The organism is Paucisalibacillus globulus (assembly GCF_900184735.1).
Lineage (GTDB): Bacteria > Bacillota > Bacilli > Bacillales > Amphibacillaceae > Ornithinibacillus > Ornithinibacillus globulus_B.
The window spans coordinates 115,344-230,686 of record NZ_LT855395.1; the positions used below are offsets into that span (position 1 = coordinate 115,344).

Below are 115,343 nucleotides of genomic sequence, written 5' to 3' on the forward strand. Positions count from 1 at the left end.
TTTTCACCTTAGTTTTCAACCATGGAATAATAGGCATAGAGAAAACAATGGCAATTATAAAAGTTATCCAATAATCATTCAAGAAAATTATTGCTTGACCATCAATTAGTTTTGTTTGATTTATTCCGAACATAGTTTGAATATATTCAAATGAATAGGAAAAGTTATCTGCTCTAAAGAATACCCATCCAATCATCACAATGACGATTAAATACAAATGCTGAATTGGGCTGTATAACTTTGATAGTAATTTACCTAGCCAAAGTCTTTCCAGAACAATTAATACACCGAAGTAAAAACCCCAAGCCATAAATGTCCAGCTTGCACCATGCCAGAACCCTGTTATAGTCCAGACAATTAACAGGTTGATTACTGTTCTAGGCAATCCTTTTCTACTTCCACCAAGTGGAATATAAATATAATCCTTGAACCAAGAACTAAGAGATATATGCCATCTCCTCCAGAACTCAGATACGGATTTGGAAATATACGGATAGTTAAAGTTTTCTAGGAAATCAAAACCAAACATTTTCCCTAGCCCGATAGCCATATCGCTATATCCTGAGAAGTCAAAATAAATTTGCAAGGAATAAGCAGCTATACCAACCCAAGCTGTTGTCACACTTAAACTATCAGGTGTGGTACTGAAAATAGTATCAGCTACTTCACCAAAACTGTTTGCTATTATAACCTTTTTAGCTAAACCTATTATGAATCGCTTAACCCCGTCAGAAAACTTATCCAAATTTACAAAGCGTTTCTTAATCTGTTCAGCGACTGTATTGTAGCGAACAATAGGACCTGCAACAAGTTGCGGAAATAATGAAATATATAAAGCTAGTGAAGATAAATTCTTTTGCACTCCAGCATCTTTTCGATAAACATCAATAATATAGCTCATAGCCTGGAATGTAAAAAATGAAATACCTATTGGTAAAGGAATAGGTTCCATATGAATAGATAAGTCTAATAAGCTATTTATATTTTCAACAAAGAACTGTGCATATTTAAAGATAGCTAAAATCAAGACATTACCAAAGATAGCTATCCAAAGAAACATCTTCTTTAAAGTTAAAATATGCCTATATTTGTCTATTAACAAACCAAAAATATAATTTATTAATATGGAAAATAGCATAAGTAATACAAACCTTGGCTCTCCCCATGCATAGAAAACCAAACTAGCTAATAGCAAAATATAGTTTTTTAATTCATTGCGAACTACAATATATAACACCAACACAATAGGTAAGAACGCAAAAAGAAATACTAGATTACTAAATACCATGACTTCACCTACATATTTACTTAGATTATTGAACAAACACTATATATTATAACACTGAAGTACACAGAAAACATTATGTATAATTTTTGAAAAACACCAGTTGCCAATAGCAGCAACTGGTGTTTTTCAACTTATTTTAAAATAATTGCTAGAGTTACCTAGTGTAAGCCTCTTTAGCTATCATTAAACCAACTGTATTATTCTTTTTCCAAATGGAATCAAAGCTAGATACTGGTATTGGTTTATTCCCCACATAAGGTGATATCTCTGGTGTTAAAGCAACTCTATTCATTTCATGTTGTACAAAATCAGTATATGTTCCTCCACCAGGAATACCTCTAGTATACATGAGTCTATACCCCGTCTTCGCACTTACCATATTTGCAACTTTCTTACTTAGATTATACATATAGCTACCTGGTGTAAATACATCATCACCAAAGTATATCAATTCTCCAGATGAATGATATGCAACTTCTGTTTTAAAGTTATGTGCTCTTGAAAAATTCATTAAAGCGACTGCCTCAGGTTCTGTTAAAGGTTTATATCCTTTAAAGTTAAATGGTCCAGGCTTACCTGGATTATTTGTTATAGTGCTCCATTCCTGCGGATATTGCCTATTCAGATCAATACCACGGATATTTGCTTTCCAAGAGCGAAAATTAGTACTACCATTATTTAAACGGATAAGTTCTACAGGATTTGAGAAACGATACGGTCCTTCCTGCACTAACGTAACACCATCCGGATTGACCATTGGCACAAACCAAATAGAAGTATTATCAAGTATTTGTTTAACATTATATCCTTCATAGTTTTGGTTTTTGACATATGCCTGACTGTATACATCTATCATTTCCATTAGAAGGTTCGTTGTTAACCATTCTCTTGCATGTGTTGATGCATTAAAATATACTTCTGTCTTTCCAGTACCTAACTTAATAGCATAAAGATTTCTACCATTTACTGATTTACCTATAGTTTTCCATGAAATTAATCCAGGATAATTTTTAGCTAACGCGAAGATATCACTTTCCATCTCTTCATAGGAATAGACCTGTCTTGGATTGACTATGTTTTTTGCAATCGTCTTAACATCGACATGTGACTTTTTTACATAGCCATATCTTCCAGCAATATTAACCTCATACCAATTCCCAAAATTTCGTACAACTGGATACTCTTTACCCTTTCCAATTGTAGCGAATGGAACAAGAACTCCTCCCGTATTATCATAGACAATAATATCTGCTTTAGGAGTGAGTATACTTACTACACTTTTTCGAGTAATTTTATTATTATATTTCCCTGAAAGAAAAGGCTCTGTACTTGATTTATTAACATAACCATAATAGTTACCAAATTGTATTTGATGCCAATTTCCATAATCACTTACTCTCTCATAAACTTGGCCTTTTTTTAGTTTACCTACTTTTATCAAAGAACCACTACGATTGTCATAAATAGGTAGGTTATCTTCTGTTACCTTAAAATATCTAATATTCTTTGTAAAGGAAACTTTAACATCACTTTTTCGCACATAACCTACTCGATTGGCAATTAAAATTCGATACCAATTGCCATAGTCAGTTGCAATTGCATGTGAAGTTCCTTTTTGAATAGTAGCAAAAGGTATTAATTTACCTGTTGAATTATCATAGACTGGTGTATCAACTACACTAGTAAAGTTTAACTCACTAGTTTGATATTTGGAATTGAGATTAGGAATTTGATTTTTAAAACTTGGGAGCGTACCAGTCTTATGAACATAGCCATAATGGTCACCGAACTGAATTTGATGCCAGTTTCCATAGTCACGTACCCGCTCATAAACTTGTCCTTTCTCTAATTCCCCAATTTTTTTAAGAGATCCGTTACGGTTATCGTAGACAATTAATCCACTTTCCATCACTTCAAAATACTTGCTATTCTTTGAAAAATAACCTTTTAAATATTGCTTTTTAACAAAACCAATCCGGTCAGATACTAATATTCGATACCAATTTCCATAATCTGATACAATTGGATAAACTGACCCAGCCTCTAGTGTTGCAAAGGCATTTAGTCCTCCGTCACTATTATCAAAAACATCCGTCTTTACATTTACCATAAATTTTTCAGTACTATTCTTATAGTTCTTATTTAAATTCTTAATAGAATTACCGTAAGAATATTTAGTTAAAGATTTCTTTACATAACCGAAAGAATCACCAAATTGAATGCGATGCCAATTTCCATAGTCACTAACTCGCTTATAGACTTCTCCTTTTTTTAATATCCCCATCTTAATCAGTTTTCCTGTACGGTTATCATAAACTGGAACATCATCACTTACTACCTCGAAATAGTCACTAATTTCAGGAGGTATCAGAGTTACTTCAGATTTTTTTATGTAACCAATACGGTTAGCAAATAAAACTCTATACCAGTTCCCATAATCAGATACAATCTTATACTTTTTTCCTCCTACAAGATAAGCAAAAGGAAGTAATTTACCAGATGAGTTATCAAATACCGCTAGTTTATCAGTATCCACCTTCACCATTACATCTAAGTTTTCATACAGTTTATTTTGATTTTGTATTGAGCTTTTATTTCCTTCTACTGTATTCTTCTTATGTACATACCCATACTTTGAACCAAAATTTATTCTATGCCAATTTCCATAATCACTTACGATTGGGTAGCTTTCGCCCTTCACTAAACTACCAATCTGAATGAGTTTTCCTCTACTATTATCATATACAATTGCCTCATTATTAATAACTTTAAAATAGTTACCATAATTAGTGGACTGATAGTTATTGTTTATTACCAATTCTTCTTCAGCAGTAATAATACTAGGCACTAAAAAAATAAGCACAAAAAATAATGGAATAAAATATAATTTCTTCTTGTAAGTCATGTTGCTCCCTCCTAGGACTATTATACTATTAATTTGTTCTATTTAAAATAAGAAATATTTTAAGTAGATTAATATGCTTTATGATCAATAGAAAAAGCACTTACCACCCAATAAGTGTATAAGTGCTTTTTTATTACTTATAATTTGGAATATCAAAGAATAAGCTATAGTTACCTTTAGAATAGAATCTAGTATAATAGTAGACTTGCTTTTTAGCCCAGCCAATATCAGTTGCATATTGGTGTGTTGGAAGTCCATTTACTAGAGGAGCTGGGTTCCAGCGCATTTTATATAATGTGTTCTGACCAGAATAGATATAATCATTCTTAGCAAATTGTGCTCCACCAATAATAGCATCTTCCATAGTGAACCAACCTTCATCATAAGCCTTCTTCGAACCACATTCAATTGGGCAAGAGTCAAAAGCATTAATTCCAAAGAAGTTGTAAACAGTTTTACCATTTACTTTTACCCCTTTAGCCAAGGTTGATGTTCCATTGCCTGACTCTAACAATGCATGAGAAACAAGATAGATTTCATTGATACCAGCACTTTTTGCAGCCTTAGCAAACATTTCACCTTTGCCATCTAGGACACCTTTACCAGATAATAATTCATTCAATTCATTTACAGAAACTCCAGTATAGTAACTTAAATCAAGAAACTGGAACTTTTGTATATCGTCATTTATAAAATTATCTGGATTCATATAATAGACAACATCTTCATATGGCGCATTAATCCATGTTGGTAATGAATTCCTTGTAATCCTTCTCCATGCGTCACCATTACGATCCCGATATATCTCAGAGTCATATAAAGTAACATTCATATTACTTTTAGTTAAATAAAGTTTATGATACTGTGTTCCTGGCCCGGAACGTACATTCCAACCACTTGACAATACTGCTTTTTTAGTATTGAGATTGATTGAATCGAATGCTTTCCAATGCACATAAACAGCACCATTATAAATATCTGTCTGTGGGCTAACAACCATTTGTTTTGTAGCTGCATCCTTAACAGAAATATTATAATTAGTATAGTTCATACCGTATGCATCAACTTCAGATTTCTTGATATATCCAACTCGGTCAAGATAAATAATTCTCCACCAGTTTCCGAAGTCTGTCGCTATTGGAAAGATAGTACCCTTTTCTAATTGTCCAAAAGGAATTAATTTTCCAGTAGTATTATCATATACTGTAACGGTATTATTTGCTTTGAAACTTTTATTCGAATGAGTAAAATTAGTATTTAAGTTAGGAATCTGTTTTTTAGTTGCATACCCGGTGTCGGCTTTATTCACATAACCATATATACTTCCAAAGTTTACCTTCCACCAATTACCATAGTTTGATTCGATTGGATAAGCTTGTCCTTTTACTAGCTCACCGACCTTTTTTAACGATCCACTACGGTTATCATATATCGGTAAATTCTCTAGAGCTTCAAAGTATTTGTCTGTATCAACTGTCAGAGTTTGTACATCAGATTTGCGAATATATCCTACACGGTCAGAATAAATAATCCTCCACCAATTAGTGGAATCTGAAGCAACAGGGAAAATTTGTCCAGCATTAATTGTACCAAACTGTACCAACTTACCTGAAGTATTATCGTAAACTGGTAGATCTTCGTTCACGATAAATTTTCGTTTTTGATTGGAATAATTTTTATTTATATTTTTTAAATTATCACCAGTTGCGATAGAGGTTTCTTTTTTACTTACAAAACCATAGAAGTCCCCAAACTGGATTTTGTGCCAATTACCATAATCACTTACACGAGGATAGATTTGACCTTTCACTAATTGCCCAACTGGCTTTAATGGTCCACTTCCACGGTTATCATAAACAACGGTATTAGTGTCTGCTCTGAAAAACCTATCTGCTTCCGTAAATTGAGTTTCAACTTCACTTTTTCTTACATATCCTACACGATCAGCATAAACTATTCGCCACCAATTACCAAAATCTGTAGCAATCGGAAAGTTTGTTCCTTTATCAATAATCCCATAAGGAACTAGGCTACCTGAAGTGTTGTCAAAAACCGTAACATCCTGATTGGCTTTAAACGTTCTATCGGAGTGCTTAAATCCATCATTTTCATTCTTCAAACTACTACCATCGTTTGGTAATGTACCATCCTTCTTAACATACCCATAAATATTACCGAATTGAATACGATGCCAGTTTCCATAGTCACTAACAATTGGATAAACTTGACCATTAATTAATTTACCAACTGGTTGTAATGGGCCACCACGATTATCATAAACAACTAACTCGTCAGTAACAACCTTAAAATAGTTTGAAGTTACATTTTCCCATGGATTTTTTTCTGAAACTACAGCAATATTAGCACGAGCTTTTAAAGTGTTCTGTTCGCTGAGCTGAAGATTATTTTCTGTTTTAGAAGAAGACTCTTCATTAATAATAGATGTTTCTGAAGACTCAGACTGTTGATCAGTAACCTCAAATTCAGCTTCCTCATTTGCGGTTTCATCAATTACTGTCTCTTCATTTGCAGTTTCATCAATTACTGTCTCTTCATTTGCAGTTTCATCAATTACTGTCTCTTCATTTGCAGTTTCAATATCTTTTACTACTTCTTTTAGATAGAATTCAACATTTCCTAGAAGAAGCACATCTTGCCCATCTTCATTCTGGTAGGTTGGGTAAGTTGTTTCCTCCACAATTTTCACTTTAGCTGCATTATCTTGGTAAAGATTACTATCCTTCTCTAGGATTAGACTATTGTCATTACTAAGTTGTTCTGCAAATTCTATTTCATTCTCACTTAATTCTACTAAATTAATTGGAATACTGACCGTAGAATCTTTGAATTGTAGTTTAATAGATTCTCCATGTTGCACTCCAAAGAATTCAGTACCCTGTAAAATAGTAATTGTCTCATCAACAGCAATTTCTTCTGTTGCCTTATAAATGTTGTAAACATCTTCTTGATTGTCGACAACTTGAGCAAAGGAAATCGATGGTTGAATAACTTGAGTCAATAACATTATTAAGGCAATGAAACTAAAGAAATATTTTTTTTGTTGCATTTGGTTCCTCCCTTACTACTAGTACATCTTATAGAATCATAGATTATTATATATCTAATTCTATGTAAAAACAATGCCGACTTTTGTCGTATGGCATTACACTATTTCCGAATTAAACTACATAAATGATAGACTTTGTATTCTAATGCATAGTTCACTGTTACATGATACAATATATAATGATGAATTAAGCTAGAACATATGGAATATGTTCGTAAATGTTACATAATTGGAGGCACAACAATGAGCTTTGAACACTTAAAATATATACGCGGATATGTTATTAGTGATAAACAAGTAAATATCCCTGGAGATAATAATTGGGAATACTTTAATAATAATTATTACCATTTTTATTTAAACCCCAGCACTAAATGGTCGTACTTTGAAGAGGATAAATCATGGGGAATTCTAATCGGCCATGCCATAGATCCAATAGACAAAACGGATAATTTAGATATTATTCTACGTAAAGCCATCAAAGGATACCAATATTCGGAGGATAACTTTTATTCCTTCCATGAAAACCTCGTTGGTAGATTTGTTTTTGTCTTAGGAAATGAAAAGAACACATTAATTGTTTCCGATGCTACTGCAACCAAAAGCATCTTTTATCATCCTGAGAAAACTATAATCGCTTCCCATGCTAAATTATTAAAGGATGTAACTAACGAGAGCTTTGATCCTATGATTAACCCTCAGTGGTTAGGAGCTTACACAAGTCACTTACCTGGACATTACACATTATACAATAATGTTCATTACTTAATTCCTAACCATTCAATGAGTTGGCCAAACAGAAAAATCCAAAGATATTTTCCAAGAGAGTCAATTAATTATGATAATTTCGAACAAAAATTAGATGAAATTATCGAAAATACAAACAATCAATTAAGTGTACTATCGAAAAACAATAACTTTATCTTTTCACTATCTGCAGGTATGGATAGTAGAACTTCTCTTTCTTTTATGAAAGATTATTTAGACAAGACTAAATTCTTCACATACTATTTTACAGATAGCTCTGACCCAACCTACCAGGGTAGTAGCATATTAAACTTGGATCAGAAAGTAGTTAGAGATATATCAAAAAATCTAAGCTTAAATCATACATTCATACCTATTGATCGTAAAGATGAAAAATCTGATGGGTTTTCGGAATTTAAGTCTATCCTTAAAGAAAATACATTCTTAAATCATAGTGCAAATCTAGCTAAAAATTATTTAAATCTGTTTGGAACAGATAATTATCTACATATTCGCTCCACTTTATATGAGATTGGAAGGCCTGTTGTTAGAACAAAACATAAGTTTTCACACAATGAAGCATCAATTGAAAATCTAGTTCAATCTTACAGTCCTAAAGCACTTAAAGATGATAATGTAATTGAGTTAATGAGAAGACATGATCAAATTTACAATGTGAATAACCAGTTGAATTATGACCCGTTTGATTTAATCTATTGGGAAAAAAGAATGGGAACATGGCACTCACAAATATTAATCCAAAGTGATGTATCACATGATACCCATATATTTATGAACTCACATCGTCTATTACAATTAATGTTATCATTACCCATTGCACTGAGACGTAATGGTGAGCTATTTTTAAGTCTTATTGAAAAGAATTGGCCACTACTACGCTTTTGGGATATCAATAATGATAAGACTTTATTAGATAAAGTGGATTTAGCCAAAGAGCGCTATGGGTTGAAACTAGACAATATGGTTATACAGAGTGGTAATCAAATTAATCCTGAAGAAGTTGTTCCATATAATTTTAAGAAGTCTGAAAAGAGTGCTCACTTTTTTATAGATAAGAGTGCTCCTAAAAAAGGAGATTTCGTAGAAGGGGTCATAAATTTACCTATAAATCCTAATAGTGGCCAAGATATTGTTCTTCAAATAAGGAATAACTTTGAAAACCCCAAAAATAAAGGTAGATTAAAGTACCAAGTCATTTTAAATAACAACATTCTGGTAGAAGAGGATATTGCTCATTGGAGAGAAACTAATCAAGTTATTATACCGGTCAATAAGCTAAATAACTTGTGTGAACTGAGAGTTAGAGTAATCGCTATTAAAAATTGTGAAGAATGGAATTGGGGAAGAGCTGGTACGTTGTTTATAGAAAGAATCAACATTAGAAAAACAAATAGTATAAAGAAAGTGATAGTATCATCTCCTTTTTCAAAAGTAATTGAAAACAAGGATTCTATTTAAAGGATACGATGTACTACTTCTATTTTCACAAAACAATTAACACTAAAAAGAAGATGATTATTTTTAATAATCATCTTCTTTTTATATATTTAGTTAATATCATTATGGATTACATTTAATCGGCAAACAATTCTTCACAGTATGTTCTAAACTCAATATATTCTTCTTTATTCATACATACAACAAACTTTTCAATTTCCTTACTTTTATCTACCAAATAAGGTTCATATATTTTATAAATATCTAACAATAGACCAAGACTTTCTTTTAATGAACTTTCTTCGATCAATGGAACTCTTTTGAAGTACCAATTTTTAAAGTAATAATTAAAACGATCTTTCATATATAGATTTAATATATCATTATTATTTAAAAACTCGTACCTAGCTCTCTCTAACTTAAGATACTTTTCAAAAAATCTTTTCGAAATAGTATTTGTTACAGAATTTGAGACATCTGCATAATAGATATGGATATCTAGGTCCATTATCTTTATTTTATTTGAATTAATTAGTAGCTCCTGGAAGAATAAAGTATCCTGTCCTGCTGCATTTTCTACCATTTTTAAGTTATGTCTTAAAATAAGATCTTTTTTAACGAGTAATGCTTGTATACTTTGCGCTCTTAAGGCAGTATTTAGTAGCAACTGTTTAGGATCGTCTATAATATCGCTTTTGCTCCACTTGTATGCATAATAATAGTAGTTTAAGCGCGTATTTTTATTATCTAGCCTAATTATATTTCCGACAGCTAAATCAAGCGTAGAATCGTTTTCTAATTCATTAAGTAGTAATGCATAGCCATCATTGATTGCCTCATTATCAGGATCTAGGTAAGTAATATACTGTCCAGTAGCTAGTTCAATTCCTTTATTCCTTGGGCGAGAAGCACTACCACTTCCATTATCGTCATACTGATAAAGTTTTACATTATTATAATTTGAATTTAATCTCTCGAGAATTATTTTAGTTTCTTCAGAAGTAGATCCATCATCAACTAAAATAATCTCCATCTTGTTAAACACACTACTTCTTTTAAGGCTTTTAAAGCACTTATTCTCAAGATATACACCATTATTATAAACAGGTACAATTACAGAAAGTTTATATTCTTCCTCTGACTGCAAGACGATAGATTCGTTACCTTGTTGCTCATCATACTCAAAATGATCAACAACAAAACCATTCTTCCCGTTATCAAGTTGGTTAGAAATAAAATCATTATAAGAATAGGAATTTGTCCAGAACATAGTATTATATTTATTTTCTACCTTATCTTGATAATTAAAAGAATCAGAGTTAATATCTTTTCCTTTAGAAACATAATCACTATCTGTATATTTAAACCCATTTATAAGGTCATTTAGATAATAATGATGATATCTGGTTTTATCACTGAAGAAAGTTACAAAGTCAAATTTAGATAAAGTATCTTCAGTAAAATCATTTTTAGAAACAATATTTTTATTAGACATAGCCTGTTTACTAAAGGAATCTGCAACTATTTCATTTATTTCATCAACAACTACTAAGACATTTCTTTCTGGAATTTCATAGTTTAATCCAATTATATTAAAGATGTACTGTAGTCTATGATAAGATGTTTCATGATTCATAATTTGTCTAATACCATGAACTTGATGGTTGTAACGTTCTTCAGCAGTTCCACTATTAAGTATTTCCCCAACTTCAAATTTATTAGTTACCGTGAAGACATTCTGGAATTTATTGTTAATTGCAGGACTATAATTAGAAATAATAATGTTACCAAGAGCTTGTAATTCAAATACTCTATTTGCAATCATAGTAGGGCTAGTAATAACAGAATTTAAATTTATTGCCCAATTATATAACTTATGTAACTTTTGAACATAATTGTGAGGTACTGCTGGAGAAATATATTTTAAGTACTGCTCCGGAAAGTAGTATTCGGGTATGTTTAAATTAAAGTTACGATCTAAAATTTTCAAACCGTTACCCGATTCAATAATGCCATCAAATATCATTTGCGTGTCTTTTTGACGATGTGGATACTTCGAATACCAAGAACCAGCAAATAAAGCATCGTTATTTTTCTCAAATAAATTCATCCCAATTGGATTATGGTATAAGGGATTTGCTGAAAATTCAATCAAATGGACATTAGCGTGTCCACATTCCTTCTTATATTGAGGAATTTTTTCTTCTGCTGTAGTAAAGATGTAATCACATTTTTGTGCAATTCCAATAAACCTGTCAAAATTAACAGGATCTTCTTTGTTATAAAAAACAACAGGAATATTATTTTTTCTAAACTCTTGTATAACTCTATCAAGAATCTCTCTTTTACTAGAATTTACAGTTCCAAGTCCTCGCCATTCATTCTGAAGACCTTTCCATGTTGAGGCGATTATTAATACATCAGTATTATTCGAATAATCACTATAATTCTCAGGTGTAATATAATGTAAGTTAGTAATACCAGAAAAGGCATTAAATAAGAATTCATCTGAAATAATTGCTACTTCCTTCTCAACTTTCCCAAAATATCTAGATCCATTACTATTCGGTATACTATCTAATTTGCCCTTTATATTTTGAAAGAAACCGTAGTCACACAACTCTTCTTTTAGCAATAAGTACCTTTTTTTATCACTAATAGACTGATTAGTATTATTTGAGTTTGAATTTTGTAATTGTCGCAAGAAATAATTCCAGGTTAAATCTCTTTTTACTAGCTTGTCCAGTAAATCTTTTTCTTTTAATATTTCATTTGCAAGTTGTCTTTGAGATCGTTGAATCTCTTTCAGTCTTTTATCTATTCTAGATTTATCCAATGGAATTACCCCCTACTTTTTTTCCATTGCCAATACTTAAGTGTAATTTGTCCCAATTTTGATTTCTTTAAGGCATTATATCTATTATTCATTACCTTTAGTTCATTTAAAGCTCTAGACTCGTTATTCTGTTGTTCTATTAACTTCCTTTTATATATTAAGACTTTCATTTTCTCTTCTTCTAATTCTTCATGCAATTTTTTTATCTTATCATGGCCAGCTTCGTCCATATCGCCAACTGCGTCCATTGATTCAATTTTAGAGTTATTATCTTTACCATCAATGATTTTTTTTAATTTTAATATTTCATTAATATTTTTTCTCTCAATTTCCTCGAATATTTCTTCCATTTCTTCAATAATATTAATAGAGATATGATCTGTTTCAATATTCGTTTGAGATTCTTCCTTTTTATAAACTGCTCCTACCCATTTCCCAAAGAACTTAACTTTCTTTAGATTGACTCCAAAGTTGCTAAATTTAACTAATGAACTTAAATAATATGTTTTTTTATGATCAAAATAATCATTTACACCAAAAGGAACTGTAATTATTAAAAGTCCATTTTCATGGAGAAACTTTGTTGCTTTATTTATAAACCGAGCAGTATCAGTAATATGTTCTAATATTTCTCCCATTATGATTACATCAAACTTTTCATCAGACTCAAAATCAGAGAAGTTTAGATTCAGAAATTTAACATGTTTTTTAGTTCCATCTTCTTCCTTTGAAAGTTGGTTGTTAGCATAATCTATTGCACTCTTATTAATATCAATACCTGTAACGTCTTTTCCTTCTCTTCCCAATAGGATAGAAATCAACCCTTGTGAACAACCAACATCTAATATTCTATCTCCACTTGCTTTTTCTAAGATCCAATGAACACGACTTCTTACTTTAAAGCCAAACTCCTTCCCATATTCATAATAGTAGGCCTGGTTTAACTTATCTAGATTTTTCTTCATGTACCATCCATCCTTATTTATTTTATTTCAATAATTTCAGATTGATTTACTAACTTCTCCTTATTAGGTAGTAAAATAAAATACTTAATAAAGTACTTACCAGGTCCCTTTACTTCAAAAGAAAGTTTACTTTCTACTTGATACATTATCTTAGTTTCAATCTTTCCATTCTTATATATATAATATGCAAATTTCAATCTCCTGTTAGACTCTAAATTTAAGTTAAAAGTTATTGTTTTGTTATTATGTACTATATTGGGATTAACGAGCTCTCCTCTTTCATCCAATAAAAACTTACCTAAATTCTCAGTATAAACATCTTTTTTTTCACTTTTAACTTTATAAAATAAATCCACCATGGTTGGATATTTAAAAGTATTTTTTATCTTAAACTTCACTATTTTAGTAAAATTGATTACATCTATTATTTTGTCCTTTATTTTTACTTCTATAACTGAATTATATTGGATAGGAAACTTAGTTGTATCTTCTAAAATAAATTGTCCTTCAGATACTGATAAATTGTTTTTATTGTAGTTAATGCCAAACAATAACTCCAATACATTAGTAACTAGAAATTCAGGAAACTTTATTGCTATTTCATTATGATTCTTTATGTCATTATCAACTATCAAGTTGAAAGGATGGTCACTCTGTTCAAGAAGTTTTACAAATGGTACTGTATGTTTGTTATGTAATGTATCATTCTCACTAGAGAGAATCTTAATGGTAGTAGCCTTATTATTCATCCCTAAAGCATTATAAATAACTTTATTAAGTAATTGAATATTATCCTTATTCGTTCTATCTCCCAACATATAGTCAGCTGTATTATCATGAATATTCATTACATAGTCAGCAATTAACGTTTGTGGAGCTCCAGTAATAATGGAACCAAAATTATACTTTAATCCGTAATATAAAGCTGCGCTTCCACCTTTAGAACTTCCAGCAGTTATTACGTGTTCATTAGCTATAGTCAACTCACGTTTAATTTTATTAATAAGTTCAATGACAGATTTTTCAAAGTCAAAGCTCATTGCCTCTCCTAAATAATAGGAACCACGAGGTCCATCACTATCTAGAATAAATAGTTTATTACAGTCAATTTGCCTTAATGTTCTTATATAATTATATTTATAAGGTGGAACAGACTTTGCAGTTGCAAAGCCAGAGAACACAATAACTAGATAGTCTGTATTGTGTTCTCCTTTTTCAAGCACATAACTAACTTCTTTTCCACCGTTTGGGTTAAATGTTAATTCTTTAAAATCCACCAAACTCACCCTTGCTATTTAATATCCTAATACTATTAAGGAACCGAAAATTAAGGTTAATCCAATTAGAAAAGTATTTGTCAACAACTCAGATATCTTTACACTCTTTTTAACATTTCCTACTTGCTTTTGGTTTTCATGGTTAATTTGTTGCCCAAGCATTTTTGTTTTATATAATTTTTTCTCTTCGCTTGACATTTTGTTAAAAGAAGAAATAAAGGCTTGATATTCTTTTTGAACCTCCGTAGAACTTCCAAACATTTTAAGCTCACCATAATGTATCCATATTGCCTTTTCACAAAATGATTTCACTTGTGAAGCAGAATGACTAATGAAAAAGATAGTCTTTCCTCTCTTTTTAAATTCATTCATTTTTTCCAAACTTCGTTGTGCAAAAGTAGAATCTCCTACTGAAAGAGCTTCATCAATAACTAGGATATCAGGGTCTGTATGAACAGAAATAGAGAATCCTAATCTAGAACGCATACCACTAGAATAATTTTTTACTGGCTGTTTAATATAATCACCAATATCTGCGAATTCAATAATATCGGGCGTAAGAGCTTCTATTTCGTCATCTTTTAAGCCATGCATCATACATTTCAACTTAATATTTTCTAGACCAGTTAAGTTATTATTTAAACCAGCTGATATAGCAATTAGTGAAGTCTGACCATTTATTATTATTTCACCTTTTGTAGGAGGTATTACTTGAGCTAGCATATTAGATATAGTCGATTTTCCTGATCCATTTAGCCCAACAATACCAATACTTTCTCCTTCATATACTTTAAACGACACATCTCGTACAGCCATAAATTCTTTACGTTCTTTTCTCTTATTTAGCGAGAACAACTCTAATAATTTTTCATGTTGTTTAGCATACATATTAAAGGTTTTATATACATTTTTAAACTCCACTTTAGCTTTCATAATTAATACCCCTTTTAGGATTATAGATAATCAACAAAGTTCTTCCTGAATTTCAGATGTACTCCTGCTCCTATGAATAAGAATGTAAGGGTTAGAGCCCAAAAGTAGCATAAATATAATGGGTCTTCAAAAAACCACTCTCTTGCTAAAAAGGAATCCCTGACCCCTTCAATAATATAATAAATTGGGTTTAACTGAAGTATATTTGATACCCAATCTGGAACCTTTTTACTTAACGGATCCCATAATATGGGTGACAGGTACAATAACATTCTAATCATAGATTGTAATAACATTTGAAAATCTCTAATTAAAGTGGCCAAAGTTGAACTAAATAAGGTGAATGCAAATAAAAACGCAATTAGACAAAAAATATAATATATTAATTGGACTAAATATAAAGTTGGGAAGAATCCATATATCATTAAAATAAAAATCAATAATAATAATAAAATTATAAAATTAAAACTATTACTAACTATTTTTACAGTTGGTAACAAACTAACCGGGAAATTCATTTTTGAAACTAGATTTACTTTTTGATAGACACTATTTGAACCTTGTATAATGGATGGACTAATAAAAAACCAAGGGATTAGTCCCATTAACATCCATAGGAAAAAGGGGATTTCCCCAACAGATGTATCTACTGGATCCCCTCCCCTAATACCTAGTCCAAATACAAACCAATAAATGGCAATTTGAATAGCTGGATTCAACACCTGCCATAAAGTACCTAAATAATGAAGTTGATAAGCACTTTTCACATCAAATAAGGCCATTCGTAATATCAAATCTTTATGTTTAATTTGTTCCATAATTATTTCTTTTACATTTTTAAACATATATTAGCTTCCTTTGTTAGGATTTAAACATATTTATATAAGGTACCATAATTAATATAAGTTAAGTTATCCGCTACATTTTTTACTACGTTCTTCGTATCGAACACCTGTCTGACATTCATCTTATCAAAATGTTCACTGTTTAAGTTTTTAAATTCATTATGATCGCTTAAAACCAATACTAAATCAGAACCTGTTAAAGCCTTTTCTAAATCTTGCTCCACAAAGCTTAATTTAACATGTGGGTCATAAGCAACTACATCATATTCAGATCGTTTATTCAACTCTTCATAAATATCCATAGCTGGACTTTCGCGAATATCATCTACATTTCCTTTATACGTTAAACCAAATACAGTGATTTTCTTGCCATTATATTTAGACAATAGTTTCTCTACATTTTGAATTACATATTCAGGCATAGACTTATTGACTTCACGGGATAACTTAATAATTTTTGCTTGCTCTGGTGCTTTTGCAATAATGAAATATGGATCAACAGCTAAACAATGACCGCCGACACCTGGTCCAGGAGTGTGTAAGTTTACACGTGGGTGCTTATTAGCCATCTCGATAACTTCTAAGGCATTAATTCCTAGTTCATTACATACTTTTGTTAGTTCATTCGCTAGTGCAATATTTACATCACGGAATGTATTCTCCATAAGTTTAGACATTTCAGCTGTTCTTGCATCTGTTTTAATTAATTCACCTTCTACAAATGTCGCATATACTTCTGCACCTTTGTCTGTACACTGTGGTGTTACCCCACCCACAATACGGTTATTGTGAATAAGCTCATGCATAATTTGACCAGGAAGTACGCGTTCTGGACAATGAACTAAGAATATGTCTTCACCAATAGTAAATCCAGCTTCTTCAAGTCTTGGTTTTACATGATCATCCATTGTTCTAGGCGCAATTGTAGATTCTACAATGACAACATTCCCTTTTTCCAAAAATGGAATGACGTTTTCTGTTGCTTGCTTTACAAATGATAAATCGCAAGATAGGTATTCATCGTCATTGTTAGGAGTTGGAACAGCGATAATAAAAACATCTGCTTTTTCTGGCTCTAATGAAGCACGGAATTTACCTTTCTTAATTGCCTTTTCTAAGGCTTCTTGTAAACCAGGTTCTTCAATATGAATTTTACCACTATTTAACATATCAACAGCTTCTTTTTTTACGTCGACACCAATCACATCTACATCGTAATTTGCAAACATAATTGAAGTAGGCAATCCTATATATCCTAATCCAACAGTACATAATTTCATTAAGTATTCCTTCTTTCTTGTAAGTAATTAATATTTTTTGTAAACCTCTAATAAATTGTTTTGTTCCCTTTCCCAATTATACTTTATTCGAGCTTTTTTGCAATTAGCGCTAAATTTATCTCGCATCTCTGGATTATCGATTAAGTAATTAACACCCCTTGCAATATCAGATGGTTCGTGAGGGTCTACAATTACACCAACTTCTCCATCCTCAACTGCACGCTTAATTTCGGGGAAATTACAAGCAACTACAGGAACTTCATTCATCATATATTCAAATAATTTATTTGAAGATGCTGACCAATGGTTAAAGTTTATATTATTTAGCACCTGAAAACCAAGATAAGCGTTTTTGGTATATTTCGGTAAATCTCTTACTGGTACTTTAGGGATGAATCTAATCTTGTCTTCTAACTTGCGCTCTTTCACCATATTAATGAGTTTTTCTTTTATCTTTCCATCCCCAATAAATACTAGTGTCCCCTCTTTAAACAATGGGTATGCTTCGACCAATTTTTCTAAACCTCGCCCAGCTTGAATTCCGCCCTGATAGAGCAGAATCTTTTCATCAGACGAAATGTTAAGTATACTGTGTAAATCAACCTTCTCATCTGTTTGTTGTATTTCTAACGATGGATAGTTATGCAATACATGTGGATAGAAACCATATAGCTCTTCATTATATTTTGCCCTTGTATCGTTCTCTACTATCATGCTATCCATACGATTGATAAAGAACTGTTCAAATCTTTTGTACCAGGGACTATCATACCCTGTTCTACTAGTTTGCACTTCATGTGAGTCATATATTAATGGTTTTTTCTTGAAGCGCCACTTTGCACTGATATACCCTTGTGGCATTGTATTTAAATCGTTAGAATGATAAATATCATAATTACCTCGATGTCCTTTTATTATCATTCGTAAAATAAGTGCCCCTCTAATCCATATAACGCGAACTTTAGTCTTTAATAACAAAGCCGTTAATGCTGTTATTACGATTGTAATCCATGGCAAAAAGTATACTAAGATACCCCATATGGCTAAAAATGGAATTATTGGCCATCGTTTACCAACAACAAATCGATACAATCCTTGAAGCAATATTAATAAAGTTGGATAACGTTTCATTCTAAACACTCGGAAGTGCTCATTTATTTCCTCATATTGCGAAATTGTAGGATCATTAGGATCGTCAATACATATTAATTCTACATCATATCCATTCTGAGATAATGTTGTGCATTCCCTCAACACCCTGGCATCATTGGTAAAATGATTCCAGACAAACATCCCTACACGCTTCATACTAGTTCCCTCATTTACTTCTTAATTATGTCAATTAATCTGTATATATTTTTTTCCCATAGGAATTCTTTTTCAATTAAGCTTTCACAGTGATAAACCAATTCTTCAAGCTTATTACTATTCATTCTCAAATCTGAGATTATAGTAACTATTTCATGTACATCTTCACTCTCAACCGCATACCCAACACGATTATCCATTATAAGCTTCGCTGCAGTACCTTTAACACCGGCAACTACTGGTGTTTTGCAACTTATGTAATCAACTATCTTACCAGGTAAGACTGTTGAGAATACCTCTTCATTATTCAAGAAAGCAATTGCTACATGGCATCCTCTGATAAGTTCTAGACTCTTCTTTCTTGTTGTTGGCTGATGAAGATGAACTTGGGTAAAATTGTTCTGTTTAATATATTCTTCAAACTCTTTAGCCCTAACACCATAACCAATCACATCAAAGGTAATATTCTTATCATTTAATAGCTTTGCAGCTAATTTAAGCCTGTCTATATCTTGTGCCAATCCCAGATTACCGGTGTAAACAACTTTAAAATCATCCATATCTTTTTGTGTCCAATCTTTTAACTCATACTGCCTTGGACCATTTGGAAGATATATGATAGGTCTATCATTTTTACCAAGTTTATTTTGAATATGTTCTCGGAATCCAGTACTATTGATTATGATGGAATCTGCTTTACGGTACATTCTTTTTTCTAACCACCGAAAAACTCCGATAATTACGCTTGAATCAAATGCTTTAACTCCCGTCAAACTATCCGGCCATAAATCTCTTACTTCTAATATCAATTTGTTTCTAAATATAAGTTTCCCAATAAATGCAGAAAAAACAATAAATATCGGCGGCGTGCTCACTAAAATATAATCGTACTTGTTCTTTCTTAGTTTCCATAGCATGACTAAAAATCGAAACATTATTTCTAAATAGAAAAAGAGTCGATTAAATTTGTGGTTTGAAAGATTATTATTTTTTATGGCTACACGAAAAATATTATCCTTATTATTGTTTAACTGTTTATCATCCCAAAACTCTTTATCTCTATACAAGTTCTTATTAGGATAGGCTGGTTCTGTAGTTAGAACATCTGTCTCAATATCATGCTCATTTAATAATTGAAAGATATTTTTCATTCTATTTCCAGCACTTCCGATAACAGGATAAAAATTTTGCGTCATGATTAGTACTTTCTTTGGCATCTAAAACGCTCCTACCTGTTTAAGGTAACATCCTATATTTTAACACAATAATACATTTTACGATAAAAGAATCCACATTACAATTATGTAAATTGTATTACAATAACTTTAAAATGAATTTTCCACTAATAAAGAGCCTGCTATTACAAGAAAACACCAATAAAAAAACACCTTTTTCGTTTGTCGAAAACTGGTGTTTTCAAATCAGAGGTATTCAATATAATATTGCACTTTAAGTTATTGTTGCCTCTGCTCTTTTATTTTTCGCTTGAAAACTTTTCCAAATAGACTAAGAACTGGGCGCTTTCCACCCAATACTAAACCTGCCATCTCTGCTAAAAGATGTAGCAAAATTAGTAGAATGATAACAATGAATAGATTGGTCGATATAGAAGCATTTGAGAAAATAATTGCTAAAGTCCCAAATACTGCACTAATTCCATATAGAATTAATACAGATTTCCGGTGGCTATATCCAGCAGATAATAGTTGATAATGAATATGTTTATTGTCCGGCTTCATAATATTTTGTTTATTAATTGATCTTCTTAGAATTGCAAATAAAGTATCAAAAATAGGGACAGCAAGTACAATAATAGGTATTATAAAGCTAAATAAAGCAATATTCTTAAACAACCCTAGAATGGAAATTACAGCAATCATATACCCTAAGAAATTGGAACCAGTATCCCCCATATAAATCTTTGCAGGATAAAAATTATGATATAGGAATCCAAGATTTGCCCCGATTAGAACAATACAAAAATACGCTGCTAGGATTTGCATATCAGAAATTGCCATTACAAAGAGACTAATTAGAGCTATAGTAGATACACCATTTGCCAATCCATCTAAACCATCTATTAAATTAATTGCATTAGTGATTCCAACTACCCAGATTACAGTTACCAATACACTTAGAAAACCTAGCTCTACTTGTCCTATGAGCGGTAAAGTAATTCTTTCAATAATGAGACCACCTGAAATTAGAAAAGATGTTGCTATTAATTGACCAGTTAACTTAGCAACTGGACGCAAAGTAAATTTATCATCTAAAGCACCTGTTATAACGATAATAACAGCACCAATAACGATTTCAAATAAATATTCATGATGAGGTTGTAAATAAAGAGCACCTAAAAAAGTTCCAAAGAATATCGCAAGACCACCAAGTCTTGGTGTGACTTTTTTGTGTATTTTACGGCTATTCGGTAAATCAAGTGCTCCAATTTTATACGCGAGTTTTTTCACAGGATAAGTCAACACAAGTGACGATACTAAAGCAATGATGAATGCAATCCCTAAGTCTAGATAGTTAATCATGGCATTCTCCCTAATTTAATAATTACTATTAGATGCATTATATCGAATAACCACTTACACATGCAACATTATGTTTCTTTGTGTAATTTATGCGTCCATTTAATGTTTGCCGTCGTCTAATCATATGAAAGGGGGGAACGATTTGAATTATCAAGGAATTCAACAGTTAGATAATGAATCACATGAAGAAATAATTAATAATTTAATAATCTCACATGGCGATGAATTAAAACGGATGGCATTTCTTTATCTAAATGATTTAGCACAAGCAGAAGATATTGTTCAAGAAGTGTTCATCTCTGTCTATAAAAACCTTCATAAGTTTAATCATAAATCCACCTACAAAACATGGTTATATCGAATCACTATTAATAAGTGTAAAGATTATCAAAAGAAGTGGAGCTACAAGAATATTTTATACAGAGCACACAATAGCTCAAGTAACACAAATTTACAAAACTCTGTTCAAGATGATTACGAACTTAGACAAGAACAAGAGGAAATACTTCAAGCAATTTCAAAGCTTCCAGCAAAATATAAAGAACTACTAATATTTTACTATTATAAAGATATGTCAATTAAAGAAATAAGCGAAATTACAGGTGTTAAAATCAATACATTAAAATCTAGGATAACTAGAGGAAGGCATATGCTAAAGGTTGAACTAGAAAGGAGGGGGATTCAATATGAATAAATTTGACCGCCACGTAAAACAAAATGTCCGAGGATATTTGGAAGAAAATATAAGCATCAGTGAAAGAGAACTTAGCAGTATTCACCAAAAGATTCAAAATAGAAGAAGATCCTTTAATTTTGCATATATATCTGCGTTTACTGTTTTATCTATTATTTTATTTATCTCTATCTTACCATTCATTCAGCATAAACAAAACTTGGAATTCAGTCCAGTTCCTTATTCCACAAAGCATGCAGAAGAAAAAGAACAACCAGTAGAAAGAAACATAAACAACACTGAAGATGAACCTCCACTAAAAGAAGTAGAAATAGAACAAGAGGAAATTGGTGAAGAGAATATAGAAACAGAAGCTGAAAAAGAAGCTAAATTTCTAGAGCTTCTAGTTAAATATAACAAACTTAGAGATTACAAGATTGAGTATAATCATAGTGAAGTACTCGAGCTAGACAAATCAACTGGATATAACGTCGGGTATAAAATAATTGGATATAAAACATTACAAGAGTTTTCATCTCAGTTTTCTGACTTCGCCACAACTAATGCCGTGTCCAAAATGTTTCATCCACTTTTCGAAAACGATGAAGGACTTTATCTAGTTGCAACTGAACACTATAGATATTTATTTGAAGTAGACGAAAATTATGAGTTAACGAAAATAGCCGAAAATAAATATCAAATTACACAAACTACACAATCTGACCTAGGTGACCATGTGTTTTTTAATCTTTGGTTTGAGTTTACTAAAATTGACGGAAAATGGTTGATAACAGATTGGGATAGTTCAGAAGAGATTACTTACGAACCCGAACCAGAGATAGAACCAGAGATAATTAGTAGCATTTTGTATACTCTAGGTGAGTATAATCTTATGAGTCATAGTTATTTTGAAACCTCAGATGACATGGTAACCTTAAAGAATGGAAAAAAAGCATTTAAAGTTAGAGATTTTTATACTGAATTTGATTTTTACAATCAGTTCCATTTATCTGTTTCTAAAGATGTTGCAGAAAATATATGGAAGGAATATATACTAGAGCAAGATGGAGAAATCTATATCTTACCAAGTAAGTATAAATATTATTATCCTATATTTGATATAGACTATGGTTACGAAATTAAGGAGCTTGAAAAGGGGAAATATCAAGTCACACAAAGCTATTCAAATACCTATTATTCCGAAATAGAAGATGCTATTTACAATTTAAGTTTTGTGATTGAAAATATTAATGACTTCTATGTTATAACTGGCTTTACTTACTCAATAGAAAATAATTAAATAATAACTACTAAAATAACCGATAATCTATATTATCGGTTATTTTAGATATTTTGTCTTAACATTCATTAATACCCTAGTATTATAAAATTCCTCTCATTGGAAAATCTAATAATTACTAATAACAATAGGACTAATTGCTCTGTCCGCTTGTTCAGATAAAGCAGAAGTCATAAACCAATTAAAAATGGATGCAGAGCAACATGAAGAATTAGGAAAACGTCAGGAAGCAATTTTAATTTATGAAAAAGTATTAAATATGGAGAAAGATCCAGAGGTAAAGAAAGATTACAGAAATTAAAATCTGAACAGGATTAAAAAAGAGTGACAATCTTATCCCTCCCCCACTAATACCTCACTAATTTCCGAGTTTTAGTTTAATATTATTCCAAATCACTTGTTTTACTTCTAACCTATAGTTCCTAGAAACTACTTAACTTAACATTAGTCCAATTTCTGCCGATGTACCAATTAGAACGTGGGATATATTTTATCAAGAAAACATTACAACAAATTAAGGAGAACTATAACATGTTCAACAGCCGACTAGCCAAAAAAGACTACCTATTTCGCCGAACATTCTTCATGATCTCAGACGAAGAACTTGTTGAATTAGTCGCATTACTAGTGGAACCAAATCAATTCACCTACACAGAACTGCATGAGAGTAGCGATACAATAGCAACCGTATCAAGAGAAATGCATATCGCAGCACTTCCACGTAGGAAGGCAAAACTAATACTACATAATAAATACCTTATCGAACAACACCCTATTAACCACTATCAATTCAACTATCTAGTAAGTAGTTACAAGGAAAATCTACTTGATGTAACACATGAATTACTTAATCTCGTCAAAAAGGGCCGATAACATAGAAGTTTCGTTGTCGGCTAATAATCTCCTCTTTATCTCCATTAATATAAAAACAACCGACACCACACATGGCATCGGCTGCAAACTAAATTCTCACATACTCTTCTCGACGAAATTTCTTCAAAACAGTGTAAATCATTAAAGGAAAAAGCATCAAATAAACCATTAATTTCATGTAAGACTTTCTCTTTTTCTTCATCCCTAACAATCCTCTCTCTTATGAAAATACTGTTTTATATCTCTCCAACTCATCAGTCGTAACCAAAATAGAAGGATACTGCTTTATACTTTTCATTTGTTCCACTGTATTTACTGTCCAAACAACCAGTTGTATACCCAATTCATCACATTTTTTAATATGCTTCTTTTTGACAGAAGAATATTTCACCGCAAAATACTCAGCATCTAGCTTTTTAATCAGTCGATAATGTGTCGGAAGTATCCTATTAACGAGTGGACCAATCTTTATCTCATCTGATATGCCTCGTAGTATTCGCAAGGAACGATGATCAAAGGAAATAACATATACCTGATTCACCATGTTGAGTCCTTTGATTACCTCATAGACCTTCTGCTCAATCTCCGGATAAAGGTTTGGATTCTTTAATTCGATAGATACAACAATCTGGTCTTTTGCTAGTTGCAGTGCTTCTTCTAATGTAGGAATTCTTTCACCTGGTGGGATTGTAAATTGTTTCAGTTCCCCTAATGTAAGTTTGCGTATTTCACCATTTCCATCTGTCATTCGGTCAATCGTATGGTCGTGCATCACAACGGGAATACCATCCTTACTCATATGCACATCAAGCTCCATATGCGAAAAACCTAGATTAATCGCTGCTTGAAAGGATGATAATGTATTTTCTGGGTAGTTTACTGGATAACCACGATGGGCAATGCCTCGAATCGTCATCTTAATCCTCTTCCTCCCTTAACCTACATGTTATACCTCTACACCTTACAGTATAAAGCCCCAATGTTAACTAGATATTAGGTAAGTGTGAAGTAATTGTAAAACAAAAATAATAGGTATATCCCTCACCACATAGGAAATCCTGAAATTATTAATAAAATTTGTTATGTTCGACAACATTCTCAATTGAGAACGATTATAATACTTATAGACCATACTTTTTTAGAGAAAGGAGGTACAAAATGAAGAAAAAAATACTGATCGCTGCACTGGCAGGTGTTGTATGTTTAGGCACCCTGCAACTCGTACCAGTTATCGCAGGCGAAAAGCACGACAACACGTCACCGAATAAAAAATCTTATACATCCACAAATGAATTACGAGCCGATCGAGATATTAGCTTGAATAACGACCGAATTACATCGTTAGCCAAGGAATATGGTATTTCATTAGAAGGTAAAGACTTAGAAACGGTCCAAGAGGAATTACGTAATGCCTTAATTAATGCCAAAGCAAGTGAATTAGGGATCTCTACTGAGGGTAAAAGCGTTGAAGAGTTGATAAGTGAATTTAAAGTAGCAACTGGTGAGGATTTTGAATCGCAAGGTGAGGATAACTCTATTGCTACGGATATTAATGAATATCGGATGAAACTTGGGAATCGAAGTGAAGTACTGAAAGATAAAGCAAAGGAATTAGGAATTGAATTAGATAAAAAGGATCCGAACGCTATTCAGCAAGAAGTCTTAGAGAAAATGATTAAAGAAAAAGCTGCGGAATTAGGTATTTCAACCGAAGGCAAAGACATTGATTCATTAAAGGAAGAATTAAAGAAAAATATGGACCCGAGGTAGGTAGTGTGTTAGCTAGCTACATAGAAATAGTAGAGCATCTCTCATGAGGTTCTCTACTATTTTTTTGCCTGAATCTCTTTCGTAAAAGGATTAAGTTATCAGTGCTCATTTCTATTAGCAAGCTCCCCTTCAAGAATAGGAAAAATCCGCACCACTCTTAGAAGTGGTACGGATTTATTCTTCATTCATTATCTTATCTTATCAAATTTACCTTTTCCATTCCCTTGTGGACCCATTACTACGGAATAAGAAACGTTTCCAGCATAGTCAACAGTCGTTACTTCAACTACTGAACTTGGGTGAACATTTCTTAATAGATGAGTAGTTTCGCCTTCAGGAACTTCAACCAGCTCACCATTTACTTCAATCGTAAATTCTTTAATTCCGCTTCCTTGTCCATCACGTACCATAATTAACGCTTCACGCTTACCACGTTGAATCACAGAACGGACAGATGGAGCAAGTGTATCGACTAATACAGGGACTTCAATGGATTGTGCTTCTGCACCTTCGTAGTCAATTACCCCTACAGCTTGAAGTTGGTATTCGCCATCACTTGCGACCTTACCATCAATTGTTCCATCCCACATCCAGTCAGATGAAACCTTGTAGTGAGAACCATATCCACTGTCATAGTAGTCCTTACGTAGGTATTCTTCTGTCGCGATTGTTTCTACGACATTACCATCTGCATCTAGAACATTAAAGGAAACTTCCTTCACGTTTCTTAAGAAGGATAGAAGTAATCCTGCATCGTCTAGTGTACCATCTCCATTAGGTGAGAATGCTAGTTTAGATGGATCTTCACTAACATAATCAAAGTTACCTTCACCAAGAGAAGTTACCACACCGGATACTTCATAGAAGCTTGTACCACTCCAGAATGGAGTATCAAATATTGGAGCATCATCCCACTCACCCTTAAATCCTACATATGGAACAACTAGTTCAGGATTTGTGTCAGTTGGATCTGTTAATTTTACAAAACCTTCTAACCAGTAACCATTAGTAAAGATAGAACTTAAATCTGCATCCCAATCACTAACATCGATAGTTACTTCAAATGATGCAGAACCATTAGCCGGTACTTCCACCGTACTAACTGCTTCACCATTTACAGTTGCTACTGCACCAAGATCAAGTGCACCGAATAAATTAGGTGCTGTAACGGTCACACCAGCATTTACTGGCGTATCTGTTTGTGCATTTGCACTTACTTCATAGCTTACCGCTTCATCTGTGAAGTTTTCCGCTGTTAATTCGAATGTTACTTGGTTTTCGCTTACTTCTTTCAGTGCTACTTTTGATTCACCAGTTTGAGAATCTGTCACAATGACTGGAGTAGATAGTGCAGCATGTAGTTGCATTAGGCCAGCACCTTGACGACGAGGTGATACATTCGCACCATCAAATTCAACAACTTTAGATGTGTTCATTAATAGTTTCTTCGCTAATTCCACACGGTCTCTTCCTTCTAGACCGAATTCAGAATCAACACGTTCCATTACTAATGCACTACCACCAGAAACGTGTGGAGCAGCCATAGACGTACCATTTTTCGAACCATATCCACCGTTATTTAGTGTAGAGTAGATTTGTCCACCAGGAGCAGTGATTTCTGGTTTGAAATCAAGGTTTTGTGTGACACCCCAAGAGGTGAAAGCACTCATTTTACCAGCTTCTGCATTTGGAACTGCTGTTTTTCCACCAGTAAATGTTACCGATGCAGCTTGTCCATCTAATAACGCAGCTGCAAGAGCATCCCCATCTGTTTTTCCTAGGAATAATTGTGGAATCACAATAGCAGGGTCAGACGCCATGTTGATCATACCATCTGTATTGTTATACACAATTACACCACTAGCACCTGCAGCTTGTGCATTTAATGCTTTCGTTACGAAATCTAATTCACCACGTTGAACGAGGGCAAATTTACCTTCTACTTCTTTTCCTTCATAATCTTCTGGATGACCTAATCCAGCTTCTACTAATTCAAAAGTAGTTCCAGTTGTTGGAGCAACTGCACCCGCAGACATAAATCCTGCAGAAGCTGCTTCTCCTCCGTCAATCGAATAATCAAGCTCATCCACTGAGGTATGAGAGTTTTCAAATGATGCTACTTGTAAGGAATCATAAGAAACACCCGGAGAACCAACTACTCCATAATCTGGGTTAGATGCATATGGGTAGAAGAACCCGTCTCCATACATAGCAGAGTTACCAGCTGAAATAGCCATCATAACACCGTTATCCACGGCACGTGATACCGCTACTTGGTCTGGAGATTCATGATTTACGAAACCAGCCGGAGCACCTAAACTCATGTTTAATACATCCGCACCTAACTTAATCGCATCATCAATTGCTGCTACATAAATATCACTGTATGTACCACCATTTGCAGGATCATTACTGAATACTTTTAAGTTCAAAATTTGAGCTTCTGGCGCTACACCAGTAATCCCGCCATTATCTGTATCACCGTTTGCACCAACTGTACCAGCTACGTGCATTCCGTGAGCACCTGAGCTACCGTTAAAGTCAGTATACTCATGGTTTTGGTCATAGTAGTTATATCCATAAGGAACTTTTTCTGTATAATAAACGCCAGGTAATCCTTCAGTAGAAATCACTGAATTGACCTCAGCTTCTGTTAACGCAACCTCAGTTTCCTCTGAGATTAAGAAATCTTGGTGATTGTGGTCTACACCAGAGTCAATAACCCCGATTACCATTCCTTCACCTTTAAAGCCATATTCGTTCCAAGCAAGTTGTGCCTCAACTAATTCTTTTGAGTACTCCATGTCTGGCTCTGCGATTGGCTTTTCATATAATGTAGAAATAACTACATTTTTTACGTTAGGAAGCTTTTCGATTTTCTCAATATCACCGTATTTAACTTCCGCACTAAATCCGTTCATAACTGCATCAAATTCTTGAAGGTATTTAGCATTGATCTTCTTATCCTTCATTGCTTGTTTTGCAGCTTTTTTCTTTGCTTTTGCTTCATTTAGAAGCTTTTTCTTTTCCGATACACTTAAATCGCCAAACTTAACCCCTTTTTTCGTTGCCTTCTCAATTGGGGCATCACCGTCTATTTCCACCGTGACACGTACTACCTCATCAGCATCATATGCTTTGATGGCTTCTTCCGAAAGGGTTTCTTTCTTCAGATCGGTTCTATTAACGACGATATTTCCCGGTGTCGCATACGCAAAGGTACTAAACGCTAATAGAAAAATTAATGATAATACCGAAGTTCTTTTCAATAGCTTGCGCATTTCCTTCCTCCTTTATAAGTTTGACTAGTTAGATTTAAGTCTTTGGTCTCTATTACTCTATTAGACTAAAAACTTAGATAATTATAATGATAGATTTTTCTCAAAACTTAGACAAGGTGCGAAGGTCGTAGTTAGATATAATTATAAATTATTATGATTTCTACAAAAAATAGTAATTTTCTGCAATATACTACATATTAATATGGGTAATTATGCCTAAAATCGACTAATTTATTGGTGTTATTTCCTTTAATAGAGGGCTGAATCTAAAGGATATGATTGAATAAGTAGGACTTCTTTCAAGTTGAGTGAGGGAAATAGTTATGCTAAGATACCCATGAGCAATCTAAAATTTTCCAAAATGAGGTGAATTATCATGAGTAGTACATACTATTTTGCATTCGCATCCTTACTAGCAGTCATTTCAATTCTATTAGTCTTTAAAGTTAACGTTGAAAAACTCAAAGAAAACCCTAAAGAAGTTGGTCAAATACAGACTAAATTTTTCATTGGAGTAGCAATCGCAGAAGCAATCCCTATCATCCTAGTCGTCTTTGGATTAATGGATCTGACAGCCGTATCCTCCATGGAAGAATTGTACATACCAGGATTAATCGTCATCTTATCCCTAGTATTTGCACCATTCTTCGTCTTCCTTCAGAAATCAGTAGGTGTACCGGAAGATGCTAAGCAAGTTGTGAATACTTTTTCATTTATTGGGATGGCAATGGCAAACGCTATTCCGTTTATTTCGTTGGTTGGGTTGATTATGATGTTGCCTTAGGGTAGAAGCCTTCCTGTTGTGGGGAGGTTTTTTTGTTTGGTTTATGGCATGGGTGCTGCTGTGACTTGGGTTGGGAGTATGATTTTGGTTATTGGGCACATGGGGACTTGGAGTGGGAGCAAGGTCTTGGTGTTTGGGTACATGATATCGAGGAGTGGGAGCATACTCTTGGTCAGTGGGCACATGATGTCGAGGAGTGGGAGCATACTCTTGGATAGTGGGCACATGATGTCGAGGAATGGGTCCATGCTCTTGGTCAATGGGCCATGATGACTCGGAATGGGTCCATGCTCTTGGTGTTTGGGCACATGATGACGAGGAGTGGGAGCATACTCTTAGTCAGTGAGCACATGATGACACGGAATGGGTGCATGCTCTTGGTCAATGGGCTCATGGGGATCAGGAGCGGGTGCATGCTCTCGATTAGTGGGTACATAGTGATTCAATATGGGGCCATGTTTTTGATTAACAGGCACATATGCTCACTTAATTTACAAATATAAAAAATGGCCCACCCCATTTAAACGATTTCCTTATGAGATGCGCCATATATCGTAAAGTAAAGTAATATCACATTCACATGATTATCTATTTATCAGGTGGCAAGCTATAAATTACCTGCCCTTCTTCATCTAAAAATTCAAGTTTGGGATTATCATGTTGATCGACTGCTAAACGGATTCGTTGCCTTCCCTTGCTATCTGACAATTTTACGGATACTTCTCCAGAAGAGGATTTTTCTATCTTCATTCGTTCGAATCCAATTTCACCTTTTTCATATAATTCTTTCATATATGTTTGTTTTTCCGGACTATTTTCCGCGAAGAGCATATGTTCATGTTCTTTAACAAATTCGGTAAGGAATTTTTTTGGCCTATCACTAAAAACTAACGCATAGGTCCTTTCACCATTTCTATCATACATCCCAAGATCCACTACATCATTTTGCAGATATGGGTCAAAAGCAAGAAGTATATTTTGTTCATAATTATTTTCATCTTCCTTTTGACTTGAAAATCGTAATCCTCCACATTCAATTCCCTCATCATTATAAAAAACTATTCCTGCACCTGGATTTCCATCTCTCGGAATATCTTTATCTTCTAGCAGCTTTGGTGTTGGAAATAATTCTGTATTGGAGATAGCCATTCGAATGGTCCCATCATTTTCAATGATATTAATACGCTTTACATTTACCTCTTCAAAATCCTGAATATTATTTTTTTCCTTCAATCTCATACCTCCTATTAAATAGAATTTCTACGGAGAAAATATTCAAGCTTTCCTCTCATTAGTAGAATTGTCATTCCTTGCTAATACCTTAACATAATTTTCAGATAATTATAACAGGAGTTTCATTTTCCAGCACAAATAGTATTCATATCAGTACGTGTGGGTACAGAGATTAAACAGATTATATAATCCTAATATAAAAATAAAATCGCACTGTTCATTCAACTATGAACTACAGTGCGATTTAGTGTATGGAAAATAGGATGTCTTCCTTTAAGCGACCCCAACTATGCATAATGCATCTTCATATTTGGGTAATTTCATATTATTTATTATAAAGTTCTTTATAAGCAATTACTTTCAATGCTGTTATTTCTTCTTCTGTTAATTTACCTGCCACTTCTTGAAGGATCTCTTCCTTGGAAACTTGGCCTTCTTTCACCCTGGATTGTAAATCCTTAATTCCCGAAATACCAAATTTCTTCACAATCACTTTCGTTGCTTCTTCTTTTGTGGTGAATGGCAATGTGCTTTCATCAACTGATGCTGCACCATTAATAAAAGCCTGCAGTTCCGGGTCATTTTCAATTGCTCTTTTGATGTTTTCCATTTCCCCACTATTCTCTAGTTCGGTTACCAGAGCTTCCATTATCTTATCCGAGGCAATTTTGGTTCCAAAATGGTAAACCCCGTAGCCAAGACCACCTAGAAGAATGATAATGATAAGAAGCCATTTTATAAATTTCATATAACACTCTCACCTCTCGAGGACTATTATACCTTTTTTTAAAATGGATGGTGTTTTATTTTTTGGGAAACGGGTTTGGGTTTATGATTTAGAGTTTGAGTTAGATGATTGTTTAGAGCGGGGACATTGTTCTGCTTTTTGGGTACAAGATTGCTATGATTGGGTACATGGTTACTTGGCTCGGGCACATCCTTCTGGTCCCAGGGCACATGGTTTCCCAATTCGGGCGCATTCTCCTGCTCCATGGGCACATGGTTACTCAACTCAGGGACATCTTCATACTCCAAAGGCACAAGCTCCCCCATCTCAGGAACATCTTCCCTACCCCAAACATCCCCCCACAACACAAAAACTTCCATCTCCCCCCAAACCCTACTATAATGGAAAAGACAAAATAGTTCGGGGTTGATTAATTTTGGAAAAACATGAGCAGATAACGAAACTTTGCTTGTTAACAGGGAAGATTATGTTGGAGAGTAGTGCGGAGACGTATCGGGTGGAGGATACGATGAATCGGATAGCGCGTGCTTTTGGGGTGGAGAATCCGCAGAGTTATGCTACTCCGACGGGGATTTACTTTTCTATTGATCAGGCGGAGCCGGCGAATATGATGCGGATTATGAAACGGACGACGGATTTGAATAAGATTGCAGAGGTTAATAGTGTTTCACGGAGGATTGCTGCTGGGGAGCTTGATATGAAGGAAGCTTATCATGCCTTGAAGCAATTGGAAACATTAAAAGTTCTGTATTCTAACAAGCTCATGGTCTTCATAGCGGCGCTTGCGAGTGGCTGTTTTACCATCATGTTTGGTGGGATTTGGGCTGATTTTCTCCCATCTGTAGTAGCTGGTGGAATTGGATTTATCGGGTTTTTGTGGTTTGATAAGTTGGTGGAGATTCGCTTCATTTCTGAGTTTGTGGCATCTTTCATTATCGGCCTTCTTGCTGTGTTCTTTATCCATACTGGCTTAGGGGTCGAGTTAGATAAGATTATCATTGGTGCAGTGATGCCTCTTGTACCGGGATTACATATTACGAATGCAGTCCGCGACTTATTGGCGGGGCATTTGGTTGCTGGTTTATCAAAGGGTGTTGAAGCATTGCTGACGGCATCTGCGATTGGCGCTGGGATTGCGGTGGTGTTGGCGTTTGTATAAGGTTATGTTCAAGATTCGTCATGTTCGGCCATGACGGGTCTTTTTTTCTTATCGGCCATTTTGTTCGTTTAGCCGATAAGAATAGAAGACTTATAACCTCAATCGTCAGCCGGGATACAGAATTCACGGATCAACTGTGCTTTTATTTCTTCAATTGGGAACTTATGGGGATAGGTAGATATCATTAACATGACTCCTTGTAGTGCAGATGAAAAGTAAAGTGATCGTTTTCGTGGCTCTTCTACACCAATCCTTTCGAAGATTTCACACTGAAACTCAAACTGTCTGGCGCTTTCTTCAATTAGCATCTTACTGTATTTAATCAATTCTTCATCCGCTTCTGGCTGTGTCTGTAAGTGGAGATAGAAACGAAAAACTTCCGGATGTTGATAAACGCCATTAATTGCACCTTCCACTATAAATTTTAGTTGCTCTGTTGGTTTCCGAATTGCCTTGGCCCCATCCATTACATGAATTACTTCTGCAATTCTTGCTTCAACCATCTGTGCAAGAAGTGCTTCTTTACCTTTGTAATAATTGTAGAGTAGTCCCTTCGATATACCTGCCGATTCAGCTATATCATGAATAGAAGTTGCATGATACCCCTGTTTGATAAACAACTCCATAGCAGTATTGTGAATTTTTTGTTTGGCCAACTCGCGAATACGTTCATATTCTTCCGGTGATCTAGGCATGTTAGTTCATTCCTTTATGAAATTAGTAATATGACGATACAGTTCGTCTGGGTGGGTAAGGGTCATCATATGATCGGCCCCAGGGATTTCTACAATTCTAGCATTAGAGTGTTCACGGTAATAATCCGCCACTCGGAGATTATCGGGTAACTCCTCCGTACCAATCATGAATAATGTCTTAGCAGACAATTCTCCCAGTCTTTCAGAAGCAGGAGGCTGTGGCCAAACCAATTCAAACACCGGCCATGCAAAGGACCGTTTGATATGGTGACGCAGCATCTCTTCTGCCAGTTCCCGATGTGGGCTAGATTGGACAACACGATACGATGGAGCACTTTGGGATATCTCAATCATTTTTTCTACATCAGGAGCTGCTGTGCCAACCTTATTGATATATTCCTTAAACGCCTGTGAATAATCAAAGCCAGTTAACGCCGGAGCTAATAAAATCAGATGGGATACTTTTTCCGGGTATTCTAGTGCGAAATCTGTGGCAATCTGTCCGCCCATGGAATGACCAACGATTGCGGCTTTAGAAATCTCGAGGTGTTCAAGTAGTTCATTTAAGTCCTCCACACAGTTGACATCCTTTGTAGGATTAGGCGACTTTCCCGCACCACGTCCATCGTAAGCAATGACCTTATAGTCGTTAGCTAAAAGGGGCTCTACGAATGTCCAGTCACGGAGATCGGCACCACCACTGTGAATAAGAATGACAGGATACCCTTTACCATGAACCTCGTAATACAATTCCATTACAATCCCTCCATAAATCGTTTAGTTTTTTTATTGAATGAACGTTTAGTCATTATAAAATTATTATATTTTCCCAATCAGGAATAAGAACCTTTTTTCGAGTATGTCATACTGTTTTTTTCGTCCATGTCCAATGGTAAAATAGTATTTGGGGGAACTTTTGGATTTCTCATGTTGATGTTAGCATTTGTGTTCGGTGGAAGTTAAACATTTCCCCATTTTCCTCCGATAGTGATAATGAGCGAGCAGTTAACGGAGTGTGAGAGAATGAACAAGATATGGAAAAGCATCATGATGGTGACATTACTATTTCTAGCGGCTTGTAATACTGAGGAAACTAAAGAAATACCAAAGACTCAGCCTGAGGTGAAACAACTTCCCACTAGGCAGTCCACTTCTATCGAATCATTAACTAAATTATATTTGCCTGGACATGTCTCTGAGAAACGGGTAACACCAATTACCCATGCTGTTATTCATTTCACTAGTAATGCCCAAGAAAAACCAGAGGACCCATATCAAATTCTAGATACATACGATATTTTTAATCAATACGGTGTTTCTTCCCATTATGTTATTGACCGGTCTGGAAAACTATATCAGTTTGTAACTGAGAACCGTATTGCCTATCATGCTGGAAAAGGTAGTTTAGCAAACTATCCTACCTATCATAATAAATTAAACGCCTATTCCATTGGTATTGAGTTACTAGCAATCGGAACCAAAGAGGAAATGGTTTCGATGATGACGGAAGAAGACTATGATAATATTGACCCCATCCATATCGGGTATACGAATGAGCAATATGAAACCTTGAGAGATTTATTACTCGATATTTCCGCATTCTATGGGACGGTGCCACTGGATCGTGAGCATATCATAGGGCATGATGAATATGCACCAGAGCGAAAGACAGACCCTGGTTCCCTGTTTGATTGGGAACATTTGATGAATCTATTAGATGAATAGGACGGAAAGGCTTCTCAAAAGTTTGGTAAACTAGTGAGAAGCTTTTTTTATTCTTTGGTAAAACCACCCTTTTTCGACTATAAATAAAGCCTGTTCTCTAATTCCGAAAACAGGCCAACGTTATTTTTTCATCTTTTTTAGTTTTTTCAACCGGTCCTTCTCCACTTTCACCGGGTCTGGCTCCAGCATTCCTTTTACGAGTAGTTGTTCAAAGTCTGACACCGGTACTGGTCTTGAAAATAGGTAGCCTTGAATCAGGTCGCAGTTACGATTTCTCAAGAAACGATATTGTCCGTATTCCTCCACGCCCTCTGCAATAATCCTCATCTTCAAGCCTTTTGCCATCTCCATCACAGAACCGACAATGATATTATCTTTCTCAATTTGGCCATCACGACTTTGAATGAATACTTGGTCAATCTTTAAGGTGTCCGCTTGATATTCACGTAAGTAGTTTAAGGAAGCAAATCCCGTACCAAAGTCATCAATTGCAACTCGTACCCCAAGTTCCTTTAACTCTGCAAGTGTATCAATGACACCTTTTTCATTCTTCAGAAGCGAACCTTCCGTTATTTCCACACCGAAAAAAGCAGTTGGTACGTCATATGCCTTTAGCTGGCTTTTCACGTATTCGGTAAACCCTTTTTTCATGAGACGTATCGGGGAAATATTAACCGACACCGGGATCAATTGTAATCCCTTATCCTTCCACTCTCTAATTTGCGCACAGGCTTTTTTAATCACCCAATCACTGATGTCGTTAATTAGATGGTTTTCTTCGGCAATTGGGATAAATTCGCCTGGGGAAATTAACCCCCACTCTCTATGGTTCCAGCGAATTAAGGCTTCTGCACCCATGATTTCACCAGTTTGCGTTTCAACAAGTGGCTGGTAATACAGTTCAAAGTCTTCCTTTTCCAGAGCTTCCAGCATCTCATTTTCCAAGCGAAGTTTACGCTGAAATGCGGTGTCTTTTGAATAGGAGTATAAACGGAATGTATTTCTACCACTTTTCTTGGAATAGCTCAGTGCGGAGTGGGCTTTTTCCATTAACGTTTTACTGGAATTCCCGTCTTCCGGGTAAAAGCTTACTCCGATACTTGAGGTCATGTTAATCTCGTATTCATCAATGGTGAATGGCTGCTTAATATCATGGATGAGATTTTCAATTACCGAAACTAAATCCTCTTTTGACGCATAATCTTCAAACAGGATAATAAAATCATTGCTTTTTAGACGGGCAACGAAACTATTTTCTGGAAGGATTAATAATAGTCGATTGGCAATTGTTTTTAACACTTCATCCCCAACATGATAGCCCAGGGAGCCATTGATTTGTGAAAATCGATCCAAGTTCAAGAAGGCAAACGCAAATGGCTTTTCTCCCCGAAATAGATGACCTAATTTCTCATCCAGACTTCTTTGGTTCGGAAGCGTTGTCAATAAATCGTGATTTGCAGTGTATTTAAGCTGTTCTTGGATTTTCACTTCGCCTGTAATATCGGTTTGCATCCCGAAGATATGTGTTAGCTTTCCGTTTTCATCATAGTATGGAGCAGTATTACACGTTAACCATTTCTCTGTTCCATCTGGATGGGTAATTCGGTAGCGCATATTCACCGACTCACCATTTGCCAGTACTTTAATAGCGGTTCGGCGCACATAATCCTTGTCATCTTGATGGACATATTTCTGGATTACATAACGAATATCTAAATTGTCCTTATCAAATGATTCAAACGGATAATTATACAGGTCTGTCAACCCTTTGGACACATAGACTAATTTCCCAGTCTTAAATTCACTTACCCAAACCCCAATATGTAAATGATTGAATATCAGTTTCAGGCTTTTATTTTCATTTGTTATATCAATCTGTTGATGTTTATGAAAGGTGACATCCTTGATAATGAACCCAATTCCTTCTACTTCTGTACCTTGGCTTTGCATGGGAACCATCATCACGTCAAAAAACTGTTTCTTTCGCTTAATAACTACTTCACATTGTGTAGTTTGTCCAAGTTGAGCACGCTCGAAAGCCGCTTCTAGTTCCTGATAGGACTTTTTTAGTAAGCTTTGCTTAAAGTCTTCTATTCTCATAACGTTCCCGAAAGGCGTCATTTCTTTATCGTTTCTAGAACGCAAGTCACCATTGGAAGAGAATATCATGATTAAATTAGGTGCATTATTCCCTAGTGACGCATAGTGATTTAAAAGTTTATCTGTTAGAGCGTCTCGACTAATGTTTGCATCGGTTATATGGTTTTGAAATAACAATCCTAACGTGTCAAGTTGTGTCGAATTAGTCTTGGTCATGATAGCGCTCCTTTTACTAAAATAGGCAATCGTACTCTTTCTACTCTAAATTATAGTATAAAGGACCCCTATTTCAAACATATTTCTTAATATTCTACAGTTATTTCGCTTTTCGAAGTAACAAAATACGATAAATATTTCCAAAATTCCTTGTTTACTGGATGATATTTCCATAATTCACGAACATTGTTGAAATTTAAGTGTGATTATGTCATGAATTGCAGGCATGATTTTATTGGTTTACAATAGGTAGCATGTATTGGAATCGGAGGGTAATGGAATGACAATATTAGCCCAGCTTATCACGAGCTTTATATCATCAGCAGGGTTTGGAATCTTATTTAATGCACCTAAGAAAGTATTACTTCAATGTGGCTTTAACGGAATGGCTGGTTGGATTGTTTATTATTTATTGGTGGAAAATGGTGTGGACGCCGTACCTGCAACCATCGTCGGAGCAATTCTAGTTGCCATGATCAGTCGAGGGTTTTCCAAACTGTACAAAACCCCCATTATTATTTTCAATGTTTCTGGCATTATTCCGCTTGTTCCAGGGGGAATGGCGTATAATGCCATGCGCAGCTTTGTACAAAATGATTACTTAAACGCCGTTCAGTACTCCGCTAAGGTAATGCTTTTGGCTGGTGGTATTGCAATGGGACTGATGTTTTCTGAAGTATTGAATCAGATTATGTTGAAAACGACTGGGAAGAGACGGCGGACGCAGTTGTAGAGGTGTTTTGTGGGATGATGTTGACTGTGGTTGGGCTTGGGCGCATGGTGCTGGGGTTTGGGCATATGGTGCTGGGGTTTGGGCACATGGTTGGGGTTTTTGGGAGCATGCTTGATCATGTTGGGTGCATGATTTGAGGTTCCGGGTAGATACTCGTCCGTGTTGGGCACATGCTCAGTGGTCTTGGGTACATCTTCAGCCATTTTGGGCACATGCTCGGAGGTCTCGGGTGCATCTTCGGCCATTTTGGGCGCATGCTCAGAGGTCTTGGGTACATCTTCGGCCACGTTGGGCGCATGCTCAGTGGTCTTGGGTACATCTTCGGCCATGTTGGGCACATGCTCAGTGGTCTTGGGTACATTCTCGGCCACGCTGGGCGCATGCTCAGGGGTCTTGGGTACATTCTCGGCCATGTTGGGCACATGCTCGGAGGTCTCAGGTGCATCTTCGGCTATATTGGGTGCATGCTCAGAGGTCTTGGGTACATCTTCGGCCATGTTGGGCACATGCTAGGAGGTTCCGGGTACATCCTCGGCCATGTTGGGCGCATGCTCAGGGGTCTTGGGTACATCTTCGGCCATATTGGGCACATGCTCGGAAATCTTGGGTACATCCTCGACCACTTTAGGCGCATGTCCGGAAATCTCTGGCACATGCTCTAAGTGACCAAGCAAATAACAAATTGCTAAAAAGCCAATTACACTCCACAAAACAAAAAAGAGACTGGCATTCAACATCCAATCCCTTTCCTATCATCTATTCTTCATCAGCTTCCAACTGTTCTAACCTCGTCACCAATACTTTATCCACTCTCGCACGATCCATATCCACGACTTCTAGAAGGTAATCTTCTACTTCGATTGTATCTGTGACTTTAGGAATATCACCAATGTAAGTCGTAATGTAGCCTCCAAGGGTGTGGGATTCGCTACGTAGTTCTTCTAATTCATCAATGTCAAAGTATCGTCTGAATGTTTCCAGCGAAATTAGTCCGTCAGCTAGCCAAGTAGTTTCGTCGCGTTTGATAATTTTAGGATCCATATCTTCTAAGTCCGGCATATCACCGACAATGCTTTCCATAAAGTCATGTAAACTGACAAATCCTTCTATTCCACCGTATTCGTCTATGACAACTGCCTGATGCTTTCCGGAAACTTTGATTTTTTCTAGGGCTTGAAATGCCATCATTGTTTCTGGAAGTACGAGGGCTTTTTCCACCAAGTCTTCTAACTTGAAGTCTTGTCTTTTTAGTAATTCGGAAAAGACATTTTTCGTGTAAATGATGCCACGGAAGTTGTCGAGGCTTCCTTCTCCAACTGGAAATGCTGAGTGATTGCTGGTGCTCATGATTTCTAGGTTCTCTTCGAGCGAATCTTCTAGGTCAATCCACTCTAAATACGTTCTCGGGGTAAGGATATCACCTAATCGTTGATCACCCATGTAGAAGATTTGCTCCACCATTTCATGCTCAATTTCTTCTACGACTCCACTGTAGACACCTTGCTCAATCAACTGAGTGATTTCTTCCTCGGTGACATTTGGTTCGTTATTTTGTTTAATACCGAATACTTTTAGTACAAATTCGGTTGATTTACTTAAAATGATAATAAGTGGCTTACCAATTTTCGAGAAGTAGTACATTGGTTTGGCCACGGATAGTGCTGTTTTTTCGGGATTGTTCATCCCAATTCGTTTTGGCACTAATTCACCAATAATTAACGATAAATAAGTTGTGATTGCGATAACGATAAACATACTTATTTGTGAACTAAATGGCGCAAGTGCTTCAATTTTTGCAATTTGTGGTGCCAATTGACTAGCGATAGCAGCTCCACCAAATGCACCCGTTACAACCCCAATTAAGGTTATACCGATTTGGATTGTCGATAATAGTTGGTTAGGCTCTTCTGCTAGTTTAAGCGCAAAAGTTGCCCTTTTATCGCCATCCTCGGCCATTTTTTCAAGTCTTGCTTTTCTAGATGTTACGATTGCAATTTCTGTCATGGCAAACACGCCATTTGCAATAATTAATATAAGAACAATACTGATGGATACCAGTGGGATGTCCAAAATGCCATCACCATACCTTTACTTTTCTTAACACATAAGAAAATTTAATCACAATTCTCCCATTCAGTCTAATTTTTGCTACTTATAGGGTTATTATTCTCCTTAAAAGGGAAGCATCTTAGAAAATTATAGGTACTCGTTCGATGGTATGCTACAATAGGGATAACGGATATGAGGAGGTTTCAAAATGGATATTGCAGCACTTTCAGTTGTCATGGCAAATAGTCAGGTGCGCTCAGATGCCAGCTTGGCGATGATGGCTAATATTAAAAATCTCATGAATCAACAAGGAAACCAACTGACCGAAATGTTAAGTCAATCAGTTGCAGATGCTCCACATCCAACACTTGGAAAGAGCGTGGACATTAAATTGTAAGTTACCTACAAATGCGAAAAATAATCCCCTAGCATCGTTACGCCAGGGGATTTATTAATTGCAATTTATTTGTTCTCATCGTCTTTATTTCTATCGTCATTTGGACCTACTTCTTCGCCCCCGTGATTATCGCTATCATCACCTAGGCCATTTCCATCTTCGCTACCATTTTCGTCGTCACCGTCTAATAGGCCATCGTCACCATTATCTCCATCAAGACCATCGGTGCCGTCCATATCATTACCGTCATCATCTGTGCCGCCATTCTCAAGGTCGTTATCGATACCATTATCATCTTCTTGATTTAATGGAGCCTCGTCACCGGCAGGATCATCGATAGGATCTTCCGTATCGTCGTCACCACATGCTGCCATAAGTGATAATGCTAATACAGGCGCACCTAATTTTATAAGCCATTTCTTAGTCATATGACAATTCCTCCTTGTAATAATAACTTATCGCGAATAGTTTAACCCTAATTCCTAATACTGATACGGATTTTTTACAGAAAAATTATGTATTTGGTGTGTGTTTGGTGGGAAATTAGGTTGTGGGAGGTTAGATTTGGTGTGGATTTGTGCTGGGAATTTTGTTGTTTGTGCTTAGGTTTAGGGAGAATGTAGCTGTAAGTTTTGAGTATGTGACCATTATTTGTGAGCTTGTGACTTAAAATTCAAAACTTGTGCCCAAACCGTAAGTGCTTGTGACTTATAATCCAAAACTTGTGCCCAAATCGTAAGTGCTTGTGACTTATAATCAAAACCTTGTGCCCAAAACGTAAGTGCTTGTGACTTATAATCAAAACCATGCGCCCAAACCGTAAGTGCTTGTGACTTATAATCAAAACCTTGTGCCCAAATCGTAAGTGCTTGTGACTTATAATCAAAAACATGCGCCCATCCAGTGTGAGCATGTGACCACTCCACGCGAATATGGGACCAATATTACATAGCTTGTACCCATATTCCCAAACCATGTTACCTTGCCACCAATACATCTGACCATTCACTAAAATCATCCTACCAAAACCACCAAACATCTGCCCCAACACCAACAAAACAAAAAATGCCACCACACTCAGCATGGCAGCATCTTCAAATTAAAATTATTTAATAGCAAATGTAATCTCTGCTTCACATGCTAATTCTCCATCAACTGTTGCAATGCCTTTTCCTTTTCCAACTGGTCCTTTTACGCGAGTGATTTCTACTTCTAATCGCAGTTGGTCGCCTGGCTTCACTTGGCGCTTGAAGCGACATTTATCAATTCCGGCTAAGAATCCGATTTTTCCACGGTTTTCTTCTTTTCCTAACATGGCTATAGCTCCTGTTTGAGCTAGTGCTTCGACAATTAGAACACCAGGCATTACTGGATAATCTGGGAAGTGTCCTTGGAAGAATGGTTCATTTGCGGAAACATTTTTGAGACCTACTACTCGTTGTCCTTCGTCCATTTCTAACACCTTGTCCACTAATAAAAATGGATAACGGTGGGGGATTGTGTTTTTGATTTCATTTATATCCAATGTAAAAACTCCTTTATGTATACTTTTTTATTATTATACCAGATATTAGGACTTGGGTATAAATATTATTCATTGATATAATCCATTACTTTGCTCAAATAGGTATCAGGATGCTGACTTGTATCAATAATGAGCGTGGCGTGTTTGTTGGGTCTCTTACTACTTTTTAGTGTTAGTTGGAAGGCTTCCTTTGATTTTATTTCGCTAATTTGGCTAGCCATCTTTTCTCGATTTTTTAACCTTTTGTTTACTTCTTGGAAATCTTCTAGAACACATTCGATGTACTTGTACTTTGCTTTATATTTTTCTACTAAGTACTCTCCCTTTTCAATCATGACATCATATAGACAGGGACTATCAAGAATCACACTATGGCCAATGGATAGATTAGATTCTACAATGGCCCAGTCAATGTTATAGGAAAAAATTCCCGCTTCTTTACGATCTATATTCGACACTTCTTCAAGCAATGCAGATTTTACTACATCATGATCAACTAATACTGCTCCTGTTTGTTTCGCAATTTCACGTGCAAGAGTAGATTTTCCGGAACCTGGAAAACCGGACATTTGGAGAAAAAACATGATAATCCCCTTTCCTTTTCTTTATCATTCTATCTATGAGGGAAAAATCCCTGCCAAATAACCAAAAAACCTGCACTCCTAAGAGTACAGGTCCATATTATCTTTCCTTAAATACGATATCAATGATATGTTGCCAAGTTTCCCATTCTAATGCATCTCTTGGTTCACCGTCGCCTAGTCCACCGTATCCGAACATTAAGCCACCAGCTAAAGCAGCAACACATAGCGCTACTACAATAATAAGTCTAAGCCAAATTGGGAAAATACGAAGTCTTGGCTTTTTATTTTTGCGTTTCTGTATTTTTAGTTGTTTCTTTTCTGCTTTTTGCTTTTTCTTTTGTTCTTTTCTTGTTTGTTGTTGTGTTTCGGTCAATTCGACTTCAGCACTGGCAGATCTACGTCTTCTCTGCTCTTTTTTTTCTTTTTCTAAGGAAGCATTCTTTTCAGAAGCAACCTCTTCTGCTTTTGGTTCAGTAGCAGGTGTTGGTTCTTCTTCTTTTACACCTTCAATTGGTACACGCTTGGGTGGAGTCGGCTCTACCTCAACTGGTGCACTCTTTGTTGGTGTTTCTTGTTTTTCTTCCTTTGTTTTATCAACTTGTTCTGTTGTGGACATAACTTGGTTCACCTATTTCTAGATTACATTATATCTTCCTACGTAACAAATCATAGCAAAGCCCGAACCCATGAGCTAGACCAAAATCCGTACCATACTCTCTTTTATACTATAAGTTATTGTCAGTATGTGCGTCAATCATCTTTTTCCTATTAAGAACGTAATTGGTTAATTAATCCACTCATTTGATCTCCCATGGAAATGGTTCGTGCATTAAATTGGTAAGCACGTTGGGTCGTGATCAAATCCGTTAATTCTTTGGACATATTTACGTTGGAAGTTTCGAGTGTACCACTTTTGACTGAGGCTTGGACACCTTGAATCACTTCTGCTTGGTTAAATCCAAGTTCTGCTAAGTTTGGAAGACGGAAGTTGTTGTTTCCAGTTGCTTCAAGCAATCGTGGTCGAACCGCTTCGACTACTGTTAATTGCCCCACAACCTCAGTGTTTGTTCCACGTCTTACGGTCACTTGGCCATCATCAGTAACTTGAATTTCATTGAAGCCATCTGCAAATGTAATCGGACCATTTGCTCCTAGTACCGGGTCACCATCTTTTGTTGTCAGCATGACTTGATTATTGGCAAGTGGACTTAAATAAAAGGATCCGTCTCTTGTGTAACGAGTTTCAGTCACATTATTTTCTGTAACGGAGATTTGGAATAAATGGTTTGGCTGCATTAGCGCAACATCAAGAGCGCGCCCTGTTTCTTTCAACGTACCTAATGATAGGTCTACATTAATCGAACCAAGCTTAGCCCCGGAACCGACGCGAACACCATCTGGCGTTAGTCGACCTTGTGCATTGGCAGGGTCGGTCATGTTATTAATTTGTTGAAATAATAATGATGAAAAATCTGCATTTCTAGCTTTATATCCTGTAGTTTGACTGTTGGCCAAATTATTACCAATTAAGTCCATTTTTTGTTGGAGCTGATTCATGGTAACGGCAGCTTGAATCATAGTTCTAGACAAGACGTTCCCCTCCTTTAACTTTAAGTCTAACCGATACGACCAATTTCACTTACTGCTTTCCCCATGCTTTCGTCGTATGCTTTTAACACTCGTTGATTCATCTCAAATGAACGATATGACTCCATCATTTGTGTCATCGTTTGGACTGCATTGACATTAGACTGCTCTAAAAAACCTTGCTGTACGGTGTAGGTAACCCCAGCTAGTACAGGCCCTGCTTCCCCGTTAAATAGTCCATTGCCTTCTTTTTCCATTTGGTTGGCATCAGCAGAATAGGCAATTCCTAATTGAATATTCTGTGCACCAAGTTGTAGTTGTCCCTCTGGAGTCACAGTAAATTCCATTCCTCCTGTTTGAATCGGGTTACCAGCTTGATTCAGCACATAATATCCTTGTGTGGTTGTTAGAAATCCTTGGCCATCTACCGTGAAGTTCCCGTTTCTTGTGTAACGTGGCGCTCCATTTTCATCTTGTACCGTAAAGAAAATGCTTCCTGTCTCATCCGGTAAAACACCGTCTATTAAGGCCAAATCAGTAGATACACCCGTTTCTTTCAGTGCACCTTGCACATAATCTGGAACATATTCTTGTACGTAAACACCGGTATTGATTGATCCAATTGGATTTTGTACTGGTAGATTTGTTGGATTCTTCGTTGGGATCGTTTGGGAGCCCATTTGGTATAAAAGCATTTCGGGAAACGATCGTAATGTAGCTTGGTCCGCTTTATAACCTGGTGTGTTCGCATTGGCAATATTATTAGCTAATGCTTCTTGTTGTCGTTGCATCGAAAGCATTCCGCTCGCTGCTGTATAAAAACCTCTTAGCATTACAATTCGTCCTCCTTTATTTGTATTGGAAATGGGAACTCATCTAGGAGTTCCCAAACTGTTTAGACAATACTTCTTCTACGTTCGATTTTATCGATATTTTCAAGCATGATTCCTGTTCCTTTTGCCACACAATGCATTGGCTCTTCAGCAAGGAATACAGGTACTTTAAGCTCTTCTGCTAGTAATTGGTCGATTCCGTGAATCAACGCACCACCACCAGTTAAAATAACCCCGCGATCAATAATATCAGCTGATAATTCAGGTGGTGTACGCTCAAGAACAGCTTTTGCACCCTGTACAATCAAGTAAACTGACTCACGAAGAGCCTCTTCAATTTCATCAGAATACACTGTAATAGTACGAGGAAGACCTGTCACCATGTCACGACCACGAATATCTAATTCTTCTTTACGAGAACCTTGGAAAACTGTTGCGATATTAATCTTAATATCTTCAGCAGTACGCTCCCCGATTAGTAATTTATATTTCCGTTTGATGTATTGTAAAATTTCTACATCAAATTTATCCCCAGCCATTTTAACCGACTCGGAAGTAACAATATCACCCATGGAAAGTACCGCAATATCAGTAGTTCCCCCACCGATATCAACCACCATGTTACCGCTTGGCTGATAGATTTCCATACCAGCACCAACCGCAGCAACTTTTGGCTCTTCCTCTAGGTATACTTTTTTACCACCAGATTTCTCTGCAGCCTCTTTGATTGCCTTTTGCTCTACTTTAGTAATATTGGTAGGGCAGCAAATCAGCATTCTAGGCTTAGAAAGAAATCCTTTCACATTAATTTTATTTATAAAATGTTTTAACATTGCTTCCGTCACATCGAAATCAGCAATTACTCCATCTTTTAATGGGCGAATTGCTTCAATATTTCCTGGTGTCCGTCCAACCATACGACGAGCAGCTTCTCCAACCTCAAGCACTCTGCCAGTGTTACGATCCATTGCTACTACCGATGGTTCATCCAATACAATTCCTTTTCCCTTCACATGAATCAACACGTTAGCAGTTCCAAGGTCAATTCCTATATCCCTAGAAAACATCAAAATCCTCCTCGTTTATTACGTTCCGCACCTGTCAAAAAACACAATGCTACTTATATCATATATTACCACAAAATTTGACATAAAACTGCAATATTTTTAAAAAGAAATGGAAATTTTTGTTTAGTTGGGGTGGGGATGGGGTATAGAGGTGGGATTGGGGTGTGGTGCGGGCTGTTGTTTGGGTGGGTTGGGCTCATGGTTGGGTGCTGTGGGCGCATGCTTTGGTGATCCGGGCTCATCGTTGAGTGACGCGGGCCCATGGTTGAATGTTGCAGGCACATGCTCGGGTGGCGCGGGCACATGGTACGGTGCTGCGGGCGCATCCTCCAGAATTCAGGGTACATGTTATATTGCAATGGTAACATGTTTTAGTTAATAGGGAGCATATTGACAAATTACAGTAAGTTGCTCTGAACTTCCGGGCACATGCTTTTCATAACTGGTTGCATGTTTTTCATTAACAAGTCCATGCTTACTACACTTAGCAGATGCTAAAAAGCAACTCCAACATTAAAAATAACATGATGGTCTATATTTTGTTCGGTTGGGTTCATGTAACTAATTGATCGGCAGATGTTTTATGAGAAAGGGTACATACCGGATGTTTTATCTACCATGTCCAATTAATTCAAGTACATACTTTATGTTTATGGGAGCTTGGTTCATAACTTTAGTCACATACTCCAATACAAATTTGAAAATAAAGGAGGATTTAATAGAATTATGTAGAATTAGTTAAAGAACAAATATAATAAGGAGTGATTTTTATTGAAGAAAGTAGTTTTACTTCGCACCAAACCCTACTCTGTTTTATGTTATGAGGCACTGTTTAGGTGGCTTCTCCCACATCTACGTGAAAACAAAATCCTGCAAGACGAATTTGCTAGCTACCGGGCTGGTTATCGTGGTGAAAGAAATGCAGATTACATTCTTTCCACTTATCCTCACAAGAACGCTTATATTTTCCAAGGAATTCGCTTGAAAGTTGGCCCCTTCCACTTCCAAATTGACACATTATTAGTAACCCCAAAGTTTATTCTCATTTTAGAAATTAAAAATCTTAAAGGTGAACTGGAGTACAATCCGAAAACCCAACAGCTTATTCAGATTGACGGAGATCAGAAGAAAGGTCAGAAAAACCCAATACTCCAGGCCGAAACGCAGAAAAGGCATTTAACATTATGGCTCCAGCAATCCGGGTTTCCTCCAATGCCCATCGAAACAGTCGGAGTATCGACAAATCCTTCCTCCATTCTTAGTTATAAGGATGAAACTACAATGCCCATAAAATTTGTGCAACTTGAATCTTTGCCCACCATTCTCGATCAACTTTATGAATCGTATGCTAAAGGCATATTTGATTCCACCACAATTCGGAAGTTAAATAAAAAGTTGCTAAGAGATAATACACCCCATAAACCTGATTTAATGAATCAATTCAATATCAAAGATCATCATTTGATAAAGGGAATAGCATGCAATGAATGTGAGATATTCCCAATACAGTATAAGAATAGAAAATGGAAATGTCCAAAGTGTGGTTGGGAAGATCCAAAAGCCCACGAGCAGAAAATTCTAGACTATTTTTTACTATATGAACCTACGATTACGAACAGAGCATGCCGCGAACTCCTGCAAATCAAATCTCCAAAAGTCGCCCGTCGTCTTCTTTACTCCATGAATTTAGAACACTCCGGAAGAAATTACTCCAGAAAATATCACAGTCCTCCATTGGAAAAATTTCCTCAAGATTCCTTTGTTTCTATTGGGAAACGATCTATTTTTAATGATTGAATGTTGAATATCATTAATCAGTGGTTGGACTATTGAGGCATATGGTGCTTGATTTGGGCTCATAGTTTATGTTTGTGGGAGCATGAAGCCTTGGCTTGGGCACATGCTTCAAGTTTACGGGCGCATGGTCCCGAGGCATGGGCGCATGGTTCAGGATTACAGGCACATGCTTCTTGGGGGCGGGGGCATGCTGTGAGTTTACGGGTGCATGCTCCTGGGGCTTGGGCGTATGATCCAAGTTTTCAGGCTCATGTTCTCGAGGCTTGGGCGCATGATCTAAGTTTACGGGCTCATGCTCTCGAGGCTTGGGTGCATGATCTAAGTTTACGGGCTCATGCTCTCAAGGCTTGGGCGCATGACCCAAGTTTACGGGCTCATGCTCTCGGGGCTTGGGCGCATGTTCCAAGTTTACGGGTTCATGTTATCAAGGCTTGGGTGCATGATCCAAGTTTACCGGTTCATGTTCTCGAGGCTTGGGCGCATGCTCTAAGTTTAAGGGCACATGATTCCGGAGCTCGGGTGCATGTTCCAAGTTTTCAGGTGCATCCCGCAGGAGCTCGGGCGCTTGTTCCAAGTTTTCAGGCCCATCATCCCAGGACTCGGGCAAATGCTCCCACATAACGACATCACAACCCAACAATCCAAACAAAAAACACACCCAACATCTGGATGTGTTTTCCGTCATACCGTCTTCATACAGCTTATTTTCCATTTCTAACATCCCAATTAAATAAGTACTCACATTCACCTCCTTTAGAGGATGATGGTGACCGGCAATCTTGGTGTTAGTTCTAGGTTGTTACTTTTTCTGTGTCGCTGGTTTTGTACTTTTTGCGGGTTGCTTCTCCGCCACGTAGGTGTCGGATGGATTTGTGGTACTCCAGAATTTCTTTTACTTGTTGGGCTAATTCTGGGTTGATTTCTGGCAGTCTTTCGGTTAAATCTTTATGGACTGTGCTTTTGGAAACACCAAATTCTTTGGCTATCACTCGGACGGTTTTCCTCGTTTCGACGATATGTTCGCCAATTTTGATAGTTCTTTCTTTGATGTAATCGTGCACACCGTTCGCCTCCCTAGTTGAATATTTCCCTGAGGTGTAGACATGAGACTAGGTGATCTAAAAAATGAACGTGCCATTTTTCAGGTAGCCCACCCCTGCTATAAAAGGACATGGATGGGTGTTCAGTGGCTTGTTAGTGTGGTTACTTGGAAGTTGAGTTACATATTTATAGCAATTTGTGAACAACAGTACATAGAAAGTTAGGATAAATAAACGACTAAACTTTTAGGATATTCTTTTTTGAGGCAATATGTAATCAAGCAAATTGGATGTGTTATAAAGAGCCACATAAGCTCTCACCTCAGACTTGACTTTAATGCTTGGTTTGTAACATTTTATTATCGTGAGGGCAGGAATATGATAAAAAAAGGACGGAAAGGTCGAGAGGACAAGTAGTTTTTTATTTTATTTTGAATTTTTCATCATTTATCCTTAAAAGAGCCCCTATATAAAAAATAAAACCAAAAGTTCTATACTAATAGATGTATAGAACTTTTGGTTTTATATGAATGGATTCAACTTTTAAATTTATATATCATGCAGTTTTATCTAACTCTCCGTACTCGGGATCTGCCAATAATGAGCTTGTAGGCTGAATTAATGTGAAAAGCAATGCAAAACCTAATAGTGCTGTAACTGAAATAGTTTTGATTTTTTTCATGTTATTCCTCCTCCCTCATATTATTGAAAATCTAGTCGAGTTGAATTCCATCATCGCTTGTCCACCTTATTCCCGTTATGGGCTTTTTATAAACCTAAATTTTTAATTGCATTCATCGGTAATCTGCTAAAGAAGTAGTCACTTCTTTCCACAAACATTCGGCATGATTCCGATAGTAAGTTTTTATCCTTCTTGGCAAGTCCCATATAATACATCTTAAATGGGCTTTCGGTATAGATATCCTCTAATAACTCAATTGCTTTCTCATTATTTCCTTTTGCGATTTCGAGATGTGCTTGTTCACTTATATCACTCGACTCCACCCCATTTGGCCTACCGAAGTGAGCAGCAAAAAATGGAATGGATTTATCTTTAATAGAGTGGATAAATTTATTCAAATTAAACTTTTCAGCGATTTTTAGCGCCTCTTTTAAATGATACATGCCTTGATAGTACGTATCAAAAGAATAGGTTAATGCTAGGTTCATATGTAAACTCACTTTTGTGGTCGGACTGTTTGTTTGGTTTAGTGCCCTAAAGGCATATTTTCTAGCCATGATTAACTCATTACGTGTCCAATAATAAATGAATAATTTTTGGTAAGTCCTTAAATTAAAGCTGGAAAGAATAAAATTATCTTGAATCGGTTCAAATAATTCCTGTTGCTTTTCTAAAAAGTTGCCAAATTGACCAAAATCCATTTGGTTAAAATAGGTGTCCACGATAACAAGTTCAATTAAACATTTTAATTCTGGATCAGTAGGAATCATTTCTTGTAAACGTGTTCGCATCTCTCCTACCGAATATTTCCGATCACGGCGGTCTAAAATAATTTGATATACCTCAGCCCATAGCTGGTTGGATGGATGGTTCGATAGTTGGTTTTTCGTGATGAGGATTCTAAGATCATCAAAAAAACCATTCATATATAAAAACTCCATACCCTTTTTCTGAATCTCATTAGAGGATGATTGTAAGCAGTATTTACGCGTTAAATCAACCACTTCTTCCTCTTCATGTTCTTGGGATAGTAGTAAGATAATCTGACCAATGGATAACTCGTCATTTTCCGAAATAGGCGTCAACGTCTCAGGTATTATACTGATACTTCCATAACTCATTTTTTGGGGACCATTCCTTTCAATATACATAGGCGACTGATAAATATTTTAACATTACTAGACTTCAGAAAAGTTCTGTCTGCTAGATGTGATATATTATATTCTAGTAAAATTAATGCAATTTAATAGTACCATATTATTTCTTTGATAAAAGGTATAATCGTTCGACAATTTTCTTATGGGAACCTTGAATTTGAAGGATTTTTGACAGATTGTGCGATTCTCCCTTAATGAGAGATTTATGAGGTTAAAATTCTATAAAAAAAAGAAATCCTAGCATGATAATTTACTAGGATTTCATCTTTATTATTCTTCAGAGTCAGTTGAATTTTCTTCTTCTGTAGACTCATCCGTAGATTCTTCTGAAGAATCATCTTTTGATTCTTCATCTTCTTTTGGCTCATCTGTTTCAGTCTCGGACGTTTCGCCCTCTTCTGTGTTTTCAGTAGCCTCGTTTGAATCTACTTCTTCAGAGTTGATGCTAGAAGTGTCTTCTTCTGATACATCTTCAGATTCTGTGCTTTCTAGCTTGCTTACAGGTTGATTAAAGAACTCTTCCGGGTTAAACACTTTTTCATCTTTTCTAATTTCAAAGTGTACATGGACACCATTGTTTTGACCGAAGATATTCTCTCCAGCTGTACCAATAACATCACCCTGTTTTACTTCATCCTGTGCTTTTACACCAACTTCTCCTAGACTAGCATAATAGGTAGTTACCCCATTATCATGTGTTAGAACGACAACATTTCCTAGTAAAGGATCTTCTTTGACCTCCGAAACTGTACCGCTTAGTGCTGCTAGTACATCAAATGCTTCACCGTTTGGATAGACGATGTCAACTCCTGTACTTTGGTAATAGCGGTTGTTATGAAGAATCAGTGCACTTTCGCGATCCTCTTGAGACGCATCGTAATCAAAGAACTTCGTTACGATTTCAGCTTGTTCCTGGTCAGCCACAGGCATCTTGATTACTTCCTGTGAATCCATTACAGGTGCTGCATCCTCATCATGTGGATTTGGTGTATAATTATCACCTAACTCTTGGTCATCCCCAGCTTCTGGTAATTGATTATCAATATTTTGATACCAAACTACTACTGCCAATAATAGTGCAGCAATCGTTAAGTATACTGCAGGGAAAAACCATTTCTTACGGAAAATTGATTGGCCACCCTTTTTTGGCGCTTTGTTTTCCTCTTTCATTTATTCATCACCTCACCAACCATTCTGAACAGAAAAAGAAAAATCTATACATTTTCTAAAACTTTTTTTATATTTTTATGCATTTTTTAAGATGTTTTGGGGATATTAAGGGTTTCGAGAGGATTATGGGGGGATTTGGTAGGGATTTGATAGGAGAATTGGTGAGTTTTAGTAGAATGATTGCTTGGGTTTGGTTGATAGTTTTGCGTTTTTGACTTATTGGGAGATGGATGTGACCGTTTGGGCAGATCTTGTGACTGTTAGTTTAGAACATGGGACCAAAATGAGAAGCCATGTGACTATCTGGGGGGATCTTGTGACCGATTTTGGCAACCTTGTGACTGTCAAACTAGAGCATGTGACCAAATTTTGCATCCTTATGACCACTAGGTACGAGCTTGTGACCAAATCTTGCATCCTTATGACCACTAGGTACGAGCTTGTGACCAAATCTTGCATCCTTATGACCACTAGGTACGAGCTTGTGACCAATTCCAGCGACCTTGTGACTCCTAAACTAGAGCTTGGGACCAAATCTTGCAGCCTTATGACCACTAGGTACGAGCTTGTGACTACTTCCAGCAACCTTGTGTCTTCAATACTAGAGCTTGGGACCAAAACATGAAACCTTGTTACCTCCTGGCACGGGCTTCTGCCCAATTCCAGCAACCATGTCCCCCTAATGCGAATACATGGACCCTAAACAAAATACCTTGTGACCAAAAGGCACAAGCTTCTGCCCAATCTCAGCTACCTTGTCCCCCTTCTCTAGCCCAGAGCTCCCCCCACTCCAACACCCACACCCCATCAACCTAAAAAAACCCCAGAGCCTAAGCTCCAGGGGTAACCTAACCAATCAATCTACTGCATGACCAGTGCTGGTACTGCTTCATCCATTTTACTAATCTCTACATCTTTATAATAGTACTTCACGATATCTTCATATGTTTTTCCTTCTTTGGCCATTCCATTGGCACCATACTGACTCATGCCGACGCCGTGTCCATTTCCTTTTGTAGTGAAGATGAGGTAGTTGTCTTTTTGTTTTACTGTGAAATCATTGGAGCGAAGTTTGAGTTTTTCTCGTACTTCTCTTCCAGTGAATGTGTTGCCTTCGAGATTTAGTTGGCCAACGCGTTTGCTTTCTGTTCTTGTTGACTCGATTACTAGTTGTTTGTTGTTGGGAAGGTCGATTCCTAATGCTGACTCCACTTGTTCGAATGTGAATGTTTCTTGATCTAAGTAGTATGGGGAGGCCTCATCCCATGGGCTTGGCACACTTCGTAAATATGGAATCTCATTAATATAGTAGTCTTCTGAGTTCTCGGTGAAACCGTTACTAGTTGAGAAAAATTGTGGGTCGATTGGTTTGTCTTGATAGGTAATGATTTGACCTTTAGTTGCGAGAACAGCTTCTGAGATTTTTTTCATATTATAATTGTAATTCGTTCCCCACTTTGCTCGAAGTTCGGCATCATTCTTATACACTTGATCCTGAATCGTATCGGTAACATCCGCGGCATCTTCCTCGGATTGGTATAACATTTTATTGATAACATACGTTCTTGCTGCAAGTGCTTGGGCTTTTAGTGCCTCGAGTTCGAATTCAACTGGCATTTCCTCGGCAACCACACCCGTTATATAAGCCTCCAGTGGCACATTTTCAATTTGGTCTGTTTGTGTACGCATGACGGCCACTTCCACTGCGGAGTCTTCTTCTAATTCCGTTGTCGCCACTTTTGCTTCACTTTCCTGGTCAATCGATTGGGATTGGACCTCGCTATTTGAGATAAATGGAACAACGATTATTGTCGGAACGGCAAGGATGATAAACACCAGACTAAATATGAATGCTGCTGGTCCTTTCCATTTGACGCCTCCTGAACTCATCGGTGCTTTCGGTCTTTTATTGGTTATGGTCGCTAAACGTTTTTGAAGAATTTGTTTCTTCGATGCAGATTTTTTCTTCTTCAGTTTTTGAATTTGTTTAATGGTGTGTTTATTGGTTTTCAAAGGCACCCTCCTCCTGAGACTTTTTCATTTTCATTTCTAGCATTCCTACTATTAAACTTATACAGTTTGGGAAAATAATAGAACTAGAATTTTAATAATCTAGTTAGGAAGATTTGATAGGACAGGCTATATTTTTTTCCGAACCAACCATTAAACCAAAAGAGGTTGCCTTACCATTTTGTAAGACAACCTCATCAACTTTACTATCTAATATTCACAACCGGCTCATGTCTTCTATCCTTCTTCACTTTCTCATTATACAAATGACATGCGACAAAGTGGTTCTCTTCTACTTCCTGCCATTCTGGTTTCTCCTGGCCACAGATACCCATGGCGAATGGACAGCGGGTGCGGAAAACACAGCCGCTTGGTGGATTGATTGGGCTTGGGAGTTCTCCTTCCAATATAATTCGTTCCCGGGATTCTTCAATATCCGGGTCAGGTATTGGGATGGCCGATAGTAGTGCTTGCGTATAAGGATGAAGTGGGTTTTCATAGAGACTATCACTTACCGTCAACTCCACCATGTTTCCTAAATACATAACCCCGATTCGATCGGAAATTTGTTTGACCATGGACAAATCATGGGCAATAAACAAGAAGGTCAGGCCTTTTTCCTCTTGTAGCTGTTTTAATAGATTGACAACCTGTGCTTGGACAGACACGTCTAGGGCCGAGATTGGTTCATCAGCAATGATGAAATCTGGATTTAGGGCTAGTGCTCTGGCAATTCCAATTCGCTGGCGTTGTCCGCCACTAAATTCATGTGGGTACCGGTTTGCGTGGTCTCTATTTAATCCCACCTCTTCTAATAGTTGGTAGACTCGCTCATTTTGTTCTTTTTTTGTTTTATAAAGTTTATGTACTTCCATTGGTTCTGAGATGACCTCACGTACTGTGGAGCGCGGGTTAAGGGAAGCATATGGATCCTGGAATATCATTTGCATTTTTTGGCGTAATTTAAAGAGTTCTTTTTCACTGAGGTCGTGGACATTTTCCCCGTTAAACAACACATCTCCATCTGTTTTGTTGTACAGACCGATAATGGTTCTACCAATCGTCGACTTTCCACAACCGGATTCCCCTACGAGCCCAAATGTTTCTCCTTTGTTTACGTGAAAAGTTACATCGTTTACGGCTTTTAATATTTGATTTTTACCCAGATTAAAATGTTTTTTTAGATTCTTGATTTCTAATATTTTTTCTTCTGCCATAGCTATTCAGGCTCCCTTCACCAGTATCGTCTTGCAATACAAAGTTCTCGCTCATATTTTGTCCCAGCTAAACTGACAATCTCAATTCCTCGACCTGTCATTGGGGAATGTAGCATTTTTCCATCCCCGTAATAAAATCCGACATGATGGATTCTGCCTTTCCCCTCTTCATAGGCGAAAAATAGTAAGTCGCCTGGTTTTAGTTGGTCAATTGGAACTTCTTTTCCATGCATGGCCTGGTCAGAAGCATCCCTACTAATCTGGATACTATTTGCTTTATGCATGGCATAGGCAAAACCAGAGCAATCATAGCCAAAGGAACTCATTCCACCCCATAGGTAATCAAGGCCTATGTATGGTTCTCCCGCTTGAATGATGCTTCTACCGTCTCCAAGCTCTCCACCCTGTTCCGTTGGAAAAATAGCTACATGCTCTTTTGATAGATATCCTTTTCCTTCGTGAGTGTGAACTGCGACACGAGATTCTTCGACTTCAACTACGGGTAAACACGTCATATAACTTAGCTTTATCACTTCTTCACCATACTCATTTTCTAGCCAGGTATGGTTTTCCGTAACAGCTGCTGTTTCTGGACGGAGCCATTCATCCCGCTTCACTTCTTTTAATTGATGAAACGGAACCCAGCCTGGATAGCCTCTTTCATCTTTTTTAGATGGTTGGCTTGGGATGATAATTTTGGCCCAGTCTCCTTTTACTTCCTCCACGAGAACTATTTCCCCATATAAAACTTGAGTTTGCAGTCGATTTTCATCACATAACGCAACTTTCTCTTCATATGATAGATTGCTTAGCCATGTTTCTATGTCAGTTGTTTCTCCTGTAGCTAATGAATCTAATTCCCTTGGAGACTTGGAATTTGTCCAAACGGTTGCAACCTGAACCGACGCTATATGAACTGTTTCTGGTAGTGAAGTTGATTGCTTAAACATAGTATTGCTCCTTTCCCGGGTGCGCTTTTCAAACGATATATTCTTCATTAATTCCTTCTATTCCTAATCCCTTACCGTTTCCAAATGTTATCAGACTTTCCTTATAGGTAATGCCACCTTCAATTAGATCTCCTGCGAGCATTAACGGGGCATCAAAGTCAAAGTACTTTATATTCGATTGGCTTGCTGCAAAGTGTGCCGCAGCTGTTATTCCAATCTTGGATTCAATCATACTACCAACCATGCAGGTCACACCGTAAACATTTGCTAGTTTGGCAATGTTTTGTGCTTCATGAATCCCGCCAGATTTCATTAATTTGATATTGATCAGGTCTGCTGCTCCCATTTCTAGAACTGCTCTTGCATCTCTTGCAGAAAAGACACTTTCATCAGCCATGATGGGAATTTGCGTATGGTCTGTTACATACTTCAGACCCTTTAAGTCATATGCCTTCACCGGTTGTTCGATAAATTCAATGTTTAGCCCCAGGTCCTCCATCTTTTGAATGGAACGAACCGCTTCTTTCGGATCCCATCCCTGGTTAGCATCCAGGCGAATGGTAACGTTTGGTCCTACTCGTTCACGGATGGCTTGGATTCTCTCAATATCGGTGTTAATCTCATCTTTTCCAACCTTTACCTTTAAAACGGAAAAGCCATCCTTCACATACCCCTCCGCATCATCCGCCATTTCTTCTGGACTGTTCACACTTACCGTATAATCTGTTTCAATTTTCTCTTGATATCCACCTAAAAACTGAGACAGGCTCATGTTGGCCTCCTGGGCGATACAATCATAGAGCGCCATGTCGATTGCCGCCTTGGCACTGGTATTACCTACTATCACGCTATTGATTTTCTCAAAAAGTGGCTCACGGTCCAGGATAGACATTCCGGTTAGTGCAGGTTTAAAAACATCATTGATAGCATAGTGAATGCTGGCTAGTGTATCTCCTGTAATTACATGGGTTGGCGGTGCCTCGCCCCATCCGACAATACCATGATCACAAGTTATTTTTACGATAATAGTTTCAGCAACTGTCACTGTTCGGAGTGCTGTCTTGAATGCTTTTTTCAATGGAATGGCTGCTTTAAAGGTTTCAATTTGCTGTATATTCATTTGTTCGTCACTCCAGGCGTGATGGATAGTGTTTTTTCAGTTGTATTTAGTGTTGCGTTTACCCCTAGTGGGACGGCAAAATGTGGGAAGCAATGGCCAATCTTAAAGCCCATCATCACTGGGCAAGTTACATCACCTAAATAATGCTTGAAAACTTCTTCTAAGGTTAAGGAAGGCTCACTTTTCGGTTCTGCATTGGCAAAATCGCCAACAACTATACCTGCTGCCTGCCCTAGTTTCCCTGCTAGTTTTAATTGATTTAGCATCGAGTCAATTCGATAAGGTTGCTCATCTATGTCTTCTAGTAGTAAGATTTTTCCTTTTGTATCTATTTCATATTTAGTTCCTAATGTGCTGGTGATTAATGCTAGATTTCCACCTACTAATGAGCCGCTTCCTTCCCCCTCCACTAATACATCAAGGGCTGAGATGCTTTCATTATATTGAAGGGCTGTTGGCTCGAATAATTGCAAAAAGGATGTTGCAGAGATGGCATCAAAATCCGGATCCGCTACATCTGAAGCAAGCATTGGACCATGGAAGGTTACAAGTCCAGTTTGCTGCCGAATAGCTGTATGTAAATAGGTAATATCGCTATAGCCCCAGATGATTTTAGGGTGTTTAGCGATTAGACTATAATCAATCGAATTAACGAATCGTCCAGTACCATAACCACCGCGGGCAAAAATAATAGCTTTCACATCGTCATCTCTTATCATGTCATGAAAATCCGATAAACGTTCTTCATCTGTTCCGGCTAAATAACCATGTACATTTTCTATGTTTTTCCCTAGTTTCACATGGAGGCCTAGATTAGTGAAAAAGGGAATGGCTTTTTCGAGGCGTTTCATATTAGGAGGACTTGCAGGGGCAATCACACCAATGGTATCACCTTTTTTTAGTGCTTTTGGAAGTAGCATATGTATACCTTCTTTCTGTTTTATGTCGATGTGTTACTTAGTTGAGAGGAGTTTGAATGTCAGTAACGCTGTCATGAACATTTTTAATCTAAACGCTAGCAAAAATGGTTATGACAACAGGGTTCAAGAACATTTGGTAGTGAAAAGTATATCGAAATGTTTATGAAGACCATTCTCATAGACATTTTAATGCCTAGAATCATCCATAAAGTTTACGAGAGCAGTTCTCATGTACCTTTTGAAACGAATCTCACATTAAAATGGTCTTGAAGTACATTCTCATGAACATTTTCAAACGTATTCATACTAAAAAGTCTATGACACTATGACTTGTACTGTTAACCATGTCAGACCTAGTGCTTTTTCTTTTAAAAAGGAGCGGCCCATCATGATGGATGAGCCATTCCTTTTGATTAATCAACCTTACTTCTTATCCGCATACTTCAGATCAAAGTATCCAACTGGGTGGCGTAGGATTCCTTCTACTCCGTCCGCTTCCAGTACTACTGTGTTGTAGTAACGGATTGGGAATGCTGGCATTTCTTCAGCTAGAAGTTTTTCAGCTTCATATAATGCTTCCCAACGCTCTTCTTCATCTGTTGCTGATTTACCTTTTGCAATTAGAGCGTCATACTCTTCACTAGAGAAACCAGTACGGTTCATATAAGAATCCGTGATGAAGCTTTCTAGGAAGTTGACCGGGTCATTGTAGTCATTGATAAATGAACTACGAGAGAACTGTAACTCTAATGCTTTTTGAGCTTCGGAGAATACGTTCCACTCTTGGTTTTCTAAAGTAACTTCTACACCTAAGTTCTCTTGGAACATACCGTGTAACGCTTCTGCAACGGCTTTGTTTGTATCACTTGTGTTGTAGCTTAGTGTGATTGGTGGTAACTCATCATAGCCTTCTTCTGCCATACCTTCTTCTAGTAACTGTTTCGCCTTATCCGGGTCAAATGCTACTAGGTCACCATTTACATCACGGAAGTCCTCACCTGTTGGACTTGTATAACCAGGGTTAATGTATCCATAGGCAGGCTCTACTCCGTTTTTCACAACAAATTCGGCAATGTCGTCACGATTTACAGCATAAGCGAATGCTTGACGAATCTTCTTGTTTTGGAATGGTTCCATTTCCAGATTAAAACGGAAGAATTCTAATCCACCATATGGGCCAATAAATACATTATCGCCACCAATTAATTGATCAGATAGTTCTGGTGGAATACCTGCTGTATCAAGTTCTCCAGCTTCAAACATTTGATATTGCGTATTAGTATCGTTTACCATTGCGAAATGTACTTTATCCAATTTCACTGCACTTGCATCCCAATAATGTTCGTTCTTCACGAATACCATTTCTTCATCATGCTTCCATGATTCCAATTTAAATGGTCCGTTTCCAACAAATGTTTCCGCTTCTGTGTGCCAATTTGGATCTGCTTCGGCAACTTTGTGGTTAATTGGGAAGAATGCTGGATTTGTTAATACGTCTAAGAAGAATCCAGTTGGTGCAGCTAAGACAACTTCTAATGTTTTCTCATCGACAGCCGTTACTTTAACATCATCAGCTGAACCTTCTCCACTGTTATAGGCCTCTGCCCCTTCAATGAAATAGCCAAGGAATGCAGCCGCTGAAGCTGTTTCAGGGTCTAGCATGTATTTCCATGCAAATTCAAAGTCTTTAGCCACAACAGGGTCACCATTGGACCATTTAGCATCTTCACGTAATGTGAAAGTGTACGTTAAACCATCATCAGAAATCGTCCAATCCTCTGCTACCCCTTCAGCAGCACGATGTTCTGCGTTTAGTCGTGTTAGACCTTCCATTAAGTTATTTAATGGATCCCAAGATACTGCATCAAACCCAATCGATGGATCTAATGAAGTTGGTTCGGTACTATTATTTAATCGAAGTACTTTTTCATCTGATGCCGCATCATCTGTTGAATCCCCGTTTTCTGCCGGTTCTTCCACTTTATCCTTTTCCTCCGGGTCTTTACCCGCGTCTTCTGTAGCAGTACATGCAGCGAGCATAAACACTGTCAGTGCTGCTATCAGCAAAAAGAGAAGTTTCTTCATCCTTATCCCCCTTATTCCTAATTTGTGACCATGGTGGCCAGTAGTTGTTTTGCCCGTTCATCTTGCAACCAGCAATCCACCGAATGGGAATCGCTTAAGGTTGTAGAGCCCGGGTATATTTTATTACACACCTCCATCGCCATCGGACATCTAGCTGTAAACGGACATCCTTTGGGAGGTGAGAATAAATCTGGTGGTGTACCATCGATTGGCTTTAACTTACCCTTAGCATCCAATCGTGGAACTGAATTTAGTAATCCTCTTGTGTACGGATGTTGCGGTTTATAAAAGATTTCCCGCTTTGTTCCTGTTTCGATTATTTTCCCGGCATACATAACAGCGATTCGGTCAGCAATTTTCGCGACCACACCTAAGTCATGTGTAATGAGGATGATCGACACACCCGTTACCTCTTGGATTTTTTCAAAAAGCTCTAAAATCTGGGCCTGAATCGTTACATCCAGTGCCGTTGTTGGTTCATCGGCAATCAGTAACTCAGGCTCACAAATGAGCGCAATTGCAATTACAATACGTTGACGCATTCCACCACTAAATTGGTGGGGATATTGCTTCATACGTTCTTCTGGATTCGGAATCCCTACTAGGTCCATCATCTCCAGCGCACGCTTTTTCGCTTCCTTATCGGAAACTTTCCGGTGCTGTTTTAACCCTTCCATTAACTGCGTGCCAATAGTTAAGGTTGGATTTAATGCTGTCATGGGATCCTGGAAAATCATCGAGATATCAACACCCCGAATGGAGCGCATTTTCTTTTCCTGTAATTTCGTTAAATCCTTGCCTTTAAATAGGATTTTTCCACCAGATATTTTCCCGGGTGGATTAGGGATGAGCCCCATAATCGCATTGGAGGTAACACTTTTCCCACATCCAGATTCCCCTACGATTGCGAGGGTTTCTCCTTTATTTAGATGGAAGTCCACACCTCTTACTGCTTGTACGGTACCTCCATAGGTCGTGAAGGTAACGTGTAGGTCTTTTACTTCGAGAATTTTTTCCATCACTCCACCTACTTTCTTAATTTCGGATCCAGGGCATCCTGTAATCCGTCCCCTAAAACGTTAAAGGCAAACATTGTAAAGGATATGAAAAATGCTGGGAAGAACAAGGTCCACCAGTTACCGGAAAGAATCGCACCTAATGAGTCATTCGCCATCACACCCCAACTCGCATTTGGTGAGGATATTCCAAGCCCGATAAAGCTTAGGAATGCTTCTGCAAATATCGCGGATGGTACGGTTAACGTCATTTGCACGATAATTGGCCCCATCGTATTCGGTAGGAGACCTCTCCTAATAATCCGTGGTGTCTTCGTTCCAAATGATTTCGATGCGAGGACATATTCATAGTTCTTAATCTGCATGACCTGCCCCCGCACAATTCTGGCCATGCCGACCCATCCCGTAACAGTCAGGGCGATAATAATTGTCGATAAACTTGGTCCCAATACAACGAGTAGCAAGATAACTACTAGTAAATACGGGATACCATATAAAATTTCAATAATACGCATCATAACATTATCCGTGCGTCCACCTTTATATCCGGAAATTCCTCCCCAAATAATTCCGATGGTCACATCAATTAATGCCGCCATAAACCCAACGAATAACGAGATTCTCGCTCCATACCAGGTTCGTGTAAACACATCACGACCTGCATTATCCGTTCCAAACCAGTGTTCAGCAGATGGTGGCTGGTACTGTTTGGACAACACCTGTGTATTCGCATCATATGGTGAAAGAATAGGACCGAAAATAGCCATGAGAACTAATAGAATTAAAAATACTAACCCAGACATAGCCAGGAAATTTTTCCTCAGTCGTCGCCAAGCATCTTTCCAATAGGAGAGGGATGGCCTTGCAACTAATTCCTGCTCCTTAATATCTTTCTTACGCCATGTAAACCATTCATCTGGTACATTTTCTTGATTGTAATGCTGGGGATTTTGATTTGGCTTCATACTATTCCCCTTCCTTCTTGGTCACTTTGATTCTTGGATCTAATATTCCATAGGCGATATCCACTAGGAAAAGCATGACGATTAAAAAGGCACTATAAAACACGGTGGTACCCATAATAACTGGGAAATCCCGGTGGTTAATACTTTCCACAAAGTATTTCCCCATGCCTGGTATCGCGAAGATTTGTTCAATAACAAATGATCCCGTCATAATTCCAGCAAGTAATGTCCCCATAATGGTAATGACTGGCATCAAGGCATTTCTAAGTGCGTGCTTCACAATAATTTTCCATGGAGTTAACCCTTTAGCCCGGGCCATTTTTATGTAATCCTGTGTGAGTACCTCAAGCATAGTGGACCTTGTAAGCCTGGCAATAATCGCCATTGGACCTGTCGCCAAGGCTAGGACTGGTAGCACCATATGCATCGGACTCTTCCATGTCGCAACAGGGAAAAACTCCCAATCCACCGCCAACTTCTGAATTAATAAGGTGGCCAATATAAAGTTTGGTATCGATATTCCGAGTACCGCAATTCCCATCGCTAGATAATCAATGACCCCATTGTGCCGGAGGGCTGCTAGAATCCCGAGAATGATCCCTGATATAACAGCAACGATTATGGTTATTAAACCGAGTTCTGCGGATATCGGGAATCCTCTACCTAATAAATCATTTACGGTTTGATTTGGTTGTTTAATAGATGGACCAAAGTCTAACGTCGCAACAGATTTTAAATAGAGTAAGTACTGGACATGGATTGGTTTGTCGAGATTGTAATGCCTCTCCAGGTTTTGCTGGACAATCTCATTCGAGTTCCCTTCACTATTAAAAGGAGAACCCGGAACCGACACCATTAGTACAAAGGTCAATGTAATAATGATCCACAGTGTTAGCACCATGATTAAAAGTTTCTTCAAAATGTATTTGAGCATTGCCTCCAACTCCTGTATTGATTTCTCTTCCTGAAGTACTAGTAGAAAAGCTTCTACTTGGAAATATGGTATGAGCGTTTTCTTTTAGTTATGAGATTTATTGGGTTAGATATTGATAGATTTCAAGGCCAATTCTCCCAATGATTTCAGGTGACTCTAAATTGTTTAAGCCTTTAGTTAAAACTGACGCGATAAGGGTTCTTTTACCGACATAGAAAACACCTACGTCATGTCGAATCCCGGAAACATTTCCGGTTTTATGGGCGATTTCCCATTGCTTTAAGGTGCCAATTACTGGCTCGTCTTGCTCTGGGATTTTCGCTGGTAATGAATTACTTATTTGTTGTTTCTTTAAAATATCTATCATTTGCTCACAAGCATAAACGGAAATTATTTTTCCAGTAGCGATTTTTTTGAGCATGTCAGTCATTTCATGTGCAGTAATCTCATTAAACCCTTTTCGGTCCACTTCTTGTGTCATCATTTTGTGAAAAAATTTGCTCTTTACTAAGCCAATATCTTTCATCGTCTGTTGGATTGCTTCAGTTCCTACTAAATCAATAAGCATATTTGTCGCCGTATTGTCGCTTTGAATAATCATTAGCGTCATTAAATCGGTAATGGAAAGTTGTATACCGGGAGTCATATGCTGCAGCACACCACTTCCCCCAACCATATCTTCCCGTTTCACTGTAAGACGATTACTAAGTGAAATTTCATTACGATGATTAGCAGCAAATACAGCAATCATGATTGGTATTTTAATAACACTCGCAGAGTAAAATAGCTCATGGCCATTTAATTCCCAGCTTTCACCAGTACCTGAGTCTTGTAAGGATATTCCCCAGGTTCCCCCTGCATCTTCTGTTATTTGAGTAATTCTTTCTGTCAGTTCTTTCATATTGTTTCTCCTATTGGTTGGTTATGCATATTTCGTGTCATAGGCAAGCTCAATCATAACGAGGAGTGCTCGATATGCTTCTAAGATATCTTTCGCCTGATACTGAACAATCGTCGTTCCAGGAATGATCTCGGTTCCTGGCATCATATGTGCAAGTTCTGCCGCACCATAGTTTACAAATTCTACTTTGATAATCGGGTTTTCTGGTGGAGTCAACGGCTTCACATGATGCCTGTTTTCAATTGCTTGTTTAACTTTATCCTGCAGTAATTCCCCTGCCTTTTTAGGCGTTAAGCTTTTCGTTGTTGATCTAGAAACTGCTTCTTTCACAATGGCAGTGGTGACGTTTGGAATCAGAGCTTCGGCTTCCTTTGCCGTCTCATCATCACCTGAAACAAGTAGCAGTGGAACCCCATGATATCCAGCCACCATTGCGTTCATCCCTATCTCCCCAACCTGCATATCATTCACATAAAAACTCCGGACCATATGTATCATCGAATGAGACATCACACCAGGCATCCCAGCTCGCGCGTGGTAACCTATAAACATCGCACCAGAAAAGGTTTCATCGATTCCATGAACCATCGAGTATGTTTTAACCCCACCCGTTATGAGCTGTGCATCTGGATGAAGCTCATCGATTAAAATATTATTCATCTTCATATGACTATCATTCACCAAAACTTCACTACAGCCAGATTGAAAGGCTGCATCCACAACGTAATTCGTTTCATTTGTCATGATTTTACGCGCGCGCTCATAATTATGCATGGAAGCGCTAACAAATGTGTAGTCTGGCAAACCGGTTATCCCTTCCATATCGACAGATAGATAGAGTTTCATAGCATGTCTCCTTTGGTGTTTTATACTTATTAAATTATATGTTTGGATTTCTTTTACATGAGTGGATGTTTGTATCATTCTGTGAAGTGAGACAAAGGTCTGATAACCCGAGCTTTTCTGAGGTTTTGTCTATGTGAAATGGTGACAACGCTCGACTTTCTTCCCCATTAATTTCTGTGTTTATTTCGTTAACATTGTACCTGTTATTCCATCTAATTGCAAGATAATTTATACAATTTAATATAGTTGGAATTGGGGGAATATAGGTGAAATGTGGGGTTTGGGTGGGTGTTTCCATAAATTGGATGGGTTGTTTGGTTTGGGTATGGTCTGTTTGTGAGTGTATGTAATTGTATGTGACTGTTTGGTTTGGACTTGTACCCATTCCTGAGGAGCTTGTGACCGTTTGGGTGAAGCTTGTTCCCTTTGCTGGGGAGCTTGTGACCGTTTGGATGAAGCTTGTTCCCTTTGCTGGGGAGCTTGTGACCATTTGGGTGAAGCTTGCGACCATTTGGGTGAAGCTTGTTCCCTTTGCCGGGGAGCTTGTGACCATTTGGGTGAAGCTTGTTCCCTCTGCTGGGGAGCTTGTGACCGTTTGGGTGAAGCTTGTTCCCTCTGCTGGGGAGCTTGTGACCGTTTGGGTGAAGCTTATGACCTTTACTGGGGAGCTTGTGACCGTTTGGATGAAGCTTGTTCCCTTTGCTGGGGAGCTTGTGACCATTTGGGTGAAGCTTGTTCCCTTTGCTGGGGAGCTTGTACCCGTTTGGTTAGAACTGTTACCTTTGCCGGGGAGCTTGTGACCGTTTGGATGAAGCTTGTTACCTTTGCCGGGGAGCTTGTGACCGTTTGGATGAAGCTTGTTCCCTTTGCCGGGGAGCTTGTACCCGTTTGGTTAGAACTTGTTCCCATTTTGGAGTAACATGTGACCGTTAATATAAAACTTATACCCAAGTTGAGAAAACTTGTGCCTTAAAGTTAATAGAATGTTCCCATCACAAAAAATATGAGACCATTTTACTTAAGAATGTGACCAATCTTACAGACCATGTTCCCAATAATCACAACCATGTGCCCTAATCACCACGGCATCTTCCCATTCAAGCCAAGTTTCTGTCCAATTACACCTGACAATGCGCCCGAACGAAATAGCACTTGTTCCATATATTCTATATAATGTGACCAAAATAAAAAAGTGGAGCACATAAGCACTCCACCTATCAATCTATTACATTATTCGACTTAAGAAAGTTCAGCAACATAGTTTACTTTATATGGGTTTACAAGATCTCCGTTTTCATCAACGCGTTCGATATCTGCACCTAGGCTTGCTAATTTTCCTGCAAAGTCAACATAGCCACGATCTAAATGTTTTAGTTCCGTAACTCTTGTTAATCCATCAGCACGAAGTCCAGCAAGAATTAATGCAGCTGCTGCACGTAAGTCTGTTGCAGCTACTTCTGCACCTTGAAGTTCAGATGGTCCGTCAATGATGACACTACGGCCTTCGATTTTCATTTTTGCATTCATGCGGCGGAATTCTTCCACATGCATGAATCGATTCTCAAATACTGTTTCTGTGATCATACTAGTTCCACGAGCACATAACATTAATGCCATGATTTGTGATTGCATATCTGTTGGAAATCCTGGATGTGGTAATGTCTTAACGTCAGTTGCTTTTAACACATCTGGTCCGATTACACGAATACCATTTCCTTCTTCCATAATGGAAACTCCCATTTCCTCTAATTTTGCAATTAGAGGTCTTAAATGCTCACTTACAGCATTTTCAATGAGTATATTTCCACCAGTTATCGCTGCAGCAATCATGAATGTTCCTGCTTCAATACGGTCTGGGATAATGGAATGCACGGCACCATGAAGTGTTTCGACACCTTCAATACGGATTGTTTCCGTACCAGCACCAATCACTTTTCCACCCATTTTATTGATGAAGTTAGCTAAATCTACTATTTCAGGTTCTTTCGCTGCATTTTCGATAATAGTTTTTCCTTCTGCAAGTGCAGCTGCCATCATAATATTCTCAGTAGCTCCTACACTAGGAACATCTAAATAAATCTTTGCACCTTGTAATCTACCATCTACTGTTGCTTCAACAAATCCATTACCGACATGAACTTTTGCACCCATTGCCTCGAAGCCTTTTAGGTGTAAATCTATTGGACGTGAACCGATTGCACATCCTCCTGGCATTGCAACATTTGCATGACCATAACGAGCAAGTAACGGACCTAAAACAAGAACGGACGCACGCATTTTTCGAACATACTCAAATGGCGCTTCCGTTTTTAATTGCTTTGAAGCATCAACAACAACTGTATTATTATTAAACTCAACATCTGCATTCATATTTCTAATTACTTCATTAATCGTATAAACATCGGCTAGAGCTGGGACCTCATGAATAACGCTATTTCCCTCACTAGCAAGAATACTGGCAGCAATTACGGGTAGTACGGCGTTCTTCGCGCCTTCTACATAGACATTACCATTCAATTGCTGTCCGCCTCTTACAATGATTTTATCCATATTTCAAATTCTCCTTCAGATCCATTTTCCTTATATTAATATTCATTTATTAGGATAGGTGTTCCAATCATGTATTGGACATCACCACTAGCAAGGGTTCTTGTTACAATCTGAACATTCACTGGCCTATCCTGAATGGTAATTTTTTGACCCCACGCGGAGGTATACCCATATACTATTTCTATATTTCTTGTCGAATTTATTGTGTCTTTTTGTACATTTATTTGTCGCAAATTAAGCTTTTTAGTAAAACTTTGTATAACATAATCATTTTCAATTATAGCACTAGTTCTCGTAGACATACAAGAGAATATTTTAACGTCTTTTGTAAAATATTTGTTAGTTAAATTGGACTGTAAATTCCTATAGTTAGAAGACACATTTCCATCCCATAAACTTCCTTTTATGGACACCACAAGTTCCGCTTGATACTGCTTTTCTTTCGGGAAAATCACACTATATATTACGTTTATATTACCCGCTTTATGAGCGTCTCTAACTAAATAAATAATACTGTTTTCGTTCTCTTCTTTTGTGACCGTATGACTATTACTTAACTCCTCTAAAATACCTTCTAATTGCGACGCATCCATATTTTCTTTCAACGTTACTTCCCAGCTCTCAATTCCAAGGTCGTTCTCTAATATTATATTTGCTATATCAATAATTTCATATTGTTCTTGTTCCAGTTCCATTGCAAAAACGGTATTTGATATAAATAAGATCATAATACTCATTGCTAAAATTCTTTTCATAGTAAAATCCCCCTTGTTCAACTTATCAACAGTATGAACAAGAGAGATTCATAACATACATCTTTTTTAATAGTTTAGTAGATTCTATATGGACTTTCCTTCTATAGAAGGAATTTAAGATCTTGAGACCATTGTAAGAACTCAAGGAAGAAGCGACTTACCCCTGTTCCTATCACAATGGTTAGAAAAAGTAATAAAATCCTAGCTTCAGTTCCCCTACCTTTTCGAATTAATGGCTCGAAATTTATGGTTTGCATTAACCGCCATGTAATATAGATAAAAAGAATATGGGAAATGATGCTCATCATTGCAACTTGTCCAATTGATAACATTTTGAACCACCTTAATAATAATTATTTCCACTATAAGACTGCCATTTAATGACTACAATGTCAAATGGAATAAGGAATATAAGGCAGTTCGACACTGGAAATGGTTATATTTTATATTTCGCATTTCCCGGGAAATATCGACAAGGATGGAGAAGTTTGTTTGTTTATCAGTTGGAAATGATTTTACAATAGTTATGTTTAGACAGAAGATGATGAAAAGCTGGGTTATTTTGATTGAAATTAAGTGATATATAATATATTGCTGTAAATTCTATAGGTTTATTTGTGAAGTTTTTATATATTTTGAGATTTATTGTGTTTAAGGAGGGGGAATTGTTGTTATGAGGTAATTGTGATGAGTATGGGGATTGAATTTGTTACTGTTAATTCGGAACTTGGGACCTTTTCTACTGAGTTTGTGCCCTATTTGATGCAGCTTGCGACCGTGGGAACTGTCCTTGTTACCATTAGCTCGAATCTTGGGACCTTTTCTACTGAGCATTTGCCCTTTTTGATTGAGCTTGCGACCGTAGCAGCTGTCCTTGTTACCATTAACTCAAATCTTGGGACCTTCTCTACTGAGCTTGTGCCCTATTTGATGCAGCTTGCGACCGTGGGAACTGTCCTTGTTACCATTAACGGTGATGTCAATAAGTCTGTGTAAGATAATTGCTCCTCACCTGATTAGAAAGCGAAGGAGGTTTTATATGGAGTGGCGGGCATGATAACCTTATTGGTTTAGCCAATATCTTTCGATATCTGGCTTCTTGGCTAAAGAGTCATGCCCGCAGAAGCTCCATGTCAAACCGACGTAAAAAAGTAAGAATCCTCATATAATTATTTAATCATTATATCTAGCTTCAAACATCTTTTTTAGTTCACTTTTAACTGAACTAAATTCATTTATAACTCTTTTACTCCATCTCTCATTGAAGTCCTGGGATACGAGGTATACAATCTTTTCAACAGCTTTCTCGTTTGGTAGGCTATTCATAGTCTTTGTTCGTTTTTTAACCTCTTTAATAGTGCGTTCTATGGTGTTAGTTGATATTATTAGTTATACTATTAGACATAGGTAAGGTACTTCCTTTCTGGTTTTTGTGGTTATTAACTAGAGGATTTACCTTACCTTTTTTATTTATACTTATTTACACAAACTATTGTACGTCATCCCATTAACTCGAATCTTGGGACCTTTTCTACTGAACTTGTGCCCTTTTTGATTGAGCTTGCGACCGTATTAGCTGTCCTTGTTACCATTAACTCAAATCTTGTGACCCCTATTCTATTTCATGAGACCGTTAATTCTAACCTTGTTCCCAACCTTTAAAACCATGTGACCAAAACAGCAAACCTTGTGCCCTTACCCGTCCCGCCCCGTGCATCCGTACAAACAGGCAACCTCTCACTACACACCACTCCACCAAAACGAAAAAAATCCCCCGCACTACCGCGGGGGATTTCTTATAATTAATTATTTTGAGCAACGTCCAGACGGTTTGCTGCTCTTCTGAGTGCTAATTCTGCCCTTAGACGATCGATATGATCATCGTTTGAACGAAGGCGTTGTTCGGCACGTTCTCTTGCTTTTTGAGCTCGTGCTACATCGATTTCTGAAGGTTTTTCTGCAGATTGAGCAAGAATTGTTACTTTATCTGGTCGAACCTCCAAGAATCCGCCATTAATAGCTAGCTTGTCTTCACCTGAATCACGCTTTAAGCGAACCGCTGAGATTGCAAGTGGCGCAACCAATGGAATATGCCCTGGTAAAATACCGAGTTCACCATTTTCTGCCTTACAGCTAACCATTTCATACGTATCTTCTAAAACAGGGCCATCAGGAGTAACAACACTCACAGTTAGTGTTTTCAATGTAACCCCTCCTTAGACTGGCTCCACTCTTACACTAAATGTCAGTCAGTTGACTGACATTTAGTGTATAGGTGTTTCCTGAGCCAAATGTCTATTTATTATTCCATGCTTTTCGCTTTTTCTACTACTTCTTCAATGCGACCAACTAGACGGAATGCGTCTTCTGGTAGGTCATCATATTTACCTTCAAGAATCTCTTTAAATCCTTTAACAGTTTCTTGTACTGGTACGTAAGATCCTGGTTGACCAGTAAATTGTTCTGCTACGTGGAAGTTTTGAGATAGGAAGAATTGGACACGACGTGCACGTGATACCGTTAATTTATCGTCATCAGAAAGTTCATCCATACCTAGGATAGCGATGATGTCTTGTAATTCACGGTACTTTTGCAGTGTAGCCTGTACTTCACGAGCAACTTCATAGTGTTCTGTACCCACGATTTCAGGGTCTAGTGCACGAGAAGTTGATGCAAGTGGATCCACCGCTGGGTAGATACCTTGCTCAGAAAGTTTACGATCAAGGTTTGTTGTTGCATCTAAGTGAGCGAATGTTGTAGCCGGAGCCGGGTCAGTATAGTCATCGGCTGGTACGTAAATTGCTTGGATAGATGTAACAGAACCTTTGTTAGTTGATGTAATACGCTCTTGTAATTGTCCCATTTCTGTTGCAAGTGTTGGTTGGTAACCAACGGCTGATGGCATACGACCTAGTAGGGCTGATACCTCAGAACCTGCTTGTGTAAAACGGAAAATGTTGTCGATGAATAATAGCACGTCTGCGCCTTTTTCATCACGGAAATATTCCGCCATTGTAAGACCAGTTAATGCTACGCGCATACGAGCACCAGGTGGTTCGTTCATTTGACCGAATACCATGGCTGTTTTCGTGATAACACCAGAGTCTTTCATCTCGTAGTAAAGGTCGTTACCTTCACGAGTACGCTCTCCAACACCCGCGAATACGGAAATACCACCGTGCTCTTGTGCGATGTTGTTGATTAATTCCTGGATTAATACGGTTTTACCTACACCGGCACCACCGAATAGTCCGATTTTACCACCTTTGATATAAGGTGCTAATAAGTCAACAACTTTGATTCCTGTTTCAAGAATCTCAGTTTCTGTTGAAAGATCTTCATATTTAGGAGCTGCACGGTGAATTGGGTCTAGACGAATACCTTCTGGTAATTCTGGATCCAAGTCAATTTTATCTCCTAATACGTTAAATACTCGACCTAATGTAACGTCACCAACTGGTACTGAAATTGGTCTTCCTAAGTTTTCAACTTGCATACCACGTTGCAAACCATCAGTTGATGCCATTGCGATTGTACGGACAGAGTTATCACCTAGGTGAAGGGCAACTTCAAGAGTTAATGTACCTTCCGCTAGTTTGACAGTTAATGCGTTATAGATTTCAGGAAGCTTGCCGTCTTCGAATTTTACGTCAACGACTGGTCCCATTACTTGAGTAACGTGTCCTAAGCTCATCGATATTTCCCTCCTAACTTACTTTCAACCTTAGATTATTCTAGAGCGCTTGCTCCACCAACAATCTCGGTAATTTCTTGTGTGATTGCTGCTTGGCGTGCACGGTTATAGGACAAGGATAGGTCATCAATAAGATCTGATGCGTTATCACTTGCACTCTTCATTGCCGTCATACGTGCAGCATGTTCACTTGCTTTTGCATCCAGTAATGAACCATAGATAAGACTTTCAGCGTACTGTGGTAACAATACTGCTAGAATTTCTTCCTCACCTGGCTCATATTCGTACTGGCTGCTTGATCCGGTAGTAGTATCCATATTTTCGATAGGCAATAACTGATTCGTTGTAACGACTTGAGATATTGCACTAACATAATGGTTATAAATAATAACTAGCTTATCAATCTCTTGATCCGAGTACATCTGTACTGTTTCAGATGCAATGTCTTTAATGAATGCAAATGAAGGCTGGTCAGGAAGTCCGATAATGCTCTTGGCTACTGGGAAATTACGTTTCTTACAGAAGTCAACAGCCATTCTTCCAATTGCGATGACAGTATACTCGTCACTAGAACTGTGATTTTTCTGGATTGTATTGTTTAAATGTCGCAAAACGTTCGCATTATATGCACCTGCTAAACCACTGTCAGCAGTAATGGCAATATAACCTGTCTTTTTCACTTCGCGTTTTTGGAGCATCGGATGAGTTGCATCGGTATGTTTTGCTATACTTGCTACAACCTCTTGCATTTTTTCGCTATATGGAACGAATGCTTTTGCATTTTGTTCCGCTTTATTCATCTTAGATGCAGAAACCATTTCCATCGCTTTGGTGATTTTTTTCATTTTGGATGTAGAATCAATACGTTTCTTAATATCTCTAAGTGATGCCAAGCTCTTTCACCACCCTTTCATAGCCGAGTTAAAGGGTAAAAAGCTTATGAGATTTAGGTAAACCCCTAAGCTTCTTACTCATCACTCTTAAAGGTATTTATTAATTATCAGATGTTAAAAATGTCTTTTTGAATGCTTCGATAGCACTGTTCATATCCGCTGCTTCTGGAAGGTTTCCAGTGTCGCGAATAGTAGCTAGTAATTCAGGTTTGTTAGAATCTAGCCATACATTGAACTCAGACTCAAAGCGTGTAACATCCTCAACTGGGATATCATCTAAGAATCCTTTTGTTAGTGCATAGATAATCATTACTTGGTATTCCACTTTAAGCGGTTTGTGTAAGCCCTGTTTTAGAACTTCTACTGTGCGAGCACCACGGTTTAGTTTTGCTTGTGTTGCTTTATCAAGGTCAGAACCAAACTGTGCGAATGCTTCTAGTTCACGGTATGAAGCAAGGTCTAGACGTAATGTACCAGCTACTTTCCTCATCGCTTTAATTTGTGCGGAACCACCAACACGTGATACAGAAAGACCTGCGTTGATCGCTGGACGTACGCCAGAGAAGAATAGGTCAGATTGTAAGAAAATTTGTCCATCTGTGATGGAGATAACGTTTGTTGGAATGTATGCAGAGATATCGCCTGCTTGTGTTTCAACAAATGGAAGTGCAGTTAGTGAACCAGCACCAAGTGCGTCACTTAGTTTCGCTGCACGCTCTAGCAACCTTGAGTGTAAGTAGAATACATCCCCTGGGAATGCTTCACGACCTGGAGGACGACGAAGTAATAGGGAAAGCTCACGATATGCTGATGCTTGTTTAGATAAATCATCATATACAACAAGTACGTGCTTGCCATTGTACATGAATTCTTCACCCATTGTTACACCTGCATATGGTGCTAGGTATAATAATGGAGCTGGGTCAGATGCACCTGCAGCTACAACGATTGTGTAGTCTAATGCACCATAACGGCGGAATGTTTCCACTGTTCCACGAACAGTAGACTCTTTTTGACCAATGGCAACATAGATACAGATCATGTCTTGGTCTTTTTGGTTTAGGATAGTGTCAACTGCAACTGTTGTTTTACCAGTTTGACGGTCTCCAATGATAAGTTCACGTTGTCCACGGCCGATTGGTACTAGGGCGTCAATCGCTTTAATACCTGTTTGAAGTGGTTCATGAACGGATTTACGATCCATAACTCCAGGAGCCGCGGATTCGATTGGACGAGATTTAGACGTTTCAATTGGTTTACCACCATCGATTGGTTGTCCTAATGGGTTAACTACACGACCAATTAGTTCCTCACCTACTGGCACTTGCATGATACGTCCTGTACGACGAACTTCGTCGCCTTCTTTAATTTCAGTGTAAGGTCCAAGGATAATAATACCGACGTTAGACTCTTCTAAGTTTTGCGCCATACCCATTACACCGTTTGAGAATTCAACAAGCTCTCCAGCCATGACATTGTCAAGACCATGAGCACGTGCGATACCGTCACCAATTTCAATAACTGTTCCGACATCACTTACTTCAATATCTGAATCGAAATTTTCGATTTGCTGTTTTATCAGTTTACTGATTTCTTCAGCTTTGATGCTCATACCATTTCACCCCTATCATCAAATTAGGTTAGAAAAACTCGCATTCGCACGACCTTGGCGAAGTTTTTTCATTTTTCTAGTCGCACGGAAAGGGTTTATACTTTCCTAACTACCAAGTTTAATATTTAACTCAATACGACGTAGTTTTCCACTTATAGTTCCATCATAAATGGTGTTACCCATGCGGATCTTCACACCACCAACAAGGCTAGGGTCTACTACATTTTCCAGCTTGACCACTGATTTGTTCAAACGTTTTGCGAATGAATGTTCAAGGTCTGCTTTCTCGGCATCGGATAACATACGAACAGAATATACTTTACCTTGTGCAACACCGCTAGCTTCGTTCACAAGCGTTTCAAAAGCATCCACAACATCTGTTGTCATTCCAATACGATGACGTTCTACAAGGATTTTCAATGTGTTCAATACATCATTTGAAACACCTTTAAATACTTCATCTAGGAAATTGCGCTTTTTCTCGTTTGTAACACGTGGATGTGCTAGGAATGCATGTAGTTCTTTGTTTTCCCCGAAAACTTGCTTTACAACCCGAAGTTCTTCTAGCAAGTCATTTAAGTTAGACTTTTCACTTGCTAGTTGGAAAAGAGCATCTGCGTAACGTTTTGCAACTACTGCTTCACTCATCGCTCTTCTCCTACCTCTTTAATGTATTCGTTGATCAATTTCTCTTGATCTTGTGCACTTAATTCTTTCTCAATAACCTTACTTGCAATAAGTACAGATAAGGACGCAACTTGCTCTTGAAGTGCTTGAAGTGCTTTTTCTTTTTCATTTTGAATATCTTGTTGTGCTGATTTTTTGATACGTTCTGCTTCCCTGCGCGCGGACTCGATAATGTCTTGTTCTTGCTTCACACCAGCAGATTTAGCATCTTCTATAATCTTTTGTGCTTCTAATTTTGTTTGCTTTAATTGTTCTGTAGCTTCTTTTGCTGCTTTCTCTGCTTCTAGTCTAGAGCTTTCTGCAGCTTCGATTTCACTAGCTACATATTCTTCACGCTTTTTCATCATATTCATTACTGGTCCCCAAGCGAACTTACCAACTAGGAAAAGTAATAAAATGAAGAAGAAAAGCTGTACTAACATGTCTCCACCATGGAATCCACCAAGTGATGCGTATATAGTGAATGCTTGCACTCGAATTCACTCCTTTCAGACCTGATTCAATCTTCTAATCAATTTGTTCATTGTTCATTTCTTACTCAGGTAAAAACAACGGCGAAGTTATATTGGACATCTTCGCCATGTTAAAAATGAATATAATTTTTAATTAGTTACCCATTACCATTAATGCGATAACTACTGCGATGATAGGCATAGCCTCTACTAGACCTACACCGATGAACATTGTAGTTTGAAGTTGACCTTTAAGCTCAGGTTGACGAGCGATTCCTTCCACTGTACGACTAACGATCATACCGTTACCAATACCTGCACCAAGTGCTGCTAAACCTACTGCTACTGCTGCTGCTAAAGCTCCCATAATATAAAATCCTCCTTAAAATGTATAAATAATTTTTTTAATAATTTCCGGTTTTAACAGTTTGCTATTAAAACTGGTTAATTAATGAGATTAATGTTCTTCACTAACTTTATGCGAAATGTAAACCATTGCAAGCATTGTGAAGATAAATGCTTGGATACCTCCGATAAATATAGAGAATCCTTGCCATGCTAAGAATGGAATTGCTCCACCGATGAATCCCCAGAATCCTGAAGTTGTTAAGCCTACTAATAAAGCTAGTAGAACTTCACCGGCATAAAGGTTACCAAATAGACGAAGACCGAGAGTCAACGTATTGGCAAACTCTTCAATAAGTTTGATTGGGAATAGAAACGGTAGTGGTCTGAAATAATCTTTGATATATTCTTTACCACCGCGTAATTTGATCCCGTAGAAATGAGATAATAGAATTACCATTGCTGCTAGTGTCAGGGTAATACCAGGATCTGCTGTTGGTGATTTCCACCAAACATCACCATTGTATACTCCGTTAGTTATAACACCAAGCATATTACCTACTAAGATGTAAGTAAATAATGTCAGTGCTAATGGTAAAAATAGCTTACCAGTCTTCCAATCCATTGTGTCATTAATGATTCCTTTAACAAAATCTAGAATCCATTCCATGACATTTTGAGCACCAGTTGGTTTCATTTGTAACTTTCTAGCACCTAACACGGATAGGACAAATACGATTAATGAAGTTACGATAATCATAAATACATTCGACAAATTGAAATCGAGCCAACTAATTCCAAAGACGTCGTGTACTATCGGCGCCCCATGATCCATACTTATTCACCCCTCTTTCAAGCGCTGTCCTTATTTTTGTTCATTAAAAAATCTATCATAATGACTAAGTAAGAAGTCATTAATCCAATTATGACAGCAATCATATCAAAATATTCTTCGTATCGAAGAGCAATGATGACTGCTAAACTGGCTGCGGCGAATCTGGAAATCATCCCTATTCCTCGTGGTTTCTCACTTTTCGCGACTGCTTCTGTAAATTCAATTGTCTTCTTTTGTAATAGATAAAGGTTGTAGAAGCTTATTGCGCTCCCTAATAGAAGCCCGAGGAAAACACGTAAATAAGGAGTAAATCCTGCCCCAAGTACAAGAATTGCTAATAGGTAAAACATCCACTTACGTTGACGGGCATATTGATTTTCGTTGTTGGTCATTCCTTATTATCTCCCGTTTCCGTGAATTTCCTAACAGTTGTCACCATTCCATAGATTCCTGCAGCTAGTCCTAATAGAAGCCCAATTATTGTGAAAATTGGCTTTGCAGCTAATTCATTATCGACCCAGCTACCAAGGAAAATCCCTAGAATCGTTCCACCTGCTAAATTAGCAGAAACTGCACTTGCTAACACAACTTGCTGATGTGGTTTTTTCCCCATATTTTTCACTCCTCTTATAGAGTTCATCGGGGATAAAGTAGATTTGGAGAGGTTCATCAACTATGACTATGTAAGATACGAAATTGTACACAGTTATGCAGTTTAATGAAAACCTTATCATTCATTCCACACTAAGTCAGTTTACATTAGCCCACCTTTGTTTGTCAATTGAATTCCATGTAAATTTGACATATTTCATGCATTCCATTTTTTGTATATTTAATTGATGTTTCTGAATGCTATGAAATTGGATATTCCTACCTCATTATATCGGATTCAGGCGCTGTTATAAGTGACAGTTTTGTGAACAAGGTTTGGATTTTTGGGGTTATTTTTTGGACTAGAGAGGATTGCTTTTTTAGGAGGATTTTTTGTCGAAAAAGTTACCCAGGCAGTATTTTTGGATATTCTGCCTGGGCTTGTAGTTTTGTCTTTATAAGATTACAGTTCTGGACTAATAACAAGCTCTGTTTCATAACTTTCATATGTTCCGTCCTCAAGCTGCAACGTTATAATGGCCAAGTAGCTACCTGGTTCACCGATTTCTCTTTTATTGATATATCCCTCATTCATCCCAACTTGAGTATCCTCAGTTTGAAAGAGTGTCCGATTATAGAGTAGTGTTTGTGGGTCATAGAATTCTACCTCGACGCTTCGTGTTTCTTCTGTTAGATATAGTCGGTAGACATACTCATCTTTTGAAAATGGTTTAAGCGAAAATTCAAAGCCAGTTGCTTTTGGATATTCTGCCGTTTCATTTATAAATAAGTATGGTAAATAATAGGTTTCGCCTTCTGAGCTTAATTGAAGCCACCCTTGATGAATTCCTTTCTTCATCTGAGGAGATGTGATACTTAGTTCAATTGGGATTTCTATTTTTTTACCTGCTTTGACTGTAAAAGGTAGAGGTAGATTCCAGCTTAATCCGGCTTGCTTCATTGGAATATTAAAGGAAAATTTCCTCGGCTTTTTAGATGTATTCTCTATCGTTAGGTTCACTGTTGTTGTTTTTCGGTATTCGTTGATTTTTCCAAATGTGAGTGATGGATTATAGATAATGGCTGGTGTTTCAATGGCAGCTTTCGGATTGACTTTTCCCATTCCTTGGACGATTGGATCTGCTGGTTGACCTTCTTCGTCATTCACTCGTTGCGCAGTTGTTTTCAGTGCACCGAAGATTTGTTCATTGCTCCAATTTGGCTTGGCTTCCTTCAGGAGGGCAATAACGCCAGCAACATGTGGTGCTGCCATACTTGTTCCTTGTAGTGGCATATACCCTCCAGGTACAGTACTTAATATATTGGTTCCAGGAGCAAGTACATCCGGTTTGATTTCCCAATTAACAGTCACCGGACCTCTAGAACTAAAGGCTGCAGTTCCGCTACTCGTTTTTTCATAAATGGTTTCGATAAAGGGATGTCGTTGTTCAGATGCAAATTGACTCAACCACTCTCCATCCTTCTTTGTTACAGATACTACTGGAATGGTTATCGGTTGTCCCTGGTCATGGATAGCCCCTTGAAATAGCCCGTCCTCATTATTGTAAATGACGGCTGCAATGGCTCCCTTTTCCTCTGCTTCCTTTGCCAGTTCATAGAATGGAATCTCTCCCCTTTTTATTAGAGCAATTTTACCTTCCAAATTTGAAGACTTACCGGTTGCAACTTGATAGTCCATAGAAAGTTCCCATGGGACAGATCCTACCATTGGTAAGATGGGTATTTTTTTACCTGCAAATGAGTCGTATAACATGGGGACAGTCTGGGAGTTGGCAAAAGCTCCAACTGCTAATGCTTTTGTTGCGGTTGCTGGAGCTCCAACTGTCCAATTATCCGGTCCACTATTTCCATTGGCAATGACCACCGCCACCCCAAGTTCTGCTGCACGATTTACGGCGACACTCGTTGGGTAGTCAGGTCCATTTACCGAGTTTCCGAGTGAAAGATTGATAATATCGACTCCGTCTTCTACCGCTTGTTCCATGGCCGCGATAACTTGTACAGAAGTCCCGCTCCCTCCAGGGCCAAGTGCCCGGTATGCACGAATCTTAGCATCTGGGGCAACCCCTTTCAAACTACCATCTGCAGCGATAATTCCTGCAACATGACTCCCGTGATTCGTTGGCATCCCTTCTGTTTCCAAGGTCTCCATAGGATCTTTATCTAGGTCAACCAAGTCATACCCACCTTCATAATTCTCTTTCAAATCAGGGTGGGTATGGTCGATGCCTGTATCCACTACTCCAACCGTGATGCCTTTGCCGGTGAAAGTCGTATTATTTAGAGTGGATGGTAATACAATATCGGGATTACCTTGTGTGACATCTTCGACTGTACTTGCTGGTTTTTGATAAAGGTTTGTTTTTATGGAATTGGTTTGGTATGTCTGGACAGTGTGTACGGCTTTGACAAAATCAAGGGTTCCCATCTTAGCTAAATCATTTGGTGAGCCTTGTAATGCCAAACCATTAAAAAGCTTATTATATGTAGCGATTACGGTGATGAATGGATGATAGGTTTCTAAGTACTTTTTATGTTCTAGCGGGTTACCCTCTACTTCAATGATGATGGATTGGTCTTCTTCTTGGGCTTGGGCGGGGCTTTGAATTGTGATGGTCATTATTATGGAAAATGCTACTATAGCTAATCGTAAGTAACGCACACAAACTCCTCCTTAGCTATTAGCATTTGTATTTTTTGTTGGATTGATACATGGATGTTTCATTGCTTGGTTGTTAGGAGAAGAGTGCGTTATTTAACCCAAATGATAGATTAGTTGCACTACACCAGATTTGAATGGTCTTGTGTTAACTAGTTTTAAATTTACTCTATCTTTAATATCAGTGAATAATGGTTTTCCTTCTCCCAATATAACGGGATGAACGGATAATCTAAATTCATCCACCAGACCTAGATTAACGAAGGTGGTAATTAGACTTGCCCCACCATATAGCCAGATGTCCTTGCCAGGTTTGTTCTTTAGTTTCGTTATTTCTTGAACAAGATTATCGTTTATATATGTAGCCTTTTGGTCATTTTCTCCTGTTTGGGTTCTAGAAAATACATATTTATCTTTACTATGAACGATGTTCCACATTTCTTTATCCATTTGTGAATCGTCTTCTTTTGGCTTGTATTGCCCCCAAAGGTCATAGCTTTTTCTACCGTAAAGAATGGTGTCGATTTGATCCAAAAATATAGTAAATCCCATTTCATCGTCCATGATACACCAGTCAATCTCACCATTTTTTCCTTCGATAAAACCGTCTAGGGTTACTGCTAGGTCTAGGATTACTTTTCTTCGGTTGTTGGTATTCGACATGGTTATTCCTCCTTTTTGTTGTAAAAATGATGACTACAAATTGATAATGGTCAATTTGTAGTCATCATTTAATTAGTTATTTAATAAAGTACTCACTCATCGCACTCGCTGTAAGTGATACTTCTGCATCATCATATGTTCTGATATGATAGCTTACTTCGTTCCAAATAAACGGTCACCAGCGTCTCCAAGACCTGGCACGATATAAGCATGATCATCTAATTTTTCATCAAGTGCAGCTAAATAAATATCTACATCTGGATGATGTTCTTTAATTACCTCTACACCCTCTGGCGCTGCAATCAAGCACATTAAACGAATATTCTTCGCACCACGATTCTTCAAGGATTGAATGGCATCATTGGCAGAGCCACCAGTCGCAAGCATTGGGTCAATGACAATCAACTCACGCTCATGGATATCTGAAGGAAGCTTTATGTAATATTCAACTGGTTTCAATGTTTCTGGATCACGGTATAATCCAACATGTCCAACTTTTGCAGCAGGAATTAATTTCAACATTCCGTCCACCATGCCAAGTCCAGCACGTAGAATTGGAACAAGCCCAATCTTCTTACCAGCTAATACTTTTGTTGTAGTTGTTGTAACTGGTGTTTCAATTGTCGTTTCTTCCAGTGGTAGGTCACGAGTAATTTCAAATGCCATCAGCATTGCAACCTCATCCACCAACTCACGAAATTCCTTTGTTCCCGTATTTCTATCTCGGATAAATGATAATTTATGTTGGATCAACGGATGATCTAAAACATGTACATTTCCCATTTAGCGATCACTCCTTATCGAATTGTTTACATCTTTAAAATTGTACTGAAAAAACGGGACATATTCAAGGTAGAGATATGAATTGTTGAGAAACTGTAATGGGATGGTGGTGGAATTGTGTTATTTTGAGAGCGCGGGGTTGGGTTTGTGACTGATTTTGGGAAGGTTGTGACCGTGGTGGGTGAGCTTGTGACTGCGGGGCCTGGGCTTGTGACTGATTGTAGCGAGCTTGCGACTGATTATGGGAAACATCTGACTGAGAAACTTAAGCTTGTGCCCGACTGAGAAAAGCTTGCGACCGAGAAACTTGAGCTTGTGACCGATTATGGGAAACATGCGACCGAGAAACTTGAGCTTGTGCCCGACTGAGAAAAGCTTGTGACCGAGAAACTTGAGCTTGTGACCGATTGAGAAAAGCTTGTGACCGAGAAACTTGAGCTTGTGACCAATTTGGGAAAACTTGTGTCCGAGAAACTTGAGCTTATGACCAATTTGGGAAAACTTTTGACCGAGGGACCTGGGCTTGGTACCAATTGCCGAAAGCTTGTTACCAAAGTACTCTTGCTTGTGCCCATTCCACATATGTATGCGCCCGCAAGTTACGAGCTTGCACCCAATCCCTAGCACCATTTACACAAATCAAATTGCCAAACCCCCATCAACACAAACAACAAAAAAGAGGACACCAAACCTGGTATCCTCTCCCTAATATTTTACACATATAAAGGTGATTTTTCTGTTAATGCTAGTACACGGTCTGCTGCTTCTTTTAGTACTGTTTCATTTTCATGATCATGTAGGGTCATGGAAATGATGCTTGCGATTTCGCGCATTTCTTGTTCTTTGAAGCCACGAGTTGTAACAGCTGGTGTTCCGATGCGGATTCCGCTTGTTACGAATGGGCTTTCTGTGTCGAATGGAATCGTGTTTTTGTTCACTGTGATTCCGATTTCGTCTAAGACATGCTCTGCAATTTTTCCAGTGATGCCAAGTGGTGTTACATCTAGTAATAATAGGTGGTTGTCTGTACCGCCTGATACTACACGGATTCCTTCTGCCACTAATGCTTCCCCTAGTGCTTTTGCATTGGCGATGATTTGCTGGTTATATACTTTGAAATCATCGGATAGTGCTTCTTTGAATGCCGTTGCTTTTGCAGCGATGATGTGCATTAATGGACCACCTTGCATTCCTGGGAATACTGCTTTATCCACTTTCTTTGCATATTCTTCTTTACAAAGAATCATTCCGCCGCGTGGACCACGTAATGTCTTATGAGTTGTTGTTGTGACAAAGTCTGCATATGGTACTGGATTTGGGTGTAGACCAGCTGCTACCAGTCCTGCGATATGCGCCATGTCTACCATTAGATAGGCACCAACAGCATCTGCTATTTCACGGAATTTAGCAAAGTCAAGCGTGCGAGAATAGGCACTTGCTCCTGCTACGATTAATTTTGGATTCACTTCTTTTGCTTTTTCTAGCACCTTATCATAATCCAGTGTTTCGGTTTCTTTTTCCACACCATAATCTACAAAGTTGTATAGTGTTCCACTAAAGTTAACAGGGCTACCATGTGTTAGATGCCCACCGTGATTTAGATTCATACCAAGGACTGTATCTCCTGGCTCAAGCATGGAGAAATATACAGCCATATTTGCTTGTGCACCAGAGTGTGGTTGTACGTTAGCGTGTTCTGCACCAAATAGCTCTTTTGCACGGTCACGAGCTAGGTTCTCCACTACATCAACATGTTCACAGCCACCATAGTAGCGTTTACCTGGATATCCTTCTGCATATTTGTTAGTAAGTACGGATCCCATTGCTTCCATTACCGATTCTGATACAAAGTTTTCAGATGCGATTAATTCGATTTTAGTTTGTTGGCGTTTTTTTTCTGCTTCCATTGCTTCAAATAGTTCGTGGTCTGTTTGTTTTAAGTGTTCCATTGGTAATCCTCCCTGTGGTTATGATTTCAATGCCGACCATTGGCCAGCATCAGTAGCATGTATTTTCTTTTAAAAAATAACAACCTATTTATCTAAGAAACTTTATCAATAAGGATTTCTATCTCCTGGCACACCATAAAATGCTCTTGATCCGCCTATTAATTTAGGACGGGTTTTGGCGGCGTTCACTCTTGCTTGGCCTATGTATCGTTGGTTTAGTCTTATAGGTACGGCAACATGTTTGAGGTGCATACCGATCATGGTTTCTCCTATGTCAATGCCGGCATGGGCTTTAAGGTGTTCCACGACAACTGGGTTTTCCATATGTTTATAGGCATAGGATGCCATGGCCCCTCCTGCTTTCGGTACAGGAATGACCGATACCTCTTCTAACCCGAATTCCTCGGCTGTCTCTCGCTCTACTACAAGTGCCCGGTTTAGATGTTCACAGCATTGAAACGCTAGATGGATTCCAGTTCTTAATTTAGCCGCTGTTAATGCAGAAAATAATTGTGCTGCGATATCTTCATTTCCGGATGTACCAATATGTTCACCAGCAACTTCGCTTGTTGAGCAACCGGTTACAAAAATGGATCCGCTCTTAAGAATGTTCTGATTCTCAAGCTCTAATAAAATAATTTGTGAATCTCTTTTTATACTATCCATTGTCTTATCCATCACCTTACTTAGATATTTGGCGGGGTGGACTCCCCGCCATAATAATTATAGATTTTTATCTTCGTAAGCAGTTAACTTATCAAGGCGTCTTTGGTGACGGTCCCCTTCGAAATCTGTTTCTAACCATGCTTTTGCGATCTCTCTAGCAAGACCAGGGCCAATTACGCGCTCCCCTAATGCAATCATATTGGAATTATTGTGCATACGAGTTAGTTTAGCACTGTAAACATCAGAAAGAAGTGCACAACGAATTCCTTTTACTTTGTTTGCTGCAATGGACATTCCAATTCCAGTTCCACATACTAGAATTCCACGGTCAAATTCACCACTTGCAACTCGTTCCGCTGCTGGTAGGGCATAGTCAGGATAATCTACCGATGTTTCACAGCTACAGCCTGTATCCTCATATGCAATACCCATTTCATCTAGTAAGCTTTTTACTTCATTACGTATCGTCATTCCTGCGTGGTCACCTGAAATAATTACTTTCATTGTTATTAGCTCCTTCTCTTGTTGTATTAGTTCATACGGAATTTTTGTATTTGATTATTTAACTCACTAGCTTGCTCCTCTAATTCATGGACGAGATGATCCACTTTACCAATAGAAGCCGCTTGCTCGTGTATAGAAGCATTCACTTCTTCTGCTCCTGCTGACGTTTCTTCTGCAATCGCTGCAACCTCTTGAGATTGTGAGGCTGTCGCTTGGATTGAAGCTAGTTGTTGATTCACGATAGATAAGATTACATCAATTTCACCAGCTACTTCTTCCACTGAACCAGACATTTGCTCAATGGAGGCGTTGGTTGTCACACCATTATTTGATTCTCGAATTGCGAGCTGAACATTTTCATTAATCTTATTCACTACTTGGTTCACATCATCTTGAATAGCTTCGATTAAACTAGAAATACGTCCAACCGCTTGGGCGCTTTGATCTGCTAACTTACGAATTTCTTCTGCAACTACCGCAAACCCTTTTCCATGCTCCCCTGCTCTTGCCGCTTCAATCGAAGCATTAAGCGCTAGAAGGTTCGTTTGTTCGGCAATTTCTCCAACCATGGTGATGATGGACTCCACTTGAAGTGCATTTTCTTTTAAATGATCAACGTCCTTCAAGGATAGCTCTTGATCTTTTGCTAGTTTTTGAATACCTTCGACCAGTTGATGTACTACTTGTTTACTGTCATTTAAAGTTGATAGCATGGTTGTTGACTTCTCTTTGGATAGTCCCGCTTTTTCTTGAACCTTCTGTGCTAAAGCAGTTGCTTCTTCCACAGATTCAACGGTTTGCTGAATTGCTTCAGATGAGCTCTCTGCTCCCTTTGAAATATCCTCAACCGATGCACTAATTAAATCGGAATGCTGCGCAACCATGCTAGAAGCAGCTCTGAGTTGTACTACCGATTCATTCGTATTCTTGAAATGGACATCTATATTTTGCACCATTTCTTGAAGATTTTTTAGCATCGTATCAAATGATGTGCTTAACGCACGGATTTCATCATCAGAAGACGGAATTACTACCTCTTGGTTAAGTTGTCCATTTGCTACTTCTGAGGCAACAGCTGCCAACCGATCCAATGGTTTGGTAATCAACCTAGCCGCAAAAAATGCTAACAGTCCAGACCAGATGATACCTAAGAGTAAAATTACAATAGTATAAACTTCCATGGAAACCTGCCAAAAATCTACTACATAGTCATAAAGAAAGTACAGAAAGAATGCACTAGTGGAGTAAGTAATAATCGCTAATATTGTTGTGAATAATACAAGCTTTAATCTTAATCCAAAGCGGTATTTTTTGCTCATCTCGTTTTTCCCCCAGCTTGTGTAAGTATTTTCTATTTTTATTTAGCTCGAGCACTGTAAAGGGCGCTATTAGCTTTTTTATTTATTTTATCTTTTTTAGTAATAGCTCAATATAATCTTCTAATTCTTCTAGTGTTTTTTGATATGTGGCTATGTCTCCACCGAATGGGTCGGAAATATCATAGTTGATTAAGCTGCTTTCTAGTTGACTAATCTTCTGGATATCAGGTTGTAAATATTCACGGAGCTTTTCTTCCAGTTGGACATTATTCAATTTATGTTGATATTCTTGGATGATTTGAGATTTTTTCATTTCATATTCCGCATAAAGCGATTTCAATTCATCCCATACTTTCCGGTCAGAGTCCGATACAAATTCCTTTAATGTATAATACTTATCTTGAAAATTAGGATATTCCATGATGAGTGACTGCTTGTGTCCTGTTGTCATTAATAGTACAACGTCCGCCCAATTTAGAAGTTTTTCATCAACCGGTTTGGATTGATGGCTAAGCTCGATTCCCTTCTTGTCTAAAAGTGTAACAACATGCTTTGATGCACGTTGATTTTTAGCCGCAAAGATTCCTGCTGATTTTACTTCTGCTCCTGGTAATTTACTTTTTAACAAAGCCTCAGCCATTGGACTACGACAAGTATTACCAGTACAAACAAACAAGATTTTCATGAAGAACCTCCATTCCGGTGAGAATCATCTATATAACTAAAATATAACATAGAATTATGACAGTTGACAGAAAAAGAATATAAAGTAAAATACAATACAACAGAGAATTCTGAATTCCGATTCAGTTTGTGTTTTCTTTCCAAAAATGATTACTTTGGTACAACATTCAAAAACCTCATAGTGCATTAGACCTAGATAATTTTTCATAAATTCGTTAAAAGTGAGAAAAATGTAGAAATTCTAATTCATAAGTATTACTATTAAGAGGATGAAATAAAAATACCTAAGCTACCAATTTACTATTTCAATTTGCACTTTCCATTTTGTTTAACATAGCCCTTGGTATTTCTCTATACAATATAGAGAAGTCTCATTTAGGTATTATCCTTTGGGAGGGGAAAAGAAATGAATAATAATGAAACAGCAAATGTAGGGGATGTTGTCCTTTTTGACAGAAGGAATCAACAGTATGAAGGTAAAGTATTTCAAGTAAGGGAAAATAGTGTACTAGTTGAATTATCAAAGGATGCAGCAAAGATTTTAGGGTATGAAATGCCTAACACTGTAGTGAGACACGGAAAATATAGTATTATATCATAATGAACTGGGAGACTTCTCCCTAACAAATGAGGATGCCCATATCGGACATCCTCTTATTAATTTCTTAGAAAATGATATAGAGGCCAAATCCACAAAGAATACTACCTCCAAGTATTTCGCTATAGGCACCTAATAATCCTTGCGCTTTTCTCCCAATTAGCATCCCAGCCCAAGTTAAGACCATACTACTTGCCCCGAAAAGTATTATAGTTAGAGCTGTTTTCACCTCAGATAACCCTAAGCTTAGACCAACAGAAAAACTATCAATACTAACACTTAAGGCTAAAATTACTAACCCTAAGCCTGCAGTCTGCACAACTTTTGTCGCTTCATGATTAAAGGCTGAAAACAACATATGTGCCCCAATCGCAAACAGCAACAGACCGCCAGCCAAGGTTGTCCAATCGCCAATTTGCCCGGAGATAAATTTCCCTACCACAATTCCCAGGAACGGCATGATAATGTGGAATAATCCAATCACAATGCCAATAAACGCAATTCGCTTCAACCGAACCTTCTGCATACCCAGCCCAAGGCTAACAGAAAAAGCATCCATTCCTATAGCAACAGCCATCATTAATACTGAAATTATTTCACCCATGAATCATCCCCCTTGGACATGCCTTTTACACTATATGCTGGGGTGGATGGGAATATGATTGGTGCGTGGGATTGGGTTTATGCTTTGAGGTTTTGGGCGCATGGTCCGTGGAGGCGGGCTCATGGTTCGTGGGATCGGGCGCATGATCCCTGGGATTGGGTGCATGGTGCGCGGGATTGGGCGCATACTCCCTGGGGGCGGGCTCATGATGCGCGAGATTGGGCGCAAGCTCCGTGGGATCGGGTACATGATGCGCGGGATTGGGCGCATACTCCGTTGGGGCGGGCTCATGATGCGCGGGATTGGGCGCATACTCCATGGGGCGGGCTCATGATATGCGGGATTGGGCGCATACTCCGTGGGACCGGGCACATGATATGCTGGATTGGGCGTATAGTCCATGAGTTCGGGTTCATGGTGCGCTAGATTGGGCGCATACTCCGTGGGTTCGGGCGCATGCTCCAGTTTTACGGGCACATGCTCCAAGATTACAAGCACAGTCACTAAAATCGGGAGCAAGCCATAAAAAAAGAGGCGCATGCTAACCGGTTTTGGTTACATGCGCCACTTCCTCATCATTCCACAATATATCGACTTGCTGCTTTTCGTAATCGGTTCATTACCGCCTGGCCAATTCCGATTTCTGGGTAGGTATCGCAAAGAATAATATCCACATCACCTTGCTTGAATTTCCGCAATCCGTCATAGAGATTGGAGGCCACTTCTTCAAGAGATTCTCCTAGGGATATTTTTTCGTCTACCGTTAGCTTTTCTAATATGTTTCGATTTGCTAGGACGCCGACGCGTTTACCTTCTGCTTTTAGTTGAATATAGGTTTCTTGTATTTTTTCACTGCCGCCTTCAATCAACCACATTGGTACTTCTGGTGCATAGTGTTTGTATTTCATTCCAGGAGCTTTTGGCTTTTCTGTTGCACTTGCACTTTGGAGGGCGGGATCCATCATTACTTTTCCAACAACCTCCTCTAGTTCCTCTAGGGAGATTCCACCTGGTCTTAGGATAATGGGGATATCTTGTGTACAATCTACCACAGTTGATTCCAACCCAACACCGGTTGGACCACCATCTACTAGCCCTGCTATTTTTCCATGTAAATCATCCCACACATGTTCAGCTGTTGTTGGGCTTGGTTTTCCTGATAGATTTGCACTTGGTGCGGCAATGGGTGTGTTACAAGCCTTTAATAGTTTAAGTGCTACGGGATGACTCGGTATACGTACTCCGACTGTTGTTAAACCAGCTGTTACGTTATCTGCACAAGTCCCGTTAGATGGTAATACATAAGTAATCGGCCCAGGTGAAAATGTGTCTATTAATTTTTCCACATAACTAGGAACAGATTCCACCAGTTGGAATAATTGTTCTTTTGTAGCAACATGGGCGATTAGTGGGTTATCTTGCGGACGACCTTTTGCTTGGAAAATTTTCGCTACAGCCACACTATTGGTTGCATCTGCCCCCAGACCGTAAACCGTTTCTGTCGGGAACGCTACCGTTTCACCTGCTTTCAATAGTTCGCCAGCTTCTATGATCCTCATTTCATTATTTGTTCCAGTTTTCATTACATTCCATCGTTTCGTTTCTACCATTCCTACTACCTCTTTTCTTTCCTCATTTTATCGGAATGATATTGTTTTCGCAAAATATATAGTTATCCACAAAATAAAAGGAAAATCTGCAGTTTATCCACAGATTTTCCAAACAAACGTTTATTTTATTGTGCTTACTAACACGTTATCCACCAATTTTTGATTTATCGACAGTTTTCTCACAACTTATGCACAAGCCCTTGTGGATTATGTGCATAATCCCTTAGGAAACCTCGTATGCCCACCAATTCCCTTGTTTAGGACGCGTACTATTCACATTCAGTGCCTCTTTTTGTGGGTGGAATTGCAGTGCTCCCAGTAAAATGTCTACTACCGGTTGATGACTATGTACATAGACTTTTTTTGCTTTTTTGGTTTTTGCTAATACAATGATCATCTCTAGTAAGACTGGTAGGGATTGAGCAGCCTCTTTTGAAATATAGAGTTGCTTTAACCAAAAAATATCATCTTCTACCGTTGATAAGACAAAACATCCTTTGATTTCATCACCAATCTCCACTACATAGCCGCCCTGTAGTAAACTCTTCTGATCCACTTGATCTGTCGTACTTAAAAATTCTGTTATTCTATCCTCTGCTACTTCGCTTGCAATCAATAATCTCATCTTTTACACCCCTGTTATTAGTAGAATACTTCATTTAGAATCTCGCTTTTCTAGCATTTTATGCAAGGGTACTATATTCTATGACAAACCGAGCCATTCAAATAGGAAAAATTTTATCTTCAAGCCATTATCTTGTTGTGCTTCTTCTTCAAAACCACCAGGGCTTGCAGCCGCTACACTAATCCCATTGGCAAAGTCTAGGAAACATAATGGAGGGAATAATACACACCACCAATTGGACCCTTCTCCTTCACCAATTGTAATTAAGATGGCTTCATATTCACCTGCTGGATATAAATACGATCCATATATTTTCGTGGGGAAACTTACACTATCATTATATTCCACATCAAAATCTCGCTTTTCCCCTTCTTCTGCTAGTGTCTGTTTCACAATCTCACTAATCTCAGGTATTCTATTTTCTAATAATTTCCTTGCTTCCTCTATATCCGTGATTTCAGCTACCCATTCTGTAATGGCAGCATTCACTTGATCACGAACTTTTTGCTTAATTTGCTGGTCTGCATCATTATCACTGTTCGCTAAAATCCTTAAGCGAATCGCATCATCTGGTATAACTTGATAATCATCAAAATTATTTTCTTCACCCTTGCCCTTGATAGGCAAAGTAAGTGCTATCATAATTATTATAATTAGAATAAATGCAAATTTCTTCATTTCCCCATCCCCCAGTTACTGAATTAGTCATAGTATGGACAGGCGGAAAAGTTTTTAAACTAGTAATCTAGTAATTTTAATAAAACTAGTTATTGGCACTAGTTAATAACTGTTAACAAATGGGGATGGTTTAACGTGTCAGTTCTGTTTTCGTAATGACATAGGTAATTGATAAAATCCCATTTACCGAAAATATCTCCATATGATTAGGTTCTTATACCAACGAGTATATTATTTTTTTAACTGTGGATATTAATATTATCAATTATTGGGAGGATTAATATGCAAGAGAATCATAGCACAAGGCTAACTTCCTCTGAAATTTCAGCCATTTGGAGTAGCTATCAAAACAACTCTCTTTCTATTTGTATGTTGAAATATTTCTTGGCCAATGTGGATGATGCAGATATCAAATCCGTAGTACAGAATGCACTTATTACTTCAGAGCAAAATCTCAATATCAGTAAAGATATTCTACTAAACGGTAATCAGCCAGAACCAGTTGGCTTTACGGATGAAGATGTAAGTCCAACAGCTTCTCGCCTATATTCGGATACATTTTATTTATATTACCTTGAAAATATGGCGAAGATCGGATTATCTGTTTATGGTGTTGCTCTATGCACTGCAGCAAACACAAAGGTTCGTGATTTTCTAAGTCAGGCAATACAAAAGTCAACAGAACTATATAATAAAGTTGCTGAAGTATTACTAGCTAAGGGATTATATGTGAGACCACCTTATGTTTCCACTTCTAAAACGGTAGATTTTATCGATAACAAAAAATATCTAGGTGGATTAATGGATTTAAACAACAATAATAGACCATTAAATGTTATTGAAATTACTCATATTGAAGCCAATTTAAAGACTAATTCAGTTGGAGCAACACTATTAACCGGCTTCGCACAGGCCGCAAAATCTAAAAAAGTACGTAATTATTGCACGACTGGTAAGGAAATAGCAAAAAAACATGTCCAAGTTTTTACGACCATGTTAACAAATGATGACTTACCATCACCAATGCCATGGGATATGGAGATAAGTGATTCAACCGTTGCACCATTTTCAGATAAATTAATGATGTATCACACAACTACACTTATTACATCTGGTTTATCTAACTATACGACTGCTTCAGCTGCAAGTTTTAGAACCGATCTCCAAGCATCTTATGTTCGCTTAACTGCTGAAATTACTCAATACGCAAAAGATGGTATAAACATTTTGATTAAAAATAAATGGCTTGAGCAACCTCCACAAATCCCCGACCATAAAAAACTAGCAAAAGAGTAATATTTTCTAGAGTTAGTCCAAGAAAGGATTGGTGTTAATTCATGTGATAAACAGTAAATTAGAGATGTTATTGTGGTCAATTGCTTTACCGGGTCTTGGACAGCTTTTAAACAAAAAATACATAATAGGTATCGTGCTACTCCTATTAGAAATAACTGTAAATATTCAGTCTAATTTAAATGAAGTAATCGTCTTAAGCTTTCAAGGGGATATTAGTACCGCTGTAGAAAAAACTAATTATCAATGGCTTATGTTCTATCCTTGTTTATATTTTTTTGCGATGTGGGATGCATTTAAGGACGCAAAAGGGGAAACACCAGACTTCTCTTTTCTCCCCTTTATTTTTTCTGCATTTTTTATGACCGTTGGGGTTATATATTCATCAAAAATAGAATTGTTAGGGGTTTTACTTGGCCCAGTGTTTTTACCATTACTGTCTATTATTCCAGGATTGTTGGTAGGTTTTTTATTAATTAAAATAATTAAGCATTCTACAGCAACATGAAGAAACACACTCCTTACAATCGGAGTGTGTTTCTTTCTTAGGAGAAATTATTCTGAAAGTCGTAAAGGATACACATTACTTTAAGTTATCAGCAAACACAATCCGGTCTCTTCCGTTGATATCCTTTAAAATAGAGACGTCACTTTCCGGAAATGTTTCCAGTATTAGTGCTTTTACAGCCCCGCCCTGTAGATGACCAATTTCAAATGCCACAGTTCCTCCTGAGATAATAGCATCTGGAAGTTGGCTGATTATTTTCTTATAAGCAGCTAGTCCGTTATCGTCGGCAAATAGGGCTAGTTCTGGATCATGGTTCACCACGGTATCCGTTAGTTCAGGTCTTTCTTCTTCAGATATATATGGTGGATTAGATACAACAATATCCGCTTTTAGACTTTGAGCCAAGAAAGGAGCAAGAAAATCTCCTTGTAAAAACGTCACATTTGCATGAAATTTTTCCGCATTGCTTTTAGCTGTCTCCAGAGCTTTTTCTGAAATATCAATAGCATAGACGGTTGCATTCGGTAATTCTAGTGCTAGCGTTATCGCAATAATTCCACTGCCTGTCCCTATATCAACAATAGTTAATGGCTCCTGTTTGGTAGCATGATTCATCACTCGCTGAACCAGTTCCTCTGTTTCTGGACGTGGTATTAAAACATGTGGATTAACGGAAAATTTTCTTCCGTAAAATTCTTCATAGCCCATTAAATGCTGGACAGGCACTCCCGTTTCCACATGATTTTCAATATCCATGCGAAATTTTTCCGCTATCTCCTCTGGTACATCCTCTCGCATTTGTGCAAAAAATTCTGTCCTCGACACATCTAAATGATGCTGGAGAAGGAGGTCAGCCACTTTTGGTTCTCGATTATTTTTTTCTAAAAAAAGAGAAGCCCATTGTAGGACTTCATATTGTTTTTGACCCATGTTATTCACCAATTTGTTCTAATTTATTTGCTTGCTCTTCCATAATCAACGCATCAATTACTTCATTTAGCTTACCTTCTAGAATTTGATCTAGCTTTTGAATAGTAAGGCCGATACGGTGATCGGTAACACGGTTTTGCGGGAAATTGTACGTTCTAATACGCTCAGAACGGTCTCCAGTACCGACTGCAGATTTACGAACTTCATCGTATTCAGCCTGTGCTTCCTGTTGGAATTTATCATAAACACGGGCACGAAGAATTTTCATTGCTTTTTCTTTGTTCTTGATTTGTGATTTCTCATCCTGCATAGAAACAACAATACCCGTTGGTAAATGTGTCAAACGAACAGCGGACATTGTAGTGTTTACACTTTGCCCACCTGGTCCACTGGATGCAAATAAATCCACACGAATATCCTTATCGTGAAGTTCAACTTCAACCTCTTCTGCTTCCGGTAGTACGGCAACAGTTGCAGTGGATGTATGAATACGGCCACCTGATTCCGTTTCCGGTACACGCTGTACGCGGTGAGCACCATTTTCATATTTCAGTTTGGAATAAGCTCCATTACCTTTTACCATGAAAATAATTTCCTTATAACCACCGGTACCAGTCGTATGGGCATCCATTACTTCTGTCTTCCAACCTTGGCTCTCGACAAAGCGAGTATACATGCGGTATAGGTCACCAGCAAATAATGCTGCCTCATCTCCACCAGCAGCCCCACGAATCTCAACAAATACATCTTTATCGTCATTTGGATCTTTTGGTAAAAGAAGAATCTTCATTTTCTCTTCTAATTCTTCTTTAGCTTTACTTAGCTCGGAAATCTCAGACTTAACCATTTCCTGCATTTCCTTATCCAAATCATCCTCAAGCATTTCTTTCGCATCTTTCAGCTGCTCCGACACATCTTTATACTCACGATAAGCCTGCACAACATCCTCAAGACCAGACTGCTCCTTGGAATACTCACGCAATTTATTCGTATCACTAATAACTTCCGGATCACTTAATAATTCATTCAATTTATTATAACGATCTTCTAACGTTTGTAATCGTTCTAACATCACGTTCACCTCACTCAGATTAACATTCTAATTATAGTATACAGAAAGGATGAGGTCAAAATTCTTTTTTGGATTTGGGATTATTAGGGTTGGGGAGTGCCGCTTTGGGCTGGAGCTTGTGACTTTATTTGCTTATCTTGTGACCAATTTTACTCACCATGTGACCAATGGCATTATACATGCGACCGAAAACGCAGACCATGTAACCAACTCTGCTCTTCATGTGACCTTGCGTATCATGCATGCGACCAAGTTCACATACCTTGCGACCGAAAACGCAGACCATGTAACCAACTCTGCTCTTCATGTGACCTTGCGTATCATGCATGCGACCAAGTTCGAATATCTTGGGCCTGAGAACACAGACCATGTGACCGATAATGATCACCTTGTGACCAGAAGCACGGTGCTTGCGACCAAATTCACACAACTTACGACCGAGAACAGAAACCATGTGACCGACTCTGCTCATCTTGTGACCAAGAACACTATACATGTGACCAAATCCACCAATAATGTGCCCGCCCAAATCAGTTCACATACAAAAAATGAGCATCCTCAATAAGGATGCTCTCAAAACTATTTGCTAACGTTCATCAACTTTCTCATCCCTATGCTTGTTGGGCGGTTTGGGACTTCGTGATGGTGGCGGCATCTTGGTTCGTAGGATTCGGATGCGCCAACCATGATGATTGGGTCGTTGTATGATGCTGGTTGTCCATTGATTAGGCGTTGTGTGCGGCTTGCGGGAGATCCGCAGATTGGACAAATGGCATTTAGTTTAGTTACGGATTCGGCAAGGGCCATTAATTCTGGCATTGGTCCGAATGGTTCACCGCGGAAATCGCGGTCTAGTCCTGCAGCAATTACACGAATGCCACGGTCTGCTAGTTGCTCTGCAACTGTGATGATGTCTTCATCGAAGAATTGGGCTTCATCAATCCCAACTATCTCCACATTAGTTTGAAGGTTTTCAAAGATTTCTGAGGATGAGCTTACTGGTGTTGCCATGATGGATGTCCCATTGTGAGATACAACTGCTACATCGTCATAACGATTATCAATTGCTGGTTTGAATACTTGAATCTTTTGGTTTGCATAGGTTGCTCTTCGTACTCTTCGAATAAGTTCTTCGGATTTACCTGAAAACATGCTGCCACAGATTACTTCTAGCCAGCCACTCTCTTTCATAACATACATGTTTTGGGATCTCCCTTCGTTTCTACTAGGTTTTTATAGGTATTAGCACATGTATAAGTTCACTTTTAATGATTAGTATGTGTATTAGTTAAATAAAAAACAGGCAAAGCATAGTTGATTTGCCTGTTTCCTATCGGCATGAGTAAACTCACCCAAAAATTGTATTATTTGGTCATTCACTAGGAAGTGAATTTGCCATTCTTATTTCAAATTATATTTCTTCTTGAAGCGATCCACACGTCCACCAACAGTGTCAGCTTTTTGTTTACCAGTGTAGAATGGATGAGATTCTGAACTAATTTCAACACGAATTAATGGGTATGTGTTACCATCTTCCCACTCAATTGTTTCGTTTGAAGATTTAGTTGATCCGCTTAAGAATTTGAAGTCAGAACTTGTATCAAGAAATACAACTTTTTTGTATTCTGGATGGATTCCTTCTTTCATGTCTTTCACTCCTTCTGCCCTGAATCCTTTGGAAACAGAGTTATTTTAGAGGTTGTTCAAAGCGTCCGGTAAAAATGACTCTCGCATTTCTTCGTTGGCTTGATTTTCCGGTCCTCATGTACCTTTCGAGTACATTCCGGTCCTCAAATCTACGCCGCCTCGAACTGCTCGGTCCTTTTTATCCTCCTATTTGAACACTCATTTTAAGAGCCGCGTTAGGTATAAACCTTTTCTAAACTCACTAAAAAATTATAACAATATGCGACTCTGTTTGCAATAGCTTATTAAAATATTTCGTCTCTGAAATGTATTACTTTTATTAGTTTGCTTATTTCCCTGTTCGTTTACGCTGCATTTCCTCTTCTATTTTTTGTAAAAATAGATCATTGCTTTCAGATGCTTTTAGTTTTCTAAGGAATCGTTCTAAGAAATCAGGAGAATCCTGCATAGTCTTACGAATTGCCCACATTTTATCTAGTTGGCCCTTATTCACTAGTAGCTCTTCTTTACGAGTTCCAGAGCGTAAGATATCAATCGCAGGGAAAATCCTACGGTTCGCAAGGTTGCGGTCTAGGTGTAATTCCATGTTACCTGTACCTTTGAATTCTTCGTAGATTACATCATCCATACGTGAACCGGTGTCAACTAGTGCCGTTGCTAAGATAGTGAAACTTCCACCTTCTTCAATATTACGCGCGGCACCGAAGAAACGTTTTGGACGGTGAAATGCTGCTGGGTCAATACCACCAGAAAGTGTACGTCCACTTGGAGGTATAACAAGGTTATAGGCACGGGCAAGTCGTGTAATACTGTCCATTAACACGATAACATCACGTTTGTGTTCTACTAAACGCATAGCACGTTCAAGAACAAGTTCAGATACTTTAATATGGTTCTCTGGTACTTCATCAAATGTAGAGCTTACCACGTCAACGTCTGGGCTAACAGAACGTTCAATGTCTGTTACCTCCTCTGGACGCTCGTCTACTAATAGTATGATTAATTTTGCTTCTGGATGATTGACGGTAATACTATTTGCAATCTCTTTAAGAAGCATCGTTTTACCAGCTTTTGGTGGGGCAACGATTAAACCACGTTGACCAAAGCCTACTGGTGCCATTAAGTCCATAATTCTAGTGGATAGCTTGTTTGATTTTGTTTCGAGCTTCATTAAGCGATCTGGGTATAATGCTGTTAGGGCTGGGAAGTGTACTCTTTCTTTTGATGAGTCTGGGTCTTCACCGTTTACCGCATCAACATGCAACAAACCGTAATAACGTTCGTTTTCTTTCGGAGGTCGTACTTTACCAGATACTTTATCCCCATTACGTAAATCGAATCTACGTATTTGAGATGCTGAAATATAAATATCTTCTGCACTTGGAGAATAGTTAATCGGTCTTAAGAAACCAAATCCTTCTGAAGGGATAATCTCTAATACCCCATCCATGAATAAAAAGCCATCTTTTTCTGCTTGAGCTTTTAAGATTGAAAAAATAAGTTCTTTCTTCGTTAATTTCGCATAATAAGATACCTTATACTCTCTTGCTAATGCGTAAATTTCTTTTAGATTTAGTTCTTGAAGCTTACTTAATGTTAGTTCTGCCATTTAAATATCACGCCTATTCCATATACATATTTACTATTTTGATAGAAACACAAATGATTATGTAACATTTATAAGTTCTTTTATTTACTGGGTACTTAAATTATCTTGATAAGGCTTATCTGATTATAGATTGAATTTTGCTTCTTAGATGTGAAACTGTGAAGAAGGGAAGAAAATAATTAGAAGCTAGAATAGAAGTTTTCGGGTCTCCTCATTTGTCTCTGAGACACCATTAGAATTTTTCTTTTTATCTTGTATATTAACCAAACAACACCTATCTTAAACATTTACAATATTAAACGTTTTAACAGGATTATTCAATAGTTTTTTTGCTTTAAGGAATTTGTACTTTTTTATATAGAGGTTCATGTAGGAAAGTACTTGAGCCAAGTATTCATGCTACTTCTGGCTACAATAGATTTTTGCTTTCATTCTAAAGCTATGCAAATTAGAGAAATTGGAAAACATTGGCATGGTACCAATGTTTTCCAATTTGTTATTCAGGCTGCATAACTAAGTTTGGTTTTTTCTTTAAGCTATGTTCTCCGTCGATAAAGCGAACTGTTCCACTTTTAGCTCGCATGACGACCGTTTGTGTTTTTGCCTTTGATCCTTTGAACTGGACCCCTTTTAATAATTCTCCATCTGTAACTCCAGTTGCAGCAAAGATGGCATCATCCCCACTACAAAAGTCATCCATATAGAAAACTTTATTTATATCGCTTATGCCCATTTTGTGACAACGTGCAATTTCCTCATCATTAGATGGTACAAGTTGCCCTTGCATCTCACCGCCTAAGCATTTTAATGCCATCGCAGCGATAACGCCTTCTGGTGCACCACCGATTCCCATAAATAAATCAATACCAGTATCGTCAAATGCAGTATTAATGGCAGCTGCTACATCACCATCTTGAATTAAACGGATTCTTGCTCCTGCGGCTCTAATTTCATCGATTATTTTCTGGTGACGAGGACGATCGAGTAATATGACAACCAGGTCTTCGATATCTTTGTTTTTTGCTTTTGCAACCGCTTTTAAATTATCTATGGTTGGTGCATTGATATCAATTTGGCCAACTGCTTCTCGTCCAACTGCAATTTTTTTCATATACATATCGGGTGCATGCAACACTTTTCCATGATCACCGATTGCGATAACGGTTAAAGCGTTGGTTGTACCGCTGGCAACGATGTTTGTTCCTTCTAATGGGTCAACTGCTATGTCAACTAGTGGGCCTGTTCCAGTGCCTAGTTTTTCTCCGATATATAGCATTGGGGCTTCATCCATTTCGCCTTCTCCAATGACTACGGTTCCTCTCATCGGAATGGTATCGAATACGTCGCGCATTGCTGTGGTTGCAGCATCGTCTGCTTCTTCTTTTTTTCCTCTTCCCATCCAGCGTGCGGATGCTAGTGCTGCTGCTTCGGTTACGCGTACGATTTCCATTGTTAAGCTTCTTTCCATGTTCCCCATCTCCTTTAAGTAAATAAAGCCTCATCCCAAGAAGGTTTATATACTTAAAAGGTGTTAATTATGTGGGAGTTCCTGGCCGGGTCCGCGGCCCGAATACACTTCGCTTTCCATGGGGTGTGCGGTGAGCCTCCTCAGAGCTAAAGCTCTTGCGGGGTCTCACCCTGCCCACTATCCCCATAGGAGTCTTCGTGTATTCGGGCCGCTCAGTGGTAAAATCATAAACCATTTAAATTAAATTAAGTTAATACCACTTTAAAGCAAATCGCTATAAAGACCCTTACGAATTTTGATATTGTAATATTTCTGTTTCTGTCATGTCTTCTCGCCATACGTTTGCGCCGAGGGAGTTTAGTTTTTCTGTTAGGTTTTCGTATCCTCGGTCGATGTGGTCGAGTCCGGTTATTTCGGTTATTCCGTTTGCCATTAGTCCTGCGATGACGAGTGCTGCTCCGGCTCTTAGGTCGCTTGCTTTGACTCGTGCTCCTTGTAGTTGTACTGGTCCTGATACGATGACAGAACCGCCTTCTACTTTGATAATGGCATTCATTCTTCTTAGCTCATCAATATGCTTGAGCCTTGCAGAATAGATGGTATCGGTTACGACTCCGGTATTGTGTGCCTTTGTCAGTAGGCTTGTAAATGGTTGTTGTAAATCCGTTGGAAAACCAGGATATACTAATGTTTTAATGTCTACGCTTTTAAGTGGTTTCTTGGCTGCAATATATAGTTGGTCGTCTGAATCTTCTACGGTGACACCCATTTCACGTAGTTTCGCTAATAGTGATTCTAAATGTTGTGGAATCACATTATCAATGATTACTTCATTTCCAGCGGCTGCGGCTGCGATGGCATAGGTACCTGCTTCAATTCGGTCTGGTATAATGGTATGTCTACAACCATGTAGAGTTGGTACTCCTTCGATACGGATGACATCCGTACCAACGCCCTTAATTTTAGCACCCATATTGGTTAATAATGTTGCCACATCAATTATCTCTGGCTCTTTCGCTGCATTTTCAATGATGGTTTTTCCTTTTGCCTTAACAGCGGCAAGCATTATATTAATGGTGGCACCCACACTAACCACATCTAAATAGATTCTGGCACCTCTTAGTTCGTTTGCTCGAAGGTAAATCGCACCTTGTTCATTAGTTACTTCTGCACCTAACGCTTCAAATCCTTTGATATGTTGATCAATAGGACGAGGACCTAAAAAGCATCCTCCAGGTAAGCCAATAACTGCTTTGTTAAATTTCCCTAGCATAGCACCCATGAAATAATAGGATGCTCTAAGTTTTTTAACTTTACCATTTGGTAATGGCATGGATATCATGTGTTCCGGATCGATATGAATCGTTTGTCCATCCCACGCAACTTTTCCGCCAATTTCTTCTAATAAATCACTTAATGTATATACATCCGAAATTTCTGGCAGTCCTTCAATTGTAACTTCCGAATCAGCTAAAATGGCAGCTGGAAGGAGAGCTACTGCTGAATTCTTAGCTCCACTGATGCGTACCTTTCCATTTAAGACATGACCGCCCTCAACTATCATCTTTTGCACGTCAAAAACCCCGCTTTATGAGGTAAGGATGTTAGAAGATTTGTCCCCTTTTACATCCTCCACATTATTTAAATATTCCAGCCTATTTATTACCCAGTTCTTCATCTCTTCAAACATAGTGCTAAAGTAAATTCTCATTTAGCATTCATTCGATGATTTGAATACTATGCCGTTCTAAAAATCACTGGAATCTCTAGTCAACCTTAGTTTGGTCTACTAGGTCAATTTTATTGATTAACTTTAGCCCAATCTGCAAGAAACTTTTCAATTCCTTGATCTGTTAAAGGATGTTTCACAAGTTGCGCTAATACGTTATATGGTACGGTCGCAATATGCGCACCGTTTAGTGCTGCGTCTGTTACATGCATCGGGTGTCTAACACTTGCAGCGATAATTTCTGTTTCAATTCCGTGGCGATTAAAGATTTCCGCAATCGTTGCAACTAATTGCATTCCATCATGACCAATATCATCTAAACGGCCAAGGAATGGTGAAACATATGTAGCTCCTGCTCTAGCAGCTAATAGTGCTTGGTTCGGATTAAAAATAAGTGTCACATTGGTTTTAATTCCTTTGTCACTAAATGCTTTTACTGCTTTTAACCCTTCAAGAGTCATTGGTACTTTGATTGTAATATTTGGCGCAATAGCAGCTAGCTCGAGTCCTTCTTTAATCATTCCTTCTGCATCTTCTGCAATAACTTCTGCACTAACAGATCCTTCTGTTACTTCTGCAGTGATCTCTTTCAGACGATCAACGAATGATACACCTTCTTTTGCTACTAGGCTAGGATTGGTTGTTACTCCTGCTAGTACACCCAGCTTGTTAGCTGAACGAATTTCTTCAATATTTGCTGTGTCGATAAAAAATTTCATGTTGGATTTTCCTCCCCTATTTTACAGGAATAGCCCTGTCTATAAGACCTTCTACATATATAATATATACGTAGTTCGACCAAATGGATAGGGCGTATTCCTAAAAAAATTATTAAGCTTGATTAGAAGAACCAAATTCACGCATTTTACCAATTACAGTTTGCTTAATTGCTTCTGTACCTGGTCCTAAGTATTTACGAGGGTCGTACACTTCTGTTTTCTCGTTTAATACTTGGCGAATAGCTTTTGTTTGAGCCATTTGGTTTTCTGTATTTACGTTAATTTTCGCTGTACCTAATGAAACTGCTTTTTGAATATCTTTCGTTGGAATTCCAGTACCACCATGTAGTACTAATGGAACTTGAGTAAGGTTTAGAATTTCTTCCATTTCCTTAAATCCTAAGTTCGGTTCACCTTGGTATGGTCCATGAACAGAACCTAATGCTGGTGCAAGGCAATCAATACCTGCTTCTTTCACAAGACGTACACATTCCCCAGGATCTGCATAGTTGATTCCACCGATAACACCGTCTTCTTCTCCACCTACAGTACCAACTTCAGCCTCAACAGATACCCCATGGATATGTGCTAATTCTACAACCTTTTGAGTAGTTGCAATGTTTTCTTCGATTGGTGAGTGAGAAGCATCAATCATAACAGAAGTGAATCCTGCATGAATTGCTTGGGCACATTTTTCAAAGCTTGAACCATGGTCTAAATGGATAGCAACTGGCACAGTAGTACCGTACTCTTCCATTAATGATTTAACCATTGCCACAACTACTTTGAAGCCACCCATATATTTTCCAGCACCTTCAGAAACCCCTAGGATTACAGGAGATTTTTCTGCTTCAGCTGCTTGCAAAATCGCTTGTATGTACTCCAAATTATTTATATTGAACTGTCCAACTGCATAGCCATTGTCTTTCGCCTTATTTAACATGTCTTTCATTGATACTAATGGCATTTAATGTCCTCCTTCGTGATAGACCAAAATCCATCTTTTTCTTCACTTCAGTATAAGAATACCAAAGTCAAAGACATGCGTGCAAGGTTATCGAGTCAAAGTACCTATTTAAAAAAATTCCAACTAATCTGCCAGTATCTCTTTTACATAGTCTCTAACCGCAAGAACGTCAAAAGGCTTGGACAATACTTTTACGACACTTGTTAATTCATATGTATGATCTTTAAAGTTTTCTGTTAAACCACTCATAATAATAGTAGGAATATGGTTACCTTCTTTTTCTAATTGTTTCACCACTTCAATACCATCCATCATAGGCAGCTTATAATCTATCATCATTAAATCCATCTTATGTTTGGTAATCATTTCTAATGCTTCTTTTCCGTTTTGGGCAGTATGGACTTGAAATCCTTCACTTCCCAATAAATCTTCTAGTAAAAGCCGGATTCCAATTTCGTCATCAACTATTAATATTTTTCTCTTCACCTTGACAACATCCCCCTTTTTTATTAATTATTCGATATAAAGCACGCTTTTTCCTTCTTTTTAGCGAACGCTACTTATGGAAATTTATGGTTTAATCAAAATAGCTGTTTCTATATCGACAATTACTAATACCCCATTGTCCTACTTGATAAACGTTAAGTTGAATATAACAAAAAAATCGCGAATTGTATCACACTTGGATACAATTCGCGACTAATGCCCTATGATAATAAATCCAGATTTGGTTATTTCTGGTTATTTTGCTCTACTGCTGCCCCAACGAAACCTTTGAATAGGCTTTGTGGTCTGGTTGGGCGTGATTTAAATTCTGGATGGAATTGACATGCTACAAACCATGGATGATCTTGAATTTCAATGGTTTCTACTAAGCGACCATCTGGGCTTGTTCCTGAGAAAATAAATCCTTTTGCTTCCATTTCCTCGCGGTACTCGTTATTAAATTCATAACGATGACGGTGACGTTCTTCTACCATTTCTGCACCATCATAAGCAGCTTTTGTCTTAGTACCTTCTTTTAGTTTACATGGATATAGACCAAGACGAAGTGTTCCACCTAAATCTTCAACATCCTTTTGTTCTGGAAGTAAATCGATAATTGGGTGTGTTGTATTTGGGTTAATCTCTGCTGAATGTGCATCTTTATATCCTAATACATTACGAGCAAATTCAACTGTAGCTAACTGCATTCCTAAGCAAATGCCGAAGAACGGAATGTTATTTTCACGGGCATAACGAATGGCTTCAATTTTCCCTTCGATACCACGGTCTCCAAATCCACCAGGTACGATGACACCATCGACTTGGGATAATTTTTCACGGATTGTGCCAACATCCATTTTCTCTGAATTAATCCAATGAACATTTACATCCGCATCAAATGCAAAGCCTGCATGTTTTAGTGATTCCACAACAGAAATATACGCATCTTGTAGTTCAACATATTTCCCAACTAAGCCAATATTTACAGTCTTAGATAAGTTGGATACACGATCCACAAGTTCTTTCCATTCTGTCATATCAGCTCCGCCCACTTCTAATTCAAAGTGATCACAGATTATTTGGTCTAAGTGTTGTTCTTGTAATGAAAGTGGGATTTCATAAAGGTTAGCCGCATCTTGCATTTCAATTACTGCTTCTTCACGAATATCACAGAATAGAGCAATTTTATCTTTCATGTCTTGGCTAATTTCATGTTCTGTACGTAGTACTACTGCATCTGGTTGGATACCTAATGAGCGTAATTCTTTAACACTATGTTGTGTTGGTTTAGTTTTCAGTTCACCAGCTGCCTTGATAAATGGAACTAAAGTACAGTGGATGTACATAACATTCTTCTTACCAATATCACTTTTCACTTGACGAATTGCTTCTAGGAAAGGTAGTGATTCAATATCCCCTACAGTTCCACCTATTTCAGTAATAACAACATCTGCATGGGTTGCTTCACTTGCTCGGAAAACTTGATCCTTTATTTCATTGGTTATGTGTGGGATAACTTGAACCGTTCCACCTAAGTAATCACCACGACGTTCTTTACGAATGACGTTGGAGTATACTTTTCCAGTTGTGATATTGCTATATTTATTTAAATTTTCATCGATAAATCGTTCGTAATGCCCTAGGTCTAGGTCCGTTTCTGCCCCGTCGTCCGTTACGAATACTTCTCCGTGTTGGTATGGGCTCATGGTACCTGGGTCTACGTTTATATATGGGTCAAATTTTTGGATGGTTACTTTTAGTCCTCTGTTTTTAAGTAATCTTCCTATTGATGCTGCTGTTATTCCTTTTCCTAGTGATGACACAACGCCACCTGTGACGAAAATGTATTTTGCCACCATTATCCCTCTTTCTGTGTATGAATTAATAAAATATAGAATAAGTACGACCACTGTTTGGGTTTAGTTTGTGCTTAATTTCTTTTTAGAATCGTATAAATTAAAACTTCACAGTGGTTTTAAAATCTTGTTGGTACTTTCTGGCCTTAGATACAAAGATTTTCACTTCGGCCATACCCGTGCCCCGAATACACTTCGCTTTCCGCGGGCGGCTGGTGAGCCTCCTCAGAGCTATCGCTCTTGCGGGGTCTCACCGATGCCTATCCTCCCGCAGGAGTCTCCGTGTATTCGGGGCACTCAGTGCTAAGAATAAATGATTACTCTTTATTCACGTTAGTCTAGCTATGAATGAAAAAACAACAAATGATTCATTCCAAACCAAAACATTATTACTAACTAGAAAATGGATACTTCATTTCTACCGCTAGGGTATTGATTCCCGTTATGGGCTTGTGTAAAACACAAAAAGCGCCCCCCTTTTTAAGGGAAACGCTTTGGATAAATAATTTTAAAGAGCCCAATACATATTGTACAAACCTGTTGTTTAAAAGTCAAGGTTGTTTTATTTTTCGTCTTCGTCTAGGTCTTCGTCTTCTTCAATTTCGTTAAGGTCTTCTAGTTCATCTTCAACCTCATCGTCGTCATCGTCATCGAATTCATCGAAATCTTCGTCTTCTAGGTCGAAGTCTTCATCGTCTTCGTCTTCGTCAATGTCGTCGAAATCATCATCATCTAGATCATCATCTAGGTCAAGATCTAAATCATCATCTTCTAAGTCTAGATCGTCATCATCCAGTTTCTTTTTGGATTTTTTCTTTTTCTTCTTCGGTTCGTTGTGGATATCTTCATCCATTTGTTCGAATGGATACCAGCGTTTCAAGCCCCACATGTTAGCACCAAGTGTAATGAATCTTCCATCTACATTTAAATCTGTGTAGAATTGTGCTAGTAGGTCACTTTTTTGTTGTTCAGAATAGCCTTTTAGTTCAGCAATTTTATTATAGATATCTCTAAAGTCCATTGCTTTTGTTTCAACTAATAGTATTTCTTTTGCCAATTCTAACATTGACATTCTTTCAATTTCCTCGCGGCTAAGATTATCCAAGCTCACAATACCGCACTCCCTTTTCGTTAATATACAGTTTCTATTAGAAATGAATCCTATAGGGTAGGATAACTCTTGCTAGTATAACTATGTATGTATTGTTTTTAAAGCTATGATACATTATAAACAAAATATGATGTAATTATCAAATTTATTTTCTTTGTTTTTTAAATGTGTGTAGGATATGACAAATTAAGCTTAAATTCTACAACTTTTGTATAGTTTTTTCTATCCAGTCCGCGGCCCGAATACACTTCGCTTTCCGCGGGCGGCTGGTGAGCCTCGGGCCAACAGGATGTTGGTCACAAAGGCGTTGCCACAGGACGTGGCGTTCTTAGCCTTTGAACCCCTATTTAGTCTTGTGGGGTCTCACCGATGCCTTTCCTCCCGCAGGAGTCTTCGTGTATTCGGGCCGCTCACTGCTACAATTATATTTTTTTCCTCTTTAATGGAAATCTAACAGTATAAAATCAAAGATTTAATAAAATTTATAAAACTACTCGAACTAAATCACATATTCCTTCTATACTGTCCTCCAACCTCGTATAGGGCGGTTGTGATTTGGCCTAGGCTGGCTACTTTTACGGTTTCCATTAATTCTTCGAAGACGTTTCCTCCCGATGCTGCTACTTCTTTTAGACGTTTTAGGGCTGGTTCAGCTTGGTCTTGGTGTTTAGCTTGGAATTTCTTTAGTTCTTGGATTTGATGTTCTTTTTCTTCGGTTGTTGCCCGCGCTAACTCCATTGAGTCAATTTCCTCTTCTGATGGTGGGTTTGGATTCAGGTATGTGTTTACCCCAACAATCGGTAGTTCTCCTGAATGTTTTTTCCCTTCATAATAGAGGGATTCCTCTTGGATTTTACCACGTTGGTATTGACGTTCCATCGCTCCAAGTACACCACCACGATCATTGATGCGTTCAAACTCTTGTAGTACCGCTTCTTCTACCAAATCTGTCAGCTCATCGACAATAAACGATCCTTGTAGGGAGTTCTCATTTTTCGTTAGGCCAAATTCACGATTGATAATCATTTGAATGGCCATTGCACGTCTAACAGATTCTTCTGTTGGTGTCGTAATCGCTTCATCATATGCATTGGTATGGAGTGAGTTGGTATTATCTTGAATAGCGATTAACGCTTGTAATGTGGTACGAATATCGTTAAAATCAATTTCCTGTGCATGTAAGGAACGACCAGAAGTTTGAATGTGATACTTCAATTTCTGACTTCGCTCATTGGCACCATATTTATCACGCATCGTTATCGCCCAAATACGACGTGCTACCCGGCCAATAACGGTATATTCTGGGTCCAGTCCATTGGAGAAGAAGAATGATAAATTCGGTGCAAATTTGTTAATATCCATGCCGCGACTTAGATAATACTCTACATAGGTAAATCCATTCGCTAGCGTGAAGGCAAGTTGTGTAATTGGATTTGCTCCAGCTTCTGCAATATGATAGCCAGAAATGGATACCGAATAATAGTTTCGTACGTTTTTATCAATAAAGTATTCTTGTATATCACCCATCATACGTAGCGCGAATTCTGTAGAGAAAATACAAGTGTTTTGTCCTTGGTCCTCTTTTAGAATATCTGCTTGAACCGTTCCGCGTACTACGGATAAGGTGTCCGCTTTAATCTTTTCGTATTCTACCTCAAAAGGTTTACGACCATTTTCCTGTTCAAACTTTTCTACTTGTTGATCAATTGCCGTATTGAAATACATCGCTAAAATAATTGGAGCTGGTCCGTTAATTGTCATGGAAACAGATGTTAATGGATTGATTAAGTCAAAGCCTTTGTAAAGCTTTTTCATATCATCAAGGGTACATACATTAACACCACTCTCTCCAACTTTTCCGTATATATCCGGACGGTATGCTGGATCTTCCCCGTATAATGTCACAGAGTCAAAGGCTGTTGAAAGACGCTTCGCATCATCATTTTTAGACAGATAGTGAAAACGGCGATTGGTCCTTTCTGGTGTTCCTTCTCCCGCAAATTGACGAGTTGGGTCTTCCCCTTTTCGTTTGAACGGGAAGACGCCAGCAGTAAACGGAAATGCTCCCGGAACGTTTTCCTTTAGCTGCCAAAGGAGTCTTTCTCCCCAGTCCATGTATTTCGGAAATGCAACTTTAGGAATCTTTAAGCCTGCAAGAGACTCTGATGTTAGTTCCATCTTAATTTCTTTGTCTCGTACCTGGAATGTCATCGTATCGCCCGAATAGCTTTCTTTGGTCGTATCCCATGATTCTAATAATTTCTTAGCATTTGGATGAAGTTTCGCTTCATAGGTGGTATAGGTTGACCTCAAGGAGTCTTTCACCATATCATCTTCAACCAGTTCAAGTGCACCTTGTAATTGATACATTTTTCTAGCAATAACACTTTGTTCTGTTGCAGTTTTATGATAGTTTCGGACATGGCTAGCGATTTCACGTAGATAGTGACGGCGTTCGTTTGTGATGATTAGGTTTTGTTTTTCTGAGATGGTAAAACGGTCAAATTCAACCTTTTCATCCCAGCCATACTTCTCATTTAGTTTATCAACTATTGCAGCAAATAAGGCATTCGTTCCTGTATCATTAAATTGACTTGCAATGGTTCCAAACACAGGGAATGTCTTCTTATCTTGGTGGAACAGCATATGGCTGCGCTCGTATTGTTTTCTAACTTGGTTCAAGGCATCCTCTGAGCCTTTTTGTTCGAACTTATTGATGACAATAAAGTCAGCAAAATCAATCATATCTATCTTCTCAAGCTGTGTCGGCGCACCGAATTCAGATGTCATTACATACATAGAAAGGTCGGTGATGTCCGTTATCGCCGCATCCCCTTGGCCGATTCCACTCGTTTCCACCACAATAAAATCAAACCCGGAAGCACGAACCACTTGAATAACATCATTAATCGCTTTCGATAACTCACTTCTTGAATCTCTTGTTGCAAGTGAGCGCATGTAGACACGATTAGTAAAAATGGCATTCATCCGGATTCTATCACCAAGAAGTGCCCCACCTGTCTTCCGCTTCGTAGGATCAATGGAGATGATGGCTACTTTTTTATCTTGTACTTCATTCATGAAACGACGAATTAGTTCATCAGTTAAGGAACTTTTTCCTGCCCCACCAGTACCGGTGATTCCAAGTACCGGAATTTCGGCATCCGCAATTTTGCTAACTGCTTCTAATACCTTCTGTTTCTCTTCTTCCTGAATCTCTTCATTCTCCACATAGGTAATCATTCTAGCAATTGCCTGGCGATCTCCACTTTGCAGCTTTTCCAATTGTATTTCCAAATCAAATGGTGGTAGAAAATCGCATTCTTCTAACATGAAATTGATCATACCTTGGAGGCCATGTTCACGACCATCATCTGGTGAAAAAATACGGGTTACACCATATTGGTGCAGTTCTTTAATTTCGCGTGGGATGATAACACCGCCACCGCCTCCAAATACTTTGATATGGTCAGCGTTTAATTCTTTTAAGAGGTCTATCATGTATTTAAAATACTCCACATGTCCACCTTGGTAAGATGAGATGGCTATTCCTTGTACATCCTCTTGTATCGCGGCATGGACTACTTCTTCAACAGAGCGATTGTGGCCTAGGTGGATTACTTCTGCTCCGCTTGCTTGTAGGATTCGGCGCATGATGTTGATGGAAGCGTCATGGCCATCAAAAAGACTTGATGCGGTAACAAAGCGAACTGGGTGCTTTGTTTTGTATGGTGTGACTTGTTGTACCATTTTTTAAAACCTCCAATTTTTTTATCTATTGCATAAACTAGCTGTTTAATCTTGCCCGCAGCCCGTATACACTCCGCTTTCCGTGGGCGGCTGATGAGCCTCCTCGCGCTATCGCACTGCGGGGTCTCACCGATGCCTTTCCTCCCACAGGAGTCTCCGTGTATACGGGCTGCTCAGAGGATAAAACTAGTTAAATCCCTTTAAAATAGGCCAATTAATAAAAAGCAGCAATTTATTTTAAGTAACTTATTCCTAATGCCGAGAAGGCGAATTGTAGTTGTTTTTGGATGTATTGTTCTAGGGTGAATTCTTTTTGTAGCATCCATCTTCGGAATCCCCACATATGCCCTTGGATCATGATGTTGTTGGCTAGTAGTGTGATGTCTTGTTTGGGTAAGGCATTTGGGAGTGAGGCTGTGATTGCTTTTTCTAGCATGGTTGCCATTTCTCTTTCTTTTTGGAGAATGGCGCTTCTTGTTTCTTTACTTAGGGATTTGACTTCTTGATACAGGATTAAAATCTCTTCCTGCATTTCATCCATGAGATGGAAAAAGGATGTAATCACATTGCCTAAGTTTTCTGTTGATGCTTGATTTCGCTCCACTACTACCTCAAGACGCTTCTTCACTTCTCCATGGATAGAATCACAAACTAGGTATAATACATCTTCTTTGGTACGGATATATTCATAAAGGGTGCCAATGCTGAATCCTGATTCCTTGGCAATTTCCCTTGTTGTTGTTCGATGAAATCCTTTTTCTTTAAACAATGTTAAGGCGCCTTTAATCATTTGATCTCGCCTTTTCCTTATTAACTCTTCATCTTTTACAGAAGATAGAACTTTATTGTCCTTCATCCTTCTATCTCCCTTCCCTTTTCCATTTCTCATACCAATCACTTGCTTGTTTATATGGATCTACGTTTTCTTGGTCAAAAGCTAAATCCGGTTGATTCTGAATGAACTGATGGACATCACGCCATATCTCTTCACGGATCAATTCCAACACTTCTAGTTTATCTTGCTTATGGCGCCGCTTTTTTCCTTCTGTCGTACTATACAAGAACTGATGGTGTTCGTTGATTTTCTGCCAGAGTTCATCAATTCCTTTATTTTCCGTTGTGATAGTTTTCACGATGGCTGTTTCATGTTGGTCGGTACTGGTTATATGCACGAGTTCTCTCAGCATCGCTCTTAACTTCCCAACACCATGTAAATCAGCTTTATTGATAACGTATAAATCTGCAATCTCCATGATTCCAGCTTTAAATATTTGCAGTACATCACCACTATTCGGAGTTAGTACGACTGCTGTGGTGTCCACGATTTTCATGATATCTAGTTCTGATTGTCCGACTCCGACAGTTTCAACTATAATGACGTCAAAGCCATAGGCATCACAAATCCGAACTGCGTCTTTCGTTGCTCGTGCTAAGCCCCCTAGACTTCCCCGGGTTGCCATACTACGAATATAAACACCGTCATCCGTGAAATGCTCATTCATTCGAACACGGTCACCAAGAAGTGCTCCACCACTAAATGGACTAGTAGGGTCAACGGCAATCACCGCTACCGTCTTCCCCTCTGTCCGGATATGGGATATCAACCGGTTTACAAGCGAACTCTTACCGGCACCAGGGGAACCAGTTAGTCCAATAAACATGCCATTCTTTCGAATAGAATAAGCATCCTGCATGATTTGTAATTTATCTTCATGGTCATTTTCTACAAGCGTAATTGCCCTCGCTAAGGCACGTACATCCTTATTGGCAATTCGCTCCACTAACTGGTGCATCCCTTTTGACTCCCTTTCTATTTCGTTACCATTCTACCGATAACCAAACGTTGTACTTCTTGTGTTCCTTCATAGATTTGTGTAATTTTTGCATCACGCATATAACGCTCTACCGGGTAATCCTTTGTATATCCATATCCACCGAAAATCTGAACCGCTTCAACAGTAGATTTCATAGCAACATCACCAGCGAATAGCTTCGACATAGCAGATGCCTTCCCATATGGAAGTCCTTCTGATTCTAGCCATGCAGCTTGATAGGTTAATAGACGTGCTGCTTCAATTTCTGTTGCCATATCGGCTAATTTAAATGATATCCCTTGGTTATGTGCTATCGGCTTTCCGAACTGCTCACGCTCCCGTGCATAGTTGGTTGCCGCATCTAGTGCACCTTGTGCAATACCAACTGCTTGTGCTGCAATCCCATTTCGACCACCATCTAGTGTCGTCATGGCAACTTTGAATCCTTCTCCTTCAGCACCTAAAAGATTTTCCTTTGGCACACGGCAATTTTCAAAAATAAGTTCTGTCGTTGGAGAGGAACGAATTCCTAACTTCTTCTCTTTCTTACCGAATGTGAATCCCTCTGTTCCTTTTTCTACGATAAATGCACTTATTCCTTTATGACGTGCATCCACATCTGTTTTGGCGAATACCACATAAATATCGGCAACACCACCATTGGTAATCCAAACTTTACTACCATTTAGGACATAGTGATCACCATCTAATTTAGCTGTTGTTTTCATCGAAGCAACATCACTTCCAGCACCTGGTTCTGATAATGCATACGCCCCTAATGCTTCCCCTGTTGCTAGACGTGTTAAGAAGTTCTTCTTCTGTTCTTCATTTCCATATTTATAAATTGGCCAGCTAGCTAAGGAAAGGTGCGCAGATAGCGTTACCCCTGTCGAAGCACACACACGAGATAATTCTTCTACTGCGATCACATAACTTACATAATCCGCACCAATTCCACCATATTCTTCTGGCCAAGGAATCCCGGTTAAACCTAATTCTGCCATCTTGTCGAAAATCTCACGGTCAAAGCGTTCTTCCTCATCACGCTCTGCAGCTGTTGGTTCTACTTCTTTTCTGGCAAAATCCTGTACCATTTTACGTAGCATTTCTTGTTCTTCTGTTAATTGAAAGTTCATGTTCCAGGCCTCCTAGTTTCTAATTAAGTTATTGGAAATAACAATATGTTGTATTTCATTTGTTCCTTCATAAATTTGCGTGATTTTCGCGTCCCGGAATAACCGTTCCACAGGATACTCCTCTGTGTAACCATATCCACCAAAAATCTGTACTGCTTCTATCGCCACTTTCATGGCTGTGTTGGAAGCATACATTTTTGCCATGGATGCTTCTTTAACACATGGAAGGTCTTGCTCAATAAGAGATGCTGCTTGGTAGACTAATAGCTTAGCCGCTTCGACCTGTGTAGCCATATCTGCAAGTTTGAAAGATATACCTTGGTTGTGGGCGATTGGCTTTCCAAACTGTTCCCGTTCACGCGCATATTTTGTCGCATGCTCTAGTGCTGCCTCTGCTATCCCAAGTGCTTGTGCCGCTATCCCTACTCTTCCTTTATTCAAGTTTGCCATGGCAATTTTAAAACCATCTCCAACATTGCCAAGAAGTTGTTCTTTCGGCACTCGGCAGTTTTCAAAGGTTAACTGGACAGTATTTGATCCATGTAAGCCCATTTTCTTTTCTTGCTTCCCGATGATAAATCCTTCTGTATCTTTTTCCACGATAAAAGCAGAAATCTCGTCTGGTGAAGTTCTAGCGAATGTAATATAGACATCCGCTGCCCCGCCGTTTGTGATAAACACTTTCGAGCCATTCAAGATATAGTAATCCCCATCAAGCTTAGCGGTTGTCTTTAGATTTTTCGCATCAGATCCTGCTTGTGGCTCGGTTAATGCAAATGCACCAAGGTATTCACCTGTTGCAAGCTTTGGCACATATTTCTCTTTTTGTTCCTCAGTACCGAAAAATAAAATCGGGTTTGTACCGACAGATGTATGAACGGATAAAATAACCCCTAGTGTTGCACTTACTTTTGCTAGTTCATGTATCGCGATAATATAGGATGTGTAGTCCATTCCTGCCCCTTGGTACTTTTCAGGAATTGGAATCCCCATGATTCCAAGCTCACCCATTTTCTTAATCAGCTCTACCGGAAATCGTTCTTCTTGTTCCATTCTTTCTATTTCTGGAAGTACTTCTTTCTGGGCAAAGTCTTGAACCATCTTACGCATCATCTGTTGTTCATCGGTAAAATGAAAATGCATGGTTCTCGCCCCCTTTCTAAAGATGTAAAAAGCTATGTAAACCTAATTGTACTGATAAAATCCACGTCCTGATTTCTTCCCTAACCATCCAGCCTTCACATATTTCCTTAATAATGGACAAGGGCGGTACTTACTATCACCAAATCCTTCATGTAACACTTCCATGATATATAGACAAGTATCCAGACCAATAAAATCGGCTAATTGTAAAGGTCCCATTGGATGATTCATCCCTAGCTTCATTACCGTATCAATATCCTCCACTGAGGCTACACCTTCATATAATGTGTAAATCGCTTCATTAATCATAGGCATGAGAATACGATTAGATACAAAGCCTGGAAAATCATTCACTTCAACAGGTGTCTTGCTTAGTTTATGTGTCATATCTTCAATCGCTTGATACGTTTCATCGCTAGTTTGTAGACCGCGAATAATCTCAACAAGCTTCATCACCGGCACCGGATTCATAAAATGCATCCCAATAACTTGTTCCGGTCTGTTGGTAGCGCTTGCAATTTCTGTAATAGGAAGTGATGATGTATTCGATGCAAGAATCGCATGTGCTGGTGCAATATCATCTAGTTGTTTAAAAACACTTGTTTTCACATCCATGTTTTCAATAACCGCTTCGATAACAAGATCACAGTTTTTCGCATCTTCTAAACTTGTGGATGGAGTTAATCTAGTTAATGTATCTGTTTTCTCTGTATCCGAGATACGACCTTTATCGACCG

Annotated in this window: 110 protein-coding genes and 1 pseudogene (2 of these 111 cut by a window edge); 20 read left to right on the forward strand and 91 right to left on the reverse strand. The window is 38.1% G+C overall.

Annotated elements, in window-relative coordinates; all coding sequences use genetic code 11:
* From BN999_RS14855 to BN999_RS14865, 3 genes are all read right to left on the reverse strand, one after another.
* A protein-coding gene (locus tag BN999_RS14855; protein WP_096272590.1) for an MBOAT family O-acyltransferase crosses the window boundary here: on the reverse strand, window positions 1–1,288 show its 5' portion. It extends 137 nt beyond the left edge of the window; only the first 1,288 of its 1,425 coding nucleotides appear in the window; the start codon lies at window positions 1,286–1,288; its stop codon lies beyond the left edge, outside the window.
* Between the two features lie 154 nt (window positions 1,289–1,442).
* Window positions 1,443–4,193 (reverse strand): M14 family zinc carboxypeptidase, encoded by a 2,751-nt coding sequence (locus tag BN999_RS14860; protein ID WP_096272591.1) that lies wholly within the window; start codon window positions 4,191–4,193, stop codon window positions 1,443–1,445.
* 133 nt (window positions 4,194–4,326) lie between these two features.
* Window positions 4,327–7,260, reverse strand: coding sequence for an N-acetylglucosaminidase (locus BN999_RS14865; protein WP_096272592.1), 2,934 nt, complete (start codon window positions 7,258–7,260; stop codon window positions 4,327–4,329).
* A 243-nt stretch (window positions 7,261–7,503) separates the two neighbouring features.
* Here BN999_RS14865 and BN999_RS14870 point away from each other — a divergent pair, with 243 nt between their 5' ends.
* Window positions 7,504–9,486 (forward strand): hypothetical protein, encoded by a 1,983-nt coding sequence (locus tag BN999_RS14870; RefSeq protein WP_096272593.1) that lies wholly within the window; start codon window positions 7,504–7,506, stop codon window positions 9,484–9,486.
* Window positions 9,487–9,601: 115 nt separating this feature from the next.
* Here the strand turns inward: BN999_RS14870 and BN999_RS14875 are convergent, their stop codons facing one another.
* From BN999_RS14875 to BN999_RS14915, 9 genes are all read right to left on the reverse strand, one after another.
* The gene (locus tag BN999_RS14875) at window positions 9,602–12,301 is read right to left on the reverse strand and encodes a glycosyltransferase (protein ID WP_096272594.1); all 2,700 of its coding nucleotides are present in this window, start codon (window positions 12,299–12,301) and stop codon (window positions 9,602–9,604) included.
* A 5-nt stretch (window positions 12,302–12,306) separates the two neighbouring features.
* Window positions 12,307–13,266 (reverse strand): class I SAM-dependent methyltransferase, encoded by a 960-nt coding sequence (locus BN999_RS14880; RefSeq protein ID WP_096272595.1) that lies wholly within the window; start codon window positions 13,264–13,266, stop codon window positions 12,307–12,309.
* 17 nt (window positions 13,267–13,283) lie between these two features.
* Window positions 13,284–14,543: an accessory Sec system protein Asp2 gene (locus BN999_RS14885; RefSeq protein ID WP_096272596.1), complete on the reverse strand. Its 1,260-nt coding sequence runs from the start codon at window positions 14,541–14,543 to the stop codon at window positions 13,284–13,286.
* Window positions 14,544–14,561: 18 nt separating this feature from the next.
* Window positions 14,562–15,476, reverse strand: a complete 915-nt coding sequence (locus tag BN999_RS14890; protein ID WP_096272597.1) for an ABC transporter ATP-binding protein — start codon at window positions 15,474–15,476, stop codon at window positions 14,562–14,564.
* Between the two features lie 20 nt (window positions 15,477–15,496).
* Complete coding sequence (locus tag BN999_RS14895) at window positions 15,497–16,321, reverse strand: ABC transporter permease (RefSeq protein ID WP_096272598.1); 825 nt, start codon at window positions 16,319–16,321, stop codon at window positions 15,497–15,499.
* A 23-nt stretch (window positions 16,322–16,344) separates the two neighbouring features.
* Window positions 16,345–17,601, reverse strand: coding sequence for a nucleotide sugar dehydrogenase (locus BN999_RS14900; protein WP_096272599.1), 1,257 nt, complete (start codon window positions 17,599–17,601; stop codon window positions 16,345–16,347).
* A gap of 27 nt (window positions 17,602–17,628) precedes the next feature.
* Window positions 17,629–18,909: a glycosyltransferase gene (locus BN999_RS14905; RefSeq protein ID WP_255247488.1), complete on the reverse strand. Its 1,281-nt coding sequence runs from the start codon at window positions 18,907–18,909 to the stop codon at window positions 17,629–17,631.
* A 14-nt stretch (window positions 18,910–18,923) separates the two neighbouring features.
* Complete coding sequence (locus tag BN999_RS14910; protein ID WP_096272600.1) at window positions 18,924–20,126, reverse strand: glycosyltransferase family 4 protein; 1,203 nt, start codon at window positions 20,124–20,126, stop codon at window positions 18,924–18,926.
* A gap of 237 nt (window positions 20,127–20,363) precedes the next feature.
* Entirely contained in the window at window positions 20,364–21,449 is a 1,086-nt protein-coding gene (locus BN999_RS14915; protein WP_096272601.1) for a glycosyltransferase family 4 protein, read from the reverse strand.
* A gap of 142 nt (window positions 21,450–21,591) precedes the next feature.
* Between BN999_RS14915 and BN999_RS14920 the strand changes: the two genes are divergently transcribed.
* From BN999_RS14920 to BN999_RS14930, 3 genes are all read left to right on the forward strand, one after another.
* Window positions 21,592–22,143, forward strand: a complete 552-nt coding sequence (locus BN999_RS14920) for a sigma-70 family RNA polymerase sigma factor (protein ID WP_176481995.1) — start codon at window positions 21,592–21,594, stop codon at window positions 22,141–22,143.
* Window positions 22,136–23,422, forward strand: coding sequence for a hypothetical protein (locus tag BN999_RS14925; protein ID WP_096272603.1), 1,287 nt, complete (start codon window positions 22,136–22,138; stop codon window positions 23,420–23,422). The genes BN999_RS14920 and BN999_RS14925 overlap by 8 nt, the downstream gene beginning before the upstream one ends.
* Window positions 23,423–23,884: 462 nt before the next feature.
* Window positions 23,885–24,295, forward strand: a complete 411-nt coding sequence (locus BN999_RS14930) for a hypothetical protein (protein WP_176481996.1) — start codon at window positions 23,885–23,887, stop codon at window positions 24,293–24,295.
* A 220-nt stretch (window positions 24,296–24,515) separates the two neighbouring features.
* Here BN999_RS14930 and BN999_RS14935 read toward each other — a convergent pair whose 3' ends face one another.
* Window positions 24,516–25,211: a glycerophosphodiester phosphodiesterase gene (locus BN999_RS14935; RefSeq protein ID WP_096272605.1), complete on the reverse strand. Its 696-nt coding sequence runs from the start codon at window positions 25,209–25,211 to the stop codon at window positions 24,516–24,518.
* 242 nt (window positions 25,212–25,453) lie between these two features.
* Between BN999_RS14935 and BN999_RS14940 the strand changes: the two genes are divergently transcribed.
* Window positions 25,454–26,065, forward strand: coding sequence for a hypothetical protein (locus BN999_RS14940; protein WP_096272606.1), 612 nt, complete (start codon window positions 25,454–25,456; stop codon window positions 26,063–26,065).
* Window positions 26,066–26,253: 188 nt separating this feature from the next.
* Here BN999_RS14940 and BN999_RS14945 read toward each other — a convergent pair whose 3' ends face one another.
* On the reverse strand, window positions 26,254–29,346 hold the full coding sequence (locus BN999_RS14945; RefSeq protein WP_096272607.1) for a S8 family serine peptidase: 3,093 nt from the start codon (window positions 29,344–29,346) through the stop codon (window positions 26,254–26,256).
* Window positions 29,347–29,722: 376 nt separating this feature from the next.
* Between BN999_RS14945 and BN999_RS14950 the strand changes: the two genes are divergently transcribed.
* Complete coding sequence (locus BN999_RS14950; RefSeq protein ID WP_096272608.1) at window positions 29,723–30,130, forward strand: hypothetical protein; 408 nt, start codon at window positions 29,723–29,725, stop codon at window positions 30,128–30,130.
* 32 nt (window positions 30,131–30,162) lie between these two features.
* Entirely contained in the window at window positions 30,163–30,348 is a 186-nt protein-coding gene (locus BN999_RS14955; protein ID WP_096272609.1) for a hypothetical protein, read from the forward strand.
* Window positions 30,349–30,718: 370 nt separating this feature from the next.
* On the opposite strand, the gene BN999_RS14960 is transcribed toward BN999_RS14955, so the two are convergent.
* From BN999_RS14960 to BN999_RS14970, 3 genes are all read right to left on the reverse strand, one after another.
* Window positions 30,719–31,363: a hypothetical protein gene (locus BN999_RS14960; protein WP_096272610.1), complete on the reverse strand. Its 645-nt coding sequence runs from the start codon at window positions 31,361–31,363 to the stop codon at window positions 30,719–30,721.
* A gap of 325 nt (window positions 31,364–31,688) precedes the next feature.
* The gene (locus BN999_RS14965) at window positions 31,689–32,111 is read right to left on the reverse strand and encodes a hypothetical protein (protein ID WP_096272611.1); all 423 of its coding nucleotides are present in this window, start codon (window positions 32,109–32,111) and stop codon (window positions 31,689–31,691) included.
* A 38-nt stretch (window positions 32,112–32,149) separates the two neighbouring features.
* Window positions 32,150–32,470: a hypothetical protein gene (locus BN999_RS14970; RefSeq protein ID WP_096272613.1), complete on the reverse strand. Its 321-nt coding sequence runs from the start codon at window positions 32,468–32,470 to the stop codon at window positions 32,150–32,152.
* A gap of 107 nt (window positions 32,471–32,577) precedes the next feature.
* Here BN999_RS14970 and BN999_RS14975 point away from each other — a divergent pair, with 107 nt between their 5' ends.
* Window positions 32,578–33,270 (forward strand): threonine/serine exporter family protein, encoded by a 693-nt coding sequence (locus BN999_RS14975; RefSeq protein ID WP_373453637.1) that lies wholly within the window; start codon window positions 32,578–32,580, stop codon window positions 33,268–33,270.
* Window positions 33,271–33,368: 98 nt separating this feature from the next.
* Here BN999_RS14975 and BN999_RS14980 read toward each other — a convergent pair whose 3' ends face one another.
* Both BN999_RS14980 and BN999_RS14985 read right to left on the reverse strand, forming a co-directional pair.
* The gene (locus BN999_RS14980; protein ID WP_096272617.1) at window positions 33,369–33,965 is read right to left on the reverse strand and encodes a TetR/AcrR family transcriptional regulator; all 597 of its coding nucleotides are present in this window, start codon (window positions 33,963–33,965) and stop codon (window positions 33,369–33,371) included.
* A gap of 6 nt (window positions 33,966–33,971) precedes the next feature.
* A complete protein-coding gene (locus tag BN999_RS14985; RefSeq protein ID WP_096272619.1) occupies window positions 33,972–34,721 on the reverse strand; it encodes an alpha/beta fold hydrolase in 750 nt (249 codons plus the stop codon).
* A 267-nt stretch (window positions 34,722–34,988) separates the two neighbouring features.
* On the opposite strand from BN999_RS14985, the gene BN999_RS14990 reads away from it, so the two are divergent.
* A complete protein-coding gene (locus BN999_RS14990; RefSeq protein ID WP_096272620.1) occupies window positions 34,989–35,690 on the forward strand; it encodes an N-acetylmuramoyl-L-alanine amidase in 702 nt (233 codons plus the stop codon).
* 120 nt (window positions 35,691–35,810) lie between these two features.
* Here the strand turns inward: BN999_RS14990 and BN999_RS14995 are convergent, their stop codons facing one another.
* Window positions 35,811–38,006, reverse strand: a complete 2,196-nt coding sequence (locus BN999_RS14995) for a sensor domain-containing protein (protein ID WP_096272622.1) — start codon at window positions 38,004–38,006, stop codon at window positions 35,811–35,813.
* A gap of 280 nt (window positions 38,007–38,286) precedes the next feature.
* Here BN999_RS14995 and BN999_RS15000 point away from each other — a divergent pair, with 280 nt between their 5' ends.
* Complete coding sequence (locus BN999_RS15000) at window positions 38,287–38,739, forward strand: threonine/serine exporter family protein (protein WP_096272624.1); 453 nt, start codon at window positions 38,287–38,289, stop codon at window positions 38,737–38,739.
* Here BN999_RS15000 and BN999_RS20740 read toward each other — a convergent pair.
* The 3 genes from BN999_RS20740 to BN999_RS15010 are packed head-to-tail and all read right to left on the reverse strand — an operon-like array spanning window position 38,691 to window position 40,809.
* Entirely contained in the window at window positions 38,691–39,236 is a 546-nt protein-coding gene (locus BN999_RS20740) for a hypothetical protein (RefSeq protein WP_176481997.1), read from the reverse strand. The genes BN999_RS15000 and BN999_RS20740 overlap by 49 nt on opposite strands.
* A 12-nt stretch (window positions 39,237–39,248) precedes the next feature.
* A complete protein-coding gene (locus BN999_RS15005; protein ID WP_096272626.1) occupies window positions 39,249–39,476 on the reverse strand; it encodes a hypothetical protein in 228 nt (75 codons plus the stop codon).
* Between the two features lie 19 nt (window positions 39,477–39,495).
* The gene (locus tag BN999_RS15010) at window positions 39,496–40,809 is read right to left on the reverse strand and encodes a hemolysin family protein (RefSeq protein ID WP_096272628.1); all 1,314 of its coding nucleotides are present in this window, start codon (window positions 40,807–40,809) and stop codon (window positions 39,496–39,498) included.
* 187 nt (window positions 40,810–40,996) lie between these two features.
* Here BN999_RS15010 and BN999_RS15015 point away from each other — a divergent pair, with 187 nt between their 5' ends.
* A complete protein-coding gene (locus BN999_RS15015) occupies window positions 40,997–41,185 on the forward strand; it encodes a YjfB family protein (protein WP_096272630.1) in 189 nt (62 codons plus the stop codon).
* A gap of 65 nt (window positions 41,186–41,250) precedes the next feature.
* Here BN999_RS15015 and BN999_RS15020 read toward each other — a convergent pair whose 3' ends face one another.
* The 8 genes from BN999_RS15020 to BN999_RS15055 form a co-directional block, all read right to left on the reverse strand.
* Entirely contained in the window at window positions 41,251–41,559 is a 309-nt protein-coding gene (locus BN999_RS15020; protein WP_217988486.1) for a hypothetical protein, read from the reverse strand.
* Between the two features lie 273 nt (window positions 41,560–41,832).
* Window positions 41,833–42,111: a hypothetical protein gene (locus tag BN999_RS15025; RefSeq protein ID WP_096272634.1), complete on the reverse strand. Its 279-nt coding sequence runs from the start codon at window positions 42,109–42,111 to the stop codon at window positions 41,833–41,835.
* A gap of 179 nt (window positions 42,112–42,290) precedes the next feature.
* On the reverse strand, window positions 42,291–42,710 hold the full coding sequence (fabZ, locus tag BN999_RS15030; RefSeq protein WP_096272636.1) for a 3-hydroxyacyl-ACP dehydratase FabZ: 420 nt from the start codon (window positions 42,708–42,710) through the stop codon (window positions 42,291–42,293).
* A gap of 65 nt (window positions 42,711–42,775) precedes the next feature.
* Window positions 42,776–43,294, reverse strand: coding sequence for an AAA family ATPase (locus BN999_RS15035; RefSeq protein WP_096272637.1), 519 nt, complete (start codon window positions 43,292–43,294; stop codon window positions 42,776–42,778).
* A 97-nt stretch (window positions 43,295–43,391) separates the two neighbouring features.
* Window positions 43,392–43,910 carry a DNA-directed RNA polymerase subunit beta gene (locus tag BN999_RS21180; RefSeq protein WP_096272639.1) on the reverse strand — a complete coding sequence of 173 codons (519 nt, stop codon included), beginning with the start codon at window positions 43,908–43,910 and terminating at the stop codon, window positions 43,392–43,394.
* A 152-nt stretch (window positions 43,911–44,062) separates the two neighbouring features.
* Window positions 44,063–44,884: a flagellar hook-basal body protein gene (locus BN999_RS15045; RefSeq protein WP_096272641.1), complete on the reverse strand. Its 822-nt coding sequence runs from the start codon at window positions 44,882–44,884 to the stop codon at window positions 44,063–44,065.
* 26 nt (window positions 44,885–44,910) lie between these two features.
* Complete coding sequence (locus BN999_RS15050; protein ID WP_096272643.1) at window positions 44,911–45,714, reverse strand: flagellar hook-basal body protein; 804 nt, start codon at window positions 45,712–45,714, stop codon at window positions 44,911–44,913.
* A gap of 62 nt (window positions 45,715–45,776) precedes the next feature.
* Complete coding sequence (locus tag BN999_RS15055; RefSeq protein WP_096272645.1) at window positions 45,777–46,781, reverse strand: rod shape-determining protein; 1,005 nt, start codon at window positions 46,779–46,781, stop codon at window positions 45,777–45,779.
* 771 nt (window positions 46,782–47,552) lie between these two features.
* Here BN999_RS15055 and BN999_RS15065 point away from each other — a divergent pair.
* A complete protein-coding gene (locus BN999_RS15065) occupies window positions 47,553–48,578 on the forward strand; it encodes a nuclease-related domain-containing protein (RefSeq protein WP_096272649.1) in 1,026 nt (341 codons plus the stop codon).
* Between the two features lie 192 nt (window positions 48,579–48,770).
* Window positions 48,771–49,199: a hypothetical protein gene (locus BN999_RS15070; protein ID WP_217988487.1), complete on the forward strand. Its 429-nt coding sequence runs from the start codon at window positions 48,771–48,773 to the stop codon at window positions 49,197–49,199.
* A gap of 170 nt (window positions 49,200–49,369) precedes the next feature.
* On the opposite strand, the gene spoIIID is transcribed toward BN999_RS15070, so the two are convergent.
* The 15 genes from spoIIID to BN999_RS15145 all read right to left on the reverse strand — a co-directional run bounded on the left by spoIIID (window position 49,370) and on the right by BN999_RS15145 (window position 65,591).
* Window positions 49,370–49,639 carry a sporulation transcriptional regulator SpoIIID gene (spoIIID, locus tag BN999_RS15075; protein WP_096272653.1) on the reverse strand — a complete coding sequence of 90 codons (270 nt, stop codon included), beginning with the start codon at window positions 49,637–49,639 and terminating at the stop codon, window positions 49,370–49,372.
* A gap of 535 nt (window positions 49,640–50,174) precedes the next feature.
* The gene (locus tag BN999_RS21090; protein ID WP_255247489.1) at window positions 50,175–50,300 is read right to left on the reverse strand and encodes a hypothetical protein; all 126 of its coding nucleotides are present in this window, start codon (window positions 50,298–50,300) and stop codon (window positions 50,175–50,177) included.
* Window positions 50,301–50,386: 86 nt separating this feature from the next.
* The gene (locus BN999_RS15080) at window positions 50,387–51,421 is read right to left on the reverse strand and encodes an AimR family lysis-lysogeny pheromone receptor (RefSeq protein ID WP_096272655.1); all 1,035 of its coding nucleotides are present in this window, start codon (window positions 51,419–51,421) and stop codon (window positions 50,387–50,389) included.
* A gap of 306 nt (window positions 51,422–51,727) precedes the next feature.
* Entirely contained in the window at window positions 51,728–52,627 is a 900-nt protein-coding gene (locus tag BN999_RS15085; protein WP_096272657.1) for a M23 family metallopeptidase, read from the reverse strand.
* An 861-nt stretch (window positions 52,628–53,488) separates the two neighbouring features.
* Window positions 53,489–54,640: a stage II sporulation protein D gene (gene spoIID / locus BN999_RS15095; protein WP_096272661.1), complete on the reverse strand. Its 1,152-nt coding sequence runs from the start codon at window positions 54,638–54,640 to the stop codon at window positions 53,489–53,491.
* Window positions 54,641–54,843: 203 nt separating this feature from the next.
* Window positions 54,844–55,854, reverse strand: coding sequence for an ABC transporter ATP-binding protein (locus BN999_RS15100; RefSeq protein ID WP_096272662.1), 1,011 nt, complete (start codon window positions 55,852–55,854; stop codon window positions 54,844–54,846).
* A 17-nt stretch (window positions 55,855–55,871) separates the two neighbouring features.
* Window positions 55,872–56,804: a C40 family peptidase gene (locus BN999_RS15105; protein WP_096272664.1), complete on the reverse strand. Its 933-nt coding sequence runs from the start codon at window positions 56,802–56,804 to the stop codon at window positions 55,872–55,874.
* A 28-nt stretch (window positions 56,805–56,832) separates the two neighbouring features.
* Window positions 56,833–57,924, reverse strand: a complete 1,092-nt coding sequence (locus BN999_RS15110; RefSeq protein ID WP_096272666.1) for a dipeptide epimerase — start codon at window positions 57,922–57,924, stop codon at window positions 56,833–56,835.
* Window positions 57,921–58,844 (reverse strand): S66 peptidase family protein, encoded by a 924-nt coding sequence (locus BN999_RS15115; RefSeq protein WP_096272668.1) that lies wholly within the window; start codon window positions 58,842–58,844, stop codon window positions 57,921–57,923. The genes BN999_RS15110 and BN999_RS15115 overlap by 4 nt, the downstream gene beginning before the upstream one ends.
* Before the next feature lie 423 nt (window positions 58,845–59,267).
* Window positions 59,268–60,929 carry a peptide ABC transporter substrate-binding protein gene (locus BN999_RS15120; RefSeq protein WP_176481998.1) on the reverse strand — a complete coding sequence of 554 codons (1,662 nt, stop codon included), beginning with the start codon at window positions 60,927–60,929 and terminating at the stop codon, window positions 59,268–59,270.
* 17 nt (window positions 60,930–60,946) lie between these two features.
* Window positions 60,947–61,948, reverse strand: a complete 1,002-nt coding sequence (locus tag BN999_RS15125; protein ID WP_096272672.1) for an ABC transporter ATP-binding protein — start codon at window positions 61,946–61,948, stop codon at window positions 60,947–60,949.
* Between the two features lie 8 nt (window positions 61,949–61,956).
* Window positions 61,957–62,910, reverse strand: coding sequence for an ABC transporter permease (locus BN999_RS15130; RefSeq protein ID WP_096272674.1), 954 nt, complete (start codon window positions 62,908–62,910; stop codon window positions 61,957–61,959).
* A 1-nt stretch (window position 62,911) separates the two neighbouring features.
* A complete protein-coding gene (locus BN999_RS15135) occupies window positions 62,912–63,844 on the reverse strand; it encodes an ABC transporter permease (protein WP_096272676.1) in 933 nt (310 codons plus the stop codon).
* A gap of 97 nt (window positions 63,845–63,941) precedes the next feature.
* Window positions 63,942–64,745, reverse strand: a complete 804-nt coding sequence (locus tag BN999_RS15140) for a serine hydrolase (RefSeq protein ID WP_096272678.1) — start codon at window positions 64,743–64,745, stop codon at window positions 63,942–63,944.
* A 21-nt stretch (window positions 64,746–64,766) separates the two neighbouring features.
* Window positions 64,767–65,591, reverse strand: coding sequence for a M55 family metallopeptidase (locus BN999_RS15145; protein ID WP_096272680.1), 825 nt, complete (start codon window positions 65,589–65,591; stop codon window positions 64,767–64,769).
* A 350-nt stretch (window positions 65,592–65,941) separates the two neighbouring features.
* Between BN999_RS15145 and BN999_RS15150 the strand changes: the two genes are divergently transcribed.
* Together BN999_RS15150 and BN999_RS20745 are read left to right on the forward strand one after the other, a co-directional pair.
* Window positions 65,942–66,391: a hypothetical protein gene (locus tag BN999_RS15150; RefSeq protein ID WP_096272682.1), complete on the forward strand. Its 450-nt coding sequence runs from the start codon at window positions 65,942–65,944 to the stop codon at window positions 66,389–66,391.
* Window positions 66,355–66,510 (forward strand): hypothetical protein, encoded by a 156-nt coding sequence (locus tag BN999_RS20745; RefSeq protein ID WP_176481999.1) that lies wholly within the window; start codon window positions 66,355–66,357, stop codon window positions 66,508–66,510. The genes BN999_RS15150 and BN999_RS20745 overlap by 37 nt, the downstream gene beginning before the upstream one ends.
* 117 nt (window positions 66,511–66,627) lie before the next feature.
* Here BN999_RS20745 and BN999_RS20750 read toward each other — a convergent pair whose 3' ends face one another.
* From BN999_RS20750 to BN999_RS15165, 4 genes are all read right to left on the reverse strand, one after another.
* Entirely contained in the window at window positions 66,628–66,774 is a 147-nt protein-coding gene (locus BN999_RS20750; RefSeq protein WP_217988488.1) for a hypothetical protein, read from the reverse strand.
* 56 nt (window positions 66,775–66,830) lie between these two features.
* On the reverse strand, window positions 66,831–68,141 hold the full coding sequence (gene murA / locus BN999_RS15155) for a UDP-N-acetylglucosamine 1-carboxyvinyltransferase (RefSeq protein ID WP_096272684.1): 1,311 nt from the start codon (window positions 68,139–68,141) through the stop codon (window positions 66,831–66,833).
* A 35-nt stretch (window positions 68,142–68,176) separates the two neighbouring features.
* The gene (locus tag BN999_RS15160; protein ID WP_096272686.1) at window positions 68,177–68,896 is read right to left on the reverse strand and encodes a YwmB family TATA-box binding protein; all 720 of its coding nucleotides are present in this window, start codon (window positions 68,894–68,896) and stop codon (window positions 68,177–68,179) included.
* A 101-nt stretch (window positions 68,897–68,997) separates the two neighbouring features.
* Window positions 68,998–69,228 carry a DUF1146 family protein gene (locus BN999_RS15165; protein WP_096272688.1) on the reverse strand — a complete coding sequence of 77 codons (231 nt, stop codon included), beginning with the start codon at window positions 69,226–69,228 and terminating at the stop codon, window positions 68,998–69,000.
* A 355-nt stretch (window positions 69,229–69,583) separates the two neighbouring features.
* On the opposite strand from BN999_RS15165, the gene BN999_RS15170 reads away from it, so the two are divergent.
* Entirely contained in the window at window positions 69,584–69,892 is a 309-nt protein-coding gene (locus tag BN999_RS15170) for a hypothetical protein (RefSeq protein WP_217988489.1), read from the forward strand.
* Window positions 69,893–70,069: 177 nt separating this feature from the next.
* Here the strand turns inward: BN999_RS15170 and BN999_RS20335 are convergent.
* The 19 genes and pseudogenes from BN999_RS20335 to BN999_RS15265 all read right to left on the reverse strand — a co-directional run.
* Window positions 70,070–70,282 (reverse strand): annotated as a pseudogene (locus BN999_RS20335) (transposase); the annotation flags it as partial.
* A gap of 416 nt (window positions 70,283–70,698) precedes the next feature.
* On the reverse strand, window positions 70,699–71,100 hold the full coding sequence (locus tag BN999_RS15175; RefSeq protein ID WP_096272692.1) for a F0F1 ATP synthase subunit epsilon: 402 nt from the start codon (window positions 71,098–71,100) through the stop codon (window positions 70,699–70,701).
* Window positions 71,101–71,198: 98 nt separating this feature from the next.
* Complete coding sequence (gene atpD, locus BN999_RS15180) at window positions 71,199–72,590, reverse strand: F0F1 ATP synthase subunit beta (protein ID WP_096272694.1); 1,392 nt, start codon at window positions 72,588–72,590, stop codon at window positions 71,199–71,201.
* A gap of 35 nt (window positions 72,591–72,625) precedes the next feature.
* A complete protein-coding gene (gene atpG / locus BN999_RS15185; protein ID WP_096272696.1) occupies window positions 72,626–73,483 on the reverse strand; it encodes an ATP synthase F1 subunit gamma in 858 nt (285 codons plus the stop codon).
* 100 nt (window positions 73,484–73,583) lie between these two features.
* Window positions 73,584–75,095 (reverse strand): F0F1 ATP synthase subunit alpha, encoded by a 1,512-nt coding sequence (gene atpA / locus BN999_RS15190; RefSeq protein ID WP_096272698.1) that lies wholly within the window; start codon window positions 75,093–75,095, stop codon window positions 73,584–73,586.
* A gap of 105 nt (window positions 75,096–75,200) precedes the next feature.
* On the reverse strand, window positions 75,201–75,743 hold the full coding sequence (locus BN999_RS15195) for a F0F1 ATP synthase subunit delta (protein WP_096272700.1): 543 nt from the start codon (window positions 75,741–75,743) through the stop codon (window positions 75,201–75,203).
* A complete protein-coding gene (gene atpF / locus BN999_RS15200; RefSeq protein WP_096272702.1) occupies window positions 75,740–76,255 on the reverse strand; it encodes a F0F1 ATP synthase subunit B in 516 nt (171 codons plus the stop codon). Before atpF ends, BN999_RS15195 begins: the two co-directional genes overlap by 4 nt.
* A 133-nt stretch (window positions 76,256–76,388) precedes the next feature.
* Window positions 76,389–76,601, reverse strand: coding sequence for a F0F1 ATP synthase subunit C (gene atpE, locus BN999_RS15205; RefSeq protein ID WP_096272704.1), 213 nt, complete (start codon window positions 76,599–76,601; stop codon window positions 76,389–76,391).
* Window positions 76,602–76,691: 90 nt separating this feature from the next.
* Window positions 76,692–77,414, reverse strand: coding sequence for a F0F1 ATP synthase subunit A (gene atpB, locus BN999_RS15210; protein WP_096272706.1), 723 nt, complete (start codon window positions 77,412–77,414; stop codon window positions 76,692–76,694).
* A 17-nt stretch (window positions 77,415–77,431) separates the two neighbouring features.
* Window positions 77,432–77,806 carry an ATP synthase subunit I gene (locus BN999_RS15215; protein WP_096272708.1) on the reverse strand — a complete coding sequence of 125 codons (375 nt, stop codon included), beginning with the start codon at window positions 77,804–77,806 and terminating at the stop codon, window positions 77,432–77,434.
* A complete protein-coding gene (locus BN999_RS15220) occupies window positions 77,803–78,027 on the reverse strand; it encodes an AtpZ/AtpI family protein (RefSeq protein WP_096272710.1) in 225 nt (74 codons plus the stop codon). Before BN999_RS15220 ends, BN999_RS15215 begins: the two co-directional genes overlap by 4 nt.
* A 441-nt stretch (window positions 78,028–78,468) precedes the next feature.
* A complete protein-coding gene (locus BN999_RS15225; RefSeq protein ID WP_303621465.1) occupies window positions 78,469–80,688 on the reverse strand; it encodes a S8 family serine peptidase in 2,220 nt (739 codons plus the stop codon).
* A gap of 93 nt (window positions 80,689–80,781) precedes the next feature.
* On the reverse strand, window positions 80,782–81,348 hold the full coding sequence (locus BN999_RS15230) for a dihydrofolate reductase family protein (protein WP_096272712.1): 567 nt from the start codon (window positions 81,346–81,348) through the stop codon (window positions 80,782–80,784).
* Between the two features lie 153 nt (window positions 81,349–81,501).
* Window positions 81,502–82,131 carry a uracil phosphoribosyltransferase gene (gene upp / locus BN999_RS15235; RefSeq protein ID WP_096272714.1) on the reverse strand — a complete coding sequence of 210 codons (630 nt, stop codon included), beginning with the start codon at window positions 82,129–82,131 and terminating at the stop codon, window positions 81,502–81,504.
* 713 nt (window positions 82,132–82,844) lie between these two features.
* Entirely contained in the window at window positions 82,845–84,080 is a 1,236-nt protein-coding gene (gene glyA, locus BN999_RS15245; RefSeq protein ID WP_096272718.1) for a serine hydroxymethyltransferase, read from the reverse strand.
* 105 nt (window positions 84,081–84,185) lie between these two features.
* On the reverse strand, window positions 84,186–84,758 hold the full coding sequence (locus BN999_RS15250; RefSeq protein ID WP_373453636.1) for a TIGR01440 family protein: 573 nt from the start codon (window positions 84,756–84,758) through the stop codon (window positions 84,186–84,188).
* Between the two features lie 45 nt (window positions 84,759–84,803).
* Complete coding sequence (rpiB, locus tag BN999_RS15255) at window positions 84,804–85,250, reverse strand: ribose 5-phosphate isomerase B (protein WP_096272722.1); 447 nt, start codon at window positions 85,248–85,250, stop codon at window positions 84,804–84,806.
* A gap of 26 nt (window positions 85,251–85,276) precedes the next feature.
* Window positions 85,277–86,569 carry a methyl-accepting chemotaxis protein gene (locus tag BN999_RS15260; protein WP_096272724.1) on the reverse strand — a complete coding sequence of 431 codons (1,293 nt, stop codon included), beginning with the start codon at window positions 86,567–86,569 and terminating at the stop codon, window positions 85,277–85,279.
* Between the two features lie 82 nt (window positions 86,570–86,651).
* Window positions 86,652–87,254 carry a low molecular weight protein arginine phosphatase gene (locus BN999_RS15265; RefSeq protein WP_096272725.1) on the reverse strand — a complete coding sequence of 201 codons (603 nt, stop codon included), beginning with the start codon at window positions 87,252–87,254 and terminating at the stop codon, window positions 86,652–86,654.
* A gap of 405 nt (window positions 87,255–87,659) precedes the next feature.
* On the opposite strand from BN999_RS15265, the gene BN999_RS15270 reads away from it, so the two are divergent.
* Window positions 87,660–87,854 (forward strand): DUF2187 family protein, encoded by a 195-nt coding sequence (locus BN999_RS15270; RefSeq protein WP_096272727.1) that lies wholly within the window; start codon window positions 87,660–87,662, stop codon window positions 87,852–87,854.
* 64 nt (window positions 87,855–87,918) lie between these two features.
* On the opposite strand, the gene BN999_RS15275 is transcribed toward BN999_RS15270, so the two are convergent.
* The 4 genes from BN999_RS15275 to spoIIR form a co-directional block, all read right to left on the reverse strand.
* Complete coding sequence (locus BN999_RS15275; protein WP_096272729.1) at window positions 87,919–88,455, reverse strand: manganese efflux pump MntP; 537 nt, start codon at window positions 88,453–88,455, stop codon at window positions 87,919–87,921.
* Window positions 88,456–89,030: 575 nt separating this feature from the next.
* A complete protein-coding gene (locus BN999_RS15285) occupies window positions 89,031–90,065 on the reverse strand; it encodes an L-threonylcarbamoyladenylate synthase (protein ID WP_096272733.1) in 1,035 nt (344 codons plus the stop codon).
* A gap of 223 nt (window positions 90,066–90,288) precedes the next feature.
* Window positions 90,289–90,690: a hypothetical protein gene (locus tag BN999_RS15290; protein WP_096272735.1), complete on the reverse strand. Its 402-nt coding sequence runs from the start codon at window positions 90,688–90,690 to the stop codon at window positions 90,289–90,291.
* Window positions 90,691–90,768: 78 nt separating this feature from the next.
* Complete coding sequence (spoIIR, locus tag BN999_RS15295; protein WP_096272737.1) at window positions 90,769–91,368, reverse strand: stage II sporulation protein R; 600 nt, start codon at window positions 91,366–91,368, stop codon at window positions 90,769–90,771.
* Between the two features lie 282 nt (window positions 91,369–91,650).
* Here spoIIR and BN999_RS15300 point away from each other — a divergent pair, with 282 nt between their 5' ends.
* Both BN999_RS15300 and BN999_RS15305 read left to right on the forward strand, forming a co-directional pair.
* Window positions 91,651–92,664 carry a DUF3231 family protein gene (locus BN999_RS15300; RefSeq protein ID WP_096272738.1) on the forward strand — a complete coding sequence of 338 codons (1,014 nt, stop codon included), beginning with the start codon at window positions 91,651–91,653 and terminating at the stop codon, window positions 92,662–92,664.
* A 64-nt stretch (window positions 92,665–92,728) separates the two neighbouring features.
* Window positions 92,729–93,169, forward strand: coding sequence for a hypothetical protein (locus tag BN999_RS15305; protein WP_096273203.1), 441 nt, complete (start codon window positions 92,729–92,731; stop codon window positions 93,167–93,169).
* A 75-nt stretch (window positions 93,170–93,244) separates the two neighbouring features.
* Here BN999_RS15305 and prmC read toward each other — a convergent pair whose 3' ends face one another.
* Window positions 93,245–94,099 (reverse strand): peptide chain release factor N(5)-glutamine methyltransferase, encoded by an 855-nt coding sequence (prmC, locus tag BN999_RS15310; protein WP_096272740.1) that lies wholly within the window; start codon window positions 94,097–94,099, stop codon window positions 93,245–93,247.
* A gap of 1 nt (window position 94,100) precedes the next feature.
* Window positions 94,101–95,171, reverse strand: coding sequence for a peptide chain release factor 1 (prfA, locus tag BN999_RS15315; RefSeq protein WP_096272742.1), 1,071 nt, complete (start codon window positions 95,169–95,171; stop codon window positions 94,101–94,103).
* Between the two features lie 118 nt (window positions 95,172–95,289).
* On the opposite strand from prfA, the gene BN999_RS20340 reads away from it, so the two are divergent.
* On the forward strand, window positions 95,290–95,736 hold the full coding sequence (locus BN999_RS20340) for a hypothetical protein (protein WP_141249079.1): 447 nt from the start codon (window positions 95,290–95,292) through the stop codon (window positions 95,734–95,736).
* 14 nt (window positions 95,737–95,750) lie between these two features.
* Here the strand turns inward: BN999_RS20340 and BN999_RS15325 are convergent, their stop codons facing one another.
* From BN999_RS15325 to BN999_RS15400, 16 genes are all read right to left on the reverse strand, one after another.
* Window positions 95,751–96,371 (reverse strand): thymidine kinase, encoded by a 621-nt coding sequence (locus BN999_RS15325; protein ID WP_096272746.1) that lies wholly within the window; start codon window positions 96,369–96,371, stop codon window positions 95,751–95,753.
* A 201-nt stretch (window positions 96,372–96,572) separates the two neighbouring features.
* On the reverse strand, window positions 96,573–96,818 hold the full coding sequence (locus BN999_RS15330; RefSeq protein ID WP_026907736.1) for a type B 50S ribosomal protein L31: 246 nt from the start codon (window positions 96,816–96,818) through the stop codon (window positions 96,573–96,575).
* Between the two features lie 328 nt (window positions 96,819–97,146).
* Window positions 97,147–98,427 carry a transcription termination factor Rho gene (rho, locus tag BN999_RS15335; RefSeq protein ID WP_096272748.1) on the reverse strand — a complete coding sequence of 427 codons (1,281 nt, stop codon included), beginning with the start codon at window positions 98,425–98,427 and terminating at the stop codon, window positions 97,147–97,149.
* Window positions 98,428–98,923: 496 nt separating this feature from the next.
* Window positions 98,924–99,895: a class II fructose-bisphosphatase gene (gene glpX / locus BN999_RS15340; protein ID WP_096272750.1), complete on the reverse strand. Its 972-nt coding sequence runs from the start codon at window positions 99,893–99,895 to the stop codon at window positions 98,924–98,926.
* A gap of 286 nt (window positions 99,896–100,181) precedes the next feature.
* A complete protein-coding gene (locus BN999_RS15345; protein WP_096272751.1) occupies window positions 100,182–101,468 on the reverse strand; it encodes a UDP-N-acetylglucosamine 1-carboxyvinyltransferase in 1,287 nt (428 codons plus the stop codon).
* Between the two features lie 227 nt (window positions 101,469–101,695).
* A complete protein-coding gene (gene fsa, locus BN999_RS15350; RefSeq protein WP_096272753.1) occupies window positions 101,696–102,343 on the reverse strand; it encodes a fructose-6-phosphate aldolase in 648 nt (215 codons plus the stop codon).
* A gap of 112 nt (window positions 102,344–102,455) precedes the next feature.
* Window positions 102,456–103,310, reverse strand: a complete 855-nt coding sequence (gene fba / locus BN999_RS15355) for a class II fructose-1,6-bisphosphate aldolase (protein WP_096272755.1) — start codon at window positions 103,308–103,310, stop codon at window positions 102,456–102,458.
* 123 nt (window positions 103,311–103,433) lie between these two features.
* Window positions 103,434–103,796 carry a response regulator gene (locus tag BN999_RS15360; RefSeq protein ID WP_096272757.1) on the reverse strand — a complete coding sequence of 121 codons (363 nt, stop codon included), beginning with the start codon at window positions 103,794–103,796 and terminating at the stop codon, window positions 103,434–103,436.
* 245 nt (window positions 103,797–104,041) lie between these two features.
* The gene (locus BN999_RS15365; RefSeq protein ID WP_096272759.1) at window positions 104,042–105,652 is read right to left on the reverse strand and encodes a CTP synthase; all 1,611 of its coding nucleotides are present in this window, start codon (window positions 105,650–105,652) and stop codon (window positions 104,042–104,044) included.
* 562 nt (window positions 105,653–106,214) lie between these two features.
* Window positions 106,215–106,763 carry a DNA-directed RNA polymerase subunit delta gene (rpoE, locus tag BN999_RS15370; RefSeq protein ID WP_096272761.1) on the reverse strand — a complete coding sequence of 183 codons (549 nt, stop codon included), beginning with the start codon at window positions 106,761–106,763 and terminating at the stop codon, window positions 106,215–106,217.
* A gap of 504 nt (window positions 106,764–107,267) precedes the next feature.
* Window positions 107,268–110,513, reverse strand: a complete 3,246-nt coding sequence (gene icmF / locus BN999_RS15375; protein ID WP_096272763.1) for a fused isobutyryl-CoA mutase/GTPase IcmF — start codon at window positions 110,511–110,513, stop codon at window positions 107,268–107,270.
* 232 nt (window positions 110,514–110,745) lie between these two features.
* On the reverse strand, window positions 110,746–111,369 hold the full coding sequence (locus BN999_RS15380; RefSeq protein WP_096272765.1) for a TetR/AcrR family transcriptional regulator: 624 nt from the start codon (window positions 111,367–111,369) through the stop codon (window positions 110,746–110,748).
* 4 nt (window positions 111,370–111,373) lie between these two features.
* On the reverse strand, window positions 111,374–112,306 hold the full coding sequence (gene meaB, locus BN999_RS15385; protein WP_096272767.1) for a methylmalonyl Co-A mutase-associated GTPase MeaB: 933 nt from the start codon (window positions 112,304–112,306) through the stop codon (window positions 111,374–111,376).
* Between the two features lie 17 nt (window positions 112,307–112,323).
* Window positions 112,324–113,463: an acyl-CoA dehydrogenase gene (locus BN999_RS15390; RefSeq protein WP_096272768.1), complete on the reverse strand. Its 1,140-nt coding sequence runs from the start codon at window positions 113,461–113,463 to the stop codon at window positions 112,324–112,326.
* A gap of 12 nt (window positions 113,464–113,475) precedes the next feature.
* A complete protein-coding gene (locus tag BN999_RS15395) occupies window positions 113,476–114,606 on the reverse strand; it encodes an acyl-CoA dehydrogenase (protein WP_096272770.1) in 1,131 nt (376 codons plus the stop codon).
* Window positions 114,607–114,648: 42 nt separating this feature from the next.
* On the reverse strand, window positions 114,649–115,343 hold the 3' portion of the coding sequence (locus BN999_RS15400; RefSeq protein ID WP_176482001.1) for a 3-hydroxybutyryl-CoA dehydrogenase. The gene runs 151 nt beyond the window's last position; the window shows 695 of its 846 coding nt (coding positions 152–846); its start codon lies beyond the right edge, outside the window; it ends in the stop codon at window positions 114,649–114,651.

Coding starts and splice junctions, on each gene's coding strand:
- BN999_RS14860 (WP_096272591.1), bottom strand. CDS start 4,193: ATGACTTACAAGAAGAAATTATATTTTATTCCATTATTTTTTGTGCTT.
- BN999_RS14865 (WP_096272592.1), bottom strand. CDS start 7,260: ATGCAACAAAAAAAATATTTCTTTAGTTTCATTGCCTTAATAATGTTA.
- BN999_RS14870 (WP_096272593.1), top strand. CDS start 7,504: ATGAGCTTTGAACACTTAAAATATATACGCGGATATGTTATTAGTGAT.
- BN999_RS14880 (WP_096272595.1), bottom strand. CDS start 13,266: ATGAAGAAAAATCTAGATAAGTTAAACCAGGCCTACTATTATGAATAT.
- BN999_RS14890 (WP_096272597.1), bottom strand. CDS start 15,476: ATGAAAGCTAAAGTGGAGTTTAAAAATGTATATAAAACCTTTAATATG.
- BN999_RS14895 (WP_096272598.1), bottom strand. CDS start 16,321: ATGTTTAAAAATGTAAAAGAAATAATTATGGAACAAATTAAACATAAA.
- BN999_RS14900 (WP_096272599.1), bottom strand. CDS start 17,601: ATGAAATTATGTACTGTTGGATTAGGATATATAGGATTGCCTACTTCA.
- BN999_RS14905 (WP_255247488.1), bottom strand. CDS start 18,909: ATGAAGCGTGTAGGGATGTTTGTCTGGAATCATTTTACCAATGATGCC.
- BN999_RS14910 (WP_096272600.1), bottom strand. CDS start 20,126: ATGCCAAAGAAAGTACTAATCATGACGCAAAATTTTTATCCTGTTATC.
- BN999_RS14915 (WP_096272601.1), bottom strand. CDS start 21,449: ATGATTAACTATCTAGACTTAGGGATTGCATTCATCATTGCTTTAGTA.
- BN999_RS14925 (WP_096272603.1), top strand. CDS start 22,136: ATGAATAAATTTGACCGCCACGTAAAACAAAATGTCCGAGGATATTTG.
- BN999_RS14930 (WP_176481996.1), top strand. CDS start 23,885: ATGTACCAATTAGAACGTGGGATATATTTTATCAAGAAAACATTACAA.
- BN999_RS14935 (WP_096272605.1), bottom strand. CDS start 25,211: ATGACGATTCGAGGCATTGCCCATCGTGGTTATCCAGTAAACTACCCA.
- BN999_RS14940 (WP_096272606.1), top strand. CDS start 25,454: ATGAAGAAAAAAATACTGATCGCTGCACTGGCAGGTGTTGTATGTTTA.
- BN999_RS14945 (WP_096272607.1), bottom strand. CDS start 29,346: ATGCGCAAGCTATTGAAAAGAACTTCGGTATTATCATTAATTTTTCTA.
- BN999_RS14950 (WP_096272608.1), top strand. CDS start 29,723: ATGAGTAGTACATACTATTTTGCATTCGCATCCTTACTAGCAGTCATT.
- BN999_RS14965 (WP_096272611.1), bottom strand. CDS start 32,111: ATGAAATTTATAAAATGGCTTCTTATCATTATCATTCTTCTAGGTGGT.
- BN999_RS14970 (WP_096272613.1), bottom strand. CDS start 32,470: ATGGAAGTTTTTGTGTTGTGGGGGGATGTTTGGGGTAGGGAAGATGTT.
- BN999_RS14975 (WP_373453637.1), top strand. CDS start 32,578: ATGTTGGAGAGTAGTGCGGAGACGTATCGGGTGGAGGATACGATGAAT.
- BN999_RS14980 (WP_096272617.1), bottom strand. CDS start 33,965: ATGCCTAGATCACCGGAAGAATATGAACGTATTCGCGAGTTGGCCAAA.
- BN999_RS14985 (WP_096272619.1), bottom strand. CDS start 34,721: ATGGAATTGTATTACGAGGTTCATGGTAAAGGGTATCCTGTCATTCTT.
- BN999_RS14990 (WP_096272620.1), top strand. CDS start 34,989: ATGAACAAGATATGGAAAAGCATCATGATGGTGACATTACTATTTCTA.
- BN999_RS14995 (WP_096272622.1), bottom strand. CDS start 38,006: ATGACCAAGACTAATTCGACACAACTTGACACGTTAGGATTGTTATTT.
- BN999_RS15000 (WP_096272624.1), top strand. CDS start 38,287: ATGACAATATTAGCCCAGCTTATCACGAGCTTTATATCATCAGCAGGG.
- BN999_RS20740 (WP_176481997.1), bottom strand. CDS start 39,236: ATGGCCGAAGATGTACCCAAGACCTCTGAGCATGCACCCAATATAGCC.
- BN999_RS15005 (WP_096272626.1), bottom strand. CDS start 39,476: ATGTTGAATGCCAGTCTCTTTTTTGTTTTGTGGAGTGTAATTGGCTTT.
- BN999_RS15015 (WP_096272630.1), top strand. CDS start 40,997: ATGGATATTGCAGCACTTTCAGTTGTCATGGCAAATAGTCAGGTGCGC.
- BN999_RS15020 (WP_217988486.1), bottom strand. CDS start 41,559: ATGGCAGCATGTGGTGACGACGATACGGAAGATCCTATCGATGATCCT.
- BN999_RS15035 (WP_096272637.1), bottom strand. CDS start 43,294: ATGTTTTTTCTCCAAATGTCCGGTTTTCCAGGTTCCGGAAAATCTACT.
- BN999_RS21180 (WP_096272639.1), bottom strand. CDS start 43,910: ATGTCCACAACAGAACAAGTTGATAAAACAAAGGAAGAAAAACAAGAA.
- BN999_RS15050 (WP_096272643.1), bottom strand. CDS start 45,714: ATGCTAAGAGGTTTTTATACAGCAGCGAGCGGAATGCTTTCGATGCAA.
- BN999_RS15055 (WP_096272645.1), bottom strand. CDS start 46,781: ATGTTTTCTAGGGATATAGGAATTGACCTTGGAACTGCTAACGTGTTG.
- BN999_RS21090 (WP_255247489.1), bottom strand. CDS start 50,300: ATGAAAAAAATCAAAACTATTTCAGTTACAGCACTATTAGGTTTTGCA.
- BN999_RS15080 (WP_096272655.1), bottom strand. CDS start 51,421: ATGAGTTATGGAAGTATCAGTATAATACCTGAGACGTTGACGCCTATT.
- BN999_RS15085 (WP_096272657.1), bottom strand. CDS start 52,627: ATGAAAGAGGAAAACAAAGCGCCAAAAAAGGGTGGCCAATCAATTTTC.
- BN999_RS15100 (WP_096272662.1), bottom strand. CDS start 55,854: ATGGCAGAAGAAAAAATATTAGAAATCAAGAATCTAAAAAAACATTTT.
- BN999_RS15105 (WP_096272664.1), bottom strand. CDS start 56,804: ATGTTTAAGCAATCAACTTCACTACCAGAAACAGTTCATATAGCGTCG.
- BN999_RS15110 (WP_096272666.1), bottom strand. CDS start 57,924: ATGAATATACAGCAAATTGAAACCTTTAAAGCAGCCATTCCATTGAAA.
- BN999_RS15115 (WP_096272668.1), bottom strand. CDS start 58,844: ATGCTACTTCCAAAAGCACTAAAAAAAGGTGATACCATTGGTGTGATT.
- BN999_RS15120 (WP_176481998.1), bottom strand. CDS start 60,929: ATGAAGAAACTTCTCTTTTTGCTGATAGCAGCACTGACAGTGTTTATG.
- BN999_RS15125 (WP_096272672.1), bottom strand. CDS start 61,948: ATGGAAAAAATTCTCGAAGTAAAAGACCTACACGTTACCTTCACGACC.
- BN999_RS15130 (WP_096272674.1), bottom strand. CDS start 62,910: ATGAAGCCAAATCAAAATCCCCAGCATTACAATCAAGAAAATGTACCA.
- BN999_RS15135 (WP_096272676.1), bottom strand. CDS start 63,844: ATGCTCAAATACATTTTGAAGAAACTTTTAATCATGGTGCTAACACTG.
- BN999_RS15140 (WP_096272678.1), bottom strand. CDS start 64,745: ATGAAAGAACTGACAGAAAGAATTACTCAAATAACAGAAGATGCAGGG.
- BN999_RS15145 (WP_096272680.1), bottom strand. CDS start 65,591: ATGAAACTCTATCTATCTGTCGATATGGAAGGGATAACCGGTTTGCCA.
- murA (WP_096272684.1), bottom strand. CDS start 68,141: ATGGATAAAATCATTGTAAGAGGCGGACAGCAATTGAATGGTAATGTC.
- BN999_RS15160 (WP_096272686.1), bottom strand. CDS start 68,896: ATGAAAAGAATTTTAGCAATGAGTATTATGATCTTATTTATATCAAAT.
- BN999_RS15165 (WP_096272688.1), bottom strand. CDS start 69,228: ATGTTATCAATTGGACAAGTTGCAATGATGAGCATCATTTCCCATATT.
- BN999_RS15170 (WP_217988489.1), top strand. CDS start 69,584: ATGAGTATGGGGATTGAATTTGTTACTGTTAATTCGGAACTTGGGACC.
- atpD (WP_096272694.1), bottom strand. CDS start 72,590: ATGAGCTTAGGACACGTTACTCAAGTAATGGGACCAGTCGTTGACGTA.
- atpA (WP_096272698.1), bottom strand. CDS start 75,095: ATGAGCATCAAAGCTGAAGAAATCAGTAAACTGATAAAACAGCAAATC.
- BN999_RS15195 (WP_096272700.1), bottom strand. CDS start 75,743: ATGAGTGAAGCAGTAGTTGCAAAACGTTACGCAGATGCTCTTTTCCAA.
- atpE (WP_096272704.1), bottom strand. CDS start 76,601: ATGGGAGCTTTAGCAGCAGCAGTAGCAGTAGGTTTAGCAGCACTTGGT.
- atpB (WP_096272706.1), bottom strand. CDS start 77,414: ATGGATCATGGGGCGCCGATAGTACACGACGTCTTTGGAATTAGTTGG.
- BN999_RS15215 (WP_096272708.1), bottom strand. CDS start 77,806: ATGACCAACAACGAAAATCAATATGCCCGTCAACGTAAGTGGATGTTT.
- BN999_RS15220 (WP_096272710.1), bottom strand. CDS start 78,027: ATGGGGAAAAAACCACATCAGCAAGTTGTGTTAGCAAGTGCAGTTTCT.
- BN999_RS15230 (WP_096272712.1), bottom strand. CDS start 81,348: ATGTCGAATACCAACAACCGAAGAAAAGTAATCCTAGACCTAGCAGTA.
- upp (WP_096272714.1), bottom strand. CDS start 82,131: ATGGGAAATGTACATGTTTTAGATCATCCGTTGATCCAACATAAATTA.
- glyA (WP_096272718.1), bottom strand. CDS start 84,080: ATGGAACACTTAAAACAAACAGACCACGAACTATTTGAAGCAATGGAA.
- BN999_RS15250 (WP_373453636.1), bottom strand. CDS start 84,758: ATGGATAAGACAATGGATAGTATAAAAAGAGATTCACAAATTATTTTA.
- rpiB (WP_096272722.1), bottom strand. CDS start 85,250: ATGAAAGTAATTATTTCAGGTGACCACGCAGGAATGACGATACGTAAT.
- BN999_RS15260 (WP_096272724.1), bottom strand. CDS start 86,569: ATGAGCAAAAAATACCGCTTTGGATTAAGATTAAAGCTTGTATTATTC.
- BN999_RS15265 (WP_096272725.1), bottom strand. CDS start 87,254: ATGAAAATCTTGTTTGTTTGTACTGGTAATACTTGTCGTAGTCCAATG.
- BN999_RS15270 (WP_096272727.1), top strand. CDS start 87,660: ATGAATAATAATGAAACAGCAAATGTAGGGGATGTTGTCCTTTTTGAC.
- BN999_RS15275 (WP_096272729.1), bottom strand. CDS start 88,455: ATGGGTGAAATAATTTCAGTATTAATGATGGCTGTTGCTATAGGAATG.
- BN999_RS15285 (WP_096272733.1), bottom strand. CDS start 90,065: ATGGTAGAAACGAAACGATGGAATGTAATGAAAACTGGAACAAATAAT.
- BN999_RS15290 (WP_096272735.1), bottom strand. CDS start 90,690: ATGAGATTATTGATTGCAAGCGAAGTAGCAGAGGATAGAATAACAGAA.
- spoIIR (WP_096272737.1), bottom strand. CDS start 91,368: ATGAAGAAATTTGCATTTATTCTAATTATAATAATTATGATAGCACTT.
- BN999_RS15300 (WP_096272738.1), top strand. CDS start 91,651: ATGCAAGAGAATCATAGCACAAGGCTAACTTCCTCTGAAATTTCAGCC.
- BN999_RS15305 (WP_096273203.1), top strand. CDS start 92,729: ATGTTATTGTGGTCAATTGCTTTACCGGGTCTTGGACAGCTTTTAAAC.
- prmC (WP_096272740.1), bottom strand. CDS start 94,099: ATGGGTCAAAAACAATATGAAGTCCTACAATGGGCTTCTCTTTTTTTA.
- prfA (WP_096272742.1), bottom strand. CDS start 95,171: ATGTTAGAACGATTACAAACGTTAGAAGATCGTTATAATAAATTGAAT.
- BN999_RS15325 (WP_096272746.1), bottom strand. CDS start 96,371: ATGTATGTTATGAAAGAGAGTGGCTGGCTAGAAGTAATCTGTGGCAGC.
- BN999_RS15330 (WP_026907736.1), bottom strand. CDS start 96,818: ATGAAAGAAGGAATCCATCCAGAATACAAAAAAGTTGTATTTCTTGAT.
- rho (WP_096272748.1), bottom strand. CDS start 98,427: ATGGCAGAACTAACATTAAGTAAGCTTCAAGAACTAAATCTAAAAGAA.
- glpX (WP_096272750.1), bottom strand. CDS start 99,895: ATGGAAAGAAGCTTAACAATGGAAATCGTACGCGTAACCGAAGCAGCA.
- fsa (WP_096272753.1), bottom strand. CDS start 102,343: ATGAAATTTTTTATCGACACAGCAAATATTGAAGAAATTCGTTCAGCT.
- fba (WP_096272755.1), bottom strand. CDS start 103,310: ATGCCATTAGTATCAATGAAAGACATGTTAAATAAGGCGAAAGACAAT.
- icmF (WP_096272763.1), bottom strand. CDS start 110,513: ATGGTACAACAAGTCACACCATACAAAACAAAGCACCCAGTTCGCTTT.
- BN999_RS15380 (WP_096272765.1), bottom strand. CDS start 111,369: ATGAAGGACAATAAAGTTCTATCTTCTGTAAAAGATGAAGAGTTAATA.
- meaB (WP_096272767.1), bottom strand. CDS start 112,306: ATGCACCAGTTAGTGGAGCGAATTGCCAATAAGGATGTACGTGCCTTA.
- BN999_RS15390 (WP_096272768.1), bottom strand. CDS start 113,463: ATGAACTTTCAATTAACAGAAGAACAAGAAATGCTACGTAAAATGGTA.
- BN999_RS15395 (WP_096272770.1), bottom strand. CDS start 114,606: ATGCATTTTCATTTTACCGATGAACAACAGATGATGCGTAAGATGGTT.